The organism is Streptomyces roseoviridis (assembly GCF_039535235.1).
GTDB classification, from domain to species: domain Bacteria; phylum Actinomycetota; class Actinomycetes; order Streptomycetales; family Streptomycetaceae; genus Streptomyces; species Streptomyces roseoviridis.
This window is the reverse complement of the sequence record NZ_BAAAWU010000001.1, coordinates 4,779,755-4,893,577: the sequence shown is the minus strand read 5'-3', so window position 1 is coordinate 4,893,577 and position 113,823 is coordinate 4,779,755. Positions and strand designations below refer to the sequence as shown.

Genomic DNA, 113,823 nt, shown 5'->3' with positions numbered 1-113,823 from the left:
CCGACAGGGCCCGCTCCCCGCCGTCGGCCGGTCCGTAGCCGAAGGACACGTCCTCGAAGGCGATCTCGCCGCGCAGCGAGGGCACGTCGAGCGGGGCGTCGGCGGGGGCGGTGGACGTCGGCTCCTGGAGGAGCTCCTGCATCCGCTTCAGCGAGACCGCGGCCTGCTGGTAGCCGTCGAAGACCTGGGAGAGCTGCTGGACCGGGGCGAAGAAGAGGTCGATGTAGAGGAGGTAGGCGACGAGGGCGCCGGTGGTGAGGGTGCCCGCCTGGATCCGGTTCGCGCCCACGATCATCACGGCGGCGGCCGCCACCGAGGACAGCAGGGTCACGAAGGGGAAGTAGACGGAGATCAGCCACTGGCCGCGCACGCGCGCGTCCCGGTAGGCGGCACCGCGCTCGGCGAACCGCTCGGCGCCCGACCGCTCCCGGCCGAACGCCTGCACGATCCGCAGGCCGGCGACCGACTCCTGGAGGTCTCCGTTGACGACGCTGATCCGCTCCCGGGCCAGCTCGTACGCCTTCACGCTGGAGCGGCGGAAGAAGTACGTCGCGACCGCGAGGACCGGCAGGGTGGCGAAGACCACCAGGGCGAGCTGGAGGTCGAGCACGAGGAGCGCCACCATGATCCCGAAGAAGGTGACGACGGAGACGAAGGCGGTGACCAGGCCGGTCTGGAGGAAGGTCGACAGGGCGTCGACGTCCGTCGTCATCCGGGTCATGATCCGGCCGGTGAGCTCGCGCTCGTAGTAGTCGAGGCCGAGCCGCTGGAGCTGGGCGAAGATCTTCAGGCGCAGCGCGTAGAGGACCCGCTCGCCGGTGCGTCCGGTCATGCGGATCTCGGCGGTCTGCGCGGCCCACTGCACGACGACCGTGCCGAGGGCGAGCAGGGAGGCGGCCCAGACGGCACCGATCGCGAGCTGGTTCACGCCCTCGTCGATGCCGTGCCGGATCAGGACGGGCAGGAGCAGTCCGGCGCCCGCGTCGAGGGCGACCAGGCCCAGGCTGACCAGGAGCGGCAGTCCGAAGCCGCGCAGCAGCCGGCGCAGCCCGTAGGTCTCCTCGGGCTCGACGGCCCGGGTCTCGTCGACGTCCGGGGTGCCGTCGGCCGGCGGCAGCGCCTCGACGGCGGCGAGCAGTTCGGGGGTGGCCCCGGCGGCACGGGTCGCGCGGTCGTCGCCGTCAGGGCGGCCTTCGCGCACCCACAGGGCCGGGGTGATGCCCCGCTCGGCGTCGAACTCGGCGTCCAGCTCGGCCCGCAGGGCGCGGTCCTCCTCGTCCGTCTCCTCGGCCGCGCCGGCCGGGGTGTGGCCGGGCGAGACGCCGCCGAGTTCGTCGGGGTCGGTGAGGAGCTGCCGGTAGAGCGCCGAGCGCTCCTGGAGCTCCTCGTGGGTGCCGAGGTCGGCGAGCCGGCCGCCGTCGAGGACGGCGATCCGGTCGGCGAGGCCGAGGGTGGAGCGGCGGTGGGCGATGAGCAGGGTCGTGCGGCCCGCCATCACGGCCTTCAGGGCCTCGTGGATCTCGTGCTCGACCCGGGCGTCGACGGCGGAGGTGGCGTCGTCCAGGACGAGCAGCCTCGGGTCGGTGAGGATCGCGCGGGCGAGGGCGATGCGCTGGCGCTGGCCGCCGGAGAGGGTGAGGCCGTGCTCGCCGACCTTGGTGTCGTAGCCCTCGGGCAGCTCGGCGATGAAACGGTCCGCCTGGGCGGCGCGGGCGGCGGCCTCGATCTGCCCGTCGGTCGCGTCGGGGACGCCGTACGCGATGTTGGCGCGGACGGTGTCGGAGAAGAGGAAGGAGTCCTCGGGGACCAGGCCGATCGCGGCCCGCAGCGACTCCAGGGTCAGCTCGCGCACGTCGTGGCCGCCGACGAGGACGGCGCCGCGGGTCACGTCGTAGAAGCGGGGAAGCAGCAGCGAGACGGTGGACTTGCCGGAGCCGGAGGCGCCGACGACGGCGACGGTCTCGCCGGCCCGGATCTCCAGCGAGAAGCCGTCGAGGACGGGCCGGGTGCCGCTGCCGGATCCCTCGGCGTCCCCGTCGCGCCCGGCGTCCCCGTACGCGAAGGAGACGTCGTCGAACTCGACGGTGGCGGGCGCGTCGGCCGGCAGCACCTTCGTGCCGTCCTTGATCGCGGGCTCGGTGTCGATCAGCTCGACGACCCGCTCGACGCCGGCGCGGGCCTGCTGGCCGACGGTGAGGACCATCGCGAGCATGCGGACCGGGCCGACGAGCGAGGCCAGGTAGGAGGAGAAGGCGACGAAGGTGCCCAGCGAGATCTGGCCCCGGTAGGCGAGCCAGCCGCCGAGGGCGAGGACGGCGACCTGGCCGAGGGCGGGCACGGCCTGGAGGGCGGGGGTGTAGAGCGCGTTCAGCCGGATGGTGCGCAGCCGGGCGGCGAAGAGGCGGCGGCCCGCGGCGCGGATCTTGCCGGTCTCCTGTGCCTCCTGCCCGAAGCCCTTGACGACCCGGACCCCGGTCACGGCCCCGTCGACGACGCCGGCGACGGCGGCGGCCTCCTGCTGGGCGGCCCAGGTGGCGGGGTGGAGGCGGGTGCGGCTGAGCTTGGCGATGTACCACAGGGCGGGGGCGACGGCGAGGGCGACGAGGGTGAGCGGGATCGACAGCCAGGCCATCACGGCCAGCGAGATGAGGAAGAGCAGGACGTTCCCGATCGTCATCGGGAGCATGAACAGCAGGCCCTGGATCAGCTGGAGGTCGCTGGTGGCGCGCCCGACGACCTGCCCGGTGGACAGCTCGTCCTGCCGCCGCCCGTCGAGCCGCACGATGGTGGCGTACATGTCGTCGCGGAGGTCCCGCTGGACGTCGAGGGCGAGGCGGCCGCCGTAATAGCGGCGGACGTAGGTGAGGACGTAGACGAGGACGGCCGCGCCGACGAGGAGGCCGGTCCAGACGGTGAGCGACCGGGTCCCGGCCCCGATGACGTCGTCGATGATCACCTTGGTGATGAGGGGGACGAGCGCGAGGACGGCCATGCCGGCCAGGGACGAGCCGAGCGCGAGCACGACGTCCGTCCGGTACCGCCAGGCGTACGCCCACAGCCTGCGCGCCCACCCCTGCCGGGCGCTCCCGGTCTGTTCTTCCTGCCCCACCGCCGCCACGTGGCCTCTCCCGTCGATTCTGCTCTACCGGAAGGCCCAACACCCCCGACGTGCGATTTCATCCCGCCGCAACAATCGGCGGCGCGGTGGGTAGGAACCAGACGGCCGCCGCCGGGCGGCCGCCTGGGAGCGGAGGGGAAGGGGTGGTCCGTGTCGCGGGTCGAGGAGGGCAGGCCGTACGCCTGGGGTGAGCTGTACGCGGCGCTGCTGGTGCTGGAGGGCATCGCGGGGACCGGGAGGATCGCACCGGTGCCGGAGCAGCAGGTGCGGCGGACGGCCTACATGCCGCGGAGCGTGTTCGAGGACCACCTGCGGGGCGTCGGCGGGCAGGTGTTCACCGCGCGGCAGAAGGGCGGGACCGTCGCCGAGGCCGCCGCGGTGGTCTTCGCCGACATCGCCAGGCTGATACGCCCGGAGCGCATGCCGCTGCACGGGCTCGGGCAGGGCGCGGCGGAGGAGTTCCGGCAGGGGTACGAGGCCCGGGTCGCCGCGTACCGGAAGGCGTGGGCGGAGCTGGCGGGCAGCTGAGGCTCCGGTGTGGACCGGGCCGCGCCCGACCCCGCAGGGGCCGGGCGCGGGCCAGGCACAGGCTGTTGGGCTCAAAGACCGGCGGAGGTCACGCCGTTCCGGGCGGGGCGACCCACTGCGCGGGCTGGCCGGTGACGCGGGCGATGGCCTCGAAGTCCCGGTCGTAGTGGAGCAGCGTGAGGCCCGACAGCTCGGCGGTCGCGGCGACCAGCAGGTCGACGGGGCCGGCGCTGCGGTGCTCTCCTCGGTTGGTCAGCATCTGCTGGACGCGGCGGGCACGGGAGTAGACGCCGTCGGGGACGGCGGTCCAGTGGAACAGCTGCCCGAGCAGCTCTTCCTTGGCGAGGCGGTCGTTGGCGGACTGGGCGGAGCAGAGGATCTCCAGCTCGGTGATGTCGCACAGGCCGACGACGCCCTCGGTCACGAACTTCCGCCATTGTTCCTGTACGTGCTTCTTGGCGATGATCCGCACGGCGGCCGAGGTGTCGACGAGGTAGGTGAGCGGGGTCATCGACGGTAGTTCGCCTTGTCCATGAGGATGTCGAAGTCGCCCTGCTCGGCCATCTCGGTGAGCTTCTCCAGCGCCCGCAGCCGCTCGTGCCGGCGCGCGACCTCCCGCAAGGCCGCGTTGACCGTGTCCTTCTTCGTCTTCGTGCCCAGTATCTCCGCAGCCTCGGCGAGGGCCAGGTCATCGACTTCCACGTACAGGTTCGACATGGCACATCCTCCATATATCTGCGACACACGGAGGATATGCCTCGTCGGATCGGCGCGCCAGACGCCGTTCACTCACAGGTGTGTCGGCTCGAACATCCGCAGCAGGGCCGGGAGGACCACCACCGACGGGCCCGGGGTGGCCAGGGCCTCGGAGAGGTCCTCGGCGAGGGTGTCGGGGGAGGTGAGGGTGGCCGGGACGCCGAAGGATCCGGCGAGGGCGACGAAGTCGGGGCGGGACAGCTCGGTCCCCGTGGCCTCGCCGAAGGCGTCCGTCATGTACTCGCGCAGGATCCCGTAGCCGCCGTCGTCCACGATCAGCCAGGTGACGTCGAGCCCGTACTGCTTCGCCGTCGCCAGCTCCGCGATCGAGTACATCGCGCCCCCGTCGCCGGAGACCGCGAGGACCGGGGTCGTCGGGTCGGCGACGGCCGCGCCGAGGGCGGCGGGGAAGGCGTAGCCGAGGCCGCCGGAGCCCTGGGCGGAGTGCATGGTGTTGGCGCGGCGGGCGTCGAAGGCGGACCAGGCCCAGTAGGCCAGGATCGTCATGTCCCAGAAGCTGGGCGCCCGGTCCGGCAGCGCCTCGCGCACGGCGGCGACGACCCGCTGCTCCAGGCCGAGGTCCTGGGCGGCGAGCCGGTCCGCGATCCTGGCGAGCAGCGCGCGTACCCGCTCGGGCGCCTCGGCGTCCTCCCGCACGTCCACCGTCTCCAGGATCGCCTGGAGCGCGAGGCGGGCGTCCGCGTGGATGCCGAGGGCGGGGTGGTTGGCCTCCAGCTTTCCGGCGTCGGCCTCGATCTGGATCACCCGGCCGCGCGGGGCGAAGGTGTGGTAGTTCGAGGACAGCTCGCCGAGGCCGGAGCCGACGACGAGGAGGACGTCGGCGTCCTCCAGGAAGTCCGTGGTGTGCCGGTCCTCCAGCCAGGACTGGAGCGACAGCGGGTGCGTCCACGGGAAGGCGCCCTTGCCGCCGAAGGTGGTGACGACGGGGGCGGCGATCCGCTCGGCGAGAGCGCGCAGCTTGCCGGAGGCGTCCGACCGTACGACTCCGCCGCCCGCGACGATCACCGGCCGGGCCGCCTTCGCCAGGAGGTCGGCGGCGACGGCGGTCAGCTCGGGCCGGGGCACGACCTCGTCGGGGGTGGCGTCCATGGCGGTGACGACCGGCAGGCGGGTCTGCGCGCGCAGCACGTCCTCGGGGATCTCCACCCAGACCGGCCCGTGCGGGGCGGTGAGCGCCGACTTCCACGCGGCGGCGATCGCGGACGGGATCTGGGACTGCGTACGGACCGTGTGGACGGACTTCACGACGTCCCGGAACGACGCCTGCTGGTCGCGCAGCTCGTGCAGGTACCCGTGCCGGCCGCCGCCGAGCCCGGCGACCGGGACCTGGCTGCCGATGGCGAGGACGGGCGCGGAGGCGGCGGCCGCCTCCTGGAGCGCGGCGAGCGACATGAGGGCGCCGGGGCCGGTGGAGAGCAGCAGCGGGGCGGCCTCGCCGGTGATCCGGCCGTACGCGTCGGCGGCGAAGCCGGCGTTGTTCTCGACGCGCAGCCCCACGTACCTCAGGTCCGACCGCCGCAGCGCGTCGAACATGCCGAGGGCGTGCTGCCCGGGCAGCCCGAAGACGGTGGTGGCCCCGAGGCCGGACAGCGTCTCGACGACGAGGTCGCCCCCGGTCCGCCCCGCGGGCGGGTTCAGGGCCGCCCGCGTCTGCGCCGCGGTGGGCCGGAGCACCAGGTCGTGGTCGTGAGTCATGGGGTCCCTTGGCTGTCGGTCGGGGCGGCCGGTGGCCGGGTCGGGTCGCCACCCGACGAGGACGAGTGTCGCGCGCGGGACGCGCGGGTCCGACGGCGGGCCCGACGAGGAGCGCGGTGCGGGTCGGGGCGCCCCGCCGGACAGCGGCGCGGCGGGCGCCCCGCGGGGCGCGGGCGAGGGGCCGTGCCCGGACCTGCCGGGCAGGCGGCGGGGCGGGCGCCGGGGCGCCGGGCCCGCCCCGGCGGTCCTTCCCGGGTTACTTCGCCTCGCGGCTCGCCGCGATCTGGCGGGACATGATCGTCGTCAGCTCGTACGCCGTGTGGGAGGCGGCGACCGCGGTGATCTCGGCGTGGTCGTAGGCGGGGGCCACCTCCACGACGTCGGCGGACACCAGGTTGCAGGAGGAGAGGCCGCGCAGGATCTCCAGGAGTTCGCGGGAGGTCATGCCGCCCGCCTCGGGGGTGCCGGTGCCCGGGGCGTGGGCCGGGTCGAGGCAGTCGATGTCGATGGAGATGTACAGCGGGCGGTCGCCGATGCGCTGGCGCAGCTGGTCGGCGACCTCGTCGGCACCGCGGCGGTAGATGTCCGCCGAGGTCACGATGCCGAAGCCCATCTTCTCGTCGTCGGTGAGGTCCTGCTTGCCGTAGAGCGGGCCGCGGGTGCCGACGTGCGACAGGGCCTCGGTGTCGAGGATGCCCTCCTCCACGGCCCGGCGGAACGGGGTGCCGTGGGTGTACTCGGCGCCGAAGTAGGTGTCCCATGTGTCCAGGTGGGCGTCGAAGTGGAGCAGCGCGACCGGCCCGTGCTTCTTGGCGACGGAACGCAGCAGCGGCAGCGCGATGGTGTGGTCGCCGCCCAGGGTCATCAGGCGGGCGCCGGTGGCGAGCAGGTCGTCGGCGGCGGCCTCGACGGTCTCGACCGCCTCGTTGATGTTGAACGGGTTGGCGGCGATGTCACCGGCGTCGGCGACCTGGGCGAGCGCGAACGGAGAGGCGTCCTGGGCCGGGTTGTAGGGGCGCAGCAGACGGGACGCCTCGCGGATGGCGTTGCCGCCGAAGCGGGCGCCGGGGCGGTAGGAGACGCCGCTGTCGAAGGGGACGCCGACCACGGCGACGTCGGCGGTGCCGACCTCGTCGAGGCGCGGCAGCCGGGCGAACGTCGCGGGACCGGCGTACCGCGGGATGCGGGACGAGTCGATCGGGCCGCGCGGGGTGTTCTGGTCGCTGCTGCTCATGGTCGGGGCCTCCTGGAGGTGCTTCTTCGGACGGCATCGACAGTAGGTGGCCGGGCAGCGGCGGAGAAGTGTACGTTTTATCCACTGTCGGGACGGGGACTGTACGAAGGATCCATACCCATGAACGCCTCGGACGCCGCCGGGACTCCGCCCCCTGCCGGACCGCCCGGGGCCACGCCGCCCGCCACGCAGCCCACGACGCCGCCCGGCCCGCCGGTGCCGCCCGTCCCGCTGGCCACCCTGCTCGCCCGCGAGGAGCTGGGCCTGCGGCTGCTCACCGGTTCGGCGGAGGTGTCGCTGCACTGGGTCCACACGTCGGAGATGGCCGATCCCTACCCGTATCTGCTGGGCGGCGAGCTGTTGATGACGGCGGGCGTGCAGCTCGCGGATCCCGCGCGGTACGTCGAGCGGGTGGTGGAGGCCGGGGCGGCCGCGCTCGGTTTCGGCGTGACCCCGGTGTACGACACGGTGCCGCAGGAACTGGTCGCGGCCTGCGCACGGCACGGTCTGCCGCTCGTGGAGGTCCCGCCCCGCACCCCGTTCACCGCCGTCGCCCGGGCGCTGTGGCGGCTGATGGCCGAGGCCCGGCTGCACGAGCTGCGCCGGGTCAGCGAGGCCCAGCAGTCCCTGGCGACCGCCGCCGCCCGCCCGGCCCCCGTGCCGGCGGTGCTCGGCGCCCTCGCCTCGCGCCTCGGCGGTCGCGCGGTGCTGTTCGGCCCGGGCGGTACGGAGTCGGCGGCGGCCGGCCGGGACGTCCCGCCGGAGGCGTCGCGGGCCCTGGCGGACCTGGCGCGGGTGGTGGGGCCGCGCCCCGGCGGCCCTGCGTCGGCGAGCGGCGACGGCGGCGGGCTGCGCCTCGCGGCGTACGCGCTGGGCGGCGGTGAGGGGCTGGCGCTGGGGGTCGCGGCGGAACGCCGGGAGCCGGGCGACCACACGATCGCGGGCGTCGCGGTCGTCCTGCTCTCCCTGTTGACCGCCCCGCACCGCGCCGCCGACGTGACCGCCCGCGACACGGCCCTGGTCCGCCTGCTCCTCGGGGCCGACCCGGCGGACGCGGCGCGGGCCCTGGGCGCCGGGCCGTGGACCGTCGTGCACGCGCGCGGCGGCGACGGCACGCCGTTCGCGGCGGAGGCGCTGGCGGCGGCCCTGGGGACACCGCTGGTGGAGGCCGGCTCCGACGTCGTACGGCTGCTCCTGCCCGCCTCCGAGCCCGTCACCGCCCAGCCCGGGTGGACCCTCGGGGCCGGCGCCCCCGCCGAGGCGGCGGATCTGGCCGTGGCCGACGCCCAGGCGGCCCGGGCCCTGCGGCGTGCGCAGGCGACCCGGGCGGCCCTGGTCCGGCACCGCGCGGCCGGGTTCGCCGGCCTCGTGGACCCGGACGAGGCCGCCGCCCACGCCCGCGAGCTGCTCGCCCCGCTCGGCGGATCCGGGCCGTTGACGGAGACGCTGCGGACCTGGCTGTCGCTGCACGGCAGCTGGGACCGGACGGCGGTGGCGACGGGCGTCCACCGCAACACCGTCCGCCAGCGCATCGCCCGCGCCGCGGCCCTCCTCGACCGGGACCTGGACGACCCGGACGTGCGCATGGAGCTGTGGTTCGCGCTCGGCGCCCTGTGAGCCGAGGTCCGCTCGCGGCCTCCGGCTAGGAGACGTCGCCGGGGTCCATCGCCAGCCGCGCGCCCCGGCTCCGCGCGACGCGGTGGACCTCGCGCAGGGACTCGGCCAGGCGGGCGACGACGTAGCGGAGCTGCTCAGGAGTCGCCGAACGGTCGCTCAACAGGTCCTCGACATGACCGAGGAGATCGGCGGCCATGCCGAGCTGCACGCTCTCGACGTTGTCGGCGACGCGGGAGACGTATCCCCGGCCGTCACCGATCAGATAGCAGGGCTTCCCCTCGGCGCCGGTCCAGGGGAGCAGACGGACGGCTTCCGTGGCCGGCCGGTTCACGCCGCGACCTCCCTTCCGTGGATGACGCGGGGACCGATGTCGATGCCGTGCACGGCGAGCCAGAGGGCCCGACGACGGCCTCGCTGACTCCGCGCCTCGGCCTGACGGCGCTCATGGGCCAGGAGGTAGGGCCGAACGAGCGGGCTGTCCTCTCCCCGGAGATACGGCTCGGAGGTCGGAACGGGACCGGCTTCGGCTTCGGCACCGGCATCGGAGAGAGGGCGTACGACGAGGGTGCGGGCGCACGGCGGGCGATGGCGTCCGGGCGGCGGAGGCCACAGCAGTCGCAGCAGCGGGTCGATGATCCGGGCGATACAGTGCAACACGTCGTCAGCTCCTGCGTAGTTGATGGCCACGCCCCCGGACCGGTCGCCTCGGTCGCGGGGGTCTCGCGTGCGCGGCTCCGCAGGGCTCGTCCGCCCGCCGGAACTGCGCTCTGTAGCGATTCCCTCACAGCGTGAGACCAGCAGGGCTACCCTGACCAGGGGGTTCGGTGTGACAGAGCCTTTGTCACAAGGGAGTTGACGATGACGAATGTCTACGGCGAGTGGTTGAAGGCCCGACGCGAGGCCGCCGGCCTCACCCAACAGGAGCTGGCGGACCGTACGATCATGACCCGCTCGCACATCGCCCACATCGAGGCGGGCCGCCGGATTCCCTCACAGGAGGACGCCCGCAGGCTCGACAGGGCGCTGAGCACGGGCGATGTGTTGCAGAGCTTCCTGCCCAAGCAGGACGTGGCGGTCGCGGACTACTTCGAGGCGGCGCTGGAACTCGAACAACAGGCGACGGTGATCCGCGAGTTCGCCCTGTCGTTCGTTCCGGGCATCCTTCAGACGGAGAAGTACGCGCGTGCGGTTCTGAGTACCTCCTTCCCCCCTGTGAGTGAAGAAGAATGTGACAGGCTCGTTGTCACACGTCTCCAGCGCGCGAAGGTGCTGGTCAATCCGGTGAACCCGGTGGTCTGGGCGCTGATCGACGAGGCGGTACTGCGCCGGGTCGTGGGCAGCGAGGAGGTCATGGCGCAGCAGATCACGCACATGGTCCGCCTGGTGGAGTCGGGGCGGGTGAGGGTCCATGTGCTGCCGTTCGGGCTGGGAGTCCACACCCTGATGCAAGGCATGCTCACGCTCATGAAGTTCGAGGACCAGCCACCAGTGGCGTACTCGGAGGGCATCCAGGTGGGGCAGGTGCACGACTCACCAACCGTGGTCGACCGCCTCGAAGGCGCCTACGATCTTGCACTGAGCGACGCACTGCCGCTCAAGGAGTCACTTGCCCTCCTGCGGGCGACAGTGAAGGGCTACGGACACCGTGAATGAACGAACCATCCCCGACGCCTCGGTCCTGACCGGCTGGCGCAAGTCGACGTACAGCGGAAACGAAGGCGGCAGTTGCGTCGAGGTCCTCGACGGCCATCCGTCGGGCGTCCCGGTCCGCGACTCGAAGAACCCTCACGGCCCCGCGCTCGTCTTCGCCGCGGCAGGCTGGACCTCGTTCATCACGAGCGTCAAGGCCGGGCGGTAGGCAACGCCCTCCCCTCACGGTCGGGGCTGCGCACCACCGATCCTGCCGACCGGTCGAGCTGAATCGAAATCCGGGCGGCAGGATCGACCCCCATGGCGGGGAAGTGGACGGAGCCCCGAGCCGGCGGCCTCCGGCGACCGGTCCGGCGACCGGTCCCGGACTCAGGACCAGAGCTTGTTGACCGCGGTCTTCGTCGTCGTCCGGAAGGCGTTCAGCGGGGCGTCCTTCAGGTCGCCCATCTGGCCCCAGCGGACGAGGGTGACGGTGCGGCCGTCGCGGCCGACGGAGAACAGGTGGATGTCGGAGTTGCCGACCTGCGGGTCGGCGGTGTCCAGGCTGTAGACCCAGGCGCCCTCCTCGACGGCCAGCTTGCCGTGGGCGGCGCTGACGGCCTTGAGACCCGGGTTCTGCCGCTCCAGCAGGGGGCCGCAGCCGGCCAGGGACTTACGGAGGGTGTCGACCAGCTTCACGGCGTCGGCCTCGGTGCGGGCGACGGTGGTGACCTGGACGCCGTTGGTGTCGAGCTCGGTGCTGAACTCGCGGTAGCGGCTGTTCTGCGCCGGGATCTTGTACGAGGCGCAGAGGACGCCGCCGTTCTCCGGGACGCCGGTGAAGACCTGGGTGGCGGTCCACGGCGTCGACGACGGCGGCATCTGGGAGGCGGCGAGGAAGGCGGGCTGGGCGGCCGCCTGCGCCGGAGCCGTTGCCAGGGCCGCGAGGCCCAGGGCGGCAGCGGCGGCGGTGGCGAGTGCGGTACGGAGCTTGTTCATGCTGGTGGATCCCCCGTCGGGTCGTTCGGTCAGTGCCCACCCAGCGTCGGGCCGGGGACCCGCCATCTGCAACGGTGACGCGCCGTTCCTCCGTCCCGGAACCGTTTCACCCCCGCTGACGTGCAGGGACGTGAAGGGTGGGACGCAGGGTCGAAGGGGATGGAATGCCGAAGGACGCCGCCGTCGAGGAGTTCGCGGGGCTCGTGCGCACGCTGAAGGCGCGGGACGGGAGGAGTTACGAGGCGCTGGGCCGGCGCCTGAGCGTCAGCGCGTCCACCCTCCACCGCTACTGCTCGGGGACGACCGTCCCGGAGCAGTTCGCCGTGGTCGACCGCCTCGCCCTGCTGTGCGGGGCGGACGAGGAGGAGCGACGGGCCCTGGAGGCGGCCTGGAGCCGCGCGGACCGCGCCCGCCGCCCCGCGCTGCCCGAGCCCGGGGCGGGGTCCGAGTGCGGCACTCGGCCCCGGTCCGGCGGAGGGTCCGAGCCCGGCACGGAGCCCGAGTGCGCCCCGGAGCCCCCGCCGAGCCCGCAGCCCCGGCCGAACCCGGAGCCGGCCCCCGAGCCCGAGCCGGCACCCGTGCACGCGCACGTGCCGGGCCTCCCGTCCCGGTGGCGCCGGTGGGGCTGGGCGGGCGTGGTCACCGGGCTGCTGGCGCTCGTGGGGGCGGTGACGCTCGGAGCCGTACTCCTGCCCGGCAAGGCACGGGAGCGGGCGGCCGAGGCACCGGCGCCGCTGACGTGGACGGTCGCCTCGCACATCTGGGAGAACGGGTGCGGGCACACCTACCTCGTGCAGCGGACGCCCCCTGGCCCGCCGGAGGCCGCCGACGCGCAGAGCTGGGCGGCGGCGCAGGGGGCCGTGCACGGCGGGGAGACGCTCGTGCGGATCTCGGTCCAGGGGCGGTCGTCCGACGCGGTCGTCCTCCAGGCCCTGCACGTGCGCGTGGTGGACCGAGCCGGGCCGCTGCCGTGGCGCGCGTACCGGATGGACGAGGGCTGCGGCGGGTCCGTCACCCCGCGCCACTTCGCCGTGGACCTCGACCGGCCGCGTCCGCTCGCCCGCCCCGTGGACGGCTTCGACGCGACCGGCGACGGCCGCACGATCCCCGCCGTCTCCTTCCCGTACGCGGTCACGGCCACCGGGCCGGAGGAGCTGCTGGTCGCCGCGCGGACGGCGGGCTGCGACTGCCGCTGGTACCTGGAGCTGGAATGGAGCTCGAAGGGACGCTCGGGGACCGTGCGGATCACGGACGAGGGCGGGCGGCCGTTCCGTACCAGCGGGGCGGCGGACGGGCCGGCGTACACGTACGACACCGCCGGTCGGCGCTGGATCACATCCACCGACTCTGGACAGAGCGGTTGACCGGTCGGTAACTTCATAAGGAGGAGGCTGAGCAAGCGCTTAGACACGCTCGCGCCAGGCCGGACAGGACAGGACACCGAAGGAGGCGGCTCGTGCGCCGTACCGTATTCAACGAGGACCACGAGGCGTTCCGGGAGACCATCCGGGCCTTCATCGAGGCCGAGGTCGTTCCGGTCTACGACGAGTGGTTCGCCGCCGGTCAGGCGCCCCGCGACTTCTACTACAAGCTCGGTGAGCTGGGCGTCTTCGGCATCAACGTGCCCGAGGAGTTCGGCGGCGCCGGTCTGGACACCCACAAGTTCGAGGCCGTCCTCTACGAGGAGACCGCTCGGGCCGGCGTGCAGTTCGGCGGCTCCGGCGTGCACGTCCTGCTGGCGCTCCCGTACATCAAGATGCTCGCCACCGACGAGCAGAAGAAGCGTTACCTCCCGAAGTTCGTCTCCGGCGAGGAGATGTGGGCCCTCGCGATGACCGAGCCGGGCACCGGCTCCGACGTCGCGGGCATGAAGACCACCGCCAAGCTCTCCGAGGACGGCACCCACTACGTCCTCAACGGCGCCAAGACCTTCATCACCGGCGGCGTCCACGCCGACCGCGTCATCGTCTGCGCCCGCACCTCCGCCCCCTCGGCCGAGGACCGCCGCTTCGGCATCTCCCTCTTCGCCGTGGACACCAAGTCCGAGGGCTACTCGATCGGCCGCAAGCTCGACAAGCTGGGCCTGCGCACCTCCGACACCGCCGAGCTGGCGTTCGTCGACGTCAAGGTGCCGGCCGAGGACCTGCTCGGCGAGGAGGGCAAGGGCTTCTCCTACCTCGGCCACAACCTCGCCTCCGAGCGCTGGGGCATCGCCTTCGGCGCCTACGCCCAGGCCAAGGCCGCGATCCGGTTCGCCCAGCAGTACGTGACCGACCGCACCGTGTTCGGCAAGCCGGTCGCGCACTTCCAGAACACCAAGTTCGAGCTGGCCGCCTGCCAGGCCGAGGTCGACGCCGCCGAGGCCGTCGCCGACCGCGCCCTGGAGGCGCTGGACGCGGGCGAGCTCACCCCGGCCGAGGCCGCCTCCGCCAAGCTCTTCTGCACCGAGGTCGCCCACCGCGTCATCGACCGCTGCCTCCAGCTGCACGGCGGCTACGGCTACATGAACGAGTACCCGATCGCGCGCCTGTACGCGGACAACCGCGTCAACCGCATCTACGGCGGCACCAGCGAGATCATGAAGTCGATCATCGCCAAGTCGATGGGTCTGTAAGTGCCCGACCCGCACACGGCTCTTGATGACCTGCTCGCTCTGCTCGACCTGGAGCGGATCGAGCGGGACATCTTCCGGGGCGAGTCCCGCTCCGCGCTCGTCCCCCGCGTCTTCGGCGGCCAGGTGGCCGCCCAGGCGCTGGTGGCGGCGGGGCGGACCGTCCCCGGCGACCGGCTCGCCCACTCCCTGCACGCGTACTTCCTGCGCCCCGGGGACCCGGGCGCGCCGATCGTGTACACGGTCGACCGCATCCGCGACGGCCGTTCCTTCACCACCCGCCGGGTGGTCGCGGTCCAGCACGGCCAGCCGGTCTTCCACCTGTCGGCGTCCTTCCAGACGTACGAGGAGGGCCTGGAGCACCAGGCGGAGATGCCGCCCGCGCCCGACCCGGAGTCGCTGCCGACGGCCGACGAGATGCTGCCCCGGCACCTGCCCCGCGAGGTCGCGGACCGGCTGATCGAGGCGCGTGCCGCCGTCGACCTGCGCTATGCCGACGCCCCGCCGTGGGGCTCGGTCGGCGAGCCGCGCGAGCCGCGCTCCCAGGTCTGGTTCCGCACCAACGGCAAGCTGGCCGACGACCCGCTGCTGCACGTGGTCCTCGCCACCTACGTCTCCGACATGACGCTGCTCGACTCGGTCCTGCTGGCGCACGGGCGGGGCGGCTGGGCGGTCGGCGACGTCGTCGGCGCCTCCCTCGACCACGCGATGTGGTTCCACCGCCCCTTCCGGGCGGACGAATGGCTCCTCTACGACCAGGAGTCGCCCACCTCGTCCGGCGGGCGCGGTCTCGGCCAGGCCCGGATCTACACCCAGGACGGGCACCTGGCGATCTCCGTCATCCAGGAGGGTGTCGTTCGCGTTCCGCGCTGACGACCGGACATACCGTCCGGTCCATGGCGGACAGCGGGAAGCACGGCGGGAACGGCCAGAGCGGTGAGAGCGCCTTCACCGTGATCGTGGCCGCGGCGGCGAACCTCGGGATCGCCGCCGCCAAGGCCGTGGCGGGCGTGATCTCCGGATCGAGCGCGATGCTCTCCGAGGCGGCGCACTCGGTCGCCGACACGGTCACCGAGGTCATGCTGCTCACGGCGCTCCGGCGGAGCGGGAAGCCCGCCGACGAGGACCATCCGCTCGGCCACGGCGGCGAGCGCTACGTCTGGGCGATGCTCGCGGCCGTCGCCACCTTCGTCGGCGGCGCGGTGTTCTCCGTGTACGACGGCGTCCACACCCTCACCCACGGCGAGGAGCTGGGCGACCCCCTCGTCTCGTACGTGGTGCTCGGCGTCGCCTTCGTCCTGGAGGGCTTCAGCCTGCGGACCGCCGTCCGGCAGGTGAGGGCGGAGGCGGAGCGCGTGCGGGCCCCCTTCGCCCGCTATCTGCGCCTGACGCCGGACACCACGGTCAAGGCGGTGGTCATGGAGGACTCCGCGGCCCTCGCCGGACTGATGCTCGCGGCCGGCGGCCTGCTCGGCGGGCAGCTCACCGGCTCGGGCGTCTGGGACGGCGTCGCCTCGATCCTGATCGGGGTGCTGCTCGCGTACGTGGCGTGGGTGCTCGGCCGCTCCAACGCGGAGCTGCTCGTGGGCCGCCCGCTGCCGCGCGCGATGCGGGCGGCGGTCCGCGAGGAGCTGCTCGCGGTGGAGCAGGTGGTGGGCGTCCTGGACCTGACGACGCTGATCCAGGGCCCGGAGGAGGTCCTGGTGGCGGCGAAGGTCGACTTCCGGGACGTGGCGACGGCCGCCGAGATCGAACGGGCCTGCGAGGAGGCGGAGCACCGCCTCCGCGCCCGCTTCCCCTCCGTCCGCCGGGTCTACCTGGACCCGACCCCGGGCCGGGCTTGACGGCGGCGGAAGGGGCGCTGAAGCCGGGGCGGGGGCCTGGGCCGGGATCGGCGCCTGGGCCTGGGCCTGGGCCTGCGCCTGGCTCAGTCCAGCAGGCCCGCCGCGTCCAGCAGGTACGCCGTCAGCGGCTCGTAGGAGCGCGGGTCCAGGACGTGGTCGTCGAGCGGGACGGTGACCTGCATGGTGCCCTCGGCCTCCGCGAGGAACAGCGCGGGGTCGTTGCAGTCGGCGTAGCCGACGGAGTCGATGCCGCGCTGGGCGGCGCGCCCGGCCCAGCCGTGGTCGGCGACGACGAGGTCCGGCGCGGGTTCGCCGAGGGACCGCAGGGCGTCCAGGATCGCGTTCATGGGCTCCGGGGAGTGGGTGTGCCACAGGGTGGCCCCCCGCTCGAACACGGCGACGTCGGCGAACTGCACCACGTACCCCTCGTCGGCGGTGAGCCCGCCGGGGATGCGGACGATCTCGCAGCCCTTGGTCCGCAGCGCGGCCGCGACCCTGCTGTGCGCGTCGATCAGGGCGCCGGGGTGGCCGGTCGCGAAGAGCACGCGCTCCTTGCCGGCGGCGGCCTTGCGCAGCCGGGCGGCCATGCGGTCGAGGGCGTCGACGGTCAGCTCGGGGTCGATGGTGTCCTGTCCGGTGCGGTGGGCGGGGTCGTCGACGACTCCGCAGCGCTCGGCCATCACGGCGAGCACGTCCTGCTCGTCGTTCCACCGGTCGCCGAACTCCAGGCCGAGCCAGTAGTGCCGGTCGCCGTTGGCGAGCTTCCGGTAGTGGCTGAGGTTGTTGTCGCGGGGCGTGGCGACGTCCCCGGCGATACGGGTCCGGAGCAGGTGCTCGACGAGTGCGGCGCGGCTGAGTATCGGCATGCCCCCATTCTGCCGGGCGCCCGCCCCGGCCCGTACGCCGTTTCCCTCCGCCGGCGGGGCGGGCCGCCGGCGGCGCCCCGGGGCCGGCGCCGGTGTCAGGCCCGGACGGCGCCCAGGGCTCCGAGCGCGCCGTGGGCGAGGTCGCGCAGGAGGTCCTCCAGTCCGGGGCGGCCGAGGGGGGCGCCCAGGTGGGGGGTGGAGTTGAGGAGGCCGAAGACGGCGTGGACGGCGGCGCGGACCTGGGGTTCCCCGGCGTCGGGGTACAGCTCGCGGACGACGGCGACCCACAGTTCGACGTACTGGCGCTGGAGCTGCCGGACCCGCTTGCGGTCCTCGTCCTTGAGGCGGTCGAGCTCGCGGTCGTGGAGGGTGATCAGGGGCCGGTCGTCGAGGGCGAAGTCGATGTGGCCGTCGATGAGGGAGCCGAGCAGGGCGCGCGGGTCCCCGTCCGACTCGGCGACGCGCAGCCGGCCGCCGTCGAGGAGCCGTTCGCTGATGCCGACGAGCAGCTCGGCGAGCATGGCGTCCTTGCCGGGGAAGTGGCGGTAGAGCCCGGGGCCGCTGATGCCGACGGCGGCTCCTATCTCGTCCACGCCCACCCCGTGGAAGCCGCGCTCGGCGAACAGGCGGGCGGCCTCCTTGAGGATCTGCTCGCGTCGCGTCGGGGCGTCGGTGCGGCCGGTCGGGGTGGGAGTGGTGGTCATGGATTCGATTCTAGACAACCCGGTTAGCGGTCGTTAACCTGAGCGGCATACGACATGCGTTAACGCTCATTAACCGAGCAAGGGAGCTCGAGGGATGCAGCAGGCACCTGTGCTGACGAGCGCGGCGGACCCCGCGTCCGCGGCCTGGCAGGCCAATGAGGCGGCCCATCACGAGCTGGCGGCGACCCTGCGCGCCAAGCTCGCCGAGGCCGCCCTCGGCGGTGGGGAGAAGGCCCGCGCCCGGCACACCGCGCGCGGCAAGCTGCTGCCGCGCGACCGCGTGGACACGCTGCTCGACCCCGGTTCGCCGTTCCTGGAGCTGGCCCCGCTCGCGGCGCACGGCATGTACGGCGACCAGGCCCCGGCGGCCGGCGTGATCGCGGGCATCGGCCGGGTCGGCGGACGCGAGTGCGTGATCGTCGCGAACGACGCCACGGTCAAGGGCGGCACGTACTACCCGATGACGGTCAAGAAGCACCTGCGGGCCCAGGAGGTGGCACTGGAGAATCGTCTCCCCTGCCTGTACCTGGTCGACTCGGGCGGCGCCTTCCTGCCGATGCAGGACGAGGTGTTCCCCGACCGGGAGCACTTCGGCCGGATCTTCTACAACCAGGCCCGGATGTCGGGCGCCGGCATCCCGCAGATCGCGGCGGTCCTCGGCTCCTGCACGGCGGGCGGCGCCTACGTTCCGGCGATGAGCGACGAGGCCGTGATCGTCCGGGGACAGGGCACGATCTTCCTGGGCGGCCCGCCGCTGGTGAAGGCGGCGACCGGCGAGGTCGTGACGGCGGAGGAGCTCGGCGGCGGCGAGGTCCACTCCCGGATCTCCGGCGTCACCGACCACCTCGCGGAAGACGACGCCCACGCCCTGCGCATCGTGCGGAACATCGTCGCGACCCTGCCCGAGCGCGGCCCGCTGCCGTGGTCGGTGGAGCCCGTCGAGGAGCCGAAGGTCGACCCGTACGGGCTGTACGGCGCCGTCCCGGTGGACTCCCGCACCCCCTACGACGTGCGCGAGGTCATCGCCCGCGTGGTGGACGGCTCGCGCTTCCAGGAGTTCAAGGCCGAGTACGGGCAGACGCTGGTCACCGGCTTCGCCCGGATCCACGGCCACCCGGTCGGCATCGTCGCCAACAACGGCATCCTGTTCGCCGAGTCGGCCCAGAAGGGCGCGCACTTCATCGAGCTGTGCGACCAGCGCGGCATCCCGCTGGTCTTCCTGCAGAACATCACCGGCTTCATGGTCGGCAAGGCGTACGAGCACGGCGGCATCGCCAAGCACGGCGCCAAGATGGTGACGGCGGTGGCCACCACGCGCGTGCCGAAGCTGACGGTCGTCGTCGGCGGCTCCTTCGGCGCCGGCAACTACTCGATGTGCGGCCGGGCCTACTCGCCGCGCTTCCTGTGGATGTGGCCCAACGCCAAGATCTCGGTGATGGGTGGCGAGCAGGCCGCCTCCGTCCTCGCCACCGTCAAGCGCGACCAGCTCGGCGACGCGTGGAGCGCCGAGGAGGAAGAGGCCTTCAAGGCCCCGATCCGCGAGCAGTACGAGACGCAGGGCAGCGCCTACTACGCGACCGCCCGGCTGTGGGACGACGGCGTGATCGACCCGCTGGACACCCGGCAGGTCCTCGGTCTGGCCCTGACCGCCTGTGCCAACGCGCCCCTGGGTGACCCCCAGTTCGGCGTCTTCCGGATGTGAGGGACTCCCCGACGATGCAGTCTCAGACGCAGCACATGTTCGACACCGTCCTCGTGGCCAACCGGGGCGAGATCGCCGTCCGCGTCATCCGCACGCTGCGGGAGCTGGGCGTGCGCTCGGTGGCCGTGTACAGCGACGCCGACGCCGACGCCCGCCACGTGCGGGAGGCGGACACGGCCGTACGGATCGGGCCCGCGCCGGCCTCCGAGTCGTACCTCTCCGTGCCCGCCCTGCTGGAGGCGGCCGCCCGCACCGGCGCGCAGGCCGTGCACCCCGGCTACGGCTTCCTCGCCGAGAACGCGGGCTTCGCCCGGGCCTGCGCGGACGCCGGCCTCGTCTTCATCGGTCCGTCCGCCGAGGCGATCTCCCTGATGGGCGACAAGATCCGGGCGAAGGAGACCGTCAAGGCGGCCGGCGTCCCGGTCGTCCCGGGCGCCGCCGATCCGGAACTGGAGGCGGCGGCGAAGGAGCTGGGCGCCCCGGTGCTGCTCAAGCCCTCGGCGGGCGGCGGCGGCAAGGGCATGCGCCTGGTGCGGGACCTCTCCGTCCTGACGGACGAGATCGCCGCGGCCCGGCGCGAGGCCCGCTCCTCCTTCGGCGACGACACCCTGCTCGTGGAGCGGTGGATCGACCGCCCCCGGCACATCGAGATCCAGGTCCTCGCCGACGCACACGGCAACGTGGTGCACCTCGGCGAGCGCGAGTGCTCGCTCCAGCGCCGCCACCAGAAGATCATCGAGGAGGCGCCGAGCGTCCTGCTGGACGCGGAGATCCGCGCCGCGATGGGCGCGGCGGCGGTCGAGGCGGCGCGCTCGTGCGGCTATGTCGGCGCGGGCACGGTCGAGTTCATCGTCCCGGGCGGCGACCCGTCCTCGTACTACTTCATGGAGATGAACACCCGCCTCCAGGTCGAGCACCCGGTCACCGAGCTGATCACGGGCCTGGACCTGGTGGAGTGGCAGCTGCGGGTCGCGGCCGGCGAGCCGCTGTCCTTCACCCAGGAGGACGTCCGGCTGGACGGCTGGGCGATCGAGGCCCGCATCTGCGCGGAGGACCCGGCGCGCGGCTTCCTGCCGTCCGGCGGCACGGTGCTCGCGCTGCGCGAGCCGCGGGGCGAGGGCGTACGGACCGACTCGGGCCTCTCGGAGGGCACGGAGGTCTCGTCCCTCTACGACCCGATGCTGTCGAAGGTCATCGTCCACGCGCCCGACCGCCCCACCGCCCTGCGCAAGCTCCGCGCGGCCCTCGGGGAGCTGGTCACCCTCGGCGTCCCGACCAACGCGGGCTTCCTGCGCCGTCTGCTCGCCCATCCGGACGTCGTCTCCGGCGACCTGGACACGGGGCTCGTGGAGCGGGACGCGGAGAGCCTGGCCGTCTCCGGCGTGCCGGAGGAGGTGTACGCGGCGGCGGCGGCCGTACGGCTCGCGGACCTGGCCCCGGCCCCCCGCGGCGGCTGGACCGACCCGTTCTCGGTGCCGAGCGGGTGGCGCCTCGGCGGCGCACCCACCCCGCCGGCGTTCCCGCTGCGCGTACCGGGACTGGAACCCGTCACCCGGTCCGCTCCCCCGGGCGCGCGGGTGACGGAGCGGTCCGTCACCGTGACCGTCGACGGGGTCACGCACCACTTCCACCGGGCCGCCGACTGGGTGGGCCGGGACGGCGACTCCTGGCACGTCCTGGACCACGACCCGGTCGCCGCCGCGCTCTCCGGCGCCCGGCACGGCGGGGCCGACACGCTCGCCGCGCCGATGCCCGGGACCGTCACGGTCGTCAAGGTCGCGGTCGGGGACGAGGTCGAGGCCGGACAGAGCCTGCTGGTGGTCGAGGCGATGAAGATGGAACACGTCATCTCCGCCCCGCACGCCGGCACCGTCACCGAGCTGGACGTCACGCCCGGCACGACCGTCGCCATGGACCAGGTCCTGGCCGTGGTGACGCCCCGCGACGAGGAGGACGCATGAGCACCGGTCTGCCGATGACCGTGGCCGACCCGGCGCTGCCCGCCCGGGTCCGGATCCACGAGGTCGGGGCCCGGGACGGGCTGCAGAACGAGAAGACGGCCGTCCCGACCGAGGTGAAGGCGGAGTTCGTCCGGCGGCTCGCCGACGCGGGCCTGTCCACGATCGAGGCGACCAGCTTCGTGCACCCGAAGTGGGTGCCCCAACTGGCCGACGCCGAGGAGCTGTTCCCGCAGGTCCGGGACCTGCCCGTGCGGCTTCCGGTGCTCGTGCCCAACGAGCGGGGGCTCGACCGGGCCCTCGCCCTCGGCGCCCGGGAGGTCGCCGTCTTCGCCTCCGCCACGGAGTCCTTCGCCAAGGCGAACCTCAACCGGACGGTCGACGAGGCGCTCGCGATGTTCGCGCCGACCGTCACCCGCGCCATAGAGGCCGGTCTCAAGGTCCGCGGCTACCTGTCGATGTGCTTCGGCGACCCCTGGGAAGGCGCCGTCCCGATCGAGCAGGTCGTCCGCGTCACCAAGGCGCTCGCCGACATGGGCTGCGACGAGCTCAGCCTCGGCGACACGATCGGCGTCGCCACGCCCGGCCACGTCCAGGCGCTGCTCACGGCCCTGAACGAGGCCGGCGTGCCCACCTCCCGTATCGCCGTGCACTTCCACGACACCTACGGGCAGGCCCTCGCCAACACGCTCGCCGCGCTGCGGCACGGCGTCACCACGGTCGACGCGTCGGCGGGCGGCCTCGGCGGCTGCCCGTACGCCAAGAGCGCGACCGGCAATCTCGCCACCGAGGACCTCGTGTGGATGCTCGACGGTCTCGGCATCGAGACCGGGGTCGACCTGGCCAAGCTCACCGCCACGAGCGCGTGGATGGCCGAACACCTGGGCAGGCCCAGCCCTTCCCGTACCGTCCGCGCCCTCTCCCACAAGGAGTGACGAAACCCATGTCCCTCGACCACCGGCTCTCCGAAGAGCACGAGGAACTCCGCCGCACCGTCGAGGAGTTCGCCCACGACGTCGTGGCGCCGAAGATCGGCGACTACTACGAGCGGCACGAGTTCCCGTACGAGATCGTCGCCGAGATGGGCCGCATGGGCCTGTTCGGCCTGCCGTTCCCCGAGGAGTACGGCGGCATGGGCGGTGACTACCTGGCGCTCGGCATCGCCCTGGAGGAGCTGGCCCGGGTCGACTCCTCGGTGGCCATCACGCTGGAGGCGGGCGTCTCGCTGGGCGCGATGCCGGTCTACCGCTTCGGCACGGAGGAGCAGAAGCGCGCCTGGCTGCCGAAGCTGTGCTCGGGCGAGATGCTGGGCGCGTTCGGGCTGACCGAGCCGGGCGCGGGCTCGGACGCGGGCGGCACCCGCACCACCGCCGTCCGGGACGGCGACCACTGGGTGATCAACGGCTCCAAGTGCTTCATCACCAACTCCGGTACGGACATCACGGGCCTGGTGACGGTCACGGCGGTCACCGGCCGCAAGCCGGACGGCAGGCCGCTGATCTCCTCGATCATCGTCCCGTCCGGCACGCCCGGCTTCACGGTCGCGGCGCCGTACTCGAAGGTGGGCTGGAACGCCTCGGACACGCGTGAGCTGTCCTTCGACGACGTGCGGGTCCCGGTGGAGAACCTGCTCGGCGAGGAGGGCCGCGGCTACGCGCAGTTCCTGCGGATCCTGGACGAGGGCCGGGTCGCGATCGCGGCGCTCGCGACGGGCCTCGCGCAGGGCTGTGTGGACGAGTCGGTGAAGTACGCGAAGGAACGCCACGCCTTCGGCCGTCCGATCGCCGACAACCAGGCCATCCAGTTCAAGATCGCCGACATGGAGACGCGCGCCCACATGGCCCGCATCGGCTGGCGCGACGCGGCCTCCCGGCTGGTCCTCGGCGAGCCGTTCAAGAAGGAGGCGGCCATCGCGAAGCTGTACTCCTCGACGGTGGCCGTCGACAACGCCCGCGAGGCCACCCAGATTCACGGCGGCTACGGCTTCATGAACGAGTACCCGGTGGCCCGCATGTGGCGCGACTCCAAGATCCTGGAGATCGGCGAGGGCACGAGCGAGGTGCAGCGGATGCTGATCGCGCGGGAGCTGGGGCTGGGCGGCTGAGCCGGTCCCGTCGCCCCGCGTGCCCGTCGCCCACCTGCTGGTGGGAGGCGGGCACGGCGTCATGCCGGGCACCACAGCGGGGCGGACCAGCGCCCCCGGCTCCCGCGGCCGGACTCATCACGTCAGGCGGGCCTGGTCACTTCAGGCCGCGGTCCTTCAGCGTGCCGACGAACGACGCCCAGGCGTCCGCCCCGAAGACCAGGTGGGGCCCTGCGGCCGTCTTGCTGTCCCGCACCGGCACGGCGCCCGGAACGCCGTCCGAGACCTCGACGCACTGCCCGTTCCCACTGCTGTAACTGCTGCTGCGCCACGCGAGCGTGGCCGGCTCGTACCGCATTCCGCGCACCTTCTCTCACTCTCTCCCTTCCGCAAGCCTAGTCAGCAGGTCCGCACTGTCGTTCGGCCCGAGGGCCACGGCCTGCAGATGCTCGAACATCGACTTGTAGCGTCGGAGCTCCGCCTCCGACTCCAGGAAGAGGTCTCCGGCGGGGGTGTCCAGGTAGACGAGTTCCGGGTCGTCCGCGTCCGGGAAGTCCATGTGCACGAAGCTGCCCGTCATTCCGGCATGCGCGCCCTTCTCGAACGGGATCACCTGGAACGTCACGTTCGGCTCCGAGGCGAGTCGCAGCAGGTGCCGTACTTGTTCCCGCATGACCTGCGGACCGCCCACCCTGCGTCTCAGGGCGGCCTCGTCCACGATGGCCCACAGCTGTAGCGGTCGGTCCTTCGTGAGGACGGCCTGCCGTTCCATGCGAGCCTGGACGCGTTGCTCGATCTGTTTCTGACTGGCCGTCGGCAGAACGCCCTTGATCACCTCGTGGGCGTAGGGCTCGGTCTGGGCGAGCCCGGGAATGAACAGCGACTCGTAGTTTCGGACCGTCCGCGCTTCGGCCTCGAACCCGATGTACGAGGCGTACTCCTCGGGGAGCTCCGAGTGGTACGGCCGCAGCCAGCCCTGATCGTTCGAACCGCTCTGGAGCGCCAACAGGTCCGCGCGCTGCCGGTCGTCGGCCTGATACAGGTCCAACAGGCTCACCAGAGTGCGCTTCTGCGGCCGCGCACGCGAACGCTCGATGCGATAGAGCGTCGCCGCGTTGATCCCGGTCCGCTCCGTCACGTCTTCGCGGGTGAGCCCTGCCAATGCACGGAGCTTCCTCAACTCGGCGGCGAGCCTGCGCAGTCGGACGGTCGGTGGGCGCGGGCGCTTGTCCGGCATGCTGCGGTCCCTTCTCTGCCGGGTGGTACCCGCGAGTGTGCGCCGTCACCGCGTCGGCGCTCAACTCAGTCGAACGGTCGAAGCAATTTCGCAATCCTTGCGTTCTCCAGGATTGCGAAGGCATGCTGTGCGTACGGTCACACGTCGATCGCGCAGCGCGACGACGTGGTGGCCCTGCCGACCTGGGCTGAAACAGAGAGACCCCCGCGACCGTGCGACCGGTCCGGGGGCATGGCCAACGCTTCAGAGGAGCGTCAACATGCGTCACCCTATCGCCCGCCTCGTCGGGCTGCTGTTGCGGCTGTTACTGCCGCCGACCGGCCGCCGACGCCGGTGCGCCGACTCCGCTCGCGCCGTGACGGGGGCGGCACCTCCACCTCGTGGCGTGCCCGTCCTCCGGGGAGAGGACTGTCGACTCGTACGCCCCTACCTCCTCCACCACGAGGAACGGGAACGCGCCCGCTTGCAACGGCAGAGGCGGCGGGCGCTGTGGCTGGCCGTTCATGGCGTGGACGTGGGGCCGCGCCTGATCCACGGTGTGGAGGTGGCGGCCTGATGGAACGGACCTACACCACCCCGCACGAACGCGAACCGATCGTCAAGCGGTGGCCGCAGGGCCCGAGGAGCGTCCCGCTGGCCCGGCGGGCGCTGCGCGAGGCGCTGGACGACTGGGGGTTGCGGGACCTCCAGGACGCGGCGTCGCTCGTGCTCTCGGAGTTGTTGACCAACGCGGTCCGGCACGGCCGGGTGCCGGGACGGGAGATCGAGACGCGCTTCGTCTCGAACCCCGTCGGACTCCGCATCGAGGTGCACGACGCGTCGGAGCATCGGCCCCTGATGGCCCTGCCCGCGCCCGATGCCGGAGGCGGATGGGGACTTCCGCTCGTGGACACGCTCTCGGAGAAGTGGGGCGTCTGCGACCGAGAGGGCCCGGGGAAGCTGGTCTGGGCCGAACTGACCGCTGAACCGGATTCCGGCCACTCCTGAACTCACGAGCCCTGGCCGTCCGCCTCCGTGAGGCCGGCGGACGGCCAGCGCCTTCTCCCCCTCTACGCCCAGTAGATCGAGCTCGTAGGCGCCACCATCTCCGGTGTGGTGCCTTCGACGGTCAGGTTCCCGGTCCACAGTTCGTACCGGTTGCAATAGGAGCTTCCGAAGGCGATGCGCCGGCCTCCGGGTTCCAGCTTCCAGCCCACCCGGTCCCACCGGGCAAGGAGATCGCCGCAGACGAAGGCCCGGTGGGCCTGGAGCATGATCCACCGCCCTTTCTCCGTCTCGGCGGCCGTCTCCTTGTTCATGGCGGCCGCCAACTGCCACAGTCTCGACCAGTCGACACCCGGAGTCAGCGGCCCACGACCCCCACCTCGCCCAGCCTCCGTGCGTCGAGGTGATGGGTCGCATAGCCGAAGATGACCCCGAACAGCTGGAAGACACAGGTCCGACTGCGGCCTTCCACGCCACCGCTGTCGTGCATATCGTCGACTCCGTTCAGCACCGCGGCCCGGACGTCTTCTCCACGTCCGGGCCGCGCTTCGTCCGATGAGGGGCGTCAGGTCAGCAGCCTGCGCGGGCCGGCGCCGACGGGGGGCACCGGTTGGCGTGCCAATAGGCGGGGACCAAATTCGCGGCGTCCTCCGGGCGCCGATAGCCGCGCCGGACGGGCTCAGTCGGGCCGATGGCCTGCCGACACGCGGGGCAGACCTGCCCCGCAGGGGCGTACGTGCCGTACTCCAGGTATCCGACTTCAGCGCCCGATGCCGACGCCGTTCTCAATCTCGCCATGCCATCCGCCTCCTGGGTTCGTGACGGATCGATGGTCCTGCGGACAGCGGAGCAGATCTAGCCCGTTTCCTGTTCGCTCAAGAAGTCATCTCGGATGTGTTCCAGGAGCGCACGCATGTCGTTACCTGAAAGGGCCAGAAGCGCGAATCCATCGAACTTGCGGAGGTAAAGCGCAACATCGCGCGGGTCAGTAACGACTATCTCGGCGTGCACCGTCTCGACGGTGACCATGCGCTCATCACGAATGACGAAGGCATGGTTTGCAATGTCCTTCCGCCGAGCCGCGAGGGGGACTACGCGAATGTCCACATGCGACAGCCTCGACAACGAGATGATGCGATCGAGTTGTGCAGCCATCATCGACGGCGAGACGATCTTCCAACGAAGGACGGTCTCGGTCAGGACGAAGCGAAGCGTCTTGGAACTGTCGAACAGGACGGCTTGGCGTTCCAGCCTGCCGCTGATGGTACGTGCGAGCACTTCCTCGCTCAGCTCATGGCGCCGCAGCACAGCACGGATGTACTCGGGCGTCTGCAGAAGTCCGGGGACGAGTGCCGGCTGAAACAGGCGCAGAGAAGTCATCTGAGCTTCGAGGGCCATGGTCGCGTACTGCCCCTTGTGGAGGCCGGCTCGCCTGAGGAGCCGCCACGCGGTCGCCTCGGTGGTAGCGGCTCTTGCCACTTCGGTGTACTCATCCTTGATCGCGGTGGACACACCGATGGCGGTGAGGATGCGCTCGACATCGGCCGCGCTTGGCAAGAGCCTGGCGTGCTCGATCTTCGACAGCTTGGAAGGAGACATGAGTGCGCTACGGGCCACCGCTTTGGCGTCCTTTCCGGACGCCTCACGTAGAGCCCGCAGCGCGGTGCCGAGCTGTGATGGGTTCACTCGCCGTGCTTCGCCCACCAGTCCGTGAACGGCTCGGCGTGCGCGAGGGCTGTCTGGCGGAATCCGACGAATCTCTCCGCCTCGGACGCGGGTAGCACCTTCGCCCCTCGGAAGACGCCGTGCTCGTCGTATTCCATCGCTGCCGTGTCGGTGGAATCGAAGAGCCAGAAGTCCGGCACGCCCACCAGCGGATTCGGCGCGTCGGTCACGTCGAGGATGAAGAACTCCTCCCCACCCGTCATGTTCTTCCGATATCCCCAGCCCAGCTCGAAGCGCAGGTAGTCCGTGAGCGGCCGAGCGAGAACGTGAACGCGATAGACGCGCTTGCCCTGGCCCGTGAGGGACCGGAGCTCGGCCACCCACTCGGCGTTGTAGCCGGCTGGTTGCGGCTCTCCCGCCCGGTACAACTCGTAGGCGTCCGTGTTCCCGGACCGGCTGTAGTCGTCAAGGGTCTCCAGACGGAACGCCTCACGCTCGAACGATTCGAAGAGGCTGCCGAGCGTCCTAGACGAGACCATCGGCAACGGCCTTCTTCAGCAGGTCCATGGGGATCTCGACCAGCGTCTCGTGTGCGGGAATCCTGAGGCCGTGATCGGTCGGCGTCTCCCCCTGCACAAGAAACGTCCCGCGGTCGGTCGCGTAGATCGTCGGACAGTCCTTGAGGTCACACGTGCTGACCAGCTTGGTCACCTGCATGCCGATCGGTTCCCCTCTCCGCCTGGTGGGAGCTCGCGGCTCCATGCCGCGCTCGATGCTCCCGAGGCCGCCGCCGGAGGGTCAAGGGATCACGGTTGAGAGAACGGGAAACCGTCCCTGGAGGCGCCACAGCGAGCGCCCGCTGCGCACCCCGCCCGTGCGCGGTGGGCGTCGCGTCCGTCGGAGCCAGCCGCGTCGGGCCGCCTTCAGGCCCGCCTCGAAGCGGCTGGTGTCGTTGAGGCGTTCAAGCAGGGCGGCCAACTGACGGCGGAGGGGCGGACCTGGACGCCCAGGCGCTTCCCGGCGCCCCCGTCCGGGAGGCCGGAGACCAGGGGGCGCACGAGCTCGCGGCCCCGTCTCACCGCCCAGCCCCCGGTGACACGTACGCGTCGTACCGGTCCCAGCCCGGCCCCGCCGGCAGCCGCACGGGCCGCCAGCCCCGGGCGTGGGCGGGCGGGGCGGCGCCGGCCGGGACGAGGACGGCGACCGGCATGCGGCGGGCGGCCGCGGTGATGCCGCCCGGGGTGATGGCGGCGTCGTGGCCGCCGACCGCACGCGAGGTGCAGCCCGTGTAGTAGCCGACCGGCACGTACTCCTTGCCGCTGACCAGGCACGGCGGCCGGACGCCGGCGCCGTGCAGGGCACTGGCGATGGACGTGAAGTGGGCGCGGGCGGACCGGCTGTGGGCGACGGCCCCCGCCAGCACGGTGTACTGGACGGCGAGATGGCCGAGCAGGAGACCGGTGAGCAGGCCGAGGGCCGCGGGCCGCCGGGCCCGGACCACCTTCCGGACCAGGGCGATCAGCGCCTCGGCGGCGGGCAGCGCCAGCAGGGCGTAGGCGGGCAGCAGGAAGCGGGGGGCCGCGTAGCCGACGGTGAAGAGGTACGGGGCGGCGAGCGAGAGCGCGGTCACGGTGGCGAGCACGGCGGGGGCGCCCCGCCCGGCCCGGCGGGCGGCGGCGATGCCGGCGGCGACGGCGACCGGCAGCACGAACCACCACAGGGCGGTGACCGGGTGTTGCCAGGGCACGTCGCAGGGCCGGCACAGGGTCCGGCCGGCCAGGGCCCGTACGTGGTCGTCGACGGACCAGTACCAGCCGAGGGAGCCCTGGATCTCGCCGGCCCGCCGCAGCCGGGCGGCGAGGCCCCCGTAGTGCGCGTACGCCTCGGCGATCCACGGCAGGGCACCGAGCAGCGGCGCGGCGACGAGGACCGGGAAGACGGCCCGGCGGCGGCGCCAGGCGGGCACGAGCAGGGCCGCCGCGAGGAGCGGCAGGGCGAGCCAGAGTCCTTCGGAGGGCCGCAGGAGGGCGACCGCGCAGACGGTGGCGCCGAGGCCGGCGAGGGCGGCGCGGACCCTCGGGGGCGTCCCGCCCCGCGTGCCCTCGCCGCTCCCGCCGGTGGTCGTCACGGCGCGGGTCGTCACGGCGGTGAGGAAGCAGCCGACGGCGGCCAGGGCGCCGAAGGCGCACCAGAGGTTGGGCATCACGCGCGGGCCGTAGAACAGGGTGATCCACAGTCCGGTGAACAGGGCGCCGGCGGCGGTCAGGACGGGTGCGGGCAGGGTCCGGCGCCAGGCCCACAGGGCGCCGAACAGGGCGGCTCCGGACAGCAGGGCCAGGTAGACGCGGATCGCGGTGGTGGAGGCGGTGAGGGCGGCGACCGGGGCGACGAGGTAGGTGATGCCCCGGGCGCGGGGGGCGCTGAAGAAGGCGGGCGGGGCGTTGCCGCCGACCTGGCTGACGTAGACGGCCTCGTCCCATCCGAGTCCCGATCCGGGGACGACGAGGGCGAGTTGGAGGAGGGTGAAGAGGGCGGCGAGGGCGGCGGGCCAGAGGAGGGCGGGCGGCGGCTGAAACCCTGCGGTCCGCGGGCGGCGGGAGTCGGCGGCGGAGGGTCTCGGTACGGGGACGGTGAGGGGGTTGTTCATCCGGTCCACGCTGCTGGGGCGGGTGCCCGGCGGCCAGCCGACGTACCGTGCCGACCTGGGGCGTCACTCCGTCAGGCGCGTGAGGGGCGGACGAAGTGACGGCCCGTGGCCCGGCGGCGCGGCCGGGTGCGGGCGCGCCGGGGCGGCGCGGAGGGGCCCGGCCCGGGGTGGCGGGCCTCACTCGTATTCGGCCATCCCCACCCTGTTGATCCCGATGAGGTTAGGCTAACCTACCCTCGACTTGACCAGGCCGACCCCGGCACGTACCGAAAGCGACTTCGCCATGCCCAGCAACGCCCGAGCCACTTCCCTCACCCGCCGCGGCCTGCTCGCCGCGGGCGGCGCCCTCGGGCTCGGCGCCGCGCTGGCCGCGTGCGGCACCAAGGGTGGCGACAAGGACGGCGGCTCCACCAAGGCCGGCGAGAAGACCGGCCCCTGGGAGTTCACGGACGACCGCGGCCAGAAGGTGACGGCCAAGGCCACCCCGAAGAACATCGTCGCCTTCACCGGCACGGCCGCCGCCCTGAAGGACTTCGGCGTCGAGGTCAAGGGCGTGTTCGGCCCGACCTACGTCGAGGACCCGAAGACCAAGGCCAAGAAGCCGGACGTCCAGGCGGGCGACCTCGACATCACCAAGGTCAAGGTCATCGGCAACGTCTGGGGCGAGTTCAAGATCGAGGAGTACCTCAAGCTCCAGCCCGAGCTCCTCATCACGGACATGTGGGAGAAGAACGACCTCTGGTACGTCCCGGCGGAGCAGAAGGAGAAGATCCTCAAGATCGCTCCGAGCGTCGCCCTGTGGGCGGCCGACAAGTCGATGCCGGCCGTCCTCCAGCGCCACGCCGACCTGGCCGCCTCGCTCGGCGCCGATGTGCAGACCGCGCAGATCAAGGCGGACAAGGCCCGCTTCGAGGCCGCCGCCGAGCGCCTGCGCAAGGCCGCCCAGGGCAAGAAGGACATCAAGGTCCTCATCGGCTCCGGCTCCCCGGACCTCTTCTACGTCTCCACCCCGGTCCGCCCGACCGACACGCTCTACTTCAAGGAGCTGGGCGTCAACATCGTCACGCCCACCAAGCTCGACCAGGGCGGTTGGTTCGAGGGCCTGAGCTGGGAGAACGTCGACAAGTACCAGGCCGACGTCATCATGCTCGACAACCGCACCTCGGCCCTGCAGCCCGAGGCCCTGAAGGCCAAGCCGACCTGGGCCGCGCTGCCCGCCGTCAAGGCCGGCCAGGTGATCCCGCGCGTGACCGAGCCGATCTACTCGTACGCCAAGTGCGCCCCGCTCCTGGAGGACCTGGCGAAGGCCCTCGAGAACGCCAAGAAGGTGTCCTGACCCATGACGAACGCCGAGACCGCCCCGTTCCAGTTCTTCTCGCTCCAGGTCGACCGGACGCGGCGGCTCGGCCCGTCGCTGGTGCGCGTCACGTTCACCGGTGAGGACCTGAAGCGCTTCGCCGCCGGCGGCCGCGACCAGTCGCTGTCCCTCTTCCTGCCGCACCCGGGCCAGGACGCGCCGGTGCTGCCGCCGCTCGACAACCCGGACATGTACGCGATCCTCGGCGCCTACCGGGCGATGCCGCACGACGAGCGGGCCGTGATGCGCTCGTACACGGTCCGCGAGCAGCGCACCGAGCCGGTCGCCGAGATAGACATCGACTTCGCGGTCCACGAGGACGGCGGCCCCGCCTGTCGCTGGGCCCAGCACGCCAAGCCGGGCGACCGGGTGGTCGTGCTCGGTCCGGCCGTGGCCGACAACACCGGCGTCCGCTTCCGGCTGCCCGAGGACGCGGACTCGGTCCTCATCTGGGGCGACGAGACGGCCCTGCCGGCCGCCTCCGCGATCCTTCAGTGGCTGCCGGCCGAGACCCGCGCCCACGTCTACCTCGAAGTCCCCTACTCCGGCGACCGCATGGAGCTGGCGACCGAGGCCGACGCGACCATCACCTGGCTGGTCCGGGAGGAGGGCGCGCCGTCGGCCGTGGAGGCGATCGCGGCCGCGGAGCTGCCCGGCGCGGACCCGTACGTCTGGATCGCGGGCGAGTCGGGCGTGGTGAAGGCGCTGCGCCGTCACTTCGTGCGCGAGCGCGGTCTCGACCGGCGCCGGGTGACGTTCGTGGGCTACTGGCGCAAGGGCCTGTCCGAGGACGCGCTGCGCGAGGTCCCGGACGAGACCCAGGAAGACGAGCGTACGGACGCGCCGACGGGAGCCTGACTCCCGCCGCTCCGCACGGGCGCCAATCTCCGCCCCCCACAGGGCGCACGGCCCCTCGGTCCTCAAGGACCGGGGGGCCGTTGTGCATCTAACTTAGGTTAGGCTAGCCTTACTTTGACCTCGCGGGGTTTCGGTCCCCCGCCCGCGTACCCCTCATCCCGGAAGGGCCCCACATGCGCTCCCACCTGCTCAACGACACGACGGCGGAGGCATACCGACGCTCCGTCACCGAAGGTGTGGAGCGCGTGGCGCGGAAACTCGCCACCACCCGCGGCCCGTTCACCGGTGTGACCCCCGCCGAGCTCGCCCCCGTCATCGACGCCGTCGACCTCGACCGGCCGCTCGGCGACGCCTCCGCCGCCCTCGACGAGCTGGAGGACGTCTACCTCCGCGACGCGGTCTACTTCCACCACCCCCGCTACCTGGCCCACCTCAACTGCCCGGTGGTCATCCCCGCCGTCCTCGGCGAGGCCGTGCTCTCCGCCGTCAACTCCTCCCTGGACACCTGGGACCAGAGCGCCGGCGGCACCCTCATCGAGCGCAAGCTCATCGACTGGACCACCGGCCGCATCGGCCTCGGCCCGCTCGCCGACGGCGTGTTCACCAGCGGCGGCACCCAGTCCAACCTCCAGGCGCTGCTCCTCGCCCGCGAGGAGACCGGCACGAAGGACCTCGGGAAACTGCGGATCTTCGCCTCCGAGTGCAGCCACTTCAGCGTCCAGAAGTCGGCCACCCTCCTCGGCCTCGGCGCCGACGCCGTCATCTCCATTCCGGTCGACCGCCACCGCCGCATGCAGTCCGTTCTCCTCGCCGCCGAGCTGGAGACCTGCCGCGCCGAGGGCCTGGTCCCGATGGCGATCGTCGCCACCGCCGGCACCACCGACTTCGGCTCCATCGACCCGCTGCCCGAGATCGCCGCCCTGGCCGCCGAGTACGGCGCCTGGATGCACGTGGACGCGGCCTACGGCTGCGGCCTGCTCGCCTCGCCCACCCGCCGCCACCTCCTGGACGGCATCGAGCGGGCCGACTCCGTCACCGTCGACTACCACAAGTCCTTCTTCCAGCCGGTGAGCTCCTCGGCCGTGCTGGTCCGCGACGGCTCCACACTGCGCCACGCCACGTACCACGCGGACTACCTCAACCCCCGCCGCACGGTGGTCGAGCAGATTCCGAACCAGGTCGACAAGTCCCTCCAGACCACCCGCCGCTTCGACGCGCTCAAGCTGTGGATGACCCTGCGCGTCATGGGCGCCGACGGCGTCGGCGAGCTCTTCGACGAGGTCTGCGACCTGGCCCGGGCCGGATTCGAACTGCTCGCCGCCGACCCGCGCTACGACGTGGTCGTCGAGCCGCAGCTGTCCACCCTCGTCTACCGCTACATCCCCGAGGCCGTCACCTCGCCCGCCGACATCGACCGCGCCAACCTCTACGCCCGCAAGGCCCTGTTCGCCTCCGGCGAGGCCGCCGTGGCCGGCACCAAGGTCGACGGCAAGCAGTACCTCAAGTTCACCTTGCTCAACCCCGAGACGACCGTCGCCGACATCGCCGCCGTCCTCGATCTGATAGCCGGCCACGCCGAGCAGTACCTGGGAGAGAACCTTGTCCACGCCTGATACGACCGACACGTACGACTTCATCGGCATCGGGCTCGGTCCCTTCAACCTCGGCCTCGCCTGCCTCACCGAGCCCATCGACGAGCTGAACGGCCTCTTCATCGAGTCCAAGCCGGACTTCGAGTGGCACTCCGGCATGTTCCTGGAGGGCGCCCACCTCCAGACCCCGTTCATGTCGGACCTCGTCACCCTCGCCGACCCGACCTCCCCCTACTCCTTCCTCCAGTACCTGAAGGAGAAGGGCCGCCTGTACTCGTTCTACATCCGCGAGAACTTCTATCCGCTGCGGACCGAGTACAACGACTACTGCCGCTGGGCCGCCGGGAAGCTCTCCTCGATCCGCTTCTCCACCACCGTCTCCACCGTCGCGTTCGACGAGTCCGCCCAGGAGTACGTGGTCACCACCGAGGCCGGCGAGGCGTTCCGGGCCCGCAAGCTCGTGCTGGGCACCGGCACCCCGCCGTACGTCCCCGACTCCTGCCGGGACCTCGGCGGCGACCTCATCCACAACTCGCGCTACCTCCCCAGCAAGGAGGCGCTGCAGAAGAAGAAGACGATCACGCTGGTCGGCAGCGGCCAGAGCGCCGCCGAGATCTATTTCGATCTGCTGAGCGAGATCGACGTCCACGGCTACCGGCTCAACTGGGTGACCCGCTCCCCGCGCTTCTTCCCGCTGGAGTACACCAAGCTCACCCTGGAGATGACCTCCCCCGAGTACGTGGACTACTTCCACGCGCTCCCCGAGCGGACCCGCTACCGCCTGGAGACGGAGCAGAAGGGCCTGTTCAAGGGCATCGACGGCGAGCTCATCGACGCCATCTTCGACCTGCTCTACCAGAAGAACCTGGCCGGCCCCGTCCCCACCCGCCTGCTCACCAACTGCGCGCTGCACACCGCCGCCTACGACGAGACCAGCGGCACGTACACGCTGGGCTTCCGCCAGGAGGAGCAGGAGAAGGACTTCGAGCTGGAGACCGACGGCCTGATCCTCGCCACCGGCTACAAGTACAGCGTCCCCGCCTTCCTGGAGCCGGTCCGCGACCGGCTCCGCTGGGACTCCCAGGGCCGCTTCGACGTGGCCCGCAACTACTCGGTGGACACCACCGGCCGCGGGGTCTTCCTGCAGAACGCCGGCGTCCACACCCACTCGATCACCTCGCCCGACCTGGGCATGGGCCCGTACCGGAACGCCTACATCATCGGAGAGATGCTGGGTCGCGAGTACTACCCCGTCGAGAAGACCATCGCGTTCCAGGAGTTCGCCGTATGACCGTCCACGACATCAGCATCCGCCCCCTCGACCCCCTGAAGGACGCGGAACTGATCCACCCCTGGGTCACCGACCCCAAGGCCGCCTTCTGGATGATGCAGGGCTTCAAGCTCCAGGACGTCGAGCGCGAGTACATGGCGATCGCCGCCAACCCGCACCACGACGCCTTCATAGGCAGCGTGGACGGCGAGCCCGCCTTCCTCATGGAGCGCTACGACCCCGCGAAGGTCGAGCTCGTCGGGCTCTACGAGGCGCAGCCCGGCGACGTCGGCATGCACTTCCTCGTCGCCCCCACCGACACCCCGGTGCACGGCTTCACCCGCCGGGTGATCACCGCCGTCATGGCCGAGCTGTTCGCCGACCCGGCCACCGCGCGCGTGGTCGTCGAGCCGGACGTCCGCAACACCGCCGTCCACGCGCTCAACGAGGCCGTCGGCTTCGTGCCCGACCGCGAGATCCAGAAGCCGGAGAAGAAGGCCCTGCTGAGCTTCTGCACCCGCGCCCAGTTCGAGGCCGCCGTGGGAGTCGCCGCGTGAGCACCTTCACCGACCCCGTCGCCCACCTCACCCCCGAGCGCTGGGCCGACGCCAACCGCGCCCTGATCCGCAAGGGCCTCGCCGAGTTCACCCACGAGCGCCTGCTCGACCCGCAGGAGCTCGGCGACAGCCGCTACCGGGTCCTCAGCGACGACGGCCGCACCGAGTACCGCTTCACCGCCGACCGGTTCGCCCTCGACCACTGGCAGGTCTACCCGGAGTCCATCAGCCGCCACCGCGGCGACGAGCAGCTCCCGCTCGACGCCCTGCAGTTCATCACCGAGCTGCGCGGCTCGCTCGGCCTGAGCGACGAGATCCTGCCGGTCTACCTGGAGGAGATCTCCTCCACCCTCGCCGGCACCGCGTACAAGGCGACCAAGCCGCGCGTCACCGCCGCCGAACTGGCCCGGTCCGGCTTCCAGGCGATCGAGACCGGGATGACCGAGGGCCACCCCTGCTTCGTCGCCAACAACGGCCGGCTCGGCTTCGGCGTCGACGAGTACCGCGCCTACGCCCCCGAGGCGGCCGCCCCGATCCACCTGGTGTGGCTGGCCGCGCACCGCGACCGCACCACCTTCACCGCCGGTGCCGGCATCGAGTACGAGGCGTTCATCCGCGCCGAGCTCGGCGACAAGGCCGTCGACGGCTTCGCCGCCACCCTCGCCGAGCGGGGCCTGGACCTCGCCGACTACCTGCTGGTGCCGGTCCACCCCTGGCAGTGGTGGAACAAGCTGTCCGTCACCTTCGCCGCCGAGGTCGCCCAGCAGCGGCTCGTCTACCTGGGCGAGGGCGACGACGCCTACCTGGCGCAGCAGTCCATCCGTACCTTCTTCAACACCTCCGACCCCGCCAAGCACTACGTGAAGACGGCCCTGTCCGTCCTCAACATGGGCTTCATGCGGGGCCTGTCCGCCGCCTACATGGAGGCCACGCCGGCCATCAACGACTGGCTGGCGGGGCTGATCGAGGCCGACTCCGTCCTGAAGGCGGCCCGCTTCTCGATCATCCGCGAGCGGGCGGCGGTCGGCTACCGGCACCTGGAGTACGAGGCCGCCACCGACCGCTACTCCCCCTACCGCAAGATGCTGGCCGCCCTGTGGCGCGAGTCGCCGGTCGCGTCCCTCGCCGAGGGCGAGCGGCTCGCGACCATGGCCTCGCTGCTGCACGTCGACCACGCGGGTGCGTCCTTCGCCGGCGCCCTGATCAAGGAGTCGGGCCTCGCCCCGGCCGAGTGGCTGCGCGGCTACCTGGACGCCTACCTGCTGCCGGTGCTGCACTGCTTCTACGCGTACGACCTGGTCTACATGCCGCACGGCGAGAACGTGATCCTCGTCCTCGACGAGCGGGGCGCCGTCGCCCGCGCGATCTTCAAGGACATCGCCGAGGAGATCTGCGTCATGGACCCCGACGCGGTGCTCCCGCCCGCGGTGGAGCGGATCCGCGCCGAGGTCCCCGAGGACATGAAGCTGCTGTCCGTCTTCACGGACGTCTTCGACTGCTTCCTCCGCTTCCTGGGCGCGACCCTGGCCGCCGAGGGCGTCGTCGGCGAGGACGAGTTCTGGGGGACGGTCGCCGAGTGCGTGAAGGACTACCAGGACTCCAAGCCGGAGCTGGCGGACCGCTTCGCGCAGTACGACATGTTCACGGAGACCTTCGCCCTGTCGGCGCTCAACCGGCTCCAGCTGCGCAACAACCGCCAGATGGTCGACCTGGCCGACCCGTCGGCGGCGCTCCAACTGGTCGGCGACCTGGTGAACCCGATCGCGCGGTTCGCCCACTGAGACCGCCGGCCGGCGTCCCCAGGCCCTCGCCGGCCGGCAGCATCCAGAGCGGGCGCACTCCCGAGGACGGTCCCTCGGAAGTGCGCCCGCTCTTGCGCGCGACCGCTCCCCGCCGTTCGGGCGATCACCCTGTGTCACGGGGCCGGGCTCGTCGACTACCGGCGGTGGCTGTGCCAGCTTGGCCGGGTGATGACTCGAATCGCGCGGGGGCTCGTGGGTACGGCACTGGCGGTGGCCCTTGCGGGGGTGGCCGGGTGCGGGGGCGGATCCGGTACGCCGGACGGCCCGACGGAGACCACGCAGACCCCGACGGGAAGCGCGGAGCCGGGCGGCACGGCGGAGCTCTTCCCCGGCGGTGGCGGCCAGGCCGCCCCGGCCCACGTGCCGACCGCGAAGGTGCGCGAGAAGAAGCGCGTGCCGGTGCACGTCAGGAACACCTCCGACGGGTCCGTGCCCCTCGGGACTCCCCGTGCGGCGCCGAACGATCACAAGACGCTGGCGCAGGCGGATCGCGGCACCTGTCCCGAGGTGCTGCCCGGAGGCGGGAGCTGTGTGATGAATCTCGACGTGACCCCCCTCGAAGAGGGGTCCTTCTCCGGAGAGATGACCTTCGAGAGCGGAGGCACGGCGGTCGTCGTGCCCTACTCCGGGGAAGCGGTCGGCGACGGCCCCACGGACACCGGGTCGCCGACGAGCGAGAGTCCGCTCCCCACCGACACGACCCCGACCGAGACCACTGACCCGGACACCGACACCGACACCGACCCGTCCCCGGACACCGACATCACCTGACGGACGAGGTCAGGGCCACCCGCACGGAGTCGTCGTCGGGCAGGACGACCGTCAGGTGGTCCTGGCTCCGCGAGGCGTGGGACACCAGGTAGAAGCGGGACGGGGACTTCACGAGCAGGCGGAATCCCCGGTACTGGTGCCGGTAGGGGCCCTTCGCGGTCCCGACGTCCCGGTACGTGATGTGCTTCGCGTCGTGCGTCAGCGGGATGCGCGAGTAGACGACCACGCGCAGGCTCTCGGCGTGACCGCCTTCCTTGGCCGTCCACGCGTCGATCTCCCCGGCGTCACCCACGTACCGGGTCATGCCGAAGAACAGGCTCATGGCCAGCAGCCCGATCAGCAGGGCGCCGCCTCCGGCCCACATCCGGTCGGCGGTCTCGTCGTGTCGGTCCGGGGCGTTCGCGCTCCGCTGCAGACGCTGCTGCACGGCGAAGAAGGCCAGGGTGGCCCCCAGGGCCACGACGAGGATCGGGACGTACTCGGTCCCCCACCAGCTCTTGGGAAGCGGTACCCAGATCTCCCGCCCGAAGAAGACCGGAAACCCCAGCATCGCCATCAGCAGGCCCACGGCGAGGAGCCATCGGCACACCGTTCGGCGCAGGCGCGCTCGTCCCGGACGGGCCAGCACATGGCCGACCCGTCCGAGCACCAGCAGGACGACCAGTCCGCACACCAGCAGGAACCACACCGGACCGAAGATCGCCTCCGGGCTCCTGGCCAGGTAGGCCTGGACGGAAAGCTGGAGGTCGGCCGCCGGCACACCGAAGCTCGCGTAATAGGCGTCGGTGTACACGCTGCCGAAGTAGTACAGCAGGCCGATGACGGCCGTCCCCGGCGCCACCACGTACGCCGCCTTGCCGAGGAGCGACGTCATCGGCGACGGCGGAGGCGGCGGCGTGTCCGGGCGGGACGGCTCCTCCTTCGGCTCGGTCATGCCGACAGTCTCCGCACCGCCGCCCCGCCCCGCACCCACAGTCGGGCCAACCGGTCTACCGGTACGCCGGCCTGCGGGCCCGTCGGCCTACTCCCACGGCACCTGCGCCGAGCGGTGGTACGCGATCCCCAGCGCCTCGAACCGGGGCCCCTGCGCCGCGAGGCGCAGCCGGTACGCCTCCCAGTCGTGCGTGGCCGCCGGTGACCAGCCCAGTTCGGCCACGCCCGGCAGGCGCGGGAAGGCCATCGTGTCGAGGTGGGTGCTCGTGGAGAGCGTCTCGGTCCACAGGGGCGCTTCGACACCCGCGACGGCCGTCTCCGGCACTCCGGCCAGGTACGCGCCGGGGTTCCAGTCGTAGGAGCGGCGCACGTCCACGTATCCGGCCCAGGACAGGCCGAGCGGGGTGTCCTTGTCGTACTTCATGTCGAGGTAGGCCCGGTCGGCCGGGGAGAGGATCAGCCGCGTCCCCGCCCGTGCGGCCGCCGCGACCTGTTCCTTCTCCGCCGCCGAGGTGCGGTCCAGGCCCCAGTACTGGGCGAGGGCGCCGGGTGCGGGCCGGGCGCCGGTGAGCTGGTGCCAGCCGATGACGGTCTTGCCGTACTTCGCGACCACCGGCTGCACCCGGTCCATGAAGGCGAGGTAGTCGGCGTGGCTGGTGGAGTGCGCCTCGTCGCCGCCGATGTGGAGGTAGCGGCCGGGGGTGAGCGCGGCCAGCTCGCGGATCACGTCGTCCACGAAGTCGTACGTGATCTCCTTCCGCACGCACAGGGTGCTGAAGCCGACCTCCGTGCCCGTGTAGAGGGGAGGGGCGACGCCGTCGCAGTTGAGTTCGGCGTAGGAGGAGAGGGCCGCGTTGGTGTGGCCGGGCATGTCGATCTCGGGGACGACCTCCTGGTGGCGGGAGGCGGCGTAGCGGACGATCTCGCGGTAGTCGTCCTTGGTGTAGAAGCCGCCGGGGCCGCCGCCGACCTGGGTGGAGCCGCCGTGGGTGGTGAGCCGGGGCCAGGAGTCGATGGCGATGCGCCAGCCCTGGTCGTCGCTCAGGTGGAGGTGCAGTTTGTTGATCTTGTAGAGGGCGAGCTGGTCGATGTACCGCTTGACCTGCTCGACGGTGAAGAAGTGGCGGGAGACGTCGAGCATGGCGCCCCGGTAGGCGTAGCGCGGGGTGTCGGTGACGGTGCCGCCCGCGATCCGCCAGGGGCCGGGCTGCACGGTCCGCTTCTCCACGGCCGCGGGGAGCTGCTGGCGCAGGGTCTGCACGCCGCGGAAGAGTCCGGCGGGCGCGCGGGCGGTGAGGGTCACCCCGGCGCGGGCGGAGCGCAGTTCGTATCCCTCGTCGCCGAGGGCGGTGGCGGCCCGGTCGAGCCGGAGCAGGATGCCGCCGCGGGCCGCGTCGTCGTCGACGACGGGCAGCGGGTAGCCGGTGGAGGGGCGGAGCAGTCCGGCGAGGTAGCGGCCGATGTCGCGGACCTCGCGGTCGGCGGAGTCGACGCGGACGGCGGTGGTGCGGGTGAGCGTGTACGGCGCTCCGCCGGGGGTGACGGAGGCGGGGGCGGGGATGACGGCGCCGAGCGGCGTCACGCCGGCGGCCGGGGCGGGCGCGGGTGGCGGGGCGGTCGTCGCGCCGAGGGCCGAGAGGCCGGCGGCGAGCAGGAGGAGCGGGCGCAGGAGGCGGGGGCGGAGGAGGCGCGGAAACGTGCTGCGCTGTCTCACGGGCAGGTCCCTTCGATGGGGAGTGCGGTGGCGAGCAGGTCGTGTCCGAACGGTCACCATGCGTACCGTGTGCCCCTCCTGCGGTCAAGGTGTAGACCAATTAGCCCATCCGGCGGCGTGATCAAGACCGCACCTGCCCGATATCGGGCAGGATTCTTGCAATGAACCTGCGATACCCCTCAGTATTCACGGGTGCTCGAACGCCGACCGTCGCACGACGACCTCATCGACCATCTGGTCCGCAGCACCGCGCTCCAGCGCGGTGAGGCCGCCCGGGTGGTGCTCGACGTGCTGGCGTACTTCGACGAGTCGACCGAGGAGTTCGTCCGGCGCCGCCACCGCGAACTCCAGTCCGGCGGCTCGGTGAACGCCGAGATCTTCGAGCGGATCGCGGCCGAGCTGCCGCACCGCGCCGTGGCGCCGCCGGAGCTCTCCCTCCGGCAGCTGCGCCGGATCGTCTACGGCTGAGCACCGGCCGGGCACACCTGACTACCTGGAGGGCTTACACCTTTATGTGCGGAATCGTCGGTTACATCGGCAAGCGTGACGTCGCTCCCCTGCTGCTGGAAGGTCTGCAGCGCCTGGAGTACCGGGGGTACGACTCCGCCGGCATCGTCGTCACCAGCCCCAAGGCCGCCGGCCTGAAGATGGTGAAGGCGAAGGGCCGGGTCCGCGACCTGGAGGCCCGGGTCCCCAAGCGCTTCGCCGGCACCACCGGCATCGCGCACACCCGCTGGGCCACCCACGGCGCCCCGAGCGACGTCAACGCCCACCCGCACCTCGACCCCGAGAACAAGGTCGCCGTCGTCCACAACGGCATCGTCGACAACGCGGCCGAGCTGCGCGCCAAGCTGGAGGCCGAGGGCGTCGTCTTCGCCTCCGAGACCGACACCGAGGTCATCACCCACCTCATCGCCCGCTCCCAGGCCGACTCCCTGGAGGAGAAGGTCCGCGAGGCGCTCAAGCACATCGAGGGCACCTACGGCATCGCCGTCATGCACGCCGACTTCAACGACCGCATCGTGGTGGCCCGCAACGGCTCCCCGGTCGTCCTCGGCATCGGCGAGAAGGAGATGTTCGTCGCCTCCGACGTCGCCGCCCTGGTCACCCACACCCGCCAGGTCGTCACCCTCGACGACGGCGAGATGGCCACCCTGAAGGCCGACGACTTCCGCACCTACACCACCACCGGCGCGTCCACCAACGCCACCCCGGAGACCGTGGAGTGGGAGGCCGCCTCCTACGACATGGGCGGCCACGACACGTACATGCACAAGGAGATCTCCGAGCAGCCCGACGCGGTCGACCGCGTGCTGCGCGGCCGGATCGACGACCGCTTCTCCACCGTGCACCTCGGCGGCCTCAACCTGGACGCCCGCGAGGCCCGCTCCATCCGCCGGATCAAGATCCTCGGCTGCGGCACCTCGTACCACGCCGGTCTGATCGGCGCCTCCCTCATCGAGGGCATGGCCCGCATCCCCGCCGACGCCGAGCCGGCCTCCGAGTTCCGCTACCGCAACCCGGTCGTGGACCCCGACACCCTCTACATCGCCGTCTCCCAGTCCGGTGAGACCTACGACGTCCTCGCCGCCGTCCAGGAGCTCAAGCGCAAGGGCGCCCGGGTCCTCGGCGTCGTCAACGTGGTCGGCTCGGCCATCGCCCGCGAGGCCGACGGCGGCGTCTACGTGCACGCCGGCCCCGAGGTCTGCGTCGTCTCCACCAAGTGCTTCACCAACACGGTGGTCGCCTTCGCGCTGCTCGCCCTGCACCTCGGCCGCATCCGCGACCTGTCCGTCACCGACGGCAAGCGGATCATCGAGGGCCTGCGCAAGCTGCCCGGCCAGATCGAGGAGATCCTCAAGACCGAGGACGAGATCAAGAAGCTGGCCAAGGAGTACGCCGGCGCCCAGTCGATGATGTTCATCGGCCGCGTCCGGGGCTACCCGGTCGCCCTGGAGGCCTCCCTCAAGCTGAAGGAGATCTCCTACATCCACGCCGAGGCGTACCCGGCCTCCGAGCTGAAGCACGGCCCTCTCGCCCTGATCGAGCCGGCCCTGCCGACCGTCGCCATCGTCCCCGACGACGACCTGCTGGAGAAGAACCGCGCCGCCCTGGAGGAGATCAAGGCCCGCAGCGGCCGCATCCTCGCGGTCGCCCACCAGCCGCAGGAGAAGGCCGACCACACCATCGTCGTGCCGAAGAACGAGGACGAGCTCGACCCCATCCTCATGGGCATCCCGCTCCAGCTCCTCGCCTACCACACGGCACTCGCCATGGGCCGCGACATCGACAAGCCGCGCAACCTGGCCAAGTCCGTCACGGTCGAGTAGCACGCAGGGGCCCCGGGCCTGTCCCCCGGAGCCCCGCCCGCCGGGCCTGTCCCCCGGCGGTCGACCGGACACGAAGGCGGTCCCTGTGCTTCCCAGGAGCACAGGGACCGCCCTTTTCGCGCCGTTACGGCTTCACGGCTCAGCTCGCCGTCGCCGCGCCGCGGCTGCGGCGGGCCAGGGAGGTCGGCCACCCCGCGACCGCCGCCGTGGCGCCGTACCAGGCCGCGAGGCCGGCCACCGCGGCGACCCAGCCGCCCGCCTTGCCGAGGCCCGCGTGGTCGGCGAGGGCGCCTGTGCCCATGAGCAGCAGGGCGACGAACAGCAGCCCGTGGACGCCCTGGCCGAAGAGCCCGCTGCCCTTCGCGGCCGCGGTCAGGGTGAGCGCGAGCAGCGCCCACAGCAGCAGGAACAGACCGGCGGCCTCGGCCGAGCCGCTGTCACCGACGCCCGTGCCCCAGGTGAACCAGAAGGCGCCGAGCGCCGAAGAGGCGGTGCCCTCGGCGGTGTTGCCGGCGCGCAGGGCGAGCAGGCCGACGAGGAACAGGGTCACACCGCCGACCCAGGTCGCCAGTCCGGCCGCGTCCGCCGCGCCGACGTGGTCGATCACGCCGGTGGAGCCGAGGCCGAAGGCCAGCAGGGTCAGTCCGAGTGCGAGGCGTCCGAGCGTGGCGGTGGTGTTTCCCGCGGCGACTTCGTTGTCCACGGCGGGCTCCCTTCAGGTGCGCAGTCGTGCTGCGTGGGCTGCTTTGTTCCGGTGGACTTTATGTACCCTTCACAAGCGCACAAATCACCTGAGGAAGGCCGAAAATATGGCCGTATCAAGGGAGTTGAGGGAGTCGCCCCGAGGAGCGGACGGTGCGTTCGCGCCGCGAGGCGGCGCCGGGGGACGCGCTGAGGCGGCGCCGGGGGACGCGCTACGGGATGACGACGACGGGACGCTGGGCGCGCCGCGCGAGGCGCCCGGCCACCGAGCCGAAGATCCGGCCGACGATGCCGTGCGTGGAGCCGACCACGATCGCGTCGGCCGCGTACTCCCGGCCGACCTCCTCCAGCTCGTGACAGATGTCGCCACCGCGCTCGACGAGGATCCAGGGCACCTCGGCGAGGTGTTCGGCGCAGGCGAGCTCGAGCCCGAGGACCTCGGTGCGGTGGTCGGGCACGTCGACGAAGACCGGCGGCTCGCAGCCGGCCCACACGGTGGTGGGCAGCCGGTTGGCGACGTGCACGATGATCAGGCCCGAGCCGGAACGGCGGGCCATGCCGATGGCGTACGCGAGGGCGCGTTCACTGGACGTGGAGCCGTCGAAGCCGACGACCACTCCGTGCCGGAAGGCCGGGTCGCAGGCGTGGCGTGGCTGTTCCACCGCGAGGGGGTCGACCGTGGAATCGGCGACGCGCTTGCGGTCCGCGGGTTCGGGGATTTCGTGACCGGCCATCGGTGTCTCGGCGAAGAGGGTCCTCATGAGAGGGACGGAAAGGACGGGGAGCGGAACAACGGTTGGCGGCGGAGCAGCGTCCGGGAATCATCTTCCCAAGGCCATACCCCCAAGGGTACGGCGACACTCCTCTCGTGCCCAGGGGCCGCTGTGGCCGGCCCTCGGTGGCGCCGCAGCAGGGTCCGTACGGCGTTCCAGGGAGCATGCACGAGCCCCGCGCCGTAGCGCAATGCCGGATGTGCCCTACAGGCGTCCGTACGGGGGCCAAACGGACGCCCCGCGCAGTGACCGGAACGTTCCGCTCCTCGTTCCCACAGGTCACGCCACCGTCGCAGGGAGTTCGCCCGTGCCCGCACCGTCACCCATCGGCACCGCTACCGACACCGCCGGCGAGGCCCGCGCCGCCACCGGTCCCGCCACGGCCTCCGCCGCCCGCGCCGCGGCGCTGGCCTCCGCCGAGACCGTCACGGCCGTCTTCGTGCCGCCCCGCACCGGCCCGGCGGGCCGGACCGCCGGGCCGCGCGGGCGCCGCCGGGCACCGGAGCCGGCGGCGCCGGGCGGGCGGGGGGCGCCGGGCGGTCCGGGGCCGGACGCGGTGAGCGACGTGGTGCGCTGGGCGGTCTTCGCGTGCGTCCTCGTCCCGGTCGTGCTCCTCGTCTACGGCTCGTCGGTGGGCGGCGCGGCCGGCGCGGCCCTCGGGCTCGCCGCCGTGACGGCCGTCTGCCGGGTGCTGCTGCGCCGGTCCGAGCGCGGGCTGCGCGCCGAGGCGCACGCCGGTTCCCGCGCGGGGTCGCACGGCGGCCGGGGGCGCCCCCGCCCGGCCGCGAACCACTCGCGGAGTTGACAGGGTCGCACAGCCGATCCCGTATGTTTTCGGCCAAGTTCCATCGCTTGGCGCGTCCTTGGCCGAAGCCCGCTCGCCCCGCGTACGGCCAGGCATCGCCGTTCCGGACCGCTCTCGGCGATCGAATGCTTCGCGCCAAGTTGCCATGTCGACAATGTGCCGGACGGAGAACGTGTCACGCCGGTGCCACGGGACGCAGTAGATTCGATCATGGGTACCGAAGACTGGGGTCTCGTGCAAAACCGAGGGGAAACGTGGCACAGCGACACGACCAGGGAGACGCCAACACCGAGGGGGGCTTAGCGTCATGAGCCAGGACCACTCTGCCGCACCGGAGGCGGCACGGAAGCTGTCCGGGCGCCGCCGTCGCGAAGTCGTCGCGGTACTGCTGTTCAGCGGTGGCCCCATCTTCGAGAGCTCCATCCCGCTCTCCGTTTTCGGCATCGACCGGCAGGACGCGGGCGTGCCCCGCTACCGGCTGCTCGTCTGCGCCGGCGAGGACGGCCCGCTGCGGACCACCGGCGGGCTGGAACTCTCCGCACCGTACGGCCTCGAGGCCATCAGCAGGGCTGGCACCGTCGTCGTGCCCGCCTGGCGCTCGATCACCTCGCCGCCGCCCCCCGAAGCGCTCGAAGCGCTCCGCAGGGCACACGAGGAGGGCGCGCGCATCGTCGGTCTGTGCACCGGCGCGTTCGTCCTCGCCGCGGCCGGGCTGCTCGACGGCCGCCCGGCGACCACGCACTGGATGTACGCGCCGACGCTCGCCAAGCGCTACCCCTCGGTCCACGTGGACCCGCGGGAGCTCTTCGTCGACGACGGCGACGTGCTGACCTCGGCCGGCACCGCGGCGGGCATCGACCTGTGCCTGCACATCGTGCGGACCGACCACGGCACGGAGGCCGCGGGCGCCCTGGCGCGCCGCCTGGTCGTCCCGCCGCGGCGCACCGGCGGTCAGGAGCGCTACCTCGACAGGTCTTTACCCGAGGAGATCGGCGCCGACCCGCTGGCCGAGGTCGTCGCCTGGGCGCTGGAGCACCTCCACGAGCAGTTCGACGTGGAGACCCTGGCGGCCCGTGCGTACATGTCACGGCGGACCTTCGACCGCCGCTTCCGCTCGCTGACGGGCTCCGCCCCGCTGCAGTGGCTGATCACCCAGCGGGTGCTCCAGGCGCAGCGCCTCCTGGAGACCTCCGACTACTCGGTCGACGAGGTCGCCGGCCGCTGCGGCTTCCGGTCCCCGGTGGCGCTGCGCGGGCACTTCCGGCGGCAGCTCGGCTCCTCGCCGGCCGCCTACCGGGCCGCGTACCGGGCCAGGCGTCCGCAGGGCGAGGGCGGCACGGCGGTCCTCGACTCGGTCGTCCCGGCCCAGGCGCAGGTCCCGGCCGGCCCCCGCCGTCCGCCCCACCCGCTGGACCACGGCAAGCCGGCCTCGGACGTCTTCGCCTCCGGCCGCCCGGCCCTGCCGGGACAGCGCAGCGCCCCGTAGCCCGGCCGCACGGGCACCCGTACCGCGCGAGCCACAAGCCGCGCACCGAGAAACCGCGGGCCCCCCTGGGACACCTCCCAGGGGGGCCCGCGGCCGTACTTCGGCCATAAGGTAGGACGCATGAACGATCGCATGGTGTGGATCGACTGCGAGATGACCGGGCTCTCGCTGACGGACGACGCACTCATCGAGGTGGCCGCACTGGTCACCGACTCGGAACTGAACGTGCTCGGCGAAGGGGTGGACATCGTGATCCGCCCGCCGGACGCGGCCCTGGAGACCATGCCGGAGATCGTGCGCCAGATGCACACGGCCTCGGGACTGCTCGACGCCCTCGCCGAGGGCACCACCCTCGCCGACGCCGAGGCCCAGGTGCTCGCGTACATCCGCGAGCACGTCAAGGAGCCCGGGAAGGCTCCGCTGTGCGGGAACTCGGTCTCCACCGACCGCGGCTTCCTCGCACGGGACATGCCGGCCCTGGAGGGCCACCTGCACTACCGGATCGTCGATGTCTCCTCGGTCAAGGAGCTGGCCCGCCGCTGGTACCCGAGGGCGTACTTCAACAGTCCGGAGAAGAACGGCAACCACCGGGCGCTCGCCGACATCCGCGAGTCCATCGCGGAGCTGCGCTACTACCGCGAGGCGATCTTCGTCCCGCAGCCCGGCCCGGACTCGGACACCGCCAAGCAGATCGCGGCCCGTCACGTCATCCCCGGGCTGACCCACCCCGCGTAGGGCGTCCGCTCGCGCCCGTCGTCCCCCGCGGGAAAACGTGTGCGCGAGCACCCTCCCGGACCCTGTAGACTTCTTCTCGGCCGGTCGGGGAAACCTTCGGGAAAACCGCCGGTCGTGGTGGGTATAGCTCAGCTGGTAGAGCACCTGGTTGTGGTCCAGGATGTCGCGGGTTCGAGTCCCGTTACTCACCCTGATGGCCGAGGCCCCGGTTCGAGAGAACCGGGGCCTCGGCCGTTTCCCCGTTCCTGCCCCCAGGAGCGGGCGAGCGGCACCGGGGGCGGGCACCGCCACGGTCGGGGGCCACGTGGCGACGCAGCGCACCCTCACCCGTACGGCCGAGGCGGCCAGCCCGTCCCGTACACCGCTGCTAGCGTCCCCATATGTCCTATATCTTCACATTCCTTCACCCGCGGGCCCGGTGAGACCCGGTGGGAGTGATCAAGGACCATCCGGAACTCGCCGTCTTCCTCTGCCTCGGCGCCGGCTATCTCGTCGGCAAGCTGCGGGTCGGCCCCATCACCCTCGGCGGCATCTGCGGCACGTTGATCGTCTCGCTGCTCCTCGGCGCCTGGACCAAGGTCCAGGTCGACGGCGACGTGAAGACCGTCTTCTTCGCGATCTTCATCTTCGCCCTCGGCTACATGGCCGGGCCCCAGTTCTTCGCCAACCTCAACCGGAAGAGCCTGCGCTTCTTCGCGCTCTGCGGCATCGAGCTCGTGTGTGTGGTCGGCATCGCGTACGGCCTCGCCAAGGGCTTCGACCTCGACGTCGGCACCGCCTCCGGCATCCTCGCCGGCGCCGCCACCGAGTCCGCCGTGGTCGGCACCGCCACCGAGGCCATCGGCAAGCTCGACGGCCTGACGGCCGAGCAGATCACGACCTACCAGGGCCATGTGGCCACCGCGTACACCGTCTGCTACCTCTTCGGCCTGGTCACCATCGTGATCTACACCAGCCAGCTCATGCCGATGATGCTGCGGATCAACCTCCGCGACGCCTCGCGCGAGCTGTGGGAGCGGATGCGCGGCGGCAGCGGCGGCCTGGAGGCCGACGAGCGCGAGGCCCTGCCCGGCATGGTCGGCCGCACCTTCCTCGTCACCCAGGCCGACGGCCGCACCGTCCGCGACCTGGAGTCCTCGCTCGGCAACCGGATCACGGTCGAGGCGGTCAAACGGGGCAGCCAGGTCCTCACTCCCCCGCCGCCGGACTTCGAGCTCACCCTCTCCGACCTGGTCCTGGCCGTCGGCCGGCGGGCCAACATCATCGAGGCCGGCCGGATCATCGGACCCGAGACCCCGGCGGTCCCCGGCCTCGACACCCCCCTCGCCACCACCCAGGTCTCCCTCACCGACACCTCCGTCTCCGGCAAGTCCCTCGACGGGCTGCAGAAGGAGCACCCGGAGTTCGCCACCAGCGGCGTCTACGTCACCGAGGTGCTCCGCGGCGACCAGATGCTGCCCGCCAACCCCGACACCGTGGTCCAGCGCGGCGACGTGCTCACCCTGGTCGGCGCCCGTTCGGGCCTGGGCCGGCTGGTGGCGAAGATCGGTTCGGTGGTGAAGAACGACGCCACCGACTTCATCTACCTGGGCGCCGGCATCGCGGTCGGCTCGCTGATCGGCCAGATCGTGGTGAAGCTCGGCGACGTGCCGCTGTCGCTCGGCACCGGCGGCGGCTGTCTGATCTCCGGGCTGCTCTTCGGCTGGTTCCGCTCCCGCAGCCAGACCTTCGGCGCCTTCCCGCCGCAGGCCGCGACCACCCTGAAGGACATGGGCCTGGCCGTCTTCATCGCCTGCACCGGTCTGGTCTCCGGGCCGCAGGCCTGGCCGCTGCTCAAGGAGTACGGGGCGCTGCTCCCGGTCGCGGGTGTCGCCATGGTGCTCGTACCGGCGACGCTCTCGCTCGTCATCGGGCGCAGGTTCCTGCGGATCGAGCCGCCGCTGCTCATCGGCGCCATCGCCGGCCAGCAGTGCTCGACGCCCGCCATCACCTCGGTCACCCAGGTCGCCCAGAGCTCGGTGCCGATGCTCGGCTACACGATCACCTACGCCCTGTCGAACTTCCTGCTGCCGCTGACCGGCCCGCTGCTGGTCGGGATCCTCGGGGCGTGAACCGGTGAACCGCCGAAGCCCGGCGCGTCACCGGGGCCCCATGTGCCACAGGAGTCGCCCGAGCCACCGGGGCCCCATGTGTCACCGGAATCGCCCGAGCCACCAGGGCCCCATGCGTCACCGGAGTGGACGGATCACCGCATGATCGATTTCCTGAACCGGAACGTCTTCCAGCCCCACCCCGAGCTGCTGATCTTCATCACCGTCGCCCTCGGCTTCCTCTTCGGCAAGCTCCGCTACAAGGCGATCGCGCTCGGTGCCGTGACGGGCTGCCTGGTGGCCGGACTGCTGCTCGGCGCCCAGTTCGAGATCACCATCGACGGCACGGTGAAGAACCTCTTCTTCACCCTCTTCCTCTTCGCCCTCGGCTACAAGGTCGGACCGCAGTTCTTCCGCGGCCTGAAGAAGGACGGTCTCCCGCAGGTCGTCAACGCCCTCGTCGTCTGCGTGACCGGGCTGCTCGTCTCCTGGGGCTTCGCGGCGATGCTCGGTTACGGCCCCGGCCTCTCGGCCGGACTGCTCGGGGGCGCCCTCACCCAGTCCGCGGTCATCGGTGTCGCCCAGGACGCCATCGGCAACCTTCCCGGCCTGTCCGCCGCCCAGGTGAGGAACGAGGAGAACCTCGTCGCCATCGGCTACGCGGTCACCTATCCGCTGGGGACGATCCTGTGCGCGATGCTCCTCGCCAACGTCCTGCCCCGGCTCTACAGGCGCGACCTGGCCGCCGAGTCGGCGCAGCTCGCCAAGGAGCTGGACGCGCCCGGGGACGATCCCGACCTGGCCGAGGGCTACTACGAGGTCGTGCTCCGCGCGTACCAGATGGACCACTCGCCGCTGGCCGGCCGGACCATCGAGGACTTCGAGAACCAACAGGAGGAGCTCGGCCACCGCATCTACATCACCCGGGTCCGGCGCGGCGGCCAGATCCTTCCGCACGACCAGCGGACCGTGCTGCGCTCGGGCGACGTCGTGGCCGTCAGCGCCCTGCGCGGCTCGCTCGTCGCCTTCGACGCCCGTACCCACATCGGCCCCGAGACCGACGACGTCGAACTGCTCGGCTACGAGACGGAGACGCTGCACGTGGTCGCCTCGGAGAAGGCGCAACTGGGCAGGACGATCGCGGAGCTGCGCCGGGAGCCCTTCATGGCCGGCGTGTACGTCGACAAGCTGTACCGCTCGGGTGCCGAGTTCCCCTACCGCCTCTCCACGCGCCTGGAGCGGGGCGACACGGTCGTCCTGACCGGCCCGCGCCGCCTGGTGGACCCGGCGGGCAGGGCCATCGGAAAGCCGGTGCCGACCTCCTTCGCCACCGACATGCTGTGGGTCGGTCTCGGTGTCTTCCTCGGCGGGTGCGTCGGCATCCCGGCGCTGACCGTGTCGGGCGTGCCGATCTCGCTCTCCACCTCCGGCGGCGCGCTCATCATGGGTCTGGTCTTCGGCTGGATCCGCGGCAAGTACCCGACGTACGGCAACGTCCCGCCGGGCGCCCAGTGGTTCATGGACACCCTGGGCCTGTGCCTGTTCGTGGCCGTCGTCGGCATCAACGCCGGGCCCAGCTTCACCAGCGGGCTCTCGACGGCCGGCTGGGGGCTGCTCGTCTGGGGCGCGGTGGCGACCGTGGCGCCGCTGATCGTGGGCTTCCTGGTCGGCCACTACATCCAGAAGATCCGCTTCCCGGTCCTGATGGGCGTGCTGGCCGGCGGTCAGACCACCACCGCGGCGATCGGCGCGATCAACGAGCAATCCCGCTCGCAGGTCCCGACGCTGGGCTACACGATCCCGTACGCGGTGGGGAACGTGCTGCTGACGATCTGGGGCGCGGTGATCGTCATCCTCCACCACTGATCCCTCCCCCGCCTCCCCCCTCCTTTCCTGTCTCCCTCTCCCCTCCCTGTCCCCCTTTCCCTTCCTTCTCCCGCTCCCTCCGACCCCCTCCGAGGAGTCCCGTCGTGCCGAAGACCAGCTTCACCCGTGACGAGATCAAGTCCTTCGCGCAGCTGTCGCCCTTCGAGCTGAAGGACAAGTTCATCCAGATCGCCACGTCGGCGCAGGCCGACGAGCCCGGCCAGAAGGGCAAGACGCAGGTCCAGATGCTCAACGCGGGCCGGGGCAACCCCAACTGGACGGCGACCGGACCCCGCGAGGCGTTCTACGCGCTCGGCTACTTCGCGCTCTCCGAGTCGCGGCGCGTGTGGACCGCCGACGACCTGGGCGGGATGCCGGAGCCGGCCGGCTCGGGCGCGCGGTTCGACGCCTTCGTACGGCAGCACCCGGACCTGCCGGGGATCGAACTGCTCCAGAAGTGCGTCGCGTACGCGGTCGACCGCTTCGGCTTCGACAAGGACGCCTTCGTGCACGAGCTCACCGACAGCTCGATCGGCGACAACTACCCGGTGCCGGACCGGATCCTCCCGCACACCGAGCGGATCGTCCGCGGCTACGTGGAGGACGAGCTGTTCGACGGGCGGCCGCCGGCCGGGACGATGTCGTACTTCGCGACCGAGGGCGGCACGGCGGCGATGTGCTACGTCTTCGACTCCCTGGTGAAGAACGGGATCCTGAAGAAGGGCGACAGGATCGCCCTGATGGTGCCGGTGTTCACGCCGTACATCGAGATCCCCGAGCTCGACACGTACGAGTTCGAGGTCGTCCCGATCGAGGCCTCGCTCTTCGCGGAGACGGGCGTCCGGGAGTGGCGCTATCCGACCGAGGAGGTCGCCAAGCTGGCCGACCCGTCGATCAGGCTGCTGTGCCTGGTCAACCCGTCCAACCCGCCCTCGCTGGCGCTGAGCGAGCGGGTCGCCGGCCAGATCAAGGAGATCGTCGCCACCAGCAACCCGAACCTGGTGATCGTGACGGACGACGTCTACGGCACCTTCGTGCCGGGCTTCCGCTCGATCGCCGCCGAACTGCCGCACCACACACTGCTCGTCTACTCGTACTCCAAGCACTACGGGGCGACGGGCTGGCGGCTCGGTGTGATCGGGCTCAACGACGACAACATGATCGACCGGATGATCGCGGAGCTTCCCGCGGCGGAGAAGGAGCGCCTGGCCAGACGGTACGGGACGCTGTCGCTCGAACCGGAGAAGATCCGTTTCGTCGACCGGATGGTCGCGGACTCGCGGCAGGTGGCGCTGAACCACACGGCCGGGCTCTCGCTGCCGCAGCAGGTGATGATGACGCTCTTCTCGCTCTTCGACATGCTGGAGGAGGGCCAGGCGTACAAGGAGAGGATCCGCGGGATCGTGCGCGGACGGCTCGACCTGCTCCTCGAAGGCGCCCAGATGAAGATCGCCGAGGACGGGCAGCGGGCCGGCTACTACATCGAGCTGGACCTGCTCGCGGAGGCGGAGCGGGTGCACGGCAAGGACTTCGCGGACTTCCTGGAGAAGAACTACGAGCCGGTGGACCCGCTGTTCCGGCTTGCCGAGCAGACGCGGGTGGTGCTGCTCAACGGCGGCGGCTTCGACGGGCCGCAGTGGTCGGTACGGGTGTCGCTGGCGAACCTGGACGACCTGGACTACCTGAAGATCGGCCACCACCTGCGGGCGATCTTCAACGACTACGCGGAGGAGTGGCGGGCGGCCCGCTAGGAACCCTCTCCTGTCTCTCTGTCTCTCTCTTCATTATTCTGTAGCGGGCGTTATGAAAGGTGGTACGGTGGGCATGTTGATTTCGTAGCGCCCGCTACAGAAATGGGAATCACGTGCGGGCGGGAGAGACGGGGGGACCCACCATGACCACATACGCCACGCCGCACGCCGGCACGCATGCCGCTCCGCCCGCCGGGGGACATGCCCCGGAGCAGTCCGCCCGGAAGGAGCCCGCGCGGGAGTCGCCCGCCGGGCAGCAGTCCGCGCGGGAGCCGCTGCCGCTGCTGCTCGCGCACGGCGCGGGCGGCGGCATCGAGGCCAACTTCGCCCCGGTCCGCGAGGCCCTGGCTGCAGGGGGACGCCGGGTCGTCGGCTTCGACCTGCCCGGCACGGGCGCCGCACCACGCGCGACGGCACCGCTCGACCTGGACGCGCTCGCCGACGGCCTCGTCGCCGCGGCCGACGCGGCGGGGGCGGCACGGTTCGCCGTCGCCGGGTACTCACTGGGGTCGGCCGTCGCCGTACGGGCCGCCACCCGGCACCCCGAGCGCGTGTCGGCGCTCGTCCTCACCGCCCCCTTCGCCCTGGCCGACCACGCCCTGCGCCAGACCGCCCTCCTGTGGCGGGACCTCGCGGACGGCGACCGGCCCGAGCTGCTGGCCCGCCTCCTGGTCCCGCTCGCCTTCGGTGCGGCCACGCTGGAGGCGTTGACCACCGAGGCCGTCGAGGCCGCCGTCCGCCTCACCGCCGAGTCGATCCCGCCGGGCAGCGCCGACCACGCCGACCTGGTGGCCCGCGCGGACGTCCGGGCCGACCTGCCCCGCCTGACCGTGCCGACCCTCGTCGTCTCCACCACCGAGGACCGCCTGGTCTCGCCCGCCCTCCACCGCGGGGTCGCCGCGTCCATACCGGGCGCCCGCCTGACGGAACTGGCCACGGGCCACGCTCCTTTCGCGGAGAACCCGGAGGCGTGGGGGAAGCTGATGGCCGAGTTCCTGGAGCACGCCGGACGACAGGAGGACGCGCCCCGGCCGGGGGTGGGGTGGCTCCGGCCGGAGCGCGCCGTACGGGGCCGGTGAACCGGCCGGCGGGGGTGGCTACTTGTAAGCGGCGAAGGCCCGGGTGAAGGCCAGCGGCTGCTGCAGGATCGAGGAGCAGGTGGCGTCCGCGTAGTTCACCGCTCCGGCCGCGCACTGCTTGTCGCGGGTCGAGGACCACATCGACAGCCAGCCGATGCCCTTCGACTTCGCGAAGTCGACGAGCTGGGTGGCGTCGTCGACCTTGAAGACCTCGGACACGACGTCGTTGACACCGATCATCGGGGTGACGGCGACGGCCTTCCACGCGGCCGCGTCGGACAGGTCGAGGACGCCCTTGATCTGCGCCTGGGTCGCGGTGGCGGCCGAGATCGCGTACTGGCCCATGTCACCGCTGTAGGCCGGCCCGTAGTCCATGGCCATGATGTTCACGGTGTCGACGCGGACCCCGTTCCGCCGGGCGTCGGCGAGCAGGTCGACGCCGGGCTGGGTCAGGCCCTCGGGCATGACCGGCAGGGTGAAGGAGACGTTCAGGCCCGGGTGGGATTTCTGCAGCTGGGCGATGGCCTGGGCGCGGCGCGTGTTGGCGGCCGTGTCCGGCAGGGCGGCGCCCTCGATGTCGAAGTCGACCTTGGTGAGCTTGTAGTGGTCGATGACCTTGCCGTACGCGGCGGCGAGGGCCGTGGACGTGGAGCAGTTCAGGGCGAGTTCGTGACCGGCCGCGCCGCCGAAGGAGACCCGGACGTCACCGCCCTTGGCGCGCAGGGCACCGATCTGGGCGGCCACCTTGTCGGAGGCGAGGTCGGTGACGCCGCCCCACAGCGGAGCGCAGCTGCCTCCGGAGGTGATGAAGGCGAGGTTGAACTCCTTCACACCGGTCTGGTCGGCCGTGGAGAGCAGGTCGTAGGCGGGATGGAGGGAAGTGTCGACGTACGGGGCGTAGCGGGCGGCCGTGCCGGGCGCGGGGGTGGCCGTGGAGGTGGGAACGGGCGTCGGGGTGGGGCTCGCGGTCGCCGTCCGGGTGGCGGTGGGCGTGGGCGTGCTCGGCGTGGGGACGGCGGTCGGGGTGGGCTGCCCGGTGGGGCGGCCGCTGGGAGTGGGGGTGGCTCCGCCGGCGGAGCAGGCGGCCTTGTTGATGCGGCAGTCGACGGGGTCGCCGGCCGTGCCGGAGGCGGAGGTCACGAAGCCGACGGTGACGGACTGGCCGGGGGCGAGCTGCCGGTTCCAGCTGGCGGGGGTCACGGTGACGTGACGGCCGGAGACGGTGTGTTCGCCGTTCCAGAGGGAGCCGATCGTGGTGCCCTCGGGCAGGTCGAACTCCAGCGTCCAGCCCCCCGACTGGACGGTGGAAGTCTCGTTGGTGATCACGTACTGGCCGGTGTAGCCGCCGGTCCAGGAGCTGGTCCTGGTGTAGGCGGCGCCGACGGCAGCGGCCTGGGCGGTCCCGGAGAACGCGAAGGCCGCGCCGCCGATCACCGCGGCGGCGACGACCGCGCCGACGACCTTGGTCCTGCCGCTCGTCCTGCGCCGGTGCGAAGTCCGCTGCGCGTTGCTGCCCATCGCGTGCCTGCCTCTGTGTGCCGGGGGTGGGGTGGTGGGGTGCGGCAGCACGCTAGCGACAGGGAAACGGACAAATGCCCACCAGGAGGGCCGGGTTGAGGATTCTTAGGCTCCGCTTAAGGCAGCCATCGGAACGATTAAAGGTTGGGGTGCGGACGGGTCCCGAACGGCGGCCGCCCGGCGCCGGTCAGTTCTTCTGGCGGCGGGTGGCGGTCCTGCGGGCGCGTCGGCCGGCGGTGCCGGTCGTGCGCCGGCCGTCGAGACCGATCCAGATGCGGACCTCGGTGCCGCCGAGCACCGAGTGCCCGATCCGCACGTCGCCGCCGGTGGCCTCGGCCATCCGCCGCACGATGTCGAGGCCGAGCCCGGTGGAGCCGTCCCGGCCGCTGCCCGCGCCGCGGGCGAGGGCGGCGGCGGGATCGGGGATGCCCGGTCCGGCGTCCGAGACCAGGATGATCACGGCGTCGTCGCCGTTGTGGAGGTCGACCGAGAAGGCGGTGCCCTCCGGGGTGTGCCGGAAGACGTTGCCGAGCAGGGCGTCGAGCGCGGCCACGAGTTCGGGCCGGGCGACCGGGATCCGCACCGGCCGCTCGAGGCCCGCGACCCGGACCTTGCGGTCCTCGTCCTCGGCGAGGGCCGACCAGAAGCCCATCCGCTCGCGCACGACCTCCGCGGCGTCGCAGCCGATGACCGGGCCGGCGGCCTGGGTCTGCGGCTTCGCCTCCCGCGCGGTACGGATGATCGTGTCGACCTCGCGCTCCAGCTGCTCGACCGCGGCCCGGGTCTGGTCGGCCGCCGGGCCGGAGCCCAGGGAGGCCGCGTTGAGCCGCAGCACGGTCAGGGGGGTGCGCAGCCGGTGGGAGAGGTCGGCGGCCAGTTCCCGTTCGTTGGCGAGGAGCTGGACGACCTGGTCGGCCATCGAGTTGAAGGCGACGGCGGCCGACTTGAGCTCCGGCGGCCCCTCCTCCCGCACCCGGGCGCCGAGTTTGCCCTCGCCCAGCTCGTGGGCGGCGCGGGCGAGCCGCTGGGCGGGCTGGACCATCCTGAGGCCGAGCCGGTCGGCGACGGCCACGGAGCCGACGATCAGGGCGAGGCCGACCGCGGCCAGGACCAGCCAGGCGGTGGCGACCCCGTTGGACACCTCGCCCTCGGGGACGAAGAGTTCCACGATCGCGACACGCCCGGAGCTGACGGCTGTCGGCTGGAGCAGCGCGGAGCCGCCCGGCACCTCGGCGATGGTCGCCCGGCCGAGCGCCCGGGTGGTGGCCAGGTCCTCGTCGCTGACCCGGCTGCTGCCGATCTCCTCGCCCCTGCCGTCCGGCTCACCGGCGGCCGGCAGGTGGACGGCGAGCCGGCCCTCGGCTCCGTCGTCGGTGGTGGCGACGGCCCGCTCCAGCTGCCGGCGGTCGGTGGTGATGGCGAGGACCGGTGCGAGACCGGCGGCGCGGCGCTCGGCGTTGGAGAACGCCCGGTCGCGGGCCATCTCCTTGACCACCAGGCCGAGCGGTACGGCGAACGCGACGACGACCATGACGGTCACGGCCAGCGACACCTTGACGAGCGCCCATCTCACGGCCGGGACTCCCGGTGCGCCGGGGGCTCCGGGTGCACCTGCGGCAGCTGGTGCACCTGGTGCTCCTGCGGCAGTTGGTGCACCTGGTGCTCCTGGGGCGGCCGGTGCTCCTCCGACAGCTGGTGTTCCTGGGGTTCCTGCGGCGGCTCCAGCTTCACGCCCACCCCGCGCAGGGTGTGCAGGTAGCGCGGCCGGGCGGCCGTCTCGCCCAACTTCCGCCGCAGCCACGACAGGTGGACGTCGATGGTCTGGTCGTCCCCGTACGACTGCTGCCACACCTCGGCGAGCAGCTCCTTGCGCGACACGACCACTCCCGGCCGCCCCGCGAGAAAGGCCAGCAGGTCGAACTCGCGGCGGGTCAGGTCGAGGGGGGTGCCGTCGAGCGCCGCCTGACGGCGCAGCGGGTCAATGGCGAGGCCGCCGACCCGGATCTCCCGCGAGGGCGGTGCCTCACCGGCGGCCGACCGGGCCCGCCGCAGCACGGCGGCCATCCGGGCGGACAGGTGTTCCACCGAGAACGGCTTGGTCAGGTAGTCGTCCGCGCCGTCGTTGAGCAGCCGGACGATCTCCGTCTCGTCGTCGCGGGCCGTCGCGATGATCACCGGTACGTCGGTGATCCCGCGCAGCATCTTCAGCGCCTCGGCGCCGTCCAGGTCGGGCAGTCCGAGGTCGAGGACGACCACGTCGAAACGGTGATGGGCGACCTCGCGCAGCGCCTCCAGGGCCGTGCCGACGCTCCTCACGGTGTGGGAGGCCTCGGTCAGGTGCCGGATGAGGGCGGAGCGCACGAACTGGTCGTCCTCGACCACGAGCACACTTGCCATGGGCGGCACCGTACGCCATTCGGGGGATGGCAGGATGAGCCGGATGCGAAGAGGACTGGTTCACGTGCTGGCGTGGTCGCTCGCCACCGGCGCGGCCGTCACGCTCTCCTGGTGGGGCGTGCACACGGTGCTGTCCGGCACGGTCTACGACCCGCCCCGCGCCCTTCCCATCCCCGCCGGCACGACCGCCGCAGCGGACTCCGCCGGCAGCGGCGCCGACCCCCTGGCCTCCTCGACGCACAGCGCCCGCCCCTCCTCCCCGACACCGTCGCCGCGGGCGAGCACCGCCCGCCCGGCGACGTCGCCGTCCGCCACCCCCTCCCCCCGGCCCACCGACCCGAGGACCGCGACGAGCAGTCCGGGCGGCGGCCCGGACGCCACCGGCGGCAGCGGTGGCAGCGGAAACGTCAAGAGTTACGGCACGGACGGCGGCCGGGTCGTCTTCGACCTGGGGCCCTCCTCGGCCGAGCTGGTCTCCGCCACGCCCGGCGCGGGCTGGCAGATGCAGGTGTGGAAGCAGCCGACCTGGATCCGGGTGACCTTCACCAAGGACGGCCGGGAGATCTCCGTGTTCTGCGTGTGGCACGACACGGCGCCCCGCGTGGAGATCGAGGAGCGCTGACCCGCCCGCGGAAGGCTCGCCGGAGGGCTCAGCGGAAGACGGACGCGGGCGGTACGGGAGAGGGCTTGGCGCTGGCGTCCGTGACCGGCGTCGCGCCGCCGGTGAAGTCGGCGAGCGCCCGCCCGTGCTCGACCCGCCCCGGGTGCGGGTCGGTCGCCACCCGGCGGGTCAGCTCGGCCACCGGCAGCTCCCGGTCCGAGGCGAGCAGCACCGCGTTGCCGAAGCGGCGCCCGCGCAGGACGGTCGGGTCGGCGGCGAGCGCCAGTTCGGGGAAGACGGTGGCGGCGGTGGCGATCTGGCCGCGCAGATGAGCCAGCGGCGGGCCGTCGGCGAGGTTGGCCGCGTAGAAGCCGCCGGGCCGCAGCACCCTCCGCACCTCGGCCAGGAACTCCGTGCTGGTCAGGTGCGCGGGCGTCCGGGCTCCGCTGAAGACGTCGGCGATGATCAGGTCCGCCCAGCCGTCCTGGACCTTGCCGAGCCCGGCGCGGGCGTCGGTGGAGCGGACCCGGATCCGGGCGGCGGCGTCGAGCGGCAGCTCCCGCCGGACCAGCTGCACCAGCGGGGCGTCGAGCTCGACGATCTGCTGGGTGGAGCGCGGGCGGGTGGCCGCGACGTACCGGGCGAGCGTGAAGGCGCCGCCGCCGAGGTGCACGACCTGGATCGGCTTGTTCGGCGGGGCGGCGAGATCGGCGATGTGACCGAGGCGCCGCTGGTACTCGAAGGAGAGGTGGGCGGGGTCGTCGAGGTCGACGTGCGACTGCGGCGCGCCGTCGATGAGCAGCGTCCACCCGCGGGGGCGCTCCCGGTCGGGTATGAGTTCGGCCAGTCCGCCGTCGACGGTCTCCACGACCGCGACGGCTCCCGCCGCCCGTTCCCGCTGCTTGTTCCTTGCCACGAGCCCATTATCGGCGCAGGGGGAAATCACCCGCCCGACGAGCCCCGGCGCGCGCGGCGCGGCCCGGATCCGGGCCGATCGGCAAGGCGCCCGCTAGTGGCAGCTGTCCGCCGCTTCGATCAGGCGGGCCGCCTGGCCCAGGGCCTCGCGCAGCATCGTGGGGTCGGTGACCTGGCCGTCGTCGCCGGGCGGCAGCAGCCAGTCGGCCGGGCGGGTGGTGGCGCCGTCGGGGCCGGGGAGCTCCGGCAGTTCCGGCAGCCGCAGCCCGCGGCCGTCCGTCCTCGTACAGGCGCTGCCCGGCATGTCCCAGGCCGCGGCCGTGCCGGGCGGCACCAGGAAGCCGAGGGTGTCGCAGGCGCCGTCGTGCAGGACCGGGCCGACCGCCGGGGCGCCGCCGCGGCGCAGGATGTCCACGGCCTCCAGGCCCTGCCGGGCGGGCACGGTCACCAGGTCACAGGGCTCGGCGGCGAAGGCGCGGGACGCGGGGGACGCGCTGGCGTCCTGTGTGGGCGTGTGCCGCTCGGTCGACTGCGATCCGGTCACCCCGATCGCTCCGGTCTCCACCATGGGACCCCTCCTCGCTCCTGAGGAGACACGTTCCGTCTCTCCGCATGGTTCAACGCCCGTGCGCGTCAACGGCTACGGCGGCACGCCGCCGCAAAGGATGGCAGTTCATGGCAGATCGCGGGCGAGATATCCGATTTGTTGCCAAACCCTGCGTGCGCGAGTGGTCACAGCAGGTACGTTCTTGCCCGCCGGAACACCGGCAGCACCAGGAGAGGGCTCGGCCATGGCGTTGTCACGGGCAGTTCCCAATCTCGCCTTCCGCAGGCTCCGCGGGCAGCGCTCACCGGCGGAGTTCGCCGCGCAGGTCCGCAGGGCGGCGCGGGAGATCGGCGAGCAGGTCGCTTGCGACGCCCGCTACATCGGGCGCGTCGAGGCGGGTGAGATCCGCTGCCCGAACTACGCGTACGAGCGGGTCTTCCTGCACATGTTCCCCGGACTCAGCCTGGCCGACCTGGGGTTCTCGGCGCGGGAGGCCGTGCGCGGCCGGCGCCCGGCCGCCGTGACGGCGGCCGGGGGGCCGCCGCCCCTCGCCATCACCACCCGGAACGATGAGGAGAGCGACGTGCTGCGTCGCGCGTTCATGACCGGCGGCACCGTCACCGTGGCGGCCGCCTCGCTGGGACTCGGCGGCACCGCCGCCGCCGTCCCCGCCCCCCGGGGCGTCCACCGTGTCGGCGACGCCGAGGTCCGCGCCGTCGAGGACGCGGTGCGGCAGATCCGGCTGCTCGACGACCGGCACGGCGCCGACGGCCTCTACCGGCGGGCCACCCAGCCGCTGCGCACCGCCTACGCCCTGCTCGACGCGGGCGTCACCGCCCGCCGCTCCACCGCCGACCGGCTGCACCACGGCGCGGGCGAGCTGGCCATCTCCGTCGGCTGGCTCGCCCACGACTCGGGCCGCCTCGACGACGCCCGCTCCCACTACGCCGAGGCACTGGCCACCGCCCGGGTGGCGGGCGACGCGGCCCTCGAAGCGCACGCCTTCTGCAACACGTCGTTCCTGGCCAGGGACTCGGGGCGGTACCGGGAGGCGGTACGGGCCGCGCAGGCCGGGCTGCGGGCCGCCGAGCCGCTCGGCTCCGCCCGGCTGCTCGCCCTGCTCACCCTGCGGGAGGCGGGGGCCTGGGCCGGTCTCGGCGACCGCTCCGCCTGCGCGCAGGCCCTCGGCCGGGCCCACGCCTTCTTCGAGCGCGGCCCCGGCGACCGCGACCCCGAGTGGATGTCCTTCTTCGGCGAGCCGGAACTCCAGGCCCTGGAGGCCCAGTGCTGGTCGCTGCTCGGCGACTGGTCCCGCGCGGCCCGCCACGCCCGGCGCGCCACGGTCCTGCAGAACCCCCACTTCGCCCGCAACCTGGCCCTCTACCGGGCTCAGCTCGCCGGCGACCTGGCGCACGCGGGCCGCCCCGAGGAGGCCGCGGCGGAGGTCCAGCGGGTGGAGGAGTCCCTCGGCGGCGTCGAGTCCGCCCGCATCCGGCGGATGCTGGCGGAGACCCGCCGGGTCCTCGCCTCGTACTGACCCGCCGGGGCCGGTCCGCGTCCCGCCGCCGCGGCGGGAACCACCGGCGGGGGCCGCCTACTCCAGGTGACCGGTGTCGTTCCAGCGCTCGATCGCCGGGGCACCGTACGCCCAGCCCAGGACCGACAGGCTGGTCGGGTCGAGGCGGATGCGGGCGCCGAAGGAGATGTCCTCGCCCAGCCAGCGGGCGCCGATGGTGCGCAGGATGTGGCCGTGCGCGAAGACGAGGACGTCCCGGTCGGCCGAGCGGGCCCACTCCACCACCTCGTCGGCGCGGGCCGAGACGTCGGCGCGCGTCTCCCCCTTGGGGACGCCGTCGCGCCATATCAGCCAGCCGGGACGGAGCTCCTGGATCTGCGCCGGGGTCAGTCCCTCGTAGGCGCCGTAGTCCCACTCCATCAGCGCGTCCCAGTGCTCCGCCCTCGCGCCGAAACCGGCCAGCTCGCAGGTCTCCCGCGCCCGCGCCAGCGGGCTGGTGCGCACCTCGACGCCCTCCAGGCCGGCCCACGGGCCGCGGCCGAGGCGCTCGCCGAGGAGCTTGGCGCCGCGCCGGCCCTCGTCCAGCAGAGGGATGTCGGTCCTGCCGGTGTGACGGCCGAGCAGCGACCACTCGGTCTGGCCGTGCCGGGCGAGCAGGATGCGCGGTGCCATGAAGGCTCTCCAGGGGTCCACGGAACAAGTGCACCTCCATCATCGCCCACCCGTCCCGCGGCCGAACGCGCGGTGACCGCCGGGCGACGTCCGCCCGACGGGCGGCCCGCGGCGTGCGGCGGCGGCGCGTGCGCGACGGGATGTTCAGGGGCGAATGCCGCCGAAACCCCCCGCTTGTCAGTGGCGGATGGGAGACTTCCGCGGGTGAGCGCATCCCTGGGCGGCGGCCCGCACCGGCCGCCGCAGACGACACTCCGGCATCGGCTCGCCGAGCTGCGCGGACCGGCCCTGGTGCCGCGTCCGCTGGACGCGCGGGCACTGGCCGCGCTGGCCGCCAATCCCGGCTGCCGGCGGCGGGCGATCCTGGACGGCGCCGGGGTCGACAAGACCGCGCTCGCCGCGAAGCTGGGCGCCCCCTCGGGCTTCGGCCAGTCGCAGTTCGCGATCGCCCGGGGCAACGCGTTCGAGGCGAAGGTGAAGGCGGACGGCGGCCGTGAGCTGCTGCGGCTGCTCGGCATCGAGGAGCCGTCCCAGGTGGACCTGCCGGAGCTCGCGGCGGCCGGGCCCGAGGGCCGGGCGGCCCGCACGGCCCTCGCGCTGCGGGAGGCGACGGCGGCCGGTCGCTGGGCGCTCCTCGACCATCCGATGCTGGCCCTGGAGGTCGCCGGCTCGCCGGTCTATCTGGAGCCCGACGCGGTGGTGGTCCGCCCCGACGGGCGGTGGACGGTCGTGGAGATCAAGTCCTTCCCGATGATCGACGGTTCCGCCGACGCGTCGAAGGTGGGCGCGGCGGCCCGGCAGGCGGCGGTGTACGTGCTCGCCCTGGAGCGGGTCGCGGCCCTCACGGACGGCGCGGCGGTGGCCCACACGGTGCTGCTGGTGTGCCCCAAGGACTTCTCCAACCTGCCGACGGCCTCGGCGGTGGACGTCCGCAAGCAGCTGTCGGTGACCCGGCGCCAGCTCTCCCGGCTCACCCGGATCGAGGAGATCGCGGAGGCGCTGCCCGAGGGCGTGACGTTCGACGTGGCGGAGTGCTCGGCCGAGGAGCTGGCGGCGGCGGTGGAGTGCGTGCCGCACGCGTACGCGCCGGAGTGCCTGGCCGCCTGCGAGCTGGCCTTCCACTGCCGGGAGCGGGCGCGGGCCGCCGACGTGGTCGCGACGCTCGGCCGCTCGGTGCGGGGCGAGCTGGGCGGCCTGACGACGATCGGCGCGGTCCTGGCGGCGGCGCGGGGCGAGTCGGGCGACCCCGACGACCCGGCGGTCGCGGCGCTGCGCCGGGCGCGGGCGCTGCGGGCCGAGGCGCTGGAGGCGGCGGCCCGGATGCCGGAGGAGGCCGTCGAGTGCGCGTCCTGACCAGCCGTCCCCCCGGCCCGCACAGCGGTCTGCCGCGCGCCACCGCCGAGGAGGCCCTCGCATGTCGCTGATCTCCACGCTGGCCCGGATGGAGGCCGTCGAGGCGGGCCGGGCCCAGCCGCTGGCCACCGTGCGCCACCGGCACCTGTCCGGTCGGCCCCTGGTCCTCGTGCCGCTCACCACCTCGGGCGAGGCGGGTGCGCCGCTCGGGGCCCTGGTGGGCACGGACCCGGCGGAGCCCCGGCTGCTCGTCGTACCGCAGCCGCGCGACCGCGACCTGCGGTTCGCGTTCCTCGCCGAGCTGGCCGACGAGATCCTGCCGTACGTCGACTCCTTCACCGGGGACGTCGAGGCGGCGGAGAGGAACGAGACCGACCCGGAGACCGGGAAGAAGGTCAAGGTCGAGGTCGAGCTGTGCGCGGACGCGCCGCAGGTGGTGGTGCCGAGCCGGGCGGGCATCGAGTACGTGCGGCTGCTCGGCAGGTCGACCCGGTTCCGGCGGACGGCGGAGCAGGACCCGGACACGCCCTTCCCGGCGCCGCCCCGGGTGCCGCTGCTCGGCCGCTGGCTGACCCATTTCGGCGAGCGGGCGCGGGTGCCGGGATCCTCGCTGCTCGTCGCGGCGACGGACCTGCTGAACCGGCACTGGGCCACCGGCCAGTCCTCGCTCGAGGACCAGCACCTGGGCGCGCTGCTCGCCTGGATCGACCCGCCCGCCGGCGGGACGGGCGCCGAGGCGGCGCTGCGCGCCGAGCTCGCGCGGGACGCGCGGGGACAGCTGCTGTGCCCGCCGGCGGGTCCGGCGACCGATCCGGCCTTCGACAACAAGCTGCTCGCCCCGGCGATCGAGGACTACGACCGGGCCCGGCAGGCGCTCGGCGCGGCCGAGGACGGCGGGGCGGCGGAGGACGGGCTCGCCGCGCTGCACCGGGCCGAGCGGGAGGTCCGCCGGCTGGTCCTGTCGCAGCTGGAGCCCACGTGGGAGGCGGTGTGGCGGGCGCTCGGCCTGCTGCGGGAGCTGCCGGAGGGTGCGCGGGTCGCCGAGCGCTGGACGCGTGACCGCTGGTCGTTCACCGGGCACCGGGACCGGATCGCGGCGGGCGAGCCGCCGCAGCCGCGCCGGGACGACGCGGTGACCGCCGCGCAGAAGCTGGCCGCGCGCGAGCAGGCGCAGGGCAGGCTGGAGGCGCAGGAGGCGCTGGACGACCCGCTGGTGATGGCGGGGCGGCGGCTGTCGGGCGAGGCGTTCGTCGCGGAGGTCGTCGACGTCGCCATGGCGTACACGGAGAAGAACCGCCCCCGCCCGCTGCTGACGGTCCGCACGGACGACCGGCCGCACCTGGGTGCCGGGGTGAAGGTGTACCGCTCGCTGGACGCCCGGCCGCAGACGGCCGAGTTCGTGGAGCACGAGCCCGACGGGTCCCTGGTGCTGCGGCTGCTGGACAAGATGGGCCGCTCGAAGGAGCCCGCGGAGGGCTCGGTGCCGGAGAAGGGCGAGCGGATCGTCTGGACGCTGTTCGAGCACGACCAGCGGGTGGGCGCCACGCTGCCGGACCCGGAGGAGACCCCCTGGACCCACGGTGGTCCGCCGCGCGCGGACGCCGTCGAACCGCCCGATGCCATCACCCCCGAGGACGTGCTGTGAGCCCCCGGTCCGTGACCGCCTTCGATCCGTCCGCCGAAGCCGCGCGGGCGACGGACGCCATCTTGTCGAGCACCCTGCACGGGGACGCCCGCGGTGTGGTCGTCGACTCCCCGCCGGGCGCGGGCAAGTCGACGCTCGTGGTGCGGGCGGCGCTGGAGCTCGCCGACGCCGGCCGTCCGCTGATGGTCGTGGCGCAGACGAACGCGCAGGTCGACGACCTGGTGCTGCGGATCGCGGAGAAGCGGCCCGGGCTGCCCGTGGGGCGGCTCCACTCAAACGACTCCGCTCCGTACGACAGGGCCCTCGACGACCTGGAGCAGGTCCGGAAGTCGGCGAAGGCGGCGGATCTGACCGGGCTGCCGGTGGTGGTGTCGACGGCGGCGAAGTGGGCGCACGTGAAGAACGTGGAGCCGTGGCCGCACGCGATCGTGGACGAGGCGTACCAGATGCGTTCGGACGCGCTGCTCGCCGTGGCGGGCCTGTTCGAGCGGGCGCTGTTCGTGGGCGACCCGGGGCAGCTGGATCCGTTCTCGGTGGTGGGCGCGGAGCAGTGGGCGGGCCTGTCGTACGACCCGTCCGCCTCCGCCGTCAGCACCCTCCTCGCCCACAATCCGGACCTGCCGCAGCACCGTCTGCCGGTGTCCTGGCGGCTTCCGGCGTCGGCCGCCCCGCTGGTGTCCGACGCGTTCTATCCGTACACGCCGTTCCGCAGCGGCACCGGTCACGGCGACCGCCGGCTGGGTTTCAAGGTGTCCTCGGACGGCTCGGGCCCGGACCGGGTCCTGGACGAGGCGGCGGAGTCGGGCTGGGGCCTGCTCGAACTGCCCGCCCGGCACACCCCCCGCACCGATCCGGAGGCGGTCCACGCGGTCGCCCTGGTGGTGCGGCGACTCCTCGACCGCGGCGGGGTGTCGGTGAGCGAGCGCTCGCCCGACCCGGTGCCGCTCACCCCGGACCGGATCGCCGTCGGCACGGCCCACCGCGATCAGGCGGCGGCCGTCCGGGCGGCCCTGGCCGAGCTGGGCGTCCCGGGCGTGACCGTGGACACGGCGAACCGCCTCCAGGGCCGCGAGTACGACGTGACGGTCGTCCTGCACCCGCTCTCCGGCCGCCCCGACGCCACCGCCTTCCACCTGGAGACCGGCCGCCTGTGCGTGCTCGCCTCCCGGCACCGCCACGCCTGTGTCGTCGTCTGCCGCGCGGGCGTCGCCGACCTCCTCGACGAACACCCCTCGACGGAACCGGTCCAGCTGGGGGTCACGGTGAAGTTCCCCGACGGCTGGGAGGCCAACCACGCGGTGCTGTCCCACCTGGCGGAGCACCGGGTGAGCTGGTCGCCGTGAGCCGGGCCGCCGTGGCGGGTGCGCGCTCCGGGTTCCGTCGGTTCGGGAGCTCTGGCCCTGGGGTGGTCTTGCCAGGCGCGGGAGAATGGGGTGTGGCCCGGGTGTCCGGGCCGTGTGTGTGCGAGGAGGAGAAGGACCATGGCGGAATCGGCTGAGCGGAGTGGGCGGCGGCGGGTCAGGCCGGCGCCGCTGGTCTTCGAGCCCGCCGAGGCGACCGCCGACCCGGAGCACTTCTTCGACCTGGAGTCGATCGAGGACCCGCGGGAGCTGCTCGCCCGGGCGACCGAGCTGACGACGGCGTTCCGGGCGGCGACGGACCGGGCGGTCGAGTTTCAGGCGATCGCGGCGGCCCAGCTCGCCGACCCGCGCCGGTTCGACCGGCTGACGGCGGCGGACGTGGCCGAGCGGGCCGAGTGGACCGAGGACTACGCCCGCAAGATGATCGAGTTCGGCCGCGACCTGATCCGTACGGGCGGCCGCGACCCGGAGGAGTGAGCCTCCGGTCTACCCGGGCCGCTCAGCGCACTGGCATATGCCGGGGCGCACGGTACTCCTTCCGACCCCGCTCTGTCCGGGTTTTCGGCAACCCGCTGAAACGGGACGGTCACGCCCGGTAGATCTTCCCGTATGACGACGTGGCTGCGCGACGAGACGACTCCGTACGACATCTTCCGCTTCCTGCGGGACCCGGACGAGGAGCGGCACCAGGCCGCACGGGTCACCGAGGACGGGGCCCTCTGGCTCGCCTCCGCCACCGCCCGCCCGTGCGCCGCGCTCGCGCGCTGGCAGGAGCGGCCCGCCGCCCCGGCCGTGCTGTCCTGCGGCCGCGTCTTCGACGTGGTGAACGTGGAGCCGATCTTCGGGCGCCGGATGCTGGACCGGCTCTGGGCCGAGGGCCCCGGCTCGGGACCCGTCGCCGTGCACCGGGGCCGGATGCTGCTCTTCGCCGCGCCCGGTACGGCCCAGCGGTTACCGGCCCTCCTCGACTGGGAGGAGTACGGGGACGCCGTGCCGCGCCCGCTGTGTCACGGCACCGGGGACGCCGTGACCGTGCCGCCGCTCGCCCCGCAGGACACCTCGGGCCCCCGCTGGCTGGTCGCCCCCGACACCCGCCGGCCGTGGCTGCCCGGACCCGAGGTCCTCCTCTGGGCCTGCGTCCGGGCCGCCCGGATGGTTTCGGCGGCCGACGTGCGGGTATCGATTTTTGCTTCGGCGGATCCGGATGCTAATGTCTACGACGTCAGCAGGCGCCGCTAGCTCAGTTGGTTAGAGCAGCTGACTCTTAATCAGCGGGTCCGGGGTTCGAGTCCCTGGCGGCGCACAGACGGGAGAAGCCCCTCGCGGAAGCGGGGGGCTTCTTCGTGTCCGCGGGACCGGGCTCACTCCACCGGTCGCGCCCGGGGGCCGGTGACCCGGACCGTCCACACGCCCGCCCTGGTCCGCTCGGCGACCTCCACCCGCACGCCCGTACCGGGCACGGTGAAGGACTCGCCCTCCGTCAGCGGCGCGTCCGCGAGCGGCGGGTAGACCGAGCGCTCCCAGCACGCCTCCGTGCGCGGATGGGCGTCCACGACCTCCACCGGGCCCTCGCCGGAGGCCGCTTCGTTGCGGACCCGGTAGACGAGCACCCCCTCGGTGCAGGTGTCCTGGTCGTTGCCGGTCGCGGAGCGGGCCTCGATCGCCAGTGCGCTGCCCCCGCCGGTGCGGACCACCGCCAGGCGGGTGCCGACGGTGCCGCCGGCCACGGGCGCGGCGGCGACCGGTTCCAGGCCGATCACATGGGTGCCGGGGTCGCGGACGCAGTTCACCTGGGAGCGGTCGAGCCAGCCCAGCTTCCACTTGTGCCAGGCGAAGAGGTCCGGGGCGAGCCCGAACTGGCTGCCCATGACGTCCCAGTCGCCGACGTGGGTGTCCCAGTCGCCCTTGCCGTCGGCGGGCCGGTGGTAGAGGTCGGGCAGGTCGAAGACGTGGCCGGTCTCGTGGGCGAGCACGTTGCGGTCCGGCGGGTGGCGCTCGAAGACCGTGACCACCCGCCTGATCTCCCGGCCGTCGGCTTCCAGCGGCTGCTCCAGGTTGACCACCTTGGTGGCGTCGGAGTCGACGCCGGGCGCGTCGGGGTCGGCGACGAGATAGACGATGTCGTAGCGGGAGAAGTCCACGGAGTCGTCGGCCGCCCGGATCGCGTCGCGCAGATAGGCCGCCCGGCGCTCGGCGCTCCAGTCCCGCCGTATCGCGTACGTGCCGGAGTCCTGCGGCATCCGGGTCCAGCCGGTCTGCGGGTGGGCGCGCAGTGTGAACCGGCCGTAGGAGGCGCGCTCGAAGAACTCGGACGTGCCGGGGAAGTGGTCGGCGGCCAGTTCGGCGGGGGTGATCAGCGGGTCCGAGTCCGGGAAGGACAGGAAGATCATGACGGCGTCGAGGGTGCGGGTGGGCCGCGGATAGGACCCGTTCCAGGTGTCGAGGCCGAGCGAGTGGTGGGCGGCGGTACGGGGCAGGGCGCAGGGTCCCGCGGAGGGCGCGGCGACGGCGGGGCCGGCGACGAGCCCGGTCGCGGCGAGCGCCGCGAGCGAGGTGAAGGCAGCCGCGCCGGCACGCAGGCGCGAGCGTTGCACTCCCCCGGGTGGCTGCTGACCCCTCACGTGTACCTCCGGCTCCGGAAAGCGTGACACCACACCCACCTTGTGGTGGTTTGTGATGTTTCGCACCTTTCCGCTGACCCGGTCGGGTGAGCAGGACTCGCCGAGTCGACGCGACACGGACGCGTAACAGCTCACGGAAAGTCACATTCGGTCAGACCGCCGTCGACCCGTGTCAGACCCGCGCAGAAACGATCGGCCGGGTCGGCGGGTGGGGAGCCTCACAGCCCGTCGGGGCGTCACGGCGGGCTGCAGAGCTGGAAGGGCCCCCCGGCCAGCCTCTATGATCGGCACACTTTCCCTGGCCGACCATTCCGACCACATCTGTACGGCCCGAACGCACTACGGGAGCGAGCGGTGAGCGGAACCCCCGAAGTACCGGTGCACCCGTCGGCGGAGCCGGTGCTCACAGAGCGTCACGCATCCGCATCCGATCCCGACCCCGGTCCCGATCCGGGTCCCGATCCCGGCCTCGATCCCGAACTGCGCGACTACCGGGCCGCCTTCCGTGCCGCCCGGCTCGCGATGGCCGTGGTCGACCGGGACGGCCTCGTCGTCGCCGCCAACGACGCCCTCGGCGCCCTCCTCGGCACCGACCCCGCCGCGCTGTGCGAGCAGGCCGCCGCCGACCTGGTCGACCTCGGGTCCGACGGGCGCACCTGGCACGCCTACCGCGAGGTGCTGCGCGGCCGCCGCTCCCGCTTCCGCTGCACCCGGCGCCTCAAGCACCCCGACGGACGCTCCCTGTGGGCCGAGGTGACCGTCTCCCCCGTGCCCGACCGCCCGCGCGTCCTGCTCTCGGTCGCCGACGTCAGCGACCGGCGCGAGCTCCAGGCCCGGCTGCGCCACCTCCAGATGCACGATCCGGTCACCCGGCTGCCCAACCGCACCCTGTTCTTCGAGCGCCTCACCGCCGCCCTGGAGACCGCCGCCGCCGAGGGCCCCGCCGAGGGGACTCAGGACCGGTCGTACGAGTCGTACCAGTCCTACGGGCATGGCAGAACAGGGCGGATCGGGATCTGCTACCTCGATCTCGACGGCTTCAAGGCGGTCAACGACACCCTCGGGCACCGGGTCGGCGACCGGCTGCTGGCCGCCGTCGCCGGCCGGCTCACCCAGTGCGCCGACAGCTACGGCTACACGCGCGGCGGCGCACACCTCGTGGCTCGGCTCGGCGGGGACGAGTTCGCGATCCTGGTCGAGGACTCCACCGGCACCGAGCAGCTCGCCGATCTGGCCCAGTCCGTGCTCACCGCGCTCCAGGAGCCCTTCGACCTGTCGGGGCAGCGGCTGTCCGTCTCCGCCTCCATCGGCGTGGTCGAGCGACGGGCCCACGGCTCCTCCGCCACCTGTCTGATGCAGGCGGCCGACACCACGCTGTACTGGGCCAAGGCCGACGGCAAGGCCCGCTGGACGCTCTTCGACCCCGAGCGCAACGCCCACCGGATGACCCGGCAGGCGCTCTCCTCCACCTTGCGGCCCGCCGTGGAACGGGGGGAGTTCGCCCTCGAGTACCAGCCTCTGGTGGACCTGGCGGACGGTTCGGTCCGCGGGGTGGAGGCGCTGGTGCGCTGGCACCACCCGCAGTTCGGCGTCCTGGCGCCGAATCGGTTCGTCGGGATCGCCGAGGAGGACGGCACGATCGTCGAGCTCGGGCGCTGGGTGCTGCGGACCGCCTGCCGCCAGGCCCGGCAGTGGCAGCAGGACCACCCGGGCGAGCGGCCGGTCTTCGTCAGCGTCAACGTGGCGGTGCGTCAGGTCTGGGACTCCGACCTGGTGGCCGACGTGGCCGGCATCCTCTCCGAGACCGGGCTCGCCCCGCACCTGCTCCAGCTGGAGCTGACCGAGTCCGCGGTGATGGGCTCGGCGGGCCGCCCGCTCCAGGCGTTGCAGGCGCTCAGCGACATGGGTGTGCGGATCGCGATCGACGACTTCGGCACCGGTTATTCGAACCTCGCCTATCTGAGCCGGCTTCCGGTCTCCGTGCTGAAGCTGGACGGCTCGTTCGTGCGCGGCTTCCAGGACGAGGAGCACGCCAACCCGGCGGACGAGTTGATCGTCGAGGCGCTCGTCCAGCTCGCGCACCGGCTGGGCCTCACGGTCACCGCCGAGTGCGTGGAGACCTCGGGGCAGGCCACCCGCCTGCGCAGGATCGGCTGCGACACCGGGCAGGGCTGGCTGTACTCGCGGCCGGTCCCCCCGGACGGCATTGCCGCCCTGATCGGCTCCGCGCCCGAGTCCGTACGGGTGCGGTAGGACGCGACGCAGCAGACCGCCCCCGGCCGGAGGGACATTCCGGCCGGGGGCGGTGGTCCTGCCCGGTGGTGCGGGGTCGTACAGGGATCAGCAGGCGCCGAGGTCCTGCCAGACGCCCCACTCACCGGTCTTGCCGGGCTCCTCGTTCTGCGTCCACCACTTGGCCTTCCACTTGCGGCCCTGGTGGGAGACCTCGTTGCCGGCCGTGTAGACCGTGCCCGCGATGTACGCCGGGACCGAGCCGCACCCCGTGGTGGGCGGCGGGGTCGTGGGCGGGGTGGTCGGCGGCGGGGTCGTGGTGGGAGGCGTGGTCGGCGGGGTGGTCGGGGGAACGGAGGTGCCGCCGAGGGCGCTGTTGATCTGCTTCAGGAGCGTGGCGTTGTCGTCCAGGCCGAGCAGCGAGTACATCATCGCGCCGGCCAGGCCGCGCTGCTTGCCGTAGTCCACGCGGGCCTGGATGGACCGCTGGTTCAGACCGGTGAAGAACTCGCCGTCCTTGTAGAAGTACGAGGACTTCGACTGGTCGTCCCAGAAGGTGGTCGCCGCGTTGTCGACGATGCCGCCGAGCTCCTTGTAGTGGGCGATGCCCGCCTGCTGGCTGTAGGGGCGGGCGCCCGAGCCGCCGGTCGCGGGCTGCGCCAGGCCGTGCGTGGTGCCGGCCGGCACGCCCTTCCAGCCGCGGTAGTAGAACTCGTAGCCGAGCGTCAGCTTGTTCGCCGGGAAACCGCCCGCGATGCCGTAGGCCGGGTTGCCGTCGATCCAGGAGTCGATGGCGTTGTCGATGCTGTACTTCTCGGTGCCCGGCGCGATCGGGTCGGTCGGGTCGTTCGGGGAGGGGTGGAGCGGGGACTGGTGGTACGTCGGCCCGTCGCCGTCCCAGGCGCCGTGCATGTCGTACGTCATGATGTTGGCGTAGTCGAGGTACTGACCGATCTTGTCGGTCTCGATGTACTTGATCTTGTCCTGGCCGGCCGGCAGGGCCGCGGTCAGCAGGTACTTCTTGCCGCCGTTGGCGGCGCCGTAGGCGTCGAGCTGCTTGCGGAACTCGGCGAGCAGGAGGGTGAAGTTCTGCTTGTCCTCGGGCCCGTAGTGGTTGCCGAGGTGGCCGCCGGAGGAGCCGGGGTACTCCCAGTCGATGTCGATGCCGTCGAAGATGCCGGCCGCGGAGCCGGGGCCGCCGAAGCCGCCCTCGACGGGCAGGTTGCCCTTGAGGTACTGGTCGACGCAGGAGGAGACGAACTTCTTGCGGCTCTCGTCCGTCTTCGCGGCGTCGTGGAAGTACTTGGAGTAGGTCCAGCCGCCCAGCGAGATGTTGATCTTCAGGTGGGGGTACTTCGCCTTCAGTTCCTTGAACTGGTTGAAGACGCCCACGATCGGCTGGTCCCACTTGTCGGCGACGCCGTCCACGCTGTCGGCCGCGCTGAAGGACTTCTGGTAGTCGGCGTAGGAGTCGCCCGCACCGTCACCCGCGTTGGGGTTGTTGTCGTCACCGGCGGCCTTGTTGGCCATGAAACAGGTGAGGTTGGTGGGGTGGATGTTGCCGAACGAGTAGTTGATGACGTCCAACTGGCTCGCGATGCCCCGGGTGTCGAGGTGCTTGGGGTAGAAGGCGTTCCCGTACACGCTCCACTGGTCGTAGTACGCGATGCGCACGCCGCCCGGGGAGGCGGTGGCGGCGGTGGGTGCGGCGTCGGCGGCCTGCGCGGAGCCGAGGCCGCCGGTGACGGCGAGCGCGCCGGCGGCGAGGGCCGAACTGAGGAGTGCGGCGATCAGTGGTCTGCGGGGGTGCACGTGCGGCCTCCGGGAGGGGTGGCGGTACGGAAGTTGGAGCAGTGATATCCGGCGGACGAACGGCACGTCAATGGTCTGAACCAGATTGAGGACTAGACCAATTGGCGCGAGAAAGCCCTCGTCAGACGGGTGCAGCACACGAAAGAACCGCCCGCCACCATCGGTGACGAGCGGTTTAAGGTTCACTTATGGTGCTCACGCGGGCCGGCCCGGAGGTGGACCAGCCCTCCCGGCGCTCCCCGGTTCCTAGCTCTCCGGCAGCCCGTACGCGTCGGCGATCAGCTCGTAGCTCCGCAGCCGGGCCTCCCCGCCGTGCACGTTGGCCGTGATCATCAGCTCGTCGGCGCCGGTGCGCTTCTGGAGCGCGTCGAGCCCTTCGCGCACCTCGTCCGCCGTGCCGTACACGACGTTCGCCAGCCAGCCGTCGACGAACTCGCGCTCGGCCGGACCGAACGCGTACGCCTCGGCCTCCTCTGGGGTCGGGATCAGGCCAGGGCGGCCGGTGCGCAGGCGCAGCATCGACAGGGCGCCGGTCAGCACCTGACGGCGGGCCTCGGCGGCCTCGTCGGCGGCGAGCGCGCCGACCCCGATCAGCGCGTACGGCGCGTCGAGCACGGCCGAGGGCCGGAAGGAGTCCCGGTAGAGGTCGAGGGCCGGGACGGTGTTGCGGGCGGAGAAGTGGTGGGCGAAGGCGAAGGGCAGACCCAGCAGCCCGGCCAGGCGCGCGCTGAAGCCGGAGGAGCCCAGCAGCCAGACCGGCGGCCTGCCCCCGGGCCCCTGGACGGGGCCGGGCACCGCGTGGATCCGGGCGTAGCGGTGGCCGTCGGGGAAGTCGTCGTCGAGGAAGCGGGTCAGCTCGGCGAGCTGCTCGGGGAAGTCGTCCGCGCCCTCGTTCAGGGTGTCGGTGCGGCGCAGCGCGGCGGCCGTCGCCCCGTCCGTGCCGGGTGCGCGGCCGAGGCCGAGGTCGATCCGGCCCGGGGCGAGGGCCTCCAGGGTGCCGAACTGCTCGGCGATCACGAGGGGCGCGTGATTGGGCAGCATCACGCCACCGGAACCGAGGCGGATGCGGCTGGTGTGGGCGGCGAGGTGGGCGAGGATCACGGCGGGCGAGGAGGAGGCGACGCCGGGCATGGAGTGGTGCTCGGCCACCCAGTGGCGGTGGTAGCCGCGCCGCTCGGCGAGCCGGCTGATCCCGACGCTGGTGGCGAGGGCCTGGCTCGCGGTGTGCCCGCTGCCGACGGTCACCAGATCCAGTACGGACAGCGGTACGGGCGCGGTACCGTACGCCTCTCCTCGAATCGCGTCGCTCACCGTGGGGTGCCTTCCTGCGCAGTGACCTCAGTACGTACGGAAACCACAAACGGGAGGGTGTCTCCGCTTATTCCCCGAAAAAATCTTCACGTCCGGAACGGCTCCGAACGCCCGTGCGGACGACCCCGCGCACGGCCCTGACCTCAGTCTCTGTCGAATGGCTGTGACCATGGCATATGCCAGAGTGGCGCGGCCCAGCGTACGGCCCCTGCGCACCGCATCATTCTCGCCAACAGCCGCCCCGCAGCGGGGCCTTGGCGGCTATCGTGGTACGGAAGCTTGCGGTCACAACCTGGTAGGGGGAAACCGTGGCGCTGAAGCCCGAGCCCACCGCACCGTTCCACTCGGTGCAATACGCCCTGCGCGTGCTTGAGACGGTCTCACGGCACGGCGGTGGCGTGACGGACGTGCAGATCGCACGGGAGACCGGCCTGCCGGTCGCCCATCTGTCGTCCCTGCTCCTGATGCTCCGGCGCGAGGGATATGTCGAGCAGGTCTCCGACGGCGCCTACGTCATAGGTGACTCCCTGGTCCTCCTGGGCTCCGGCACCACCCGCCGCGAGGCCCTGGAGCGCAAGCTCCAGGAGACCCTGACCGAGCTGCGCGACTCGGTCGGCGCCGCCGTCTACATCAGCCGCTACATCGACGGCGAGGTGAAGATCACCCAGTTCGCCGACGGCCCGCGCACCCCGAAGGTCAACGAGTGGGTGGACTTCCGCTCGGCGGCCCACGCCAGCGCGGTCGGCAAGTGCCTGCTCACCCAGCTCGACCAGAACGGTCGCCGGGACCACCTCTCCCGCCACAAGATCGCCCGGCTGACCTCCCGGACGATCACCAACGAGAAGGTGCTGTTCTCCAAGCTGGACAGCCAGCCGCCGACCGTCCCGGTCCTCGACCTCCAGGAGTACGCGGTGGGCACGGTCTGCGCGGCGGTGCCGCTGACGGCCGGCGCGGCCGTGGGCTGCCTGGCGCTCTCCCTGCCGATCGAGCACGCCCACCGGCTCCGCTCGGCGGCCGACACGCTCAACCGCAGGGCGGCTCCGGTGGTGCTCTCGCTGGCGATCTGAGGCCGGCGGCCGGCCGCGGGCGGGCCCGTCCCGGGGTGGTCATGAGCACCCCTCGGGACCAGGTAGTATTTTCTCTGTCAGCAGGCGCCGCTAGCTCAGTTGGTTAGAGCAGCTGACTCTTAATCAGCGGGTCCGGGGTTCGAGTCCCTGGCGGCGCACAGACAGAGGGAGCCCCTCGCGGAAGCGAGGGGCTCCCTTTCTTGTGCCCGCCTGCCGCTGTCATGCCCGGAGGTAGGCGAGGACCGCGAGGACCCGGCGGTGGGTGTCCTCGGCCGGCGGCAGGTGCAGCTTGGCCAGGATGTTGCCGATGTGCTTGCCGACCGCCGCCTCCGTGACGACCAGCCGGCGGGCGATCGCCGCGTTGGAGTGCCCCTCCGCGACCAGGCCGAGGACCTCCCGTTCGCGCGGGGTCAGGGCCTGGAGCGGGTCGCGGTGGCGGCGCAGCAGCTGCCGTACGACCTCGGGGTCGACGACCGTGCCGCCGTCCGTCACCCGGGCCAGGGCGTCCAGGAACTCCTCGACCTGCCCGATCCGGTCCTTCAGCAGATAACCGACGCCGGTGCCGTCGCCCGCGTCGAGGAGATCGGCGGCGTACGAGCGCTGCACGTACTGGCTGAGCACCAGGACCGGCAGCCCCGGACGCTCGGCGCGCAGGGCGACCGCCGCCCGCAGTCCCTCGTCCTGGAAGCCGGGCGGCATCCGTACGTCGGTGACGACGACGTCCGGGTCGTGCGCGGCGACCGCCTCGCGCAGGGCGTCGGCGTCCGCGACGGCGGCGACGACCTGGTGGCCGAAACGTGCCAGGAGTCCGATCAGTCCCTCGCGGAGGAGGACGCTGTCCTCGGCGAGGACGATCCGGAGAGGGCGCTGCACGGGATCTCCGCTCGTAGCAGGGTCGGCCCGCCGGGCGGGCTGGTGATCGTCAGTGTCCCATCGAGGACGGCGAGCCGGTCGGCCAGGCCGGTCAGTCCGCTGCCGTGCCCCGGGTCGGCGCCGCCGCGGCCGTCGTCCTCGACGTCGACGCGGAGGACGCCGTCGGTGTGGGCGGCGGCGAGCCGGGCCCGGGTGGCGCCGCTGTGCTTGCCGATGTTGGCCAGGGCCTCGCGGGCGGCGAAGTAGGCGGCGCTCTCGACGGCGGCGGGCAGCCGGGGCAGGGCGCCGTCGACCCCTGAGGTCTCCACGGGCACGGCGGAGCGGTCGGCGGCGTCGGCGAGGGCGGCGCCGAGTCCGTAGTCGGCGAGGACCTGCGGATGGATGCCGTGGATCAGCTCGCGCAGCTCGGTGAGGACCCGGCCGGCCTCCTCGTGGGCGCGGGCGAGCCGGTCGGCGAGCGGCCCGGGCGGGGCGTCGTAGCGGGCGAGGCCGAGGGTCATGGTGAGGGCGACGAGCCGCTGCTGGGCGCCGTCGTGGAGGTCACGCTCGATCCGGCGCCGCTCCGCCTCGAAGGCGGCGGCGAGCCGGGCGCGGGAGGCGATGACCTCGCCGATCCCGTCCGCCGGGCCGTCGTCCCGGGCCGCGAGCAGGGCGCGGGCGAGGGCGGCGCGGGCACCGGCGACGGCACCGAGGGGATAGGCGAGGACGAGCAGCAGGAGCACGCCGAGGAGGGCGGCGGCGAACGCCTCGGGATAGGAGGTGACCAGGTACACCTTCACCGCCTTCGCCTCCTCGCCGTCCGCCGCGAGCTGGAGCGGAGTGCCGATCAGGGCGGCGGGCAGGCCGACGCAGACGGCGAGCGCGAGCGCGTCGAGCGGCCACAGGACGGTGGCGAAGAGCAGGGCGTACGCGAGTTCCCGCCAGGTCGCCTGCTCCCCCGCGCGCAGCCGGAGCCAGGCGGCGAGGCCGGGTGCGTCCGGGACCCGGTGCGGGTCGGCGGCGGGGGCGCGGTCGACGAGGCGGAGCCGGCGGCGTTCGGCTCCGCCGAGGGCGACGCCGGCCAGGAGCAGCAGCGGGAGCCCGACGAGCAGGAGGGAGCACACGAGGAGCACCACGAGCACCCCGGAGGCGGCGGCCCCGCCGACGGCTCCGCTCGCGAGGTATCCGGCGGCCCGCCAGGGCAGGGGACCGAACGGGTAGCGGGGCCGGGCGAGTGCCTGCCAGGGGTTTGGGGCTTCCATGGCGTTCACGGTAGGCGGCGCGCGGGGCCCGGGCCATGGGGGTGGAGGGTGTACGGGGGGTGGGGCTGGGCCTACCGGGGCGGGCGGTCAGGCCGGCGACGCGCCGGGGGGGGATCCCGGCGCGGCGGCCCCCGCGAGGGCCGCCGCGCCGAGCCGGAGCGGGTACTCCGGTGTGTTGTCGGGCAGCCGGCCGGGGTGCGGCTCGCTCCCCGGCCGGTCGGGCATCAGCCCCGTGCGCGGGGCGGCGCGGGAGGGTGGCCGACGCGCCGCCGGGTGCCGCGGAGGGGCCCGGCACGCGTCAGAGCTGGACGTCCGAGCACGCGTAGAAGGCGTTCCCCGTGTCCGCGACCGTCCACACGGCCAGGATCAGGTGGCGGCCGGTCTTGCCCGCCGGGATGGTCCCGGAGTGCGAGAGCGTCGAGGGCGGCTGCTGGCTGTTGTAGGGGACGACCAGGAAGGGCTGGGTGTCGAGGTCGGCGCGGGTCAGCGCCTTGGTCCCGGTCCAGCCGTTCCGGGTGATGTAGTAGCGGAAGTCCGTGGTCGCGTGGCGGGCCGTGAACTGCCAGCGGAACGTGTGGCTCTGTCCGGCCGTGAGCCTGGTGGTGGGCCAGGCACCGCCGCGCGGGTCGTCGAGCTGCGCGAAGCGGGAGTTCCCGCCGGCGCATATCCGCCCGTCGGCCGGCCCGGCGGCCGGGAAGCCCTTGAGCCCCTCGACCGACTGCGGCTCCCACTGGATGTCACCGCAGTTGGTCACGGTGCGGTTGGCACAGAGCTTCTGACGGCTGATCGGCGAGTCGGTGTAGCCGTGCCCGCTCGCGCTGGTGCTGGTGAAGAGGGAGGCGGCGGCGACGCCGAGCGCCACGGCCGCCACCCCTGTCTTTTTGCGCATGCTGTCGCTCCAGGAGAACGTGGGGGTGTTCTGTGGGCTGTGCTGCACGCGTGCGGTGGTACGTGTTCCGGTTTCCGGTCTAGACCAAGCCCCACGGTAGGGACGGAAGTTGGCCGTGTCCATACCGAAGGAAGGGGCTTCCGGGGAAGCTCAGGCCCCCTCCCCCGACGCCGTACGGCCGGTGTAGAACGCCACCGTCAGATCCTTCACCAGCGCCTTCCGCTCGTAGTCGTCCAGCTCCACCAGACCACGGGAGGTCAGCCGGTGGACCACGTCGTCCACCGCGTCCACGACCGAGGTCAGCACGCTGTCCCGGTGCTTGGCGTCGATCGCGGCGATCCGGCGGCGCTGCATCGCCGCGGCGACCTCCGGGGCGTACTCGATCCGCGTCGGCTGCGCCGAGAAGACGTCGATGCCGACCGGCGCGCACTCCGCCGACAGCATCCGGGTCAGCGCCTCGCCGACCGCCTCGGAGTCCCGCAGGGTCGGGGCGTCCTCGTGGAACGCGTCCGCCGGCAGCTGCGAGAGCACCCGCGCCATCGCCGCCTCCACCTGCTCGCGCAGGTACTCCTCGTGCCGGTCGACCCCGAGCGCGGCGCGGACCGTGTCCCGGATCCGCCACACCACCAGGACCACGACGTCCAGCGCCGTGCCCTTCGCGTCGACGGCCGGCAGCGGCTCGCTGCGCCAGTGCCGCAGCCGCACGTCCACGCGGCGGCGCAGGAGGAGCGGGCTCACCCAGAGCAGGCCGGTGCGGCGGACGGTGCCGCGGTAGTCGCCGAAGAGGGTGAGGACGAGGGCGTACCCGACCCGGCCGCGGCCGAGACCGCCCAGGAAGAAGAGGACGACGAGCACGCCGAGGGCGAGCAGGGCCCACTGGCCGAGGTGGATGCCGTGGTACGGCCGCGGGGGCAGCCGCAGCATACGGGCCGCCTCGGCCGGCACGGCGCCCACCCACCACACCATCGCCGCGCACGCGAGGAGCGCGACCGCCCCGCCGGCCACCCCGACCCAGCCCGGCAGCACCGGCCCCGGCCGCTCCACCAGCTTCGGATCGGCGGTGGGGGCGGGCCGGCTGGACGCGGGCGCGGGACGGGCCGGTGCGGGGATGGCGGGCTTGGCGGCCTTGGCGGTGCCCGTGGGCGCGGCCTTGGACGCGGCCTGCTGGAGTGCGGGGGTCTTGGGTACGGGCACGGTGGCGGGGCCGCCGTCGTCCTTGCCGCCCTCCGGCTCGTCCCGGAACAGCAGGTGCACCGGAATGGACCCGGTGCTCTCGGTCCCGATCACGGTGCGCCGCCGCGACATCGCACCGCCCACACCCGCGCGCGGTGTGACCGCGGTGGAGGCGGCCACGGGCACGGCGACCGTCTTGACCGGCACGCCCAGGATCCGGCGGAGGTCGAGGACGCCGCGGCGGGGCGGTGCCGTCCGAGGAGAGCCGCTGTCGGGCGCGGCCTCCGGCGCGCCTTGGGCTGCCGGGGCCGCTCCGGCCCGAGTGGCCAAGCCTCCGGAGGCCCCCTGCGACGCCGGACCCGGCCGGGCGACGGAGCCGGTCGGGGTGGTGGGTACCGCGACCGAGGCGCTCGGCCCCTGCGGGGCCGCCCCCGGGGCGGCACCGCCCGCGCGAACGCCCTGCGACGCGGTCGAGCCGCCGGACGCACCGCCCGCGCGGGCCCGCTCGGGAGCGACGGGTGTGCCGCGGGGGACGGACACCGCCGGACTGCCGGGCGCTGCTGCGCCCGACCGGGCGGCGTGCGACGAGACGGAACCGGCGGGACCGGCGGAGTCACCGGGCCCCTCGGCCCCGGCCGAGGAGGCCGGCCCGTGGGGAGCGGGGGCCGTACCGGCCGCACCCGCGAGCTGTCCCTGCGGGGCGGCAGGCGCACCGGCCGGTGCCTGTGCACTGCCGGACGTGGCCGCCCCCGGCCTCACACCGACCCCGGCGGGCGAACCCGACGCCGGGGCACCGCCCGAAGACGCCCCCTGCGGGGCCGCAGTGGCACCGACTGCTGCCGGGGCACCGCCCGCCGGGGCCGAGCCCGGCCGCGCACCGGCCCCAGCGGGCGAACCCTCCGCGGCGGCAGCCGTACCGACGGACGCCGGGGCACCGCCCGGCTGACTCACGGGCGACGGAGTCGAAACGCCACCTCCGGCGGGCGAAGTCTGCGGAGCGGCAGCCGTACCGGCCGACGCCGGGGCACCGCCCGGCTGACTCACGGGCGACGGAGTCGAAACGCCACCTCCGGCGGGCGAAGTCTGCGGAGCGGCAGCCGTACCGGCCGACGCCGGGGCACCGCCCGAGGCAGTCCCGTGCGGCGCAGCCTCAGCGGCACCGCCCGACGACGCCGATCCCGGCCGCGCACCGGCCCCGGCAGACGAACCCTGCGCCAAGGCAGCCGTACCGGCGGTCGCCGGGGCACCGCCCGGCTGACTCGCGTGCGGCGCAGCCGAAACGCCACCTCCGGCGAGCGAACCCTGCGGAGCGACAGCCGTACCGGCCGACGCCTGGGCACCGCCCGAGCGAGTCCCGTGCGGCACCGGCGAACCCCCGCCTCCGACGGACGGCCCCTGCGCAGCAGTAGTCGTACCGGCGCTCGCCGACACACCATCCGGCCGGCTCCCGTGCGGCGGAGCCGAAACCCCGCCCCCGGTGGGTGTCGGCGTCAGCCCCGGCTGGCCGGTCTGAGGTCCGCCCGGTCCGGCCGCTGGTGTCGCCGGTCCGGTGGGGTGGCCGTCACTCAGCGGACCGGCTGTCGCACCGGCGGGCCCGGGCGGTGCTTCCGCCGGGGCAGACCGTTCGCCCGCACCCGTGGCCGTGCCCGTATCGCCCGGCGTGACCGGCACGGCACCCGGCGCCCCGCCGGCCGGCACCGGCGCAGCCGACGCCGCACCCGCACCCGTGCCCGTGCCGCCCGGCGTGACCGGCACGGCACCCGGCGCCCCGCCGGCCGGCACCGGCGCGGCCGGCGCCGCACCCGCACCGTCGCCGGGCGACCCCGCTCCCCCGCCCGGCGGGGCTGCTCGGCGGGGGCGGCCGTCGGTGAGGCGGCGGGCGGTGCGGGCCGCGTCGCGGGTGGCGGCCGGGCCGGAGTCCGGGGGGGTCGGGGTCGATGCCGTCATTCGGTCCACCTCATGTTCTCGGGGTCATCGGAACAAGCGCCGCCAGGTCTCCGGGCCCGGGTAGCCGTCGGCCGCGCCGCCGCGCCAGCCCTGGGCCCGCTGGAAGGCCTCGACGTTGCGGCGGTCCGCCTCCGTCCACCGCGGACCGGGGCCGGACGCGTAGTGCTTGCCGAAGCCCCGCTTCACCAGTTGTTTGCCCAGCTTCTCCACATATGCGTTGGATTGGCCCGGACGGAAGTAGCCACGCCCGGGGAACCCGCTCGCAGATGCGCTCGACCCGCCCGAACCACTCGAACCGCCGATGTCCTTGCCCTGTCCGCGCACGAGCAGCGACCAGGTCTGCGGGCCGGGCAGACCGTCCGCCTCGGGACCCTTCCAGCCCTGCGCCCGCTGGAAGGCCTGGGTGGCGCGGCGGTCCGCCTCGCCCCAGCGCGGGCCGGGACCCTGGCTGTAGAACTTCTTGCCGCCGCGCGCGACGAGCAGCTTCCCGAGCTGGGTGACGTACGCGTTGTTCGCGCCGGGGCCGAACTTCGCCGCCCCCGGGTACGGCGTCACGGTCGCGGACGGGCCGCCCCCCGTGGCACCGCCGCCACCGCCGCCGCTGACCACGCCCTTGTAGCGGTAGGCGACGTAGCGGTCGGAGTACTCCCAGTACGCGAGCGGCGTCGGCTGCTTCCGCGTGCGCGGCTTGGTCTGCTCGTACGCGATGTAGGCGGTGTGGGTGTAGTCGGTCCACCCGCCGAAGATCGTCACGTGCGAGCCGCGCGTCGGGTTGGCGGGGTTGTGGAAGAGGAGGATGTCGCCGGGCTGGAGGTCGGCGCGGTCGATGCGGTCGGCGAAGCGGTCGAGGCTGCCGGTCCACTCGTTGCTGCGGAGGTTCCAGGCCATGGAGATGTAGCCGGAGCAGTCCTGGCGGTAGCCGTCGCTGAAGTACTTCTCCATCGAGTACGGGACCTGGGCGGCGACCCACTTCTTCGCGCGGTTGACGATCTCGGCGCGGGTGGTCTTGCGCAGGGAGTCGGCCGAGATCTGACTCGTCGTCGGATCGGCGACGGGGGAGGGCGCCGAGGCGGGGCCGGGCGCGCCGTGCAGCGGGCCGCGGCCGCCCTGGGGGGTGTCGGGCCCGGGGCCGGTCTCCGTCGCACCTCCCGCCGCGCTTCCCGCCGCACCCCCCGCCGTGCCGCGCGCCGCACCCTCCACCCCGCCTCCCACAACGGGATCCGCGCCGGCCACCCCCGTCCCTCCGCCCAGGACCACTCCGGCGGCCGTCACCAGGACCAGCGCGCGACGGGCGCCGTGCGCGGCCGGGTGGCCTCCCGCCCGTACGGGCAGTCCCAGGGCGAGGTCGCGCCGCTGGCGGGCGCAGCCCGGGCAGCCGCAGTCGGCCGCGGGTTCGATTTCTTCGAAGACCGGCACACTCATGCGTTCCCCTCCACACTCGTCAAGATCTTTCGGCGCTCCTGCACGGGCGCCAGTTTCTCAACTGTCTGGACAAATCGCATTTTGACGGATCGAAGGCACAATACGACCATCCGACAGGCCGGGCGGGACCGGAAATGGTCAGGAGCACCCTCTGGAGTCCTGTAAAGTTATCGACGTCAGCAGGCGCCGCTAGCTCAGTTGGTTAGAGCAGCTGACTCTTAATCAGCGGGTCCGGGGTTCGAGTCCCTGGCGGCGCACGCGCAAGGCCGAGGCCCTTCACCATCAGGTGAAGGGCCTCGGTCGTTTCCGCCGTGTCCGCCGCGTCGCTCCTCTACAGTGAGCGGAAATCCCGCCCCGGCCTCCCGCGGCGGCTCCGGGCTCCTCCCGCGGCCCGTGAGCCCGCGGTCGAGGACCGGGCCGGCCGGCGGCCGGCACCTCCGCCCCGCCGGCCGGCCCCCGGTCCTCCCCGCCCCCGGCCCCCGGTCCTCCCCGCCTCCGCCCCCGGCCTGTCCCCCTCAGTCCCGCACGCCCGTGAGATACGCCGAGACGACCACGTTCGCCGTGTAGGTACCGCTCGCCCGGTCGAAGGTGCCGCCGCAGGTGATCAGGCGCAGTTCCGCCCGGCCGGGGACGCGCGGGCCGTAGGCCGCGCGGGCGTCGAAGCGGTCCCGGGACAGGACCCGGACGTCGTCGATCGTGAATTCCGCGACGCTTCCGTCCGAACGGGTCACGCGCACCGCCGCGCCGGGGCGGGCCGCGCTCAGGCCGTAGAAGACGGCGGGGCGGCTCTCGGTGTCGACGTGCCCGACGAGCAGGGCGGCCCCGGAGGAGCCCGGGCGGGTGCCGGAGCCGTACCAGCCGACCGTGTGCGGCATCGCGTACGGCGGCGGGTCGATCGCCCCGTCCGCGTCCAGGCCGCGGGGCACGACGGGTGCGAGGACGCCGAGGGACGGGACCTCCACGCGGAGCGGCTCGGCGGGCGCCAGCGGGGGGTGCGCCGGGGGCGGCGGCGCGCCGGGCGGGCGGCCGACGGCGGCGATGTCACCGGCCGCCGGCGCCGAGGGGCGGCCGGGCCGGTCGGCGGCGTCCTCGCCCCAGAGCCAGAGGCCGAGGAGCAGGACCGCCCAGGCCGTCCCGGTCAGCGCGCGCCCGGAGGGCACCGGACTCAGTCCGCTCCCCCGCGGCGGCGGGTGCTGCGCAGAGCGACCGCCACCGCGGCGACGGCGGCCATGCCGAGCCCCAGGAGCGTGTACGGGGTGCCGAGGCCCTCCTCGCCCGCCGTCTGCGCCATGCCCGGGGCGGCGGGGGCGGCGAAGGCGGCCGTGCCGCCGCCGCCCGCGCGGACCGGGGCGACCGGGGAGGGGTGGTGGGTGGGCCGGTGGCTCGGCTCGTGGTGGCGCTTGACGTGGACGGTGCCAACGCCGGGGTGGTCGTGGCCGTCGCAGGTGACGCCGACCTTGTACGTGCCCTCGTCGAGGCCGGACCGGACGGTGGCGTCGCCGTGGAGCGGGTTCTTGCCGCCGTCACGGCCGGTGAGCTCGGCGTCCGCGACGAACGCCGGGGACTTGGCGGCGCCGGTGGTGCCCTTGCAGCCCGTGACCCGGACGTCGACGTCGGCGCCGGGCGCCGCGGTGGAGGGGATGACGGTGACCTTGACCCCGTCGTGGGCGAGGGCGGTGCCCGCCGTGGGAGCGAGCACCAGAACCACGGCCGCCCCTGCGGCACGGAGAGCGATGGGACCTGAACGCATGGTGACCTCCTGAGGGAAGGGTCACCCGGTTCCGGTCCCTTCGCATCCGCAGAGGGCCGAACAGGGCTCTCACCTGCGAGGACTCAGACGCGGTCGACGAGGTCCGCGATCGACTTCACGATCTTCGACGGGCGGTACGGGAAGCGGTCGATCTCGGCCTGGGTGGTCAGACCGGTGAGCACCAGGAAGGTCTGCATGCCCGCTTCCAGGCCCGCCAGGATGTCGGTGTCCATCCGGTCGCCGATCATGGCGCTGGTCTCGGAGTGGGCGCCGATGGCGTTCAGGCCGGTGCGCATCATCAGCGGGTTCGGCTTGCCGGCGAAGTACGGCTCCTTGCCGGTCGCCTTGGTGATCAGTGCGGCGACCGAGCCGGTGGCGGGCAGCGGGCCCTCCAGGGACGGGCCGGTCTCGTCCGGGTTGGTGCAGATGAAGCGGGCGCCGGCGTTGATGAGCCGGACCGCCTTGGTCATGGCCTCGAACGAGTACGTACGGGTCTCGCCGAGCACCACGTAGTCGGGGTCGTGGTCGGTGAGCACGTACCCGATGTCGTGCAGGGCGGTGGTGAGGCCGGCCTCGCCGATGACGTACGCGGTGCCGCCGGGGCGCTGGTCGTCGAGGAACTTGGCGGTGGCGAGCGCCGAGGTCCAGATGTTCTCGACGGGGACGTTCAGCCCCATCCGGGCGAGCCGGGCGTGCAGGTCGCGGGCGGTGTAGATCGAGTTGTTGGTCAGGACCAGGAAGGGCTTCCCGGTGTCCCGCAGCTTCGTGATGAACGCGTCGGCACCGGGGATCGGGACGCCCTCGTGGATGAGGACTCCGTCCATGTCGGTGAGCCAGGACTCGATCGGCTTGCGCTCTGCCATGGGTGCGGGACTCCTGCCGTACGGATGCCGTACGCGTACGGGCCGGTGCCGTACACGACGGGCGGTGTGCTGGGGGCGACGCGACAGCGCTGTGGCGACGCCCCCAGCCTAGTCAGGAAGTCGTGACCTTGACCCCGTCGATCACCCAGTACCAGTTGTTGGACCCGGTGTAGCGGAAGCGGAAGCTCACGCTGGACGCGCCGGCGGGCACGTCCAGGGTCAGCGACTGGGGCTGGGAGATGACGTCCGTGGTGTGGCTCCTGACGACGGTCGGCGTGCCGCCGTTGAAGGAGGCCAGGACCTGGGCGGTCTGGGAGCCCTCCTGCCGGTAGAAGGTGGTGTAGCCGAGGGTGACGCGGGAGGCCCCCGAGACGGAGTACGCGGGGGTGACCAGCGTCGAGTCGTAGGTGCCGGAGAAGGTCTTGTCGGCCCACTCGTCGGAGTCGGCGACGGCGAAGACGCCCCGGGAGCGGACGTTGAGCTCGCGTGACTGGTCGCGCTGCGTGCGGGACCAGAACTCGTCGGTGGCGAAGGACCAGCCGCGCCACTCGGTCATCCCGCCCGTGCCCATGGCGTTGTTGATGACGGACCAGCCGCTGGGCGCCGTACGGGTGAAGCCGAGGACGCCGGCCGGGATGCCGGTCTCGTCGACGCGGCCGGTGAGCGAGCCGTACAGCGCGTCGAACGGGTCCGTGGAGCGCTCCTGGACCGGCTTGCCGTCCAGGTCCCAGGACGGTTCGGGGGTGATGCCGAGCTGGTGGAAGACGGTGGCGGCGACGTCGACGAGCCGGGTGTCGATCGGGCGGGCGCCGGCGGCGATGCCCGGGCCCTGGGCGAGGACGAAGGTGCGGCGTTCCTCGATGGCGGAGCCGCCGTGGCCGCCGGCGTCGGCGTGGCCGTGGTCGGTGCAGACGATGACGGTCCAGCGCTCGGTGGCGTAGGACGGGCGGGCGCGGATCGCGGACATGAGCCGGCCGAGCTGGGCGTCCTGGACGGCGATGGCGTCGAGGTAGCGCTGGCCGGTGCCGTGGGAGTGGGCGACGACGTCGGTGTTGCCGAGGTAGACGAAGGCGACGTCGGGGTTCTGGTCGCGCAGCACCAGGACGCTGTCGGCGGTGATGGTCTCGTCGTGGCCCGAGTAGCCGTCGCGGTCGCCGTCGAGCACGATCTTGGCGTCGGCGCCGGCGGTGACGGTGCCGTAGGTGTCGAGCGGCTTCCAGTCGACGGCGGCGTACAGGGACAGCTCGGGCCTCACCTGGTTCAGGCGGGCCAGGAAGCCGGGGTACTGGCCGTAGTTGCGGCCGGTGAAGGTGTTGTCCCTGACGCCGTGCTTGTCGGGCCACACGCCGGTGGAGACGGTCGACCAGCCGGGGCCGGAGGAAGTGGCGGCCATGGGGTTGGCGTACAGCAGGGAGACGCCGTAGGTGCCGGCCGCCATCATCGCCTTGAGCGTCGGCGCGTTCGCCGCGTCGATCCGGTCGTGGCGCAGGCCGTCCATGCCGACGACGAGCACCTTGTCCTTGCTGGTGCCGTTCGGGAGGGTGGGCGCGGCGGCCTGGGCGGTCGGGGCGGTGGCGAGGCCGGTGGCGGTGACGGCGGCGGTGGCGCCGGCGGCGGCGAGCACGCCGCGGCGCGAGATGCCGGTGTGCGGCATGTCTGGAGTCCTCCGTGGAAGGGGGGCGAGGGCAGGTCAACTCCCCGACGAATCGGGGGCGTTGGGCTTGGGTCCGTACCCGTTATCTTTCCGCGACGCTTCAGTGGGACGGAAGGTACGTGCGGTGAACTCTTGTGGCGTCCCCGGTCAGCTTCCGGTGGCGGTCTTCCAGGCGTCGACGTACGCGGGCAGGTTCTTGTCGATGTCGGCCCAGTCCGGCTCGAAGACCTCGACGCCCTCCATCAGCCTGGTCAGGGCCAGGGCGTTGGCGTCGGTGGCCCGGACGTCCTTGCGGACCGAGAAGCCGCCGCCCACGGAGCTGACCTCGCGCTGGGCCTGCTCGCCCAGCATGAAGTCGAGGAGCTTCTTGCCGTTGTCGGTGTGCGGGGCGCCGCTGACCAGGCCGGCGGCGTACGGCAGGGCGAAGGTGGTGGGCTTGCCGCCCCGCTTCGCGGGGAACCAGATGGCGAGGTTCGGCATGGACCGGGACTGCGCGAAGTTCATCTGGACGTCACCGTTGGCGACGAGGATCTCGCCCTTGTCGACCTTCGGGGCGAGCTTGGAGGTGGAGGAGGACGGGCCGACGTTGTTGGCCTGGAGCTTCTTCAGGTACTCCATGGCCGGCTCCTTGCCGCCGAAGTCGTGCATGGCCTTGATGAGCACGGCGGTGCCGTCGCCCGCGACGCCCGGGGTGGAGTACTGGATCCGGTCCTTGTACGCCGGGTCGAGCAGTTCCTCCCACGTCGTGGGCGGGGTCTTCAGCTCCTTCCTGTTGTGGACGAAGCCGAAGTAGTTGTTGACGACGGAGATCCACCTGCCGTTGTCGGCCTTGTCGATGCCGCCGACCATGTCGGCGCCCTTCGGCGTGTACGCCTGGAGCAGCCCCTTGGAGTCGGCCTGCTGGATGAAGGGCGGGAGGGTGACGAGGACATCGGCCTGGGTGTTGTTCTTCTCGCGGGCGGCGCGCTGCACCATCTCGCCGGAGCCGCCCTCGACGTACTTCACCTCGATGCCGGTCTGCTTCTCGAAGTCCTTGAAGACCTTGTCGTACCAGCCGTCCCCCGCCTCGCCCTTGAGGCCGTCGGCGCTGTAGACGGTGACGATCTTCTCGTCGGAGGCGGCGGAGGAGCCGCCGCAGGCGGTGAGGGCGGCGGCGAGGACGAGGCAGCCGGTGACGGCGGCGATCGGCTTGGCGTACGGGGCGTGGGTGAGCATGGCGTCGTTCTCTCCTGGGGGTCAGCGGTAGGACGCTTTGGTACGGATGCGGGAGACGGCGAGCAGGACGAGCAGCGTCGCCGCCATCAGGACCACGGCGAGCGCGGAGCCCGTGAACAGCGAACCCCGGTCGGTGGCCGTGAAGACGAGCACCGGCAGCGGCAGCCAGTCCGGCGGATAGAGCATCATCGTGGCGCTCAGCTCGCCCATGGACAGGGCGAAGCAGAGCCCGGCCGCCGCGTTCAGCGACGGCAGCAGCAGCGGCAGCCGCACCCGGAGCAGGACGTACGAGGGACGGGCGCCGAGACTGGCGGCCGCCTGCTCGTACATCGGGTCCAGACGCAGGACGGCGGCCGAAACCGACTGGTAGGCGAAGGCCGTGACGAGGACGGTGTGCGCGAGGATCACGATCTGGCGCGTGCCGTTCAGGAGCAGCGGCGGCTGGGAGAAGGCCACCAGGACGGCCAGTCCCACGACCACGGACGGCACCGCCACCGGCAGCACGAACAGCGCGTCGAGGACCCGGCGGCCCCTCTTTCCGAGGGCGGACGCGGCGAGCGCGGCCCAGGTGCCGAAGGTCAGCGCGAGCAGGCTCGCGGCGAGCGCGGTGACCAGGCTGGTGGTGAGCGCCTGGAGGGACTCCCCGCGCACGGCGGCCGTGTAGTGGGCCGTGGTCGGTCCCGAGGGCAGGGCGCCGGACCAGTGCGTGGCGAAGGACGCGGCGAGGATCACGAGCAGGGGCAGGGCGAAGAGGGGCACGAAGAGCACGGCGAAACCGGCCCAGGCCGCCCACCTGCCCGCACGGCTATGCACCAGCACGGCGGCTCACCACCCGGTAGACGGCGTACAGGCCCACGGAGATCACGACGTTGACGACGGCGACCACGCACGCGGCGGCGTAGTCCGACTCGAGGATGGCCTTGCCGTAGACCAGCATCGGCAGGGTCGTCACGCCCTTCGCGCCGGTGAACAGCACGATGCCGAACTCGTTGAGGCACATCACCAGGACGAGGCTGCCGCCGGCGGCGAGCGCGGGCAGCGCCTCGGGCAGGATCACCCGCCGCACGATCCGCAGCGGCCGGGCGCCGAGCGAGGAGGCCGCTTCCAGCTGCGCGGTCTCCAGCTGCGAGAAGGCGGCGAGCAGCGGGCGCATCACGAACGGGGTGAAGTACGTGATCTCGGCGAGCAGCACGCCCCACGGGGTGGTGAGGAAGCGGAAGGGCCCGGTGGCGGCGCCGGTGGCGTCCGTCCACAGGCCGTTGGCCACGCCGGCCGTGCCGTACACGAACAGCAGGGCGAGGGTGATGAGGAAGGACGGGAAGGAGAGGAAGACGTCGATGAACCGCGCCACCGCACGGGCACCCGGGAAGGGCACGAAGGCGATGACCAGCGCGAGGGCGAAGCCGAGGACGAGACAGCCGGCGGTGGCCGCGGCGGCGAGCCAGACGGTGGTGACGAGCGCGTCCCGGAAGGACGGCGACGCGAGGACCTCGGCGTAGGCGCCGGGGGCGAGGGACTCCCGCACCACGAGGGCGAGCGGATAGAGGAAGACGACGGCGAGGGCGAGCACGGGCGGGGCGGCCCACAGGAGCGGGGCGGGCAGGCGGCGCGCGGACGCGGCCCGGGTCCTGCTGCCCTGCCGGGTGAGGAGCGCCGGGCTAGCCATCGGTCACCCCCGCGGCGAGGAGCACCGCGTCCTCCGGTGCGAAGTGCAGGGTCACCTCGTCGCCGAGGGCCGGGGTCTGCCGCAGCTCGCGGACGTCGGCCTTCACGCGGTGGCCGTCGACGTCGACGTACAGCCGGTGGGTGGCGCCCCGCCACTGGACCTCGGCGACCGTGCCGCGCAGCGCGTTGGGGCCCGGGCCGAGGCCGACCAGGTGGGGGCGGACGCACAGGGTGGCGGTGGCGCCGGGGGCCGCGCCGGCGGCGGGCACGTCCAGCGGGACGCCGCCGGGACCGGGCCCAGAGGTGGCGAGGGGCGTTCCGTCGGCGGTGAGAGAGGCGCCGTCGGCGGTGAGGGGGGCGCCGTCGGCGGCGGCGAGCCTGACTCCGTCCGCGGTGACGGTGACCGGCAGCAGGTTGGCGTTGCCGACGAAGGAGGCGGTGAACTCGGTGCGGGGGCGCCGGTACAGCTCCTGCGGGGTGCCGCAGTCCTGGAGGCGGGCCCGGTCCATGACGGCGATCCGGTCGGCGAGGGTGAGCGCCTCGACCTGGTCGTGGGTGACATACAGGACGGAGACGTCGGGCAGTTCGCGGTGCAGCCGGGCGAGTTCGGCGAGCATGCCGGAGCGCAGCTGGGCGTCGAGCGCGGAGAGCGGCTCGTCGAGGAGGAGGACGTTCGGGCGGATGGCGAGGGCGCGGGCGATGGCGACGCGCTGCTGCTGGCCGCCGGAGAGCTCGCGCGGATGGCGCCGGGCGTAGGCCGCCATCCCGGTCATCTCCAGGGCCTCGGCGACCCGGCCGGGGATCTCGCCCTTGGGCGTCTTCCGCGCCTTCAGGCCGAAGGCGACGTTGTCCTCGACCCGCAGGTGCGGGAAGAGGGCGTAGCTCTGCACGACCATGCCGATGCCCCGCTTGTACGGGGGCAGGTCCGTGACGTCCCGGTCGCCGATGAACACCCGCCCGGCGGCCGGGCGGACGAACCCGGCGACGGCCCGCAGGGCAGTGGTCTTGCCGGAGCCGGAGGGCCCGAGCAGGGCCATGACCTCGCCGGGTTCGACGGTGAGGGTGAGCCCGTCGAGGACGGTGTGGCCGCCGTACGCGACCGAGACGGCGTCGAAGCGGATTCCGCTGGTCATGCTCGGCGCTCCTCGTGCTCCCGTACCGCCTCCGGCAGTGCGGCGACGGAGGGCAGGACGTGGGTGGCACCGTGCTCCGTGAGGGCCCGCTCGCCGTGGGCGCCGGTCAGGACGCCGGCGACGATCCCGGCGCCGGAGCGGACGCCGCTGAGCACGTCGTACGCGGTGTCGCCGGCGACCGCGATCCGGCGGACGTCGTCGACGGCGCCGGTGCGCAGCAGGGCGGTGAGGACCATGTCCGGGTACGGGCGGCCCCGGCCGCCGGCGTCGGCCGGGCACAGGGTGAGGTCGGCCAGGCCGTGCCAGCCGAGGGCGTCGAGGATCGCGTCCTGGGTGACGCGGGCGAAGCCGGTGGTGAGGACGACGGTCCTGCCCTGTTCGCGCAGGGCGGCGACGGCCTCGGCGGCGCCGGGGATCGCGCTGATCCGGCCGCTGTCCACGAGTGCGGCGTACGCCTCCTCGAAGGCGAGGTTGGCCTGTCGGGCGCGCTGCTCGTCACCGCCGAGGAGGTGGCGGAAGACGGTGATCTTGGACTCGCCCATGGTGGCGCGGACGTGGTCGATCATCGTGGCGGGGTCCTCGCCGAGGCGTTCGGCGGCGGCGGTGAAGGCCAGCTCGACGAGGCCGTCGTCGGCGACGGTGGTGCCGGCCATGTCGAGGACGATCAGTGCGTGCTGCGGTGCGGTCATGGTGGTCACCAGCCCAGTTCGTTCGCGGTGGTCTCGGCGACGGCGGGCGAGCAGGTCATGCCGCGGCCGCCGGGCCCTGTCACCAGCCAGACGCCGTCCCGCACGCGCTGGCGGTGGACGACCCGGGTGGTGTCGGTGCACTGCGCGTACACGCCGGCCCAGCGGCGGCGGACGCGCGGGAGCGGGCGGCCGAGGAGGGACTCGACCACGCGCGTGAGGTGTTCGTAGGGGTCTTCGAGGGTGTCGAAGGCGAAGGGGTGCTCGTATTCGTGGGTGTCGCCGATGGTCAGTCCGCCGTCGAGGCGCTGCACCATGAGCAGCTGCATCCGGTGGGCGGCGGCGGTGGGGTCCTGGGCCTGGCCGGCGTTGAGCGCGTCCAGGGCCTTCGAGGCGTAGGCGGGGTAGTAGCGGAAGGAGTCGGCGTCGGCGACGGAGGTGGTGAGGGGTTCGCCGAGCGGGTCGGTCTGCATCATCTGCAGTCGCACCCGGCGCACCGGGATCGCGCCGGCGACCTCGCGGACCAGGCCGGAGAGCCAGGCGCCGGTGCACAGGACGACGACGTCGCCGGTGTGGGTGTCGCCGTGGTCGTCGCGGACCGCGTTCTCGCCGACGACCTCCCGCACCTCGCGGTGGGGCAGGAAGGTGTAGCGGCCGGTGGCCAGGAGGGCCTCGCGCAGGGCGAGCTGGGCGGTGCGGGGCTCGACGGCGGCGTCCCGCCCGCACCACAGGGCGGCGTCGAACGTGCCGCGCAGGGCGGGGTTGACCGCCCGCGCCTCGGCGGGCGTGAGCAGCTCGTAGCCGCGGGCGGCGGCGTCGGGGCGGGCCACGGCGGCCTCGGCGACGGCGCGTTCGAGCTCGCCCCGGACGGGGGTGAGGGAACCGATGGCCCGGAAGCCGACCGCGGGCACGCGGGCACCGATGTCCTCCCAGAGCTCACGGGCGCGCAGGGCGGTGTCGAGTTCCTCGCCGCCCGCTCGTCCGCTGACCCAGATCTGGCCGAAGTTGCGGAGCGAGGCCCCGCGCGCCTCGGCCTCGCGTTCGATGTGGACGACCTCATGGCCGCGTTCGACTGCCTGCCAGGCGTGCATGGTTCCCACCACGCCGGCTCCTACGACGATCACCTTCATGCCGCTCACGGTCGCGGCGGCGGATGGCCCCGGACGGTCCGGCCGGCGACGGGACGGTGAACGGCCCGACAAGCTTGGACTAGACCCGTTATCTACTCGTGATGTGGAGAGGGGCCGGTGTCGGTGCGGTCGCGGTCGCGGTCGGGGTCGCGGTCGCGGTCGCGGTCAGTCCTGGGGGCCGAGGTGCGCGGTGAAGCTGAAGCGGTCGCCCCGGTAGAGCGTGCGCACCCGCTCCAGGGGCCGGCCGGCCGTGTCACGGGAGACCCGGTGGATCAGGAGCATGGGCAGCGCCGGCGGGGTGCCGATCAACAGGGCCTCGCGGGGGGTCGCGAGCACCGTCTCGATCCGCTCGTCGGCACCGCCGAAGGAGACGCCGAGACGGTCGTGCAGATACGCGTAGAACGAGGAGTCCGGGTCGAAGTCGGTGTCCAGGCGCGGGGCGCGGGCCTCGGAGACGTACGTGCTCTCCAGGCCCACCCGCTCGTCGTCGGCGAGCAGGACGCGCTCCATGTGCCAGACCGGCTCGCCGCGCGCCACGCCGACCTCCGCCGCGAGGCCGTCGGGACAGGGGAAGCGCTCCAGCGAGATCAGCGCCCGGCCGGGCCTGCGCCCCTGGCGGCGCACGCCCTCGGTGTAACTGGCGAGGGAGAGCGGCTGTTCCAGCTTCGGCCCGGCGACGACGGTGCCCCGGCCGCGGCGGCGCAGCCGTCCCTCCAGGAGCAGTTCGCGCAGGGCCTGGCGGACGGTCTCGCGCGACACCTCGTAACGGACGGCGAGATCGCGCTCGGTGGGCAGCAGACCGCCCTCGCCCAACTCGTCGATGAGCGCCGCGACCTTCGCCTTCACGGCGTAGTACTTGGGGATGCGGCCGTGTTCGGGGATGCCGGAGCGGATCGGGGCGCCGGGGTCGTTCGTCTCCACCCGGTGATCGTCGCAGACCGGGGTGAACGGGCGGGTGTACGGAGCGTGGCCTACGGGTTCCGGAGGCGGCGGACGGCGAGGAGGATCACCGCGCCCGCCGCGAGGAGGGCCGCGGCGGCGGCGGCATGCCGGAGGGCGGACTCCCGCCCGGTCTGGGCGAGTTCGGGGAAGCGCGGGTCGGTGCCGGTACCGGGTGCGGTGGGGCGGGCGGGCGCCGACGGGTCGGATGCCGGGGCCGAGGCGGAGGGGTGGGCGGGGACGTCGGCGTCCGGGTCGGCGGGGCCGATGGCCAGCCGGTAGTCGCCCGACTCGCCGACCCAGTCGCCGTCGTCACCGCGCCGCTGGACGACGGCGGCGTTGACGACCACGTCGTCGTCGGGCGCGGCGTCGGCACGGAAGGCGAGGCGGACGGGAACGGTCAGGGTGCCGCGGGCCGGCACCGCGAACCCGGCGAAGGCGGGGACGGGGGCCGGGGCGGTGGGCGGGGGGCTCGTCGCGGGGGAGCGCGTCGCGGGGGAGCGCGTCGCGGGGGAGCGCGTCGCGGGGGAGCGCGTCGCGGTGGCGGAGGGGGCGGGGGCCCTGGGGGCGGCGGACGCGGGGGCGGGGGCGGGGGACGTGGAGGCGGCGGACGGCCGGTTGTCGGCGAAGACGCCCACGCTCTCCGCCCGGTCCGTGGCCTCGAACGCCACCGGCCGCCACAGCCGCGCCGTCGCGTCGTAGAACTCCGCGCGGATCTGGTCGGGGCGCAGCGACCGGCCGCTGTCGGTCAGGACGAGCACCGGGTGGACGCCCCGGCAGGGCCCGGCGGTGGTGTTGCGGATCTCCAGGTGCCAGGTCCCGTAGGCCCCTCCGGCGGCGTACTCGACGGGCCCGCCGACGATCCGGGCCGTCAGCGGGAAGGCCGTGGCGTCGGCGTCCCCGCACGCGGGCGCGAGGGCTGCGCCGGGGGCGGCGCCGGGCACGGCGACGGGGGTGGCGGCGGGGGTGGCGGCGGCCGGAAGGAGGGCCGCCACGGCGGGGGTGGCCGCCAGGGCGTGCGCCACCGGGACGGTGGCGGCCGTGGTCAGCGCGGCGAGGGCGAGGGCGTTGCGCAGTCGCATGGGGGCGGTGCCTTTGCTGCTCGCGGGACGTACGGGACGCCCGCGACGCTGCCACGCGGGACGGGGCGGCCCCGGGACCGACGCGGCCGGGCCCCCGTACGCACCGCGCATTCCGCCCGATCAGCCTATTTCCCGATCATGGGACCGTCGGACGTGGGGTTCCTTGCCGAAGACCGGCGCGAGGACCAGCTGGGCCGCGCCCTCGGCGACCGGGTGCGGGGTTCCGGCGACCTCGACGTCCGCCGGGAGGCCGAGGCCGCCCAGGACCTCGCGGACCCCGCGCGCGTACGCCTGCGGGTCGGCCAGGACCGCCCGGCCGCCCAGCAGCACCCGGTCGATGTCGAGCAGCCGGACCAGGTTGGCCGCCCCGGTCCCGAGGACCCGGGCGGCGCGGGTCACCTCGCCACGGGCCAGGGCGTCCAGGCACAGCACCTCCAGGCAGCCGCGCCCGCCGCACTCGCAGGGCGGACCGTCCATCTGCACGGTCTGGTGCCCGAGCTCCCCGGCCCCGGTCCTGCCCCCGCGGAGCACGGCCCCGCCGAGGACGAGCCCCGCGCCCAGCCCCGTACCGAGGTGGACGTACGCGAACGAGCCGGGAGCCCCCGGGCGCAGCGCCAGTCCGAGCGCGGCGGCGTTGGTGTCCTTGTCGACCACGACCGGCACCCCGAGTCGCCGCACCAGCTCGTCCCGCAGCGGGAAGCCCTCCCACGCGGGGAACCCGGTGACCCGGCCGGGCCTCCCCGCCCAGTGGTCCAGCGGCCCGGGCATGGCGACCCCGACGCCGAGGACGCGGCCGGGGGCGGCACCGGCGGCGGGGACGGGGGCGGGAGCGGAGACGGGGACGGGGACGGCGGCGGGGGCAGGGGCGGGAGCGGAGACGGGCGTGGGAAGGGGGGCGGCTCCCAGCTGCCCCCTCAGCGCCTCGACCTCCGTACCGACCGCCGCCAGGACCGTGTCCGCGCCCGCGCCGAGGTCCAGGGGGGAGCGGCGTTCGGCGACCCGCGCGCCCGAGAGGTCGAGCAGGACGGCGGTGAGCTCGTCGCGGTCGAGGTGGATCCCGATCGCGTACGCGGCCGAGGGGACGAGCCGGAGCACGGTGGCCGGCTTGCCGCCCGTGGAGGCGCGGCGGCCGGCGTCCGCCACGAGGCCCTCGGACCGCAGCCGGGCGGTGATCTTGCTGACGGCCTGCGGGGTGAGGCCGCTGCCCGCCGCCAGCTCCAGGCGGCTGATGCCGCCCTCCCCCGCCGTGCGGAGCAGGTCGAGCACCCGCGCGGTGTTGGGCCCGCGCAGCGCGGACAGGCCCGCGGCCCCGGCCTGGCCCGTACCGCCCTGCCTCCCGCCACCGCTGCCGCCACCGCTGCTGCTGCCGCCGCCACCGATGCCGATGCCGCTGCCGCCGTCCGCGCTCATGTCCACGCCGCCTTCCCCGCCCGCGTCCGCGCCGACGCCCACGCGTCGCATGCCCCCGAGGCCGAGGCCGTTGTCCCTCTTCACCAGGCCATTGTGCCGGTCGCTTGCACTTTGGCAACAGCGTTGCCAAAGTATCCGTATGGCTTCCCCCCTCCGCGTCGGACTCGTCGGCTACGGCCTCGCGGGCTCCGTCTTCCACGCCCCGCTGATCGCCGCCTCCCCCGACCTCGTCCTCGACACGGTCACCACGGGCAACCCCGAGCGCGCCGCGCAGGCCCGCGCCGAGCACCCGGACGTCCGGGTCGCGGGCTCGCCCGAGGAACTGCTCGCCCGGGCCGGCGAGCTCGATCTGGTCGTGGTCGCCTCGCCGAACAAGACCCACGTCCCGGTCGCCACCGCCGCGCTGGAGGCCGGCCTGCCCGTCGTCGTGGACAAGCCGCTCGCCGGCACCGCCGCCGAGGCGCGCGACCTCGCCGCCCTGGCCGACGAGCGCGGCCTGCTCCTGTCGGTCTTCCAGAACCGGCGCTGGGACAACGACTTCCTCACCCTGCGCGCGCTCGTCGCCGACGGCGCCCTCGGCGAGGTCCAGCGCTTCGAGTCCCGCTTCGAGCGCTGGCGCCCGCAGCTCAAGGGCGGCTGGCGCGAGTCCGGCGCGCCGGAGGAGATCGGCGGGCTGCTCTACGACCTCGGCAGCCACGTCGTCGACCAGGCCCTGGTCCTCTTCGGCCCGGTCGTCCGCGTGTACGCCGAGTCCGACGTCCGCCGCCCGGGCGCCCAGGCCGACGACGACACCTTCTTCGCCCTCACCCACGCGGGCGGCGTGCGCTCGCACCTGTGGGTGAGCGCCACCACCGCCCAGCTCGGCCCCCGCTTCCGGGTCCTCGGCAGCCGGGCCGGCTACGTGAAGTACGGCCTCGATCCCCAGGAGGCCGCCCTGCGCGAGGGGCTGCGGCCCGGGCCCGGCGCCGTCTGGGGCCGGGAGTCGGAGGAGCTGTGGGGCCGGCTCGGCGCGGGCGAGTCACCGCTGACCGGCGGCGGCGACCCCGTCGAGACCCTGCCGGGCGACTATCCCGCCTATTACGCGGCCGTCGCCGCCGCCCTGCGCGGTACGGGCGAGAACCCGGTCACGGCCCACGAGGCCGCCGCCGCGCTCGACGTCCTGGAAGCGGCGAGGAAGTCCGCCCGCGAGGGCGTGGCGGTGACGCTGTGAACGCCGGGCCCGACGCGATCGAGGAGCTTCAAGCGCAGGAGGCCCGCCTGGTCCTCCCCCGCTTCACGTACGACGACGCCTGGACCCTCGGCACGATCCTGGTCGGGCTCGCGCGGGAGCGACGGGCACCGGTCGCGATCGACGTGCGGCGCGGCGCCCAGCAGCTGTTCCACTGCGCCCTGCCCGGGTCGAGCGCCGACAACGACGCCTGGATCGACCGCAAGCGGCGGGTGGTGGAGCGGTACGGCGTGAGCTCGTTCCTGGTCGGCGCCCGCTTCCGCGCCAAGGGCACGACCTTCGAGGCGTCCTCGCGCCTGGACCCGGACCGGTTCGCGGCGCACGGCGGCTCGTTCCCCCTCGCCGTCGCGGGCGCCGGCGTCATCGGCTCGGTCACCGTCTCGGGCCTGCCGCAGGCCGAGGACCACGCCCTGGTCGTCCTCGGCCTGGAGCGGCTGCTCAGCTCGTACGGCGACGCTGCCGGCTGACGGACACGAGGACACCGCCGCTCAGCACGAGGACGACGGCCAGGGCGCCCGCGAGCACCGTGGCGGTGCCCGGACCGGAGCCGGCGCCCGTGTCGGGCAGTTCCCCGCCGCCGGTGGTGAGGCCGCCGGTGGTCCCCCCTCCGGCGGTCCCGCCGCTGGTGCCGTGACCACCGGAGGTCGCGCCGCCGTCGGCGCCACCGTCCGTACCACCGCTGCCGGTCGAGCCGCCGGCCGTGGTCCCGCCGTTGACGTCCGGCTCAGGAGTGGGGTCGGGGTCAGGGCCAGGGTCCGGAGTGGGGTCGGGGTCGGGCGTGGGGTCGGGGTCGGGCGTGGGGTCGGGGTCGGGCGTGGGGTCAGGGTCAGGCGTGGGGTCAGGGTCAGGCGTGGGGTCAGGGTCGGGCGTAGGGGTGGGGGTGGGTGTCGGTGTGGGAGGCGGGGTGGGCTCGTCACAGGAGGGCAGATCGCCGTCGAACGGGTACGCGTGCAGTTCCTGCCCGCCGCCCCCGCCCGCCACGGAGGTGTGGGTGAGGGAACCGCTGGTGTAGAAGCGCCCGTTCATGCCGGGCATGGTCACCGTGGCCGTACCGGCCGGCTCGCCGATGAGCACGCTGCCCTCGAACTGCCCGCTGCCCTCGAAGGTCACGTCCTTGGCGTCGGGGAAGTTCCACAGGAGCCGGTCGCGCAGCCCCTCCTGGAAGCCGTTGACGTACGTGTCGACGGTCCGCCGCGCGCCGAGGACGTTGACGAGGACGGTCGCGCCGTGCGGGATGCGGCGGAAGATCAGCCCCTGGGCGCCGCCCCTGGCCGACTCCAGGTCGAAGTCGACGGTGAAGACCTGGATCGCCGACTTGCCGTCGCCGGTGAACACCGTCTCGCCGCCCCCGTTGACGGCCGTGCCGGTCGCGGCGCGCGGCGCGCCCGCCACGTACGCGTAGCAGCGGCTGGCGGTGGACAGCATGTCGCGCAGGCTCTTGTACGGGCCGGCGGCGCCGGGGTCGGCGACCGCCTTGGGGCTGACCGTGCCGGTGAGCACGCCCCCGTACCGTACGACTCCGTGGACCACGCCCTCCTCGGCCAGCAGGCGCTGGCCCTTGGCGACGGTGACGTCGCCGCCCGTGGTGAGGAAGGCGGAGCCGTTGTCGGGCACGACGCGCGAACCGACGCCGGCGACGCCGACGTTGTAGACCTGCGAGGCGCCGGGACGTTTCCTCATGTCGAAGTCGCCGAGGACCACGACCTTGCCCTCCGCCTCGGCCGCCGCCTCCCGGACCCGGAAGTCGCCGCCGACGAAGACGTTGACGTTGTTGTCGCGGCCCGCGATGACGCCGTTGTGGATGTCGGGGTACGGCGCGGGGCAGCTGCCCGGCAGGCACGGGCCGAGGCCGCCCGGCAGCGGGTCGGCGAGGGCGGTGGCCGCCAGGGCTCCGGTCAGCAGGGCCGCGCCGGCCGCGGTCGCCGCGGCGGCGGGCAGCAGGCGACGACGCCGCCACGGTACATATGAGCGCATAGGCGGCAAAATAGGCACAACGTATGAGGAGATGGCGGCGCCCACGCCCGGAACGGCGGAGGCGTCGCCGGAACGGCGCAGGCACTGCCCGAACGACCTCGGCGACAGGCCGAACGGCGGCGGCGCCGCTCGAACAACGGCAACGCCGCCCGAACAACGGCAACGCCGCCCGAACGGCTCAGGTCCGCTCGCCGTCCGGGGCCGGGCGGTCCGGCCCCGGAGTCACGGTCAGGCGCTCTTGAGCTCCTGGCGCTGCCGGCCCAGGCCCTCGATCTCCAGCTCGACGACGTCGCCGGCGCGCAGGTACGGCTTGGGCTCCGGCTGCCCCATGGCGACGCCCGCCGGCGTACCGGTGTTGATGATGTCGCCGGGGTAGAGCGTCATGAACCGGCTGACGTAGCGGACCACCTCGGCGACGGGGAAGATCTGGTCGGAGGTGTGGCCGTCCTGCTTCAGCTCGCCGTTGACCCACAGCCTCAGGGCGAGGTCCTGCGGGTCGGGGACCTCGTCGGCGGTGACCAGCCAGGGGCCCAGCGGGTTGAAGGTCTCGCAGTTCTTGCCCTTGTCCCAGGTGCCGCCGCGTTCGATCTGGAACTCGCGCTCGGAGACGTCGTGGGCGAGCGCGTACCCGGCGACGTGGGCGAGGGCCTCCTCGTCGGTCTCCAGGTAACGGGCGGTGCGGCCGATGACGATGGCCAGCTCGACCTCCCAGTCCGTCTTCACCGAGCCGCGCGGCACGAGCACGGTGTCGTCCGGGCCGACGACGGTGTCGGCGGCTTTGAGGAAGACGACCGGCTCCTCGGGGATCGCCGCCCCGACCTCGGCCGCGTGGCCGTGGTAGTTCAGCCCGATGCACACGACCTTGCCGATCCGGCCGACCGGCGGACCGATCCGCAGCCCGGTCGCGTCCAGCGCGGGCAGCACGCCCGCGCCGAGCGCGGCCCGGACGCGGTCGAGGGCGGCCCCGTCGGCGAGGAGACTGCCGTCGATGTCGTCGACCAGCGCGGACAGGTCGCGCAGCGTCCCGTCCTGGTCGAGGAGGGCGGGCCGTTCGGCCCCTGCCGGGCCGACACGCAGCAGCTTCATGGTCTTCTCCCTGTGGTCGAGGTGGCCCGGGGGAGGCCGTGTGGAACCCCGGCCGATGGAGTGCGGCCATCGGAGGATTGGTCGATCCTCCAAGAGAACGGGGCGCGCTGCAAGACCCCGTTCACACCCTGGACCCTTACGCGGGAGTAACCACGCCGCCCCCCGTACCGCCCTTCGTCCCGCCCCGCGTACCACCCTTCGTCCCGCCCGCCGTACCGCCCGCCGTGGGCGTGTCCCGGTAGAGGAAGGCCCGCTCCACGGCGGTCCAGGTGGTGCTGGTGACGATGTAGAGGGCGGCGGCCAGGGGCACGACGGCGACCGAGACGAGCGTCGCGAAGGAGAGCAGCGGCATGAACCGGGCCAGCCCCTCGGCCAGGCCGGCGCCCGGCTGACCGGGCTCCACCGCCTGGGGCGCGAGGAGCGCGTTCTGCCGCTTCGCGTAGCGGTAGCTGTACGTGGCGACGGCCGCGACCAGCGCGAACAGGACCAGGTAGACCCGCCCCGCCGGGCCGAGGACGCCGCCGTGCGCCAGGGCGTCCGCGAAGTGGTCGCCGAGCGGGGCCCCGAGGAGGTCGTGCCCGGCCATCCGCCCGCTGGAGAAGAGGTGGAACATCAGGAGGAACGCGGGCGCCTGGAGCAGGCTCGGCAGGCAGCCCGCGACGGGCGAGACCTTCTCGGCGGCGTGCAGCTCCATCACCGCCTTCCGCAGCCGCTCGGGGTTCTTGGCGTGCTTCTTGCGCAGCTCGGCGAGCTGCGGGGCCAGCCGGACGCGGGCCTTCTGGCCGCGGGCAGCGGCCCGGGAGAGCGGATGGACCGCGAGACGTACGGCCATCGTGAACAGCACGATGGCGGCGGCGGTGGAAGAGGCGGCGAACAGCGGCTGGAGCAGGTCGGCGAGCTGCTCGACCAAAGAGGCGAAAACGGACATGGGGAGCCCTCCGTGGGGTCTCGTCGTGCCGGGGGTGAGAGACATCGGCAGGACGGAACCGCGAGGGGCGCGCGCGAGCGTGCGGTGGAACGTGCGCGGTGCGAACGTGCGGTGCGAACGTGCGGTGCGCCCCTATGCGGCCGTCAGGAGGGGACGGCCGGGAGCCCGGGGCCTGCGGCGGCCGGGGGCGTCGGGATCGCGTTGCGGCAGGAAGGCGGTGCGCCGGGCACGGTCGCGCAGGGCGGTGCGGACCCGGGTGGGCGGTACGGGCAGGGCCGTACGGGCGCCGATCAGGGCGCAGAGGAAGGCGGTCGCGGCCATGGCGACGGCCGTGGAGAGGCCCGCGCCCTCGGAGAGGAGGAGGTCGGCGACGGCGAGGAGGAAGAGGAGCGGCGCGAGGACGCTCAGCAGCTGCCGGTTGAGCACGCCCGCCTCCCTTCCGCGCCGGGGCATCACGCGCCCGGCCGTTCCATCGCCCGACCGTTATACAGGACGCTTCGCGGGCTCCAGGAGTTCCGCGGGTCCGCCCCCGACCGGCCACCGGGGAAGGACCGGGCGCCGGGGAAGTACGGCACGTCGGGGAAGATCCGGGCGCCGGCGCGGCCCTGGCGGCGGCTGCGGCGCCGGGGCGCGCGGGGCGCGGGTCACGTCCGCGGCGGGACGAGCCGGGCCCACACGACGAGCCGGTAGCGGGAGCTGAACTCGGGGGTGCAGGTGGTGAGGGTCAGATAGGCGCCGGGCCTGTCGTACCCGTACGACGGCTTGTGGAGGGACCGCGGTACGGGGGCGATGACACCGGTGTCGCGGGGCGAGGTCTGCGGGAGGATCCGGTCGACGCGGTAGGTGTGGGTGCGCTCGCGGGTCCGGACGGTGAGGGTGTCGCCGGGCCGCAGCCGGTCGATCCGGCGGAAGGGTTCGCCGTGGGTGTTGCGGTGCCCGGCGAGGGCGAAGTTGCCGGGGCGGCCGGGCGCGGCGGTGCCGGGGTAGTGGCCCGCGTAGCCGCGGTCGAGGACCGTCCTCCTGCCGACGCCGTGGGCGACGGGGACGGTGAGGCCGAGACGGGGGATGCGCAGGACGGCGTACGGGACGTCGGGGCGCGCCGGTCCGGGCCCGGCCGCGGAGGCGCCGGGACTCGAGGTCGCCGGATCGGCGGCCGCGACGGGAGGTGACGGGGAAGGTGACACGGTCACCGGCTGCGGCGTCGGCGCGGAAGGTGAGGAGTCCCACTCCCGCTCCAGGGTGCGCACCTGCTCGACGGCCCGGGCGCGGGCCCGCTCGTTGGTCCACCACAGCTGGTGGACGGCGAGGAGGAGGACGACGACGCCGCAGGTGACGAGGGTTTCGGCGCACGTCCACAGCGCGCGTGCGCCGGGCCCGCGCCCCGCGCGCGCCTGGACGACCACCGGAACACGCGTCCGTCGAGCCCGCACGGCGGGCACGATAAGGGCTGGGGCGCCAACTCTCCAGGGCCGTACAGCAGTACGGTGTCGGCATGCGCCCCGACACGCCTGCCGATCACACCACCGAAGCCGAGCGTCTGCTCCGCACCGCGGGGCAGTACCCGGAGGACCGCGAACCCCTGCTGCTGCGCGCGGCGGCCCACCTGGAACTGGCGGGCGAGCGCGAGAGAGCGACGACGCTGTACGACTCGCTGCTCTCCTCGTCGCCCGCCGATCCCCTCCTGATCAGGGCGCTGAAGGCGGCGAACCTGTGGGAGTACGGGCACGAGGCCGAGGCCCGCGCGATCATCGACGGCGTCCGGCGGGCCCGGCCCGCGGAGCCGGAGCCGTGGGAGATCGTGGCGGAGACGCTGGAGGCCCACGACGAGTTGGAGGCGTCGGAGGCCACGTTCACGGAGGCGGCGTCGCTGCTGGTGGAGCCGGCCTCGACGGAGGACGTCTCCTACCCGCTCCAGTCCCTGCTGGCCGGCCGGCACCGGGTCCGCCGCCTGCTGGCGCTGCCGCACGACGACCACGACGCCCTGGCGGACCGCCTCCACACGGGGGACGTCCCCCTGGACGAGCTGCACGACCCGAAGCGCCTGTGGTCGCTGGGCTCCTCCGACCCGGCGGAGCTGCAGGCGGAGATCACCCGCCTCCGCTCGGAGCTGGGCTCCTACCGGACGGCCCTGTCCCGCCCGTTCCCGGTCGCCGTCCTGCACTGGCCGGAGGCGGAACTGGACGAGCTGCTGGCGGCGTACCCGGAGCTGGAGGCCGAGTACCCGACGTACCGGGCGCACCTCACGGACATCGAGGCGTCCCTGCGGGAACTCGCCCAGTCCGGCACCCCCAACCTGGGCATCGTCCCGGCCACGGTCCCCTCCTACGAGGCCTTCGCCGCTTCCGAGTCCTCCTCCCCCGCCAACGCCGACCTCCTCCCCCAGTACGCCACCACCCTCGCCGCCCGCGGCCACGCCACCCCCTGGCCCCCGGCGAGGGGGGCTGCGTGCTGGTGCGGGTCGGGGAGGACGTACGGGGAGTGCCACGGCGGCGACGCGCAGGAGTGACACAGCCATGCAGCGGATGACGGGTGCGTCCGGCAGCACCCGGCAGAAGCTGCGCTGGGGAATGGTTGCCCTGAAGGAAAGCCCAGGTGCATGACGAGGGGCGTCCGTGGCCGGGCAACCCGCATCTCCCTCTGGAAACGTCTTGAGAAGGAGCTGGACTCCATGTCGGAGAACGACGGCTGGAGCCCCCCCGAAGGGTCATGGGCGTCATCGGCTGCCCGCCGCCGGAACATGCAGGCGATTCGCAGCCGGGACACCAAACCGGAGCAGCTAGTACGCCGGCTTCTCCACGCCCAGGGACTGCGCTACCGCGTAGCTGCCAAGCCGCTGCCCGGCTTGCGCCGGACAGCGGATGTTGTCTTCCGGCCGGTGAAACTGGCCGTCTTCATCGACGGCTGCTACTGGCACGGCTGCCCCGAGCACTATGTGCCGCCGAAAACCAATCCGGGCTACTGGTCGGACAAAGTGGCCCGGAACATGGCGCGCGACCGTGACACCGATGAACAGCTTCAGGCGGCCGGCTGGACCGTGCTCCGCTTCTGGGAGCACGAGTCACCGGCTGCGTGCGCAGCTCGGATCGCGGCCGAGGTGGAGAAACGTCGCGCCCGTACACGAGGGGCGGACACAGCCTGATCAGGCCTGCTTCGCGGCCTGCTGACGGCCGGTCTGGTTTCTGCTTGAGCCGGCTGAAGCAGCGTTCGGCGACATACTGGGGTCGGCGCCTCATTCCCTTCGGACAGCGTCAGCCTGAAGCTCCGCACCCCACGCGAACGCTTGTACGATGCTTGGTATGCCGCAAATCGCCTGGATCAGAGATGAGCTGCTGCTTGCTTGCGCGCTCGTCGTCGAAAACGGCTGGCGCGAGCTGCGGCAAACAGATCCTCGCGTGCACGAGTTGTCCGCTCTGCTCCGTTCCATCCCTCTCCACGGAAACGCGGTCGACGACCCTCGGTTCCGGTCCGTGAACAGCGTGAGCCGTAAGACGACGGATATCGCCACCGCCCACCCTGCACACGCGGGGGGCTCGACCAAAGGCGGGCGCCCCACCCGGGAGATCGTGGCTGACTTCGTACGGCATGAGGCGGACATGCTGGCGGCCGCCAAGGCGCTTCGTGCCGGCATCATGAGCGGCGAACTGCGCCACGCGTCGGAGTCGGTTGCCGCGCCCGGCCCGGAGGGGGACTCCAGCGCCCTGGAAGGGCAGCTGCTGGCACGCTGGACGCTCTACAGGGAGCGAGACCGCGGCCTCCGGGAACGCAAGATCCGGCACGCCCAGAGGCTGCAGAAGTCCCTCCGATGCGAGGTCTGTACCTTCGACTTCGGCGAGACCTACGGTCCACTCGGCGTCGGCTACGTCGAGGTCCACCACCGCCTGCCCCTACACGTCTCCGGGCCCCGCGAGACCACGCTCGACGACCTTGCATTCCTGTGCGCGAACTGCCACCGCATGTGCCACAGAAACCACGAAGGTGAGTCATGGCGCACGCCTGACGACCTGCGCACTGAATTGGGCTGGCGCGAAGGCTCGGTTCCCGACGAGGCCCGAACCCCTCTGGATGACCGCAGCTAGGCGGTGTCTTCAAATGATCACCGTTGGTGGATCATGGTGTCGTGATACGTCGCCATGAACTGTCGGATGCCGAGTGGGAGTTCGTCCGGCCGTTGCTGCCCGAGTCGTTGCGGGGGCGGAAGCGGCTGGACGACCGCAGGATCCTGAACGGGATCGTGTGGAAGTTCCGCACCGGTGTCGCCTGGCGGGATGTGCCCGAGCGCTATGGTCCGTGGGCGACGCTGCACACCCGTTTCCGCAGGTGGGCGATGGACGGGACGTTCGACCGGATGCTGCGGGCCGCGCAGGCGAAAGCGGACGCGGCGGGCGACGTCGAGTGGCTGGTGTCGGTCGACTCCACGGTCGTCCGGGCCCACCAGCACGCGGCCGGGGCCCGAAAAGGGGGCTCCGCGACCTGGCCCTCGGGCGGTCCAGGGGCGGGCTGACCAGCAAGATCCACCTGGCCTGTGACGGCCGCGGCCGCCCACTCGGCTTCGTCGTCACGGGCGGCAACACCAACGACTGCACCCGGTTCACCGCGGTGATGGAGGCGATCCGGGTGCCCCGCACCGGACCGGGGCGGCCCCGCGTCCGGCCCGATCACGTCCTGGGCGACAAGGGCTACAGCTCGAAGGCGATCCGGACCTGGCTGCGGCGCCGCGGCATCCCGCACACGATTCCCGAGCGAGCCGACCAGGTCCGCAACCGGGCCAGGCGCGGCAGCCGGGGTGGCCGCCCGCCGGCCTTCGACCGCGAGATCTACAAGCACCGCAACGTAGTGGAAAGGTGCTTCAACCGCCTCAAGCAGTGGCGCGGCATCGCCACCCGCTACGACAAGACCGCCGAATCCTACAAAGCAGCCGTCGCCCTCGCGTCACTCCTGATGTGGGCGTGACATTTGACGACAGAACCTAGAACGGTTCGGGAATGACGGCCCGATCGTGCGGCGCGTCAGCCGTCGGCGGGCTCGGACATGGCCTTCGCGATCAGGCGAGTGGCGTAGTCCGGGTCGTCGTCATCCGGTTGATCTGTTCGGCGAGCAGGAGGACGGTCGCTTCGACGGATGCCATCTCGTCGGATGTCCAGTCCCCGTACTGCTTGCGCCACAGGTTAGGGCTCAGACCAGTCCCTGCAGCGACGAGCAGGCCAGCCATTGTGGGGATGACCTCCGGACGGACGTTTCTCGGCATCACGCGCATCGCCGCCACGACGTTGGGCACCACGTACTCGATGACGTCCTTGCCGTGGATTCGTCTCTATGTCACCCCCTGGCTTTCAGGCGATGAGGCGCGTGCAGATGGCGTTTGACGACCGCGCACCCGGCACTCGCGATAGCCATCCCGGACTCCGCCGCGCACGAGGCGCACGGGGCGCACCCGGCCCTCACCCACGGGCCCGGCCAGCAGTACACCAGAGCCCTCGCCCTGGCGAGGGCCTCGTTAGGCTCATGAGTGTTGAGAACTCGCCGAACGGAAGGCCCACCGCCATGCCCCGCACCCTCTCCCCCGTCATCGCCGCCGCCGGTCTCGTCGGGGGTTATGCCGTTGCCCGGTGGACCAAGAAGCGGCCGCTCGGTGGGGTCGTGCTGGCCGTGGCCGGTGGGGTGGCCGCGCGGGAGTGGCAGCGGGTGGCCGGGGGGAAGGCGGCGGCCGGGCTCGGCGCCGCCTATGTGGCCGCGTTCGCGGGGTCGCACCCGCTCGCGAAGAAGATCGGTGCGTGGCCCGCGGTGTTCTCGGCGGCCGGGGCCATGGCGGGAGCCGCCTACGCCGTGGCCCGCAAGGCGGACTGACGCCCCGCCGCCTCGGCCCCTCGGGGGCGAGCCCCAGCTCATGCCGAGGCCCAGGCCCGGGTCCGCGCCCCACCCCTAGGGCCTCCCAGCCCCGCCAGACCAGATCGAGCACCCACCCCCAGGGCCCCGCACCCCCGCGTCACCCCCCCAACGCGTGGCTCACCGTATAGATCAGCAGCCCCGCCAGCGCGCCCACCACCGTGCCGTTGATGCGGATGAACTGGAGGTCGCGGCCGATGTTGGCCTCGATCTTGCGAGAGGTCTGGGTGGCGTCCCAGCCGGCGATGGTGTCGGTGATCAGGGAGGTGATCTCGGTGCGGTACGTCGTGACCACGTACGCGGCCGCGTCCTCCGCCCAGCCCTCGACCTTCGCCTGGAGGCGCTCGTCCTCGGCGAGCCGGGTGCCCAGGGAGATCAGGGAGGCGCGGGCGCGGCGGCGGAGCTGGCTCTGCTCGTCCTCGGCGGCGGCCAGGATCAGCGCCCGGACCGAGGACCAGGCCGAGGCGATGACGTCCTGGATCTCCGGGCGGGCCAGCAGGTCCGACTTCAGCCGCTCCACCCTCGCCCGGGTGTCGGTTTCGCCCTGCAGGTCGGCCGCGAAGTCGGCCAGGAAGCGGTCGATGGCGCCGCGTGCCGGGTGGCCCGGCATGTCGCGCATCTCCGTCACGAAGCGGAGCAGTTCCTTGTAGACCCGCTCGCCCACCCGCCGGTCCACGAACCGCGGGGTCCAGCCCGGTGCGCCGCCCTGCACCGCCTCCATCACCGACTCGCCGTGCGTCACCAGCCAGTCGTGGGCGCGCGCGCAGACCAGGTCCACCGCACGGCGGTGGGCGCCGTCGTTGACCATCCTGGTCAGCGTCTTGCCCAGCGGCGGCCCGATGTCCGCCGCCTCCGCCCGCCGGGTGATCGCCTCGCCGACGATCGCCTGCACGTCGGAGTCCCGCAGCACCGTGAGCGCACCGCGCAGCGCGGCGGCCAGTTCGGAGGTGACCCGGTCGGCGTGCGCCGGGTCGGCGAGCCACACGCCCAGGCGGCGGGCGATCGCGAAACCGCGCAGCCGCCCCCGTACGACGTCGGCGGACAGGAAGTTCTCGCCGACGAAGGTGCCGAGCGAGGCGCCCAGCTGGTCCTTCTTCGTCGGGATGATCGCGGTGTGCGGAATGGGCAGCCCCAGCGGCCGGCGGAACAGCGCCGTCACCGCGAACCAGTCCGCGAGCGCGCCGACCATGCCCGCCTCCGCCGCCGCGGCCACGTACCCCGCCCAGGCGCCCGCGCCCGCCGACTCCGCCCACGTGGCCGACGCGTAGACCACCGCCACGAAACCGAGCAGCGACGCGGCGAACGCCTTCATCCGGCGTACGCCCCGGCTCTTCTCCTCGTCCGCCGCCGTGTACGTGAAGCTCACCATGCCACCATCACCTCACCTCCCTACCTGACTGACTCCCCGGCCGCATCCCGAGTTCCCCCGTACATCTTCGCGATCACCGCCTCGATGTCGGGCTCCCGCACCGACAGGTCCACCAGCGGGTACGCCGCCGCGACCGCGGCCACCACCGGCGCCGCCGACGCGGAGGACGGCAGGGCGAGGAACTGGCGCGGCCCCTCGGCCCGTACGAACCGGGCCCCCGGCACCTCGATCGGGGCCGTCTCCCGCGCCAGGTCGACCACGAGGAGGCGCTCGCTCTCGCCCGCCGCGTGCAGGCCGGCGAGTTCGCCGTCGTACATCAGCCGGCCGTGGTCGATGACCATCACCCGCGAGCAGAGCTGCTCGATGTCGGTGAGGTCGTGGGTGGTCAGCAGCACCGTCGTGCCGCGCGAGGCGTTCAGTTCGCGCAGGAACTCCCGGACCTTCGCCTTCGACACGACGTCGAGGCCGATGGTCGGCTCGTCGAGGTAGAGCACGTCCGGGTCGTGCAGCAGGGCCGCGGCGATGTCGCCGCGCATCCGCTGGCCCAGCGAGAGCTGCCGTACGGGCACGTCGAGGAGCTCGCCGAGGTCGAGGAGGTCGACGCAGCGGGCGAGGTTCTCCCGGAAGCGGTCGTCGGGGATCCGGTACATGCGGTGCGTCAGCCGGTACGAGTCGCGCAGCGGCAGGTCCCACCACAGGGTGGTGCGCTGGCCGAAGACCACGCCGATGCGCCCGGCCAGCCGGGTCCGTTCGCGCGAGGGGTCGATGCCGGCCACGCGCAGCCGGCCGCCGCTCGGGGTGAGGATGCCGGTGAGCATCTTGATGGTGGTGGACTTCCCGGCCCCGTTGGGGCCGATGTAGCCGACCATCTCTCCCTTCTCCACCGTGAAGGAGATGCCGTCGACCGCTCGGACCTCCCGCTTCTCACGGCGCAGCAGACCGGTCCGCTTCCTGACCGTGAAGACCTTCCGCACGCCGTCCAGGGCGATGAACGCGCCGGGGTCGGACGGCGGCTCGCCGGGCGTGGGCCCGGACGTGGGCATGGGCACGGACATGGGCATGGGCATCTCGCCTCTCAGCTTCCTGTCGATCGGTAAGCCCGCAGGCCGGTCCGCCAGGCCCACCCGGCGACCGCGCAGCACACCGCCGCCACCAGCGGCGAGGCGTACGCCGTCCACCCCGGCACCCCCGCCGGGGCCGGCCGGCCGAGCACGTACAGGGCGGGCAGCCAGTTCACGAAGGCGAGCGGCACGACGTAGACGACACCCCGCACCAGGTCCTGGGCGAAGATCGTCGGCGGGTACTGGAGCATCGTGTTGCCCCCGTACGTGAACGAGCTGGTGACCTCCGCCGCGTCCTGCATCCAGAACAGCGCCGACGCCCCGAGCACCATCAGCGCGGCGAAGATCAGGGCACCGCTCAGCAGCATCACCGGCACCAGGAGCACCTTCAGCGGCGTCCAGGAGAGGTCGAGCAGGACCAGCCCCCACACCAGGACCAGCACGCCTTGGACGAGCCGGCCGAGCCGCCGCAGCGCGAACCGGTCCGCCGCGACCTGCGCGAGGACGGGTGCGGGCCGCAGCAGGAAGGTGTCGAACGAGCCGTCGCGCACCCGCTTGCCCATCCTCGGCAGCGAGCCCATCACCAGGTCGGCGAGCCCGAAGGACGTGCCCGCCGTCCCGTAGAGGAAGGCGACCTCGGCGAAGGAGAAGCCGCCCAGGCCCCGGACCTGACCGAACATCAGGAGGATCACGACGAAGTCGAAGAAGGTGACGGTGAAGGAGGAGAGGAGGGTGAGCGCGAAGGAGGAGCGGTACGTCATGGTGGAGCGGATCCACATGGCCGCGACCATCCGGTACGTACGCCAGGACTCGCCGGCCGTGCGCCAGGCGCCCCCGAGTCCCCGGCCGGCCGGCCCCGGCCCGCCGGCTCCGGCCGGCTCGTACGCCTCAGCCACCCTGCACCACCACCTTCCGCGTCGCCGCCGCCTGTGCCGCCCGGCCCGCCGCGAGCAGCAGGGCCGCCCAGCATGCCTGGAAGGCGTACGCCCCGAGCAGTCCCCACCCCTCGTACCGCTCCAGATAGACGTCCGCCGGCACCTGGAGCATCGACGCCCAGGGCAGCAGCCGCGCCACCTCGCCCAGGGAGCCCGGGAAGACGTTGAGCGGGAGCAGCATCCCGGAGAAGAACAGGCCGCCCAGCCAGGCGATCTGGACCACTCCCTGGCCGTCGAGGAGCCAGAAGGCGCTCATGGCGACGAGGTACCAGACGGCGAAGCTCACGACCGAGCCGAGCGTCACCGCGACCAGGAAGGCGAGCCAGGTCCACGGGCGGGAGGGCAGGGTCAGGTCGAAGACGAGGGCGCCGAGGAACAGGGGGGCGATCCCGCGGCCGAGCAGCTGGTAGGCGCAGCGGCCCAGGTTGGCGGCGAACCACCAGGTCTGGAGGTCGGCGGGCCGGTAGAGGTCGACCGCGATGTCACCGGTCCGGATCCGTTCGATGAGCTCGTCCTCGAAGCCCCCGCCCATCAGGCCGCAGACGGTGATGAGGCCCTGGCCGATCCACACATAGGCGAGGGCGTCGCCCATGGCGTACCCGCCGAGGCCGGGGCGCGCGTCCCACAAGGCTATATAGGTGTACGACAGGATGAAGCCAAAGACCGTGTTGGTGAACACCCCCGCCGCGGTGGCCACCCGGTAGGTGGCATGGCGCCGGAAACCACCGGCGGCCACCGCCGTGTAGAGCCGCAGCACGCCCGCCCCACCCCTCTCCGCTCGGAACCCATCGGCACCAAAGCGCACGACCTTAGTGGGATTTCCCGTGCCGCCGCGACCGGTTTTCCCGCCCCACCGACCCCCATGAGGGCAGGATGTGATGCTATGTCCCCTTCATCCGGTACGCGTGAGGTTCGTCCCGCCGAACCCTCCTGGGAACCACGGGACCCGACCGTCCCCGCCCCGCCCTCCCGGCCGCGCCGGCCCCGCCGCCTCCTGCGGCGCCTGTTCGGCCTCGCCGCCCTCGGAGTGCTGCTCCTCCTCGGCGGCCTGGTCGCCGGCTACCTCCTCGTGGACATCCCGCCCGCCAACGCCACCGCCGTCGCCCAGTCCAACCTCTTCCTCTACCGCGACGGCACCCCGATCGCCCGCGACGGCGAGATCGACCGGGAGAACGTCAGCCTGCGACGCGTCCCGGCCACCGTCCAGCACGCCGTCCTCGCCGCCGAGGAACGCGACTTCCGCACCTCACCCGCCGTCGACCCCCGCGCCATGATCCGCGCCACCTGGAACACCCTCACCGGCAAGGGACGCCAGTCCGGCTCCACGATCACCCAGCAGTACGTCAAGAACTACTACCTCGGCCAGGAACAGACCCTCACCCGCAAGGCCAAGGAGTTCTTCATCGCGCTCAAACTGGGCCGCGAGAAGAGCAAGGACGAGATCCTCCAGGGCTACCTGAACACCAGCTACTTCGGCCGCAACGCCTACGGCATCCAGGCAGCCGCCCGCGCCTACTACGGCAAGGACGCGGGCGACCTCGACACCGCCGAAGGCGCCTACCTCGCCTCGCTGCTCAACGCCCCGAACGCCTACGACGTCGCCGCCCACCCGGAGAACCGCCCGCGGGCACTGGCCCGCTGGCACTACGTCCTCGACGGCATGGTCAAGGAGGGCTGGCTCTCCCCCGCCGCCCGCGCGGCCGCCGTCTTCCCCGCCCCGCAGCCCGCCCGCCCCTCCGCCGGACTGTCCGGGCAGCGCGGCTACCTCGTCCAGGCCGTCGAGCAGTACCTGACCGAGCACGCCGTCGTCGACGAGAAGACCCTGGCCGCCGGCGGCTTCCGGATCACCACCACCCTGGAACCCGCCAAACAGGACGCGCTCGTGAAGGCCGTCGAGGAGCACGTGACCTCGAAACTCGCCCCGGACCGCAACCCCGTCGACCGTCACGTACGCGTCGGGGGCGCGGCCGTCGACCCGACGAGCGGCAAGGTCGTCGCGCTCTACGGAGGCGTCGACTACACCCGGCAGTTCGTCAACAACGCCACCCGCCGCGACTACCAGGTCGGCTCCACCTTCAAGCCCTTCGTCCTCGCCACCGCCTTCCAGCACGGCGCACTGACGCAGGAGGGCGAGCCGATCACCCCCGACACCCTCTACGACGGCGACAACCGCCGCCCGGTGCAGGGCTGGAGCGGCGGCACCTACGACCCGGCCAACGAGGACGACGCCAGCTACGGCGAGATCACCGTCCGGTCCGCCACCGACGAGTCGGTGAACACCGTCTACGCGCAGCTGGCCGTGGACGCGGGACCGGCCCGGGTCCGCGACACCGCGGTGGCGCTCGGCCTG

General features: G+C 73.0%; 100 protein-coding genes, 4 tRNA genes and 3 pseudogenes (2 of these 107 only partly in view). 50 read left to right on the top strand and 57 right to left on the bottom strand.

All coding sequences use genetic code 11. The annotated features are described in order from the left end of the window. Positions 1-3,118, bottom strand: partial view of an ABC transporter ATP-binding protein gene (locus ABD954_RS22210; protein WP_345488150.1) — the 5' portion only. Its footprint begins 722 nt before the window's first position; the window shows 3,118 of its 3,840 coding nt (coding positions 1-3,118); it begins with the start codon at positions 3,116-3,118; its stop codon lies off the left edge, out of view. A gap of 150 nt (positions 3,119-3,268) precedes the next feature. Between ABD954_RS22210 and ABD954_RS22205 the strand changes: the two genes are divergently transcribed. Beyond that, complete coding sequence (locus tag ABD954_RS22205; protein ID WP_345488149.1) at positions 3,269-3,646, top strand: hypothetical protein; 378 nt, start codon at positions 3,269-3,271, stop codon at positions 3,644-3,646. Between the two features lie 88 nt (positions 3,647-3,734). Here ABD954_RS22205 and ABD954_RS22200 read toward each other — a convergent pair whose 3' ends face one another. From ABD954_RS22200 to speB, 4 genes are all read right to left on the bottom strand, one after another. Next, positions 3,735-4,157, bottom strand: a complete 423-nt coding sequence (locus ABD954_RS22200) for a PIN domain nuclease (RefSeq protein ID WP_345488148.1) — start codon at positions 4,155-4,157, stop codon at positions 3,735-3,737. Next, the gene (locus tag ABD954_RS22195) at positions 4,154-4,363 is read right to left on the bottom strand and encodes a type II toxin-antitoxin system VapB family antitoxin (RefSeq protein ID WP_345488147.1); all 210 of its coding nucleotides are present in this window, start codon (positions 4,361-4,363) and stop codon (positions 4,154-4,156) included. Before ABD954_RS22195 ends, ABD954_RS22200 begins: the two co-directional genes overlap by 4 nt. Positions 4,364-4,435: 72 nt before the next feature. Beyond that, positions 4,436-6,118, bottom strand: coding sequence for a thiamine pyrophosphate-binding protein (locus ABD954_RS22190; protein ID WP_345488146.1), 1,683 nt, complete (start codon positions 6,116-6,118; stop codon positions 4,436-4,438). Between the two features lie 256 nt (positions 6,119-6,374). Beyond that, entirely contained in the window at positions 6,375-7,352 is a 978-nt protein-coding gene (speB, locus tag ABD954_RS22185) for an agmatinase (RefSeq protein ID WP_345488145.1), read from the bottom strand. 120 nt (positions 7,353-7,472) lie between these two features. Here speB and ABD954_RS22180 point away from each other — a divergent pair, with 120 nt between their 5' ends. After that, positions 7,473-8,969, top strand: coding sequence for a PucR family transcriptional regulator (locus tag ABD954_RS22180; protein WP_345488144.1), 1,497 nt, complete (start codon positions 7,473-7,475; stop codon positions 8,967-8,969). A 25-nt stretch (positions 8,970-8,994) separates the two neighbouring features. On the opposite strand, the gene ABD954_RS22175 is transcribed toward ABD954_RS22180, so the two are convergent. Beyond that, positions 8,995-9,300, bottom strand: coding sequence for a hypothetical protein (locus ABD954_RS22175; protein ID WP_345488143.1), 306 nt, complete (start codon positions 9,298-9,300; stop codon positions 8,995-8,997). Between the two features lie 527 nt (positions 9,301-9,827). On the opposite strand from ABD954_RS22175, the gene ABD954_RS22170 reads away from it, so the two are divergent. Both ABD954_RS22170 and ABD954_RS22165 read left to right on the top strand, forming a co-directional pair. Next, on the top strand, positions 9,828-10,622 hold the full coding sequence (locus ABD954_RS22170; RefSeq protein WP_345488141.1) for a helix-turn-helix domain-containing protein: 795 nt from the start codon (positions 9,828-9,830) through the stop codon (positions 10,620-10,622). Then, the gene (locus ABD954_RS22165; RefSeq protein WP_345488140.1) at positions 10,615-10,827 is read left to right on the top strand and encodes a DUF397 domain-containing protein; all 213 of its coding nucleotides are present in this window, start codon (positions 10,615-10,617) and stop codon (positions 10,825-10,827) included. Before ABD954_RS22170 ends, ABD954_RS22165 begins: the two co-directional genes overlap by 8 nt. Before the next feature lie 161 nt (positions 10,828-10,988). On the opposite strand, the gene ABD954_RS22160 is transcribed toward ABD954_RS22165, so the two are convergent. Then, positions 10,989-11,597: a hypothetical protein gene (locus tag ABD954_RS22160; protein ID WP_345488139.1), complete on the bottom strand. Its 609-nt coding sequence runs from the start codon at positions 11,595-11,597 to the stop codon at positions 10,989-10,991. A gap of 164 nt (positions 11,598-11,761) precedes the next feature. Between ABD954_RS22160 and ABD954_RS22155 the strand changes: the two genes are divergently transcribed. The 4 genes from ABD954_RS22155 to ABD954_RS22140 all read left to right on the top strand — a co-directional run bounded on the left by ABD954_RS22155 (position 11,762) and on the right by ABD954_RS22140 (position 16,052). After that, positions 11,762-12,961: a helix-turn-helix domain-containing protein gene (locus tag ABD954_RS22155; protein ID WP_345488138.1), complete on the top strand. Its 1,200-nt coding sequence runs from the start codon at positions 11,762-11,764 to the stop codon at positions 12,959-12,961. 92 nt (positions 12,962-13,053) lie between these two features. Next, entirely contained in the window at positions 13,054-14,211 is a 1,158-nt protein-coding gene (locus ABD954_RS22150; protein ID WP_345488137.1) for an acyl-CoA dehydrogenase family protein, read from the top strand. Then, positions 14,212-15,081 carry an acyl-CoA thioesterase gene (locus tag ABD954_RS22145; RefSeq protein ID WP_345488136.1) on the top strand — a complete coding sequence of 290 codons (870 nt, stop codon included), beginning with the start codon at positions 14,212-14,214 and terminating at the stop codon, positions 15,079-15,081. Between the two features lie 23 nt (positions 15,082-15,104). Beyond that, positions 15,105-16,052, top strand: coding sequence for a cation diffusion facilitator family transporter (locus ABD954_RS22140; RefSeq protein WP_345488135.1), 948 nt, complete (start codon positions 15,105-15,107; stop codon positions 16,050-16,052). Positions 16,053-16,135: 83 nt separating this feature from the next. Here ABD954_RS22140 and ABD954_RS22135 read toward each other — a convergent pair whose 3' ends face one another. After that, positions 16,136-16,918 carry a phosphatase gene (locus ABD954_RS22135; protein WP_345488134.1) on the bottom strand — a complete coding sequence of 261 codons (783 nt, stop codon included), beginning with the start codon at positions 16,916-16,918 and terminating at the stop codon, positions 16,136-16,138. A 95-nt stretch (positions 16,919-17,013) separates the two neighbouring features. Beyond that, positions 17,014-17,622, bottom strand: a complete 609-nt coding sequence (locus ABD954_RS22130) for an SACE_7040 family transcriptional regulator (RefSeq protein ID WP_345488133.1) — start codon at positions 17,620-17,622, stop codon at positions 17,014-17,016. A gap of 94 nt (positions 17,623-17,716) precedes the next feature. On the opposite strand from ABD954_RS22130, the gene ABD954_RS22125 reads away from it, so the two are divergent. The 4 genes from ABD954_RS22125 to ABD954_RS22110 are packed head-to-tail and all read left to right on the top strand — an operon-like array spanning position 17,717 to position 23,386. Beyond that, positions 17,717-19,324, top strand: coding sequence for a carboxyl transferase domain-containing protein (locus ABD954_RS22125; RefSeq protein ID WP_345488132.1), 1,608 nt, complete (start codon positions 17,717-17,719; stop codon positions 19,322-19,324). Between the two features lie 35 nt (positions 19,325-19,359). Beyond that, positions 19,360-21,285 carry an ATP-binding protein gene (locus tag ABD954_RS22120; protein WP_345492383.1) on the top strand — a complete coding sequence of 642 codons (1,926 nt, stop codon included), beginning with the start codon at positions 19,360-19,362 and terminating at the stop codon, positions 21,283-21,285. After that, complete coding sequence (locus ABD954_RS22115) at positions 21,282-22,217, top strand: hydroxymethylglutaryl-CoA lyase (RefSeq protein WP_345488131.1); 936 nt, start codon at positions 21,282-21,284, stop codon at positions 22,215-22,217. Before ABD954_RS22120 ends, ABD954_RS22115 begins: the two co-directional genes overlap by 4 nt. Positions 22,218-22,225: 8 nt before the next feature. After that, positions 22,226-23,386 (top strand): acyl-CoA dehydrogenase family protein, encoded by a 1,161-nt coding sequence (locus ABD954_RS22110; RefSeq protein ID WP_345488130.1) that lies wholly within the window; start codon positions 22,226-22,228, stop codon positions 23,384-23,386. A gap of 136 nt (positions 23,387-23,522) precedes the next feature. On the opposite strand, the gene ABD954_RS22105 is transcribed toward ABD954_RS22110, so the two are convergent. Together ABD954_RS22105 and ABD954_RS22100 are read right to left on the bottom strand one after the other, a co-directional pair. Beyond that, complete coding sequence (locus ABD954_RS22105; protein ID WP_345488129.1) at positions 23,523-23,723, bottom strand: DUF397 domain-containing protein; 201 nt, start codon at positions 23,721-23,723, stop codon at positions 23,523-23,525. 15 nt (positions 23,724-23,738) lie between these two features. Further along, a complete protein-coding gene (locus tag ABD954_RS22100; RefSeq protein ID WP_345488128.1) occupies positions 23,739-24,602 on the bottom strand; it encodes a helix-turn-helix domain-containing protein in 864 nt (287 codons plus the stop codon). 555 nt (positions 24,603-25,157) lie between these two features. Here ABD954_RS22100 and ABD954_RS22095 point away from each other — a divergent pair. After that, a complete protein-coding gene (locus tag ABD954_RS22095; protein ID WP_345488127.1) occupies positions 25,158-25,589 on the top strand; it encodes an ATP-binding protein in 432 nt (143 codons plus the stop codon). Positions 25,590-25,651: 62 nt separating this feature from the next. On the opposite strand, the gene ABD954_RS22090 is transcribed toward ABD954_RS22095, so the two are convergent. The 5 genes from ABD954_RS22090 to ABD954_RS22070 all read right to left on the bottom strand — a co-directional run bounded on the left by ABD954_RS22090 (position 25,652) and on the right by ABD954_RS22070 (position 29,898). After that, positions 25,652-25,900 carry a hypothetical protein gene (locus tag ABD954_RS22090; protein ID WP_345488126.1) on the bottom strand — a complete coding sequence of 83 codons (249 nt, stop codon included), beginning with the start codon at positions 25,898-25,900 and terminating at the stop codon, positions 25,652-25,654. Positions 25,901-26,441: 541 nt separating this feature from the next. Continuing rightward, entirely contained in the window at positions 26,442-27,272 is an 831-nt protein-coding gene (locus ABD954_RS22085) for a helix-turn-helix domain-containing protein (protein WP_345488125.1), read from the bottom strand. Beyond that, the gene (locus tag ABD954_RS22080) at positions 27,269-27,790 is read right to left on the bottom strand and encodes a DUF6879 family protein (protein ID WP_345488124.1); all 522 of its coding nucleotides are present in this window, start codon (positions 27,788-27,790) and stop codon (positions 27,269-27,271) included. Before ABD954_RS22080 ends, ABD954_RS22085 begins: the two co-directional genes overlap by 4 nt. Continuing rightward, on the bottom strand, positions 27,777-27,968 hold the full coding sequence (locus ABD954_RS22075) for a hypothetical protein (RefSeq protein WP_345488123.1): 192 nt from the start codon (positions 27,966-27,968) through the stop codon (positions 27,777-27,779). The genes ABD954_RS22080 and ABD954_RS22075 overlap by 14 nt, the downstream gene beginning before the upstream one ends. Before the next feature lie 358 nt (positions 27,969-28,326). Further along, complete coding sequence (locus ABD954_RS22070) at positions 28,327-29,898, bottom strand: hypothetical protein (protein ID WP_345488122.1); 1,572 nt, start codon at positions 29,896-29,898, stop codon at positions 28,327-28,329. Positions 29,899-30,181: 283 nt separating this feature from the next. Between ABD954_RS22070 and ABD954_RS22065 the strand changes: the two genes are divergently transcribed. The 7 genes from ABD954_RS22065 (at position 30,182) to ABD954_RS22035 (ending at position 38,105) form a co-directional block, all read left to right on the top strand. Then, entirely contained in the window at positions 30,182-31,234 is a 1,053-nt protein-coding gene (locus ABD954_RS22065) for an ABC transporter substrate-binding protein (RefSeq protein ID WP_345488121.1), read from the top strand. 3 nt (positions 31,235-31,237) lie between these two features. Further along, entirely contained in the window at positions 31,238-32,113 is an 876-nt protein-coding gene (locus ABD954_RS22060; protein WP_345488120.1) for a siderophore-interacting protein, read from the top strand. Positions 32,114-32,286: 173 nt separating this feature from the next. After that, the gene (locus ABD954_RS22055; protein ID WP_345488118.1) at positions 32,287-33,726 is read left to right on the top strand and encodes a pyridoxal phosphate-dependent decarboxylase family protein; all 1,440 of its coding nucleotides are present in this window, start codon (positions 32,287-32,289) and stop codon (positions 33,724-33,726) included. Continuing rightward, positions 33,713-34,996 (top strand): lysine N(6)-hydroxylase/L-ornithine N(5)-oxygenase family protein, encoded by a 1,284-nt coding sequence (locus ABD954_RS22050; protein WP_345488116.1) that lies wholly within the window; start codon positions 33,713-33,715, stop codon positions 34,994-34,996. The genes ABD954_RS22055 and ABD954_RS22050 overlap by 14 nt, the downstream gene beginning before the upstream one ends. After that, entirely contained in the window at positions 34,993-35,532 is a 540-nt protein-coding gene (locus ABD954_RS22045) for a GNAT family N-acetyltransferase (protein WP_345488114.1), read from the top strand. The genes ABD954_RS22050 and ABD954_RS22045 overlap by 4 nt, the downstream gene beginning before the upstream one ends. After that, a complete protein-coding gene (locus ABD954_RS22040; protein ID WP_345488112.1) occupies positions 35,529-37,313 on the top strand; it encodes an IucA/IucC family protein in 1,785 nt (594 codons plus the stop codon). The genes ABD954_RS22045 and ABD954_RS22040 overlap by 4 nt, the downstream gene beginning before the upstream one ends. A gap of 186 nt (positions 37,314-37,499) precedes the next feature. After that, the gene (locus ABD954_RS22035; protein WP_345488110.1) at positions 37,500-38,105 is read left to right on the top strand and encodes a hypothetical protein; all 606 of its coding nucleotides are present in this window, start codon (positions 37,500-37,502) and stop codon (positions 38,103-38,105) included. On the opposite strand, the gene ABD954_RS22030 is transcribed toward ABD954_RS22035, so the two are convergent. After that, positions 38,098-39,039 (bottom strand): hypothetical protein, encoded by a 942-nt coding sequence (locus ABD954_RS22030; protein ID WP_345488108.1) that lies wholly within the window; start codon positions 39,037-39,039, stop codon positions 38,098-38,100. The genes ABD954_RS22035 and ABD954_RS22030 overlap by 8 nt on opposite strands. Before the next feature lie 87 nt (positions 39,040-39,126). After that, the gene (locus tag ABD954_RS22025) at positions 39,127-40,812 is read right to left on the bottom strand and encodes a beta-N-acetylhexosaminidase (protein WP_345488106.1); all 1,686 of its coding nucleotides are present in this window, start codon (positions 40,810-40,812) and stop codon (positions 39,127-39,129) included. Between the two features lie 132 nt (positions 40,813-40,944). On the opposite strand from ABD954_RS22025, the gene ABD954_RS22020 reads away from it, so the two are divergent. Together ABD954_RS22020 and glmS are read left to right on the top strand one after the other, a co-directional pair. Beyond that, positions 40,945-41,220 carry a hypothetical protein gene (locus tag ABD954_RS22020; RefSeq protein WP_345488104.1) on the top strand — a complete coding sequence of 92 codons (276 nt, stop codon included), beginning with the start codon at positions 40,945-40,947 and terminating at the stop codon, positions 41,218-41,220. A gap of 44 nt (positions 41,221-41,264) precedes the next feature. Next, on the top strand, positions 41,265-43,082 hold the full coding sequence (glmS, locus tag ABD954_RS22015; protein WP_345488102.1) for a glutamine--fructose-6-phosphate transaminase (isomerizing): 1,818 nt from the start codon (positions 41,265-41,267) through the stop codon (positions 43,080-43,082). Between the two features lie 139 nt (positions 43,083-43,221). Here glmS and ABD954_RS22010 read toward each other — a convergent pair whose 3' ends face one another. Next, positions 43,222-43,785, bottom strand: coding sequence for a GPR1/FUN34/YaaH family transporter (locus ABD954_RS22010; protein WP_345488100.1), 564 nt, complete (start codon positions 43,783-43,785; stop codon positions 43,222-43,224). Positions 43,786-43,996: 211 nt separating this feature from the next. Then, positions 43,997-44,518, bottom strand: coding sequence for a universal stress protein (locus tag ABD954_RS22005; RefSeq protein ID WP_345492381.1), 522 nt, complete (start codon positions 44,516-44,518; stop codon positions 43,997-43,999). A 346-nt stretch (positions 44,519-44,864) separates the two neighbouring features. Here ABD954_RS22005 and ABD954_RS22000 point away from each other — a divergent pair, with 346 nt between their 5' ends. The 8 genes from ABD954_RS22000 to ABD954_RS21965 all read left to right on the top strand — a co-directional run bounded on the left by ABD954_RS22000 (position 44,865) and on the right by ABD954_RS21965 (position 54,369). Next, positions 44,865-45,362 (top strand): hypothetical protein, encoded by a 498-nt coding sequence (locus tag ABD954_RS22000; RefSeq protein ID WP_345488098.1) that lies wholly within the window; start codon positions 44,865-44,867, stop codon positions 45,360-45,362. Between the two features lie 307 nt (positions 45,363-45,669). Continuing rightward, positions 45,670-46,848: a helix-turn-helix domain-containing protein gene (locus tag ABD954_RS21995; RefSeq protein ID WP_345488096.1), complete on the top strand. Its 1,179-nt coding sequence runs from the start codon at positions 45,670-45,672 to the stop codon at positions 46,846-46,848. Positions 46,849-46,968: 120 nt separating this feature from the next. Continuing rightward, positions 46,969-47,583 carry an oligoribonuclease gene (gene orn, locus ABD954_RS21990; protein WP_345488094.1) on the top strand — a complete coding sequence of 205 codons (615 nt, stop codon included), beginning with the start codon at positions 46,969-46,971 and terminating at the stop codon, positions 47,581-47,583. Positions 47,584-47,700: 117 nt separating this feature from the next. Continuing rightward, positions 47,701-47,773 (top strand) — tRNA-His (locus ABD954_RS21985). A 238-nt stretch (positions 47,774-48,011) separates the two neighbouring features. Next, a complete protein-coding gene (aspT, locus tag ABD954_RS21980) occupies positions 48,012-49,694 on the top strand; it encodes an aspartate-alanine antiporter (RefSeq protein ID WP_345488092.1) in 1,683 nt (560 codons plus the stop codon). 141 nt (positions 49,695-49,835) lie between these two features. Then, complete coding sequence (gene aspT, locus ABD954_RS21975) at positions 49,836-51,539, top strand: aspartate-alanine antiporter (protein WP_345488090.1); 1,704 nt, start codon at positions 49,836-49,838, stop codon at positions 51,537-51,539. A 104-nt stretch (positions 51,540-51,643) separates the two neighbouring features. Beyond that, positions 51,644-53,290, top strand: a complete 1,647-nt coding sequence (locus ABD954_RS21970) for a bifunctional aspartate transaminase/aspartate 4-decarboxylase (protein WP_345488088.1) — start codon at positions 51,644-51,646, stop codon at positions 53,288-53,290. Between the two features lie 143 nt (positions 53,291-53,433). Next, positions 53,434-54,369, top strand: coding sequence for an alpha/beta fold hydrolase (locus ABD954_RS21965; RefSeq protein ID WP_345488086.1), 936 nt, complete (start codon positions 53,434-53,436; stop codon positions 54,367-54,369). A gap of 18 nt (positions 54,370-54,387) precedes the next feature. Here ABD954_RS21965 and ABD954_RS21960 read toward each other — a convergent pair whose 3' ends face one another. The 3 genes and pseudogenes from ABD954_RS21960 to ABD954_RS21950 all read right to left on the bottom strand — a co-directional run. After that, entirely contained in the window at positions 54,388-55,887 is a 1,500-nt protein-coding gene (locus tag ABD954_RS21960; RefSeq protein WP_345488084.1) for a glycoside hydrolase family 18 protein, read from the bottom strand. 187 nt (positions 55,888-56,074) lie between these two features. Further along, complete coding sequence (locus ABD954_RS21955) at positions 56,075-57,460, bottom strand: sensor histidine kinase (protein ID WP_345488082.1); 1,386 nt, start codon at positions 57,458-57,460, stop codon at positions 56,075-56,077. A 128-nt stretch (positions 57,461-57,588) separates the two neighbouring features. Continuing rightward, positions 57,589-58,284: pseudogene (locus tag ABD954_RS21950) on the bottom strand (response regulator transcription factor); the annotation flags it as partial. A 34-nt stretch (positions 58,285-58,318) separates the two neighbouring features. On the opposite strand from ABD954_RS21950, the gene ABD954_RS21945 reads away from it, so the two are divergent. Continuing rightward, complete coding sequence (locus tag ABD954_RS21945; RefSeq protein WP_345488078.1) at positions 58,319-58,906, top strand: hypothetical protein; 588 nt, start codon at positions 58,319-58,321, stop codon at positions 58,904-58,906. A 28-nt stretch (positions 58,907-58,934) separates the two neighbouring features. On the opposite strand, the gene ABD954_RS21940 is transcribed toward ABD954_RS21945, so the two are convergent. After that, positions 58,935-59,801, bottom strand: coding sequence for a spermidine synthase (locus ABD954_RS21940; RefSeq protein WP_345488076.1), 867 nt, complete (start codon positions 59,799-59,801; stop codon positions 58,935-58,937). Positions 59,802-59,894: 93 nt separating this feature from the next. Further along, positions 59,895-60,368, bottom strand: a complete 474-nt coding sequence (locus ABD954_RS21935; protein ID WP_345488074.1) for a hypothetical protein — start codon at positions 60,366-60,368, stop codon at positions 59,895-59,897. A gap of 223 nt (positions 60,369-60,591) precedes the next feature. Between ABD954_RS21935 and ABD954_RS21930 the strand changes: the two genes are divergently transcribed. Further along, positions 60,592-61,884, top strand: a complete 1,293-nt coding sequence (locus ABD954_RS21930; protein WP_345488072.1) for an NsdA family TPR-like regulatory protein — start codon at positions 60,592-60,594, stop codon at positions 61,882-61,884. 57 nt (positions 61,885-61,941) lie between these two features. On the opposite strand, the gene ABD954_RS21925 is transcribed toward ABD954_RS21930, so the two are convergent. Beyond that, a complete protein-coding gene (locus tag ABD954_RS21925; protein WP_345488070.1) occupies positions 61,942-62,535 on the bottom strand; it encodes a histidine phosphatase family protein in 594 nt (197 codons plus the stop codon). Between the two features lie 204 nt (positions 62,536-62,739). On the opposite strand from ABD954_RS21925, the gene ABD954_RS21920 reads away from it, so the two are divergent. The 6 genes from ABD954_RS21920 to ABD954_RS21895 all read left to right on the top strand — a co-directional run bounded on the left by ABD954_RS21920 (position 62,740) and on the right by ABD954_RS21895 (position 68,197). Then, entirely contained in the window at positions 62,740-63,888 is a 1,149-nt protein-coding gene (locus ABD954_RS21920; RefSeq protein ID WP_345488067.1) for a hypothetical protein, read from the top strand. A 61-nt stretch (positions 63,889-63,949) separates the two neighbouring features. Next, a complete protein-coding gene (locus ABD954_RS21915; RefSeq protein WP_345488064.1) occupies positions 63,950-65,533 on the top strand; it encodes a hypothetical protein in 1,584 nt (527 codons plus the stop codon). An 11-nt stretch (positions 65,534-65,544) separates the two neighbouring features. After that, a complete protein-coding gene (locus ABD954_RS21910; RefSeq protein WP_345492379.1) occupies positions 65,545-66,876 on the top strand; it encodes an AAA domain-containing protein in 1,332 nt (443 codons plus the stop codon). 138 nt (positions 66,877-67,014) lie between these two features. Continuing rightward, on the top strand, positions 67,015-67,371 hold the full coding sequence (locus ABD954_RS21905) for a hypothetical protein (RefSeq protein ID WP_345488062.1): 357 nt from the start codon (positions 67,015-67,017) through the stop codon (positions 67,369-67,371). Positions 67,372-67,503: 132 nt separating this feature from the next. Beyond that, positions 67,504-68,133, top strand: a complete 630-nt coding sequence (locus ABD954_RS21900; RefSeq protein WP_345488060.1) for a bifunctional DNA primase/polymerase — start codon at positions 67,504-67,506, stop codon at positions 68,131-68,133. Continuing rightward, positions 68,124-68,197: transfer RNA gene (locus ABD954_RS21895), tRNA-Lys, on the top strand. The genes ABD954_RS21900 and ABD954_RS21895 overlap by 10 nt, the downstream gene beginning before the upstream one ends. 58 nt (positions 68,198-68,255) lie before the next feature. Here ABD954_RS21895 and ABD954_RS21890 read toward each other — a convergent pair. After that, the gene (locus tag ABD954_RS21890) at positions 68,256-69,515 is read right to left on the bottom strand and encodes a M6 family metalloprotease domain-containing protein (RefSeq protein ID WP_345488058.1); all 1,260 of its coding nucleotides are present in this window, start codon (positions 69,513-69,515) and stop codon (positions 68,256-68,258) included. A 354-nt stretch (positions 69,516-69,869) separates the two neighbouring features. On the opposite strand from ABD954_RS21890, the gene ABD954_RS21885 reads away from it, so the two are divergent. Next, positions 69,870-71,768: a putative bifunctional diguanylate cyclase/phosphodiesterase gene (locus ABD954_RS21885; protein ID WP_345488056.1), complete on the top strand. Its 1,899-nt coding sequence runs from the start codon at positions 69,870-69,872 to the stop codon at positions 71,766-71,768. Between the two features lie 87 nt (positions 71,769-71,855). On the opposite strand, the gene ABD954_RS21880 is transcribed toward ABD954_RS21885, so the two are convergent. Both ABD954_RS21880 and ABD954_RS21875 read right to left on the bottom strand, forming a co-directional pair. Further along, positions 71,856-73,559, bottom strand: coding sequence for a glycosyl hydrolase family 18 protein (locus tag ABD954_RS21880; RefSeq protein WP_345488054.1), 1,704 nt, complete (start codon positions 73,557-73,559; stop codon positions 71,856-71,858). A 246-nt stretch (positions 73,560-73,805) separates the two neighbouring features. After that, on the bottom strand, positions 73,806-74,870 hold the full coding sequence (locus ABD954_RS21875; protein WP_345488052.1) for an LLM class flavin-dependent oxidoreductase: 1,065 nt from the start codon (positions 74,868-74,870) through the stop codon (positions 73,806-73,808). Positions 74,871-75,178: 308 nt separating this feature from the next. Between ABD954_RS21875 and ABD954_RS21870 the strand changes: the two genes are divergently transcribed. Together ABD954_RS21870 and ABD954_RS21865 are read left to right on the top strand one after the other, a co-directional pair. Beyond that, entirely contained in the window at positions 75,179-75,937 is a 759-nt protein-coding gene (locus tag ABD954_RS21870) for an IclR family transcriptional regulator (RefSeq protein ID WP_345488050.1), read from the top strand. Between the two features lie 84 nt (positions 75,938-76,021). Then, a tRNA-Lys gene (locus ABD954_RS21865) sits at positions 76,022-76,095 on the top strand. 61 nt (positions 76,096-76,156) lie between these two features. On the opposite strand, the gene ABD954_RS21860 is transcribed toward ABD954_RS21865, so the two are convergent. The 5 genes from ABD954_RS21860 to ABD954_RS21840 all read right to left on the bottom strand — a co-directional run bounded on the left by ABD954_RS21860 (position 76,157) and on the right by ABD954_RS21840 (position 83,482). Beyond that, on the bottom strand, positions 76,157-76,810 hold the full coding sequence (locus tag ABD954_RS21860; RefSeq protein WP_345488048.1) for a response regulator: 654 nt from the start codon (positions 76,808-76,810) through the stop codon (positions 76,157-76,159). Next, entirely contained in the window at positions 76,750-78,051 is a 1,302-nt protein-coding gene (locus ABD954_RS21855; protein ID WP_345488046.1) for a sensor histidine kinase, read from the bottom strand. Before ABD954_RS21855 ends, ABD954_RS21860 begins: the two co-directional genes overlap by 61 nt. Before the next feature lie 298 nt (positions 78,052-78,349). Continuing rightward, positions 78,350-78,940, bottom strand: coding sequence for a lytic polysaccharide monooxygenase auxiliary activity family 9 protein (locus ABD954_RS21850; protein ID WP_345488044.1), 591 nt, complete (start codon positions 78,938-78,940; stop codon positions 78,350-78,352). A gap of 150 nt (positions 78,941-79,090) precedes the next feature. After that, on the bottom strand, positions 79,091-80,320 hold the full coding sequence (locus ABD954_RS21845; protein ID WP_345488042.1) for an SPFH domain-containing protein: 1,230 nt from the start codon (positions 80,318-80,320) through the stop codon (positions 79,091-79,093). Positions 80,321-82,084: 1,764 nt separating this feature from the next. Then, entirely contained in the window at positions 82,085-83,482 is a 1,398-nt protein-coding gene (locus ABD954_RS21840; protein WP_345488040.1) for a peptidoglycan-binding protein, read from the bottom strand. Between the two features lie 183 nt (positions 83,483-83,665). Here ABD954_RS21840 and ABD954_RS21835 point away from each other — a divergent pair. Next, positions 83,666-83,739: transfer RNA gene (locus ABD954_RS21835), tRNA-Lys, on the top strand. Between the two features lie 258 nt (positions 83,740-83,997). On the opposite strand, the gene ABD954_RS21830 is transcribed toward ABD954_RS21835, so the two are convergent. From ABD954_RS21830 to ABD954_RS21770, 13 genes are all read right to left on the bottom strand, one after another. Then, on the bottom strand, positions 83,998-84,651 hold the full coding sequence (locus ABD954_RS21830; protein ID WP_382745832.1) for a class F sortase: 654 nt from the start codon (positions 84,649-84,651) through the stop codon (positions 83,998-84,000). After that, positions 84,648-85,232 (bottom strand): hypothetical protein, encoded by a 585-nt coding sequence (locus ABD954_RS21825; protein WP_345488036.1) that lies wholly within the window; start codon positions 85,230-85,232, stop codon positions 84,648-84,650. The genes ABD954_RS21830 and ABD954_RS21825 overlap by 4 nt, the downstream gene beginning before the upstream one ends. 83 nt (positions 85,233-85,315) lie before the next feature. Then, a complete protein-coding gene (locus ABD954_RS21820; protein WP_345488034.1) occupies positions 85,316-86,095 on the bottom strand; it encodes an HAD-IIA family hydrolase in 780 nt (259 codons plus the stop codon). Positions 86,096-86,207: 112 nt separating this feature from the next. After that, positions 86,208-87,749 (bottom strand): alkaline phosphatase family protein, encoded by a 1,542-nt coding sequence (locus ABD954_RS21815; protein WP_345488032.1) that lies wholly within the window; start codon positions 87,747-87,749, stop codon positions 86,208-86,210. Between the two features lie 147 nt (positions 87,750-87,896). Then, positions 87,897-88,964, bottom strand: coding sequence for a 2-aminoethylphosphonate ABC transporter substrate-binding protein (locus ABD954_RS21810; protein ID WP_345488030.1), 1,068 nt, complete (start codon positions 88,962-88,964; stop codon positions 87,897-87,899). 21 nt (positions 88,965-88,985) lie between these two features. Then, positions 88,986-89,783 carry an ABC transporter permease gene (locus ABD954_RS21805; RefSeq protein WP_345488028.1) on the bottom strand — a complete coding sequence of 266 codons (798 nt, stop codon included), beginning with the start codon at positions 89,781-89,783 and terminating at the stop codon, positions 88,986-88,988. Further along, positions 89,770-90,630: a 2-aminoethylphosphonate ABC transporter permease subunit gene (locus tag ABD954_RS21800; protein WP_345488026.1), complete on the bottom strand. Its 861-nt coding sequence runs from the start codon at positions 90,628-90,630 to the stop codon at positions 89,770-89,772. Before ABD954_RS21800 ends, ABD954_RS21805 begins: the two co-directional genes overlap by 14 nt. Beyond that, positions 90,623-91,762 carry an ABC transporter ATP-binding protein gene (locus ABD954_RS21795; protein ID WP_345488024.1) on the bottom strand — a complete coding sequence of 380 codons (1,140 nt, stop codon included), beginning with the start codon at positions 91,760-91,762 and terminating at the stop codon, positions 90,623-90,625. The genes ABD954_RS21800 and ABD954_RS21795 overlap by 8 nt, the downstream gene beginning before the upstream one ends. After that, positions 91,759-92,451, bottom strand: coding sequence for a phosphonatase-like hydrolase (locus ABD954_RS21790; protein WP_345488022.1), 693 nt, complete (start codon positions 92,449-92,451; stop codon positions 91,759-91,761). The genes ABD954_RS21795 and ABD954_RS21790 overlap by 4 nt, the downstream gene beginning before the upstream one ends. A gap of 5 nt (positions 92,452-92,456) precedes the next feature. Beyond that, the gene (locus ABD954_RS21785; RefSeq protein ID WP_345488020.1) at positions 92,457-93,578 is read right to left on the bottom strand and encodes a TIGR03364 family FAD-dependent oxidoreductase; all 1,122 of its coding nucleotides are present in this window, start codon (positions 93,576-93,578) and stop codon (positions 92,457-92,459) included. 165 nt (positions 93,579-93,743) lie between these two features. After that, complete coding sequence (locus ABD954_RS21780) at positions 93,744-94,499, bottom strand: GntR family transcriptional regulator (RefSeq protein ID WP_345488018.1); 756 nt, start codon at positions 94,497-94,499, stop codon at positions 93,744-93,746. 50 nt (positions 94,500-94,549) lie between these two features. Then, entirely contained in the window at positions 94,550-95,599 is a 1,050-nt protein-coding gene (locus tag ABD954_RS21775) for a hypothetical protein (protein ID WP_345488016.1), read from the bottom strand. Between the two features lie 120 nt (positions 95,600-95,719). Beyond that, positions 95,720-97,009 carry an ROK family transcriptional regulator gene (locus ABD954_RS21770; RefSeq protein WP_345492377.1) on the bottom strand — a complete coding sequence of 430 codons (1,290 nt, stop codon included), beginning with the start codon at positions 97,007-97,009 and terminating at the stop codon, positions 95,720-95,722. Positions 97,010-97,148: 139 nt separating this feature from the next. Here ABD954_RS21770 and ABD954_RS21765 point away from each other — a divergent pair, with 139 nt between their 5' ends. Together ABD954_RS21765 and ABD954_RS21760 are read left to right on the top strand one after the other, a co-directional pair. Then, positions 97,149-98,219, top strand: a complete 1,071-nt coding sequence (locus tag ABD954_RS21765; protein WP_345488014.1) for a Gfo/Idh/MocA family oxidoreductase — start codon at positions 97,149-97,151, stop codon at positions 98,217-98,219. Next, positions 98,216-98,704, top strand: a complete 489-nt coding sequence (locus ABD954_RS21760) for a heme-degrading domain-containing protein (protein ID WP_345488012.1) — start codon at positions 98,216-98,218, stop codon at positions 98,702-98,704. The genes ABD954_RS21765 and ABD954_RS21760 overlap by 4 nt, the downstream gene beginning before the upstream one ends. Here the strand turns inward: ABD954_RS21760 and ABD954_RS21755 are convergent. The 5 genes from ABD954_RS21755 to ABD954_RS21735 all read right to left on the bottom strand — a co-directional run bounded on the left by ABD954_RS21755 (position 98,676) and on the right by ABD954_RS21735 (position 103,655). Then, a complete protein-coding gene (locus ABD954_RS21755; protein ID WP_345488010.1) occupies positions 98,676-100,211 on the bottom strand; it encodes a choice-of-anchor A family protein in 1,536 nt (511 codons plus the stop codon). The two genes, ABD954_RS21760 and ABD954_RS21755, sit on opposite strands and share 29 nt — an antisense overlap. A gap of 228 nt (positions 100,212-100,439) precedes the next feature. Continuing rightward, positions 100,440-101,297 carry a fumarylacetoacetate hydrolase family protein gene (locus ABD954_RS21750; protein ID WP_345488009.1) on the bottom strand — a complete coding sequence of 286 codons (858 nt, stop codon included), beginning with the start codon at positions 101,295-101,297 and terminating at the stop codon, positions 100,440-100,442. 136 nt (positions 101,298-101,433) lie between these two features. Further along, on the bottom strand, positions 101,434-102,225 hold the full coding sequence (locus tag ABD954_RS21745; RefSeq protein ID WP_345488007.1) for a YidC/Oxa1 family membrane protein insertase: 792 nt from the start codon (positions 102,223-102,225) through the stop codon (positions 101,434-101,436). A gap of 132 nt (positions 102,226-102,357) precedes the next feature. After that, positions 102,358-102,678 (bottom strand): DUF6412 domain-containing protein, encoded by a 321-nt coding sequence (locus tag ABD954_RS21740; protein ID WP_345488005.1) that lies wholly within the window; start codon positions 102,676-102,678, stop codon positions 102,358-102,360. A gap of 191 nt (positions 102,679-102,869) precedes the next feature. Next, positions 102,870-103,655: a class E sortase gene (locus ABD954_RS21735; protein WP_345488003.1), complete on the bottom strand. Its 786-nt coding sequence runs from the start codon at positions 103,653-103,655 to the stop codon at positions 102,870-102,872. A gap of 62 nt (positions 103,656-103,717) precedes the next feature. Here ABD954_RS21735 and ABD954_RS21730 point away from each other — a divergent pair, with 62 nt between their 5' ends. From ABD954_RS21730 to ABD954_RS21715, 4 genes and pseudogenes are all read left to right on the top strand, one after another. Further along, complete coding sequence (locus ABD954_RS21730; protein ID WP_345488001.1) at positions 103,718-104,731, top strand: SEC-C metal-binding domain-containing protein; 1,014 nt, start codon at positions 103,718-103,720, stop codon at positions 104,729-104,731. A gap of 162 nt (positions 104,732-104,893) precedes the next feature. Next, positions 104,894-105,364: a very short patch repair endonuclease gene (locus ABD954_RS21725; RefSeq protein WP_345487999.1), complete on the top strand. Its 471-nt coding sequence runs from the start codon at positions 104,894-104,896 to the stop codon at positions 105,362-105,364. Positions 105,365-105,521: 157 nt separating this feature from the next. Next, a complete protein-coding gene (locus ABD954_RS21720; protein WP_345487997.1) occupies positions 105,522-106,301 on the top strand; it encodes an HNH endonuclease in 780 nt (259 codons plus the stop codon). Between the two features lie 44 nt (positions 106,302-106,345). Continuing rightward, positions 106,346-107,175, top strand: a pseudogene (locus ABD954_RS21715) (IS5 family transposase). A gap of 56 nt (positions 107,176-107,231) precedes the next feature. Here ABD954_RS21715 and ABD954_RS21710 read toward each other — a convergent pair. Further along, positions 107,232-107,527, bottom strand: a pseudogene (locus tag ABD954_RS21710) (hypothetical protein); the annotation flags it as partial. 239 nt (positions 107,528-107,766) lie between these two features. On the opposite strand from ABD954_RS21710, the gene ABD954_RS21705 reads away from it, so the two are divergent. Then, the gene (locus ABD954_RS21705) at positions 107,767-108,069 is read left to right on the top strand and encodes a hypothetical protein (RefSeq protein WP_345492375.1); all 303 of its coding nucleotides are present in this window, start codon (positions 107,767-107,769) and stop codon (positions 108,067-108,069) included. 139 nt (positions 108,070-108,208) lie between these two features. Here ABD954_RS21705 and ABD954_RS21700 read toward each other — a convergent pair whose 3' ends face one another. From ABD954_RS21700 to ABD954_RS21685, 4 genes are read right to left on the bottom strand one after another with little or no spacing between them, the layout of a single operon-like run. After that, entirely contained in the window at positions 108,209-109,477 is a 1,269-nt protein-coding gene (locus ABD954_RS21700) for a DUF445 domain-containing protein (protein WP_345487995.1), read from the bottom strand. Positions 109,478-109,497: 20 nt separating this feature from the next. Beyond that, a complete protein-coding gene (locus ABD954_RS21695) occupies positions 109,498-110,520 on the bottom strand; it encodes an ABC transporter ATP-binding protein (protein ID WP_345492373.1) in 1,023 nt (340 codons plus the stop codon). 32 nt (positions 110,521-110,552) lie between these two features. Then, entirely contained in the window at positions 110,553-111,434 is an 882-nt protein-coding gene (locus ABD954_RS21690; protein WP_382745916.1) for an ABC transporter permease, read from the bottom strand. Next, on the bottom strand, positions 111,427-112,227 hold the full coding sequence (locus ABD954_RS21685) for an ABC transporter permease (protein WP_345492369.1): 801 nt from the start codon (positions 112,225-112,227) through the stop codon (positions 111,427-111,429). Before ABD954_RS21685 ends, ABD954_RS21690 begins: the two co-directional genes overlap by 8 nt. Positions 112,228-112,356: 129 nt before the next feature. On the opposite strand from ABD954_RS21685, the gene ABD954_RS21680 reads away from it, so the two are divergent. After that, positions 112,357-113,823, top strand: partial view of a transglycosylase domain-containing protein gene (locus ABD954_RS21680; protein ID WP_345487993.1) — the 5' portion only. It continues 1,011 nt past the right edge of the window; 1,467 of the gene's 2,478 nt are visible here — the first part of the coding sequence; its start codon is at positions 112,357-112,359; its stop codon lies off the right edge, out of view.

Coding starts and splice junctions, on each gene's coding strand:
- ABD954_RS22070 (WP_345488122.1), bottom strand. CDS start 29,898: ATGAACAACCCCCTCACCGTCCCCGTACCGAGACCCTCCGCCGCCGAC.
- ABD954_RS22005 (WP_345492381.1), bottom strand. CDS start 44,518: ATGGCCGGTCACGAAATCCCCGAACCCGCGGACCGCAAGCGCGTCGCC.
- ABD954_RS21700 (WP_345487995.1), bottom strand. CDS start 109,477: ATGGTGAGCTTCACGTACACGGCGGCGGACGAGGAGAAGAGCCGGGGC.
- ABD954_RS22090 (WP_345488126.1), bottom strand. CDS start 25,900: ATGAACAAGGAGACGGCCGCCGAGACGGAGAAAGGGCGGTGGATCATG.
- ABD954_RS21755 (WP_345488010.1), bottom strand. CDS start 100,211: ATGCGCTCATATGTACCGTGGCGGCGTCGTCGCCTGCTGCCCGCCGCC.
- ABD954_RS21750 (WP_345488009.1), bottom strand. CDS start 101,297: ATGAAGCTGCTGCGTGTCGGCCCGGCAGGGGCCGAACGGCCCGCCCTC.
- ABD954_RS21790 (WP_345488022.1), bottom strand. CDS start 92,451: ATGACCGCACCGCAGCACGCACTGATCGTCCTCGACATGGCCGGCACC.
- ABD954_RS22130 (WP_345488133.1), bottom strand. CDS start 17,622: ATGACCACCACTCCCACCCCGACCGGCCGCACCGACGCCCCGACGCGA.
- ABD954_RS22065 (WP_345488121.1), top strand. CDS start 30,182: ATGCCCAGCAACGCCCGAGCCACTTCCCTCACCCGCCGCGGCCTGCTC.
- ABD954_RS21705 (WP_345492375.1), top strand. CDS start 107,767: ATGCCCCGCACCCTCTCCCCCGTCATCGCCGCCGCCGGTCTCGTCGGG.
- ABD954_RS22155 (WP_345488138.1), top strand. CDS start 11,762: ATGCCGAAGGACGCCGCCGTCGAGGAGTTCGCGGGGCTCGTGCGCACG.
- ABD954_RS21960 (WP_345488084.1), bottom strand. CDS start 55,887: ATGGGCAGCAACGCGCAGCGGACTTCGCACCGGCGCAGGACGAGCGGC.
- ABD954_RS22115 (WP_345488131.1), top strand. CDS start 21,282: ATGAGCACCGGTCTGCCGATGACCGTGGCCGACCCGGCGCTGCCCGCC.
- ABD954_RS21945 (WP_345488078.1), top strand. CDS start 58,319: ATGAGCCGGATGCGAAGAGGACTGGTTCACGTGCTGGCGTGGTCGCTC.
- ABD954_RS21720 (WP_345487997.1), top strand. CDS start 105,522: ATGCCGCAAATCGCCTGGATCAGAGATGAGCTGCTGCTTGCTTGCGCG.
- ABD954_RS22160 (WP_345488139.1), bottom strand. CDS start 11,597: ATGAACAAGCTCCGTACCGCACTCGCCACCGCCGCCGCTGCCGCCCTG.
- ABD954_RS22135 (WP_345488134.1), bottom strand. CDS start 16,918: ATGCCGATACTCAGCCGCGCCGCACTCGTCGAGCACCTGCTCCGGACC.
- ABD954_RS21695 (WP_345492373.1), bottom strand. CDS start 110,520: ATGCCCACGTCCGGGCCCACGCCCGGCGAGCCGCCGTCCGACCCCGGC.
- ABD954_RS22120 (WP_345492383.1), top strand. CDS start 19,360: ATGTTCGACACCGTCCTCGTGGCCAACCGGGGCGAGATCGCCGTCCGC.
- ABD954_RS21935 (WP_345488074.1), bottom strand. CDS start 60,368: ATGGTGGAGACCGGAGCGATCGGGGTGACCGGATCGCAGTCGACCGAG.
- ABD954_RS21785 (WP_345488020.1), bottom strand. CDS start 93,578: ATGAAGGTGATCGTCGTAGGAGCCGGCGTGGTGGGAACCATGCACGCC.
- ABD954_RS21850 (WP_345488044.1), bottom strand. CDS start 78,940: ATGCGCAAAAAGACAGGGGTGGCGGCCGTGGCGCTCGGCGTCGCCGCC.
- ABD954_RS22080 (WP_345488124.1), bottom strand. CDS start 27,790: ATGGTCTCGTCTAGGACGCTCGGCAGCCTCTTCGAATCGTTCGAGCGT.
- ABD954_RS21815 (WP_345488032.1), bottom strand. CDS start 87,749: ATGCCGCACACCGGCATCTCGCGCCGCGGCGTGCTCGCCGCCGCCGGC.
- ABD954_RS21795 (WP_345488024.1), bottom strand. CDS start 91,762: ATGACCAGCGGAATCCGCTTCGACGCCGTCTCGGTCGCGTACGGCGGC.
- ABD954_RS21825 (WP_345488036.1), bottom strand. CDS start 85,232: ATGCGTTCAGGTCCCATCGCTCTCCGTGCCGCAGGGGCGGCCGTGGTT.
- ABD954_RS22170 (WP_345488141.1), top strand. CDS start 9,828: ATGACGAATGTCTACGGCGAGTGGTTGAAGGCCCGACGCGAGGCCGCC.
- ABD954_RS21765 (WP_345488014.1), top strand. CDS start 97,149: ATGGCTTCCCCCCTCCGCGTCGGACTCGTCGGCTACGGCCTCGCGGGC.
- ABD954_RS22140 (WP_345488135.1), top strand. CDS start 15,105: ATGGCGGACAGCGGGAAGCACGGCGGGAACGGCCAGAGCGGTGAGAGC.
- ABD954_RS22030 (WP_345488108.1), bottom strand. CDS start 39,039: ATGACCGAGCCGAAGGAGGAGCCGTCCCGCCCGGACACGCCGCCGCCT.
- ABD954_RS22195 (WP_345488147.1), bottom strand. CDS start 4,363: ATGTCGAACCTGTACGTGGAAGTCGATGACCTGGCCCTCGCCGAGGCT.
- ABD954_RS22055 (WP_345488118.1), top strand. CDS start 32,287: ATGCGCTCCCACCTGCTCAACGACACGACGGCGGAGGCATACCGACGC.
- ABD954_RS21775 (WP_345488016.1), bottom strand. CDS start 95,599: ATGCGACTGCGCAACGCCCTCGCCCTCGCCGCGCTGACCACGGCCGCC.
- glmS (WP_345488102.1), top strand. CDS start 41,265: ATGTGCGGAATCGTCGGTTACATCGGCAAGCGTGACGTCGCTCCCCTG.
- ABD954_RS22110 (WP_345488130.1), top strand. CDS start 22,226: ATGTCCCTCGACCACCGGCTCTCCGAAGAGCACGAGGAACTCCGCCGC.
- orn (WP_345488094.1), top strand. CDS start 46,969: ATGAACGATCGCATGGTGTGGATCGACTGCGAGATGACCGGGCTCTCG.
- ABD954_RS21915 (WP_345488064.1), top strand. CDS start 63,950: ATGTCGCTGATCTCCACGCTGGCCCGGATGGAGGCCGTCGAGGCGGGC.
- ABD954_RS22075 (WP_345488123.1), bottom strand. CDS start 27,968: ATGCAGGTGACCAAGCTGGTCAGCACGTGTGACCTCAAGGACTGTCCG.
- ABD954_RS21995 (WP_345488096.1), top strand. CDS start 45,670: ATGAGCCAGGACCACTCTGCCGCACCGGAGGCGGCACGGAAGCTGTCC.
- ABD954_RS21820 (WP_345488034.1), bottom strand. CDS start 86,095: ATGGCAGAGCGCAAGCCGATCGAGTCCTGGCTCACCGACATGGACGGA.
- ABD954_RS21725 (WP_345487999.1), top strand. CDS start 104,894: ATGTCGGAGAACGACGGCTGGAGCCCCCCCGAAGGGTCATGGGCGTCA.
- ABD954_RS21740 (WP_345488005.1), bottom strand. CDS start 102,678: ATGCCCCGGCGCGGAAGGGAGGCGGGCGTGCTCAACCGGCAGCTGCTG.
- ABD954_RS21770 (WP_345492377.1), bottom strand. CDS start 97,009: ATGAGCGCGGACGGCGGCAGCGGCATCGGCATCGGTGGCGGCGGCAGC.
- ABD954_RS22125 (WP_345488132.1), top strand. CDS start 17,717: ATGCAGCAGGCACCTGTGCTGACGAGCGCGGCGGACCCCGCGTCCGCG.
- ABD954_RS22025 (WP_345488106.1), bottom strand. CDS start 40,812: ATGGTGACCGTTCGGACACGACCTGCTCGCCACCGCACTCCCCATCGA.
- ABD954_RS22060 (WP_345488120.1), top strand. CDS start 31,238: ATGACGAACGCCGAGACCGCCCCGTTCCAGTTCTTCTCGCTCCAGGTC.
- ABD954_RS21965 (WP_345488086.1), top strand. CDS start 53,434: ATGACCACATACGCCACGCCGCACGCCGGCACGCATGCCGCTCCGCCC.
- ABD954_RS21810 (WP_345488030.1), bottom strand. CDS start 88,964: ATGCTCACCCACGCCCCGTACGCCAAGCCGATCGCCGCCGTCACCGGC.
- ABD954_RS22095 (WP_345488127.1), top strand. CDS start 25,158: ATGGAACGGACCTACACCACCCCGCACGAACGCGAACCGATCGTCAAG.
- ABD954_RS22200 (WP_345488148.1), bottom strand. CDS start 4,157: ATGACCCCGCTCACCTACCTCGTCGACACCTCGGCCGCCGTGCGGATC.
- ABD954_RS21930 (WP_345488072.1), top strand. CDS start 60,592: ATGGCGTTGTCACGGGCAGTTCCCAATCTCGCCTTCCGCAGGCTCCGC.
- ABD954_RS22180 (WP_345488144.1), top strand. CDS start 7,473: ATGAACGCCTCGGACGCCGCCGGGACTCCGCCCCCTGCCGGACCGCCC.
- ABD954_RS22045 (WP_345488114.1), top strand. CDS start 34,993: ATGACCGTCCACGACATCAGCATCCGCCCCCTCGACCCCCTGAAGGAC.
- aspT (WP_345488090.1), top strand. CDS start 49,836: ATGATCGATTTCCTGAACCGGAACGTCTTCCAGCCCCACCCCGAGCTG.
- ABD954_RS21925 (WP_345488070.1), bottom strand. CDS start 62,535: ATGGCACCGCGCATCCTGCTCGCCCGGCACGGCCAGACCGAGTGGTCG.
- ABD954_RS21745 (WP_345488007.1), bottom strand. CDS start 102,225: ATGTCCGTTTTCGCCTCTTTGGTCGAGCAGCTCGCCGACCTGCTCCAG.
- ABD954_RS22100 (WP_345488128.1), bottom strand. CDS start 24,602: ATGCCGGACAAGCGCCCGCGCCCACCGACCGTCCGACTGCGCAGGCTC.
- ABD954_RS22190 (WP_345488146.1), bottom strand. CDS start 6,118: ATGACTCACGACCACGACCTGGTGCTCCGGCCCACCGCGGCGCAGACG.
- ABD954_RS21800 (WP_345488026.1), bottom strand. CDS start 90,630: ATGGCTAGCCCGGCGCTCCTCACCCGGCAGGGCAGCAGGACCCGGGCC.
- ABD954_RS21855 (WP_345488046.1), bottom strand. CDS start 78,051: ATGGAAGCCCCAAACCCCTGGCAGGCACTCGCCCGGCCCCGCTACCCG.
- ABD954_RS21840 (WP_345488040.1), bottom strand. CDS start 83,482: ATGAGTGTGCCGGTCTTCGAAGAAATCGAACCCGCGGCCGACTGCGGC.
- ABD954_RS22105 (WP_345488129.1), bottom strand. CDS start 23,723: ATGCGGTACGAGCCGGCCACGCTCGCGTGGCGCAGCAGCAGTTACAGC.
- ABD954_RS21900 (WP_345488060.1), top strand. CDS start 67,504: ATGACGACGTGGCTGCGCGACGAGACGACTCCGTACGACATCTTCCGC.
- speB (WP_345488145.1), bottom strand. CDS start 7,352: ATGAGCAGCAGCGACCAGAACACCCCGCGCGGCCCGATCGACTCGTCC.
- ABD954_RS21730 (WP_345488001.1), top strand. CDS start 103,718: ATGCGCCCCGACACGCCTGCCGATCACACCACCGAAGCCGAGCGTCTG.
- ABD954_RS21905 (WP_345488062.1), top strand. CDS start 67,015: ATGGCGGAATCGGCTGAGCGGAGTGGGCGGCGGCGGGTCAGGCCGGCG.